We start from the raw sequence: 115,343 nt of genomic DNA, 5'->3' as shown, positions 1-115,343 counted from the left end.
CTTATACCACTTAAATAAACACGGTTCTCATCAGCATTAAAATTTTGTAAGGTATTATCTATCATTTTCATTAAATCATTTTCAGCTCTATTCCATCCGTAATCGATTCTTGATAGCTCAGGAATTGAATCGATGATCTTAGCTCCTTGCATAATTTTTGAGGATCTCGCAGTTTGAGATCTTTTTGAAATACCATTTTTTAGTCGTTTTGGAATCCAATCCTTTCTGCGTTTATCAATATAATCTAACCCTATTTTATCTTGATTGAACATATGAAGTTGGGGAACAATCATAATAAAAGGAAGGTCTCGCTTTTGAATCCAAGCTTCATATAAAGGTCCGTGTATTAAAACATAATCTAATTCATCGTTACCATTTCCCCGTTCGCCATTTCCATGTAAGAACAACAATACAGGCCATTTTTTAGAAGAATCATTTTCGTAGTTTTTTGGCAAATACACAAAATAATCACGTGCAGTATTATCAATTAAACTAGTATATGGTATACGTAATAATTGTTCTTCCTCTCTATTTGAATGAGTACATGAAGAGATTAAAATTATGAATGTAAGTAAAGTGAAGTTAATATTTTGAGAGACTTTCATAGAGGAGTTTTATCGCTTAAAAATACTAAAATATTTTAGATTATTTTGTTTTGATAAGAAAGAAGTATCAGAAAAAAGTTAGTACATTTACTTTTCAATTTTTTAGAAAATGCAAGCAGAAATTATAACCATTGGTGACGAAATATTAATAGGTCAAATTTTGGACTCAAATTCAAAATGGATTGCAGAAGAATTAAATAAAATTGGAGTTTCAGTATATCAGATTACTTCTATTCAAGATGAGAAGCAACATATTTTAAAGGCAATTAAAGAAGCACAATCTAATGCAGATATTGTAATTATTACTGGAGGATTAGGCCCAACAAAAGATGATATTACCAAGTTAACATTGGCAGAATATTTTAATGATATATTAATTTTGGATGATGAAGTTGTACTACACATTGAAAGTTTATTTAAAAAAATGAATTATCCATTCACGGAAGTAAATAGACAGCAAGCATTAGTTCCTTCAACGTGTACCCCACTTAAAAATTATTTTGGCACAGCACCTGGAATGTGGTTTGATTGTAATAAAAAAGTAGTGATTTCCTTACCTGGAGTACCTTATGAAATGAAGGGTTTAATTGAAAATAGTGTGCTTCCAAAATTAAAAGAGACTTTTGAATTGCCTTATATTTTGCATAAAACGGTACTTACCTATGGAATGGGCGAGAGCATGGTTGCTGCCAGAATTGAAAATTGGGAAAACAACTTACCAAAATTTATTAAATTGGCATATCTGCCATCGTATGGGAAAGTTCGTTTGCGTTTAACTGCAAAAGGAGATAATGAGCAACAATTAAATCAAGGTATAGCTGAAGAAGTTGAAAAGCTTACAGTATTAATTCCAGATATTATTGTTGGTTTTGATGAAAGTGAAACAGTTGAAGTAGTTTTGGGTAAAATGCTTAGTGAAAAGGGTCAGACTTTATCCACTGCTGAAAGTTGTACTGGCGGAAATATTGCTAAATTAATAACTTCAATACCTGGTTCTTCTGATTATTTTGTAGGATCTGTGGTTGCTTATCATCCAGAGATTAAAATTAATGAATTGGGGGTTGACAAAGACCTTATTGTAAAACACTCTGTGGTAAGCGCTGAAGTTACGGAAGCAATGGCTAAGGGTATTCAAGGGAAATTTAAAACTACATATGCTATTGCAACCACCGGAAATGCTGGTCCCTCTACTGATAATACTGATGAGTCAGTGGGTACAGTATATATTGCTATTGCATCACCAACAACTATTTTTTCAAAAAAATATTTCTTTGGGCAACCACGCGAAAAGGTGATTCAAAAAACTTCTTATGAAGCCATAGAATTGTTAAAAAAAGAAATATTAAAAAACTAGTAAAATAAGTTTGTGTATTAAGTTTTAAAATTTTAATTTTGCATCTCGTTTTGAGAATACATTAAAAAGGTACAGAATTATGTCAAGAGTTTGTGAACTTACTGGAAAAAAAGCAATGGTTGGGAATAACGTTTCTCACGCATTAAATAGAACTAAAAGAAAATTTGATGTTAATTTAGTTAAAAAACGTTTTTATATTCCTGAGGAAGATAAGTGGCTAACTTTAAAAGTAGCTACATCAGCTTTAAAGAATATTAATAAATTAGGAATTTCTGCTGTTATTAAAGAAGCAAGAGAAAAGGGTTTTTTAAAAAAATAATATATTAGGAAATGGCAAAGACTAAAGGAAATAGAATCCAAGTAATTTTAGAATGTACAGAGCACAAAGCAACTGGAAAACCAGGTACATCTAGATATATTACCACAAAGAATAAAAAGAATACTCCTGATAGAATGGAAATTAAAAAATTCAATCCTATCTTGAAAAAAATGACTGTTCATAAAGAAATTAAATAATATAGGATTATGGCAAAGAAATCAGTAGCATCGTTACAAACAGGATCAAAAAGATTAACCAAAGCTATTAAAATGGTAAAGTCTCCAAAAACTGGGGCTTATACATTTGTAGAATCTATTATGGATCCATCTTCAGTAAAAGACTTTTTGAGCAAAAAATAAATCTTGCTCTTTAAAATAAATACTAAAGCTACTTTCAATATTGAGAGTAGCTTTTTTCTTTTTATATTTACACCATTAATCTAAAATAGATGAGTTTATTTAAAAAAATATTTTCAAAAGAAAAAAAAGAAACTTTAGATAAGGGTCTAGAAAAAAGCAAAACATCATTTTTTTCTAAATTATCCAAAGCAGTAGCTGGAAAATCAAAAGTTGATGATGATGTTCTTGATAACTTAGAGGAAGTGTTGGTATCTTCTGATGTAGGTGTAGAAACAACTTTAAAAATTATAGAAAGAATTGAGCAGCGAGTTGCAGAGGATAAATATTTAGGTACTGATGAGTTAAATTCAATATTACGTCAAGAAATTGCAGGTTTATTAGCAGAAACAAATGTTGGTAACGAAACGGATTTTACTGTTCCTTCAACAAAAAAAACATATGTTATTATGGTTGTTGGAGTAAATGGTGTGGGCAAAACAACTACTATTGGAAAATTAGCCTCACAATTTAAAAAGACAGGGAAAAAAGTTATTCTTGGTGCGGCTGATACGTTCAGAGCCGCAGCAATTGATCAATTACAAGTTTGGGCAGATAGAGTTGACGTTCCAATTGTTAGGCAAGAAATGGGAAGTGATCCTGCATCTGTAGCTTTTGATACCTTAAAATCAGCAGTTGCACAAGATGCAGATGTTGTAATTATTGACACGGCAGGAAGACTACATAATAAAGTTAATTTAATGAATGAGTTAACAAAGATAAAACGTGTTATGCAAAAAGTTGTAGATGATGCTCCGCATGAGGTTTTATTAGTTTTAGATGGTTCTACTGGTCAAAATGCTTTTGAACAAGCAAAACAATTCACGCTCGCAACAGAAGTTACCTCTTTAGCAGTTACAAAATTAGACGGTACTGCTAAAGGTGGGGTTGTAATTGGTATTTCTGATCAGTTTCAAATTCCGGTTAAATATATTGGAGTTGGTGAAGGAATCGATGATTTACAAGTTTTTAATAAAATTGAATTCGTAGATAGTTTTTTTAAATAGAAAATTATAAAATATAAATGAAACCTCTTTATAAACTGGACATAAAGAGGTTTTTTTGTTTATCTTTAGACCCTAGTTTAAATTTAGAAGAATGAAAAAATTAGTACTTATTTTAGCCGTTATAGCGTTTACAATTTCTTGTAAGCAAAGAGAGTTGCCTGTTGTTTTTACCTCATATGATGAAACATCTGAAATTATTGAGCAACAAAATCATGAAAATAGAAGAATGCGATTAAAACTAATTCAGTCTAAATACTTAGATATGAATGAAGTTTTTAAGCCATTCGAAGAGGAGTTAGCTTATTTTTCAGAGAAGGATTATGAAAATTTTAAACCATATATTATTGAAAAAGATATTCCCTCAATTCAGGAGGCAGTTGAAAATGGTATTTTATCCTATGAAAAGATTACACTGTTTTATTTATATAGAATTCGGAAATTTGAAAGTACAAATGAATTAGCCTTGCATAGTATCATTTCATTAAATCCAAATGTAGTTGAAGAAGCACGAGAAAAGGATAAAAATAGACCTTATGATACTTCCTATTCATTATACGGTTTGCCAATACTTTTAAAGGATAATATAAATACGAGCGGTATGCCAACAACAGCTGGAGCTTTTGCTTTAAAAGAGAATAACAATACTAGCGATGCTTTTATTGTTAAAAAATTGGAAGAAAGTGGAGCTCTTATTTTAGGGAAAGCAAATTTAAGTGAATGGGCCTATTATTTTTGTAGTGGCTGTCCAGTGGGCTATAGTGCAATTGGAGGGCAAACATTAAATCCATACGGAAGGAAAATATTTGAAACTGGTGGATCTAGTTCGGGTAGTGGCGTAAGTGTTGCTGCTAATTATGCGGTTGCTGCTGTTGGTACAGAAACTTCAGGTTCTATTTTATCGCCGTCAAGTAAAAATTCAGTTGTTGGATTAAAACCTACTATTGGTTTATTAAGTAGAACAGGAATTGTTCCAATTTCTAGTACATTAGATACCCCTGGCCCAATGACCAAAAGTGTTATTGATAATGCAATATTCTTGGCTGCAATGACAGGAGAAGATGCCTTGGATAGTTCTACTGTAAATAATGATCAGAGTATGGATTATTTACAAAATTTAACAAAATCTACCTTAAAAGGAAAACGATTTGGAGTTATAAAGCAATTACTTTCGGACTCAATTTATTCAATTGCAGTCAATAGCATTAAAGAAGCCGGAGGAGAAATTATTGAATTTGATCCGCCTCAAATAAATCTTAATGGGTTTAGAACATTGTTAAGTGTAGATATGAAAAACGATTTACCTCATTATCTAAAAAATTACGCTGATTCAACAATTTTAATTTCTTCAGTTGAAGATGTTGTTAAGTTAAATCTTCAAGATTCTTTAAAAAGAGCACCTTATGGACAGCAATTATTTGAAGGAATTGTAAGTGATACGACTTCTACGGAAGCATTTCAAAAAATAAAACAAGATTTACATGATAATGGAGTTGCTTATTTTAAAAAACCTATGGATTCACTTGGTTTAGATGCAATTTTATCTATTAATAATTACCATGCAGGTTTTGCTGCTGTTGCAAAATATCCTTGTCTAACAGTACCAATGGGTTATCAAAAATCTGGAGAACCAATAAGTTTAACGTTTATTGCACCGTCTTTTCAAGAACAAAATTTATTGCAATTGGGATATGCTTTTGAGCAATTAACTAAAGTTAGAATACAACCTAAAAATTATTAGTGAAAAATAATCAATTTAGAGTTTAGTTGATAATTAAATTTATCTTTTCCCAAAGATTATTATCAAAATTTGAAAGTGCAAAGTTGGTATCTTCTGCACTTTCTCCCATTCTAATTATGACTAGGTTTTTACTTGGTACAACATAAATTTTTTGATCATTTTTACCCAAAGCACAAAATAAATCGCTGGGTGCATTTGGAATTAATTCTTCTTGAAATTCTAGTTGTGTTTGTGGTAAGTGATAGCTTTCCTTTCCATTTAACCACCATAAATATCCATAAGATTTATTAATGGTTTGTGAGGTGCTAATTGAATTGTTGAAATAAGTTTCATTTGCAATAGGAGTTGTGTTCCAAGTTCCTTTATTTAAAGCAAGTAATCCAAATCTTGCCATGCTTCTTGCGGTACTATAATACACACTAAAATCTCCAGTTTGTACCCAAGTACCTGTAATTCCAGTTTTTTCTTTTAAATGTGTATTAAAAAAGTTAGCAAACGATTGTTGTGTTGCGACTTCAATGATACTTTGAAGTTTTACATATACATTATGATATGCCCATCTTGTTCCTGCATCAGTAAAATACATTAAATTATCAGCAGCTACATTATCACCAAAACTATCATCTAAACCAGATGTCATCGACAGTAAATGTTTTGACGTAATTAAATTTTCTTTAGCTATTGGTGCAGTTGTCCATCCATCACCTAAATAATCAGAAACTTTAGTATTAATAGTTAGGTAACCATTTTCTTCAGCAATACCTACCATGATTGAAGTCAATGTTTTACCTGCACTTGCCCAATACCATGGCGAATCAGTAGTATGACCATTAAAATAATTTTCGAAAACAATTTTCCCATGGTGTAAAAGTATAAAAGCTTTTGTATTATTTTCATCTAAATAATTCATTAATTGCTGAACCTGATTTTGATTCCATCCTAGTTCTTCAACTGAAGTTTTTTCCCATAGATTGCCTGTTAGAGGTGGGAAATAGATATCAGTTTCAGGCTCAATAATTGGTTCACTTTTAGAGCAAGAGACCAATATGCTAAGGATTAAAATTTTCAAAAAAGTACTATTCATGATTATTATTTAAAGATGGTTATGTTAATAAGACTCTCGCAAATCAAAAAGGTTTGATTACTTTTGCCAAAATTAATTTTTAAAATTAAAAGTGTGCGTACTAAATTAAAAAAAGAGAACAAAATTAATGTAGTTACTTTAGGATGTTCCAAAAACATATACGATAGTGAAGTTTTAATGGGGCAATTGAAAGCGAATAATAAGCAAGTTGTTCATGAAGATGAAAATGATGATGGAAATATAGTTGTTATAAATACCTGTGGTTTTATTGGTGATGCAAAGGAAGAATCTATCAATACTATTTTGCATTATGTGAATAAAAAGGAAGAAGGTGAAGTTGATAGAGTGTATGTTTCAGGCTGTTTAAGCGAACGTTATAAACCAGATTTAGAAAAGGAAATTCCCAATGTTGATGAATATTTTGGGACTCATGACTTACCAAATTTATTAAAAGTTTTAGATGCAGATTATAAGCATGAATTAATAGGGGAACGTTTAACTACAACACCAACTCATTATGCCTATTTAAAAATTGCAGAAGGTTGTGATAGACCTTGTTCATTTTGTGCAATTCCGTTGATGCGTGGAAAACATGTATCCACGCCTATTGAAAGCCTGGTTATTGAAGCTACAAAACTTGCTAAGAAAGGGATTAAGGAATTAATTTTAATAGCGCAAGATTTAACGTATTATGGATTAGATATTTATAAAAGAAGAGCTTTAGCTGATTTATTAAAAGAATTAGTAAAAATTGATGGTGTTGAGTGGATTCGTTTGCACTATGCCTTTCCAACAGGTTTTCCTTTAGATGTTTTAGAAGTAATACATAATGAGGCAAAAGTTTGTAATTATTTAGATATTCCTTTGCAGCATATAAATGATGATATTTTAAAGTCAATGCGAAGAGGAACTTCTCACGAAAAAACAACTAATTTAATTGCTGAGTTTAGAAAATCGGTTCCAAATATGGCAATTAGAACTACTTTAATTGTTGGATATCCAGGTGAAACTGAATCAGCTTTTCAAGAATTAAAAGAATGGGTACAAGAAATGCGTTTTGAGCGTTTAGGTGCGTTTGCATACTCACATGAAGAAAATACGCATGCCGCTAATTTAGTAGATGATGTGCCTGAAGAAATTAAGCAGCAGCGTGTTAGTGAAATAATGGATATACAAAGCCAGATTTCTTTTGAATTAAACCAAGAAAAAGTTGATCAAATATTTAAAGTTTTAATCGATAGAAAAGATGGAAATCAATTTATAGGTAGAACGGAATTCGATTCTCCTGACGTTGATAATGAGGTGTTAATTGATGCGACAAAACATTATGTACAAGTTGGAAAATTTGCGAATGTCAAAATTACGTCGGCTACTGAGTTTGATTTGTATGGTGAACCTGTCTAAATTAATGAGACCAATCAATTGGTTTTATTGATTCTTGTCTACCGTTAACATACCTAAAGCCATTTTCACCGTAAAAACCGTCTTCTTCCAACATAATACGAATGTCTTTTTTCCATTCTGTAATATGAACAGTAGTATTCAATTCTATAGCGTATACTGTGTTTACATGCAGTGGATAATCACCATTTACAGGAACACCATCTTGAGAATCCCACATTCCAAAAGTTGTTCCAGCACTATGACCGTAAAGTCCAAGAGGATGCGTGTAGATAGATGGTCTAAGTCCATCTGCTTTGGCATCGGCCAGTGATTTTAAAAGTATTTCGTTTCCAGTTTTACCTTCTTTGAAATTATTTGTAAAATAATCTTGTACTTTATTCCCTTTTTTAAAAGCATCACTTAAAAAAGAAGGAACTTTTTTTTCGTCTTGATGAAGAACATATGCATGTTGTTGACAATCAGTATTTAAACCAATGTATGTAATCCCAAAATCGCAATGCAATAAATCCCCAGGTAATATAGTTTTTGCCTTTTCACCCTTTGAAAAAGAATAAATATGGCTTTTAAGTTCCTCATCGGTTCTTTGAACATCAACTGTTGGGTGAAACCAAGTATCAAGTCCTAAATCTGTTACTTTTTGTCGCATCCACCAAACAATATCATCGGTTGTAGTTTTTCCAGGTTGAATTACTTTATTTGAAAAAGCTTCGTTTATAATAGTGTGAGTTATGGAAACAAGAATATTATAAAGATCCATTTCTTTTTGAGTTCTTGTTTCTATCCAGCCAATCGCCAATTTTTCAGCTGATACTAATTTAGTTTCTAAGTCTTTAGGTAAAGCTTCTATTAACTCTTTATAATCTGTTTGAACCAATCCATCTGCTATACCAAAATATTCAGAAGTGTTAATTCCAATTTTAGAAGGATTTCTTTCTTTAATAATTTCTACTAAACGTTCCCATTGGTTAGGTTGCATTTCTTTGTCCCAAGCAGACTGAATGTTTTTACCAACATCATACCTCGCAACTGCTAATTTTTCAATTGTATTTTCAGCTTTGTTTCTATAAAAAACTAAAATGGTTCTTCTTCTAGCATTTAGCCAAGTTGAAGGGAGCATAGTTTTAATTACGGGATCTTCATTGTACTCTCTTGAAATTACTAGCCACATATCAATATCAGTATCGTCCATTAGCTCTGGTAATAAGTTTTCAAACCTATCCGCTAAAATTTCATCTTTCAATATTGATCGTTCTTTTTCAGATAATATTTGTGCATTTGTTGATAAGCAAATACATAAAAATATTAGTATGCTTGTTAATTTCATAATCGAAGGTATTTAATTTAGAAATATAGCATTCGCAAAAAACAATTTCCCATTTTCCCAAAAAGATCTAAATAAAGGATTATCAACCATATAAATAACTTGCCCTCTACCTTTTCTCTCAATTCCAAAAAGTAACGAATTAGGAACTTTTTCTAGGGCTTTTTCACCTGCAAATCCAGAGACGTTTGTAGCGTTTTCTGCAAAATACCCAACATTAAATCCACTATCTAACAATTCATAAGAGCTTGAGCTCATTTTTAAACTATAATATTCATTAGTATATCCAAAAGCAAGAGGATGCGATGCATCAATAGTACTCTTAAAAATACTACCGGTAATAGCATTCTTTATATATTCATTTGTTCTTTGATCGTACGGAATTAAATTTTGTGATTCATCATCGTCATCATCCTTTTTTGATTTTAAAGAAAATCCTTCTTTATCTGAAAAACTATTTAAAGAACTTCCAACGGCAATGATGGTTCCTCCGTCAGAAGCAAATGAAGCTAATGTTTTTAACTCTCTTTCATTTGCTCTATATCCATTAGGTAAAATTAGTACATCATAATTTGTGAAATCTGTTCGGTTGAAATTAGCCGTATTAATTATGTGAAGAGGATATTTTAACTGCGTCTCAAAGAAATGCCAAATTTCACCAAAGCTTAATGATGCAGTTCCTTCTCCAGCGAGTGCAGCAACTTTTTTATTTGAGATTAATTCGTAATTCGAAGAGCCAAAATCTTTTCCACTCTCAACAAAACCTGTGGAAGTAGTAACTATTTTTTTTTCAAGTTTGTTTGCAATTTCAATAATTTTATTGTCAAAAGAATCTATATGAGTATTTTCTCCTCTCATAATAATTAATGTACCTCTTTTATAATTGTTGTTATTTACTGAAAAACTCTTTTCACTAAATCGTACATTAAAACCTGCTTCTAACAAATCACCTAAAAATGCAGCATCAGAAACTTCATTCCATTTAGCAATATATGCATATGAATTTTTGTTAGCAGTGCTTACAACTTTTGTTTGAGCACTTTCAATACTTTTTGAGGATAGTGCAGATTGAGTTGCAAAACCGCGTAAACCGAAAGCATAAGGTAAACTCCAGGCGGTAATATCATAAGTTAATGGAGATGTAAGTTTAGCTTCTTGTTCAAAAAGAACTTTAACCATTTTTCCTTTAGGTTGGTTTGTTGGAATTATAAGATCTTCTTCAAAAATTTTGATAGTCTTAGTACTATTATCATAATAGTCGTAAGCTTTAGCCGAGGCTGTATTTGAATAAAAATACTTTATTTCATGCAAATCTAACAACTTAGTTAATTTTTCGATTTTATCTTTGTCTCCTTTTAAAACATAATTTTTATAAGGAAAATTAAAGTTGCTGAAATACTCTTTAAATTCATCAACTAATTTAGCTGCATTTTTTGAGGAAATTTCAACAGTTGATAGCCCAGTAGTAAAATGATGAGCAATTCTATCTTTTAAAGAAAGTACTTGACCATTTTCAGTTTCAATTCCTAAACCTTTTTGGCCAGCTTGCTCATAGGTCATTCCAATTGCTCCCATATAGGTTGGGTAGGTATCTCCATAGCTTGGATACAGCAAATCAAAACGTTCTTTAGTGAAATATTTCCAACCATTTTTGTCGAAATACTTTGCGTGATTTTTTCCAATTTCAACCTGGAAATCACGCTGCCAATCTGTAATTATTTCGTGAAATGGTTCAGCCGCAGGAGCAAAGTAATACGGACTATTATATCCTTGCTCGTGAAAATCAACATGAACTTGTGGCATCCACCTATTGTAAACTTTTATACGATGTTGTGATTCAACCTGTGAAGCCCAAGCCCAATCTCTGTTTAAATCGAACAAATAATGGTTTGCTCGTCCTCTAGGCCAAGGTTCATTATTCTCTGTTGCTTCAGGATTTGTATTATAAGGTGTACTTTTATTTTCATTATACCAATTCACATAACGATCTCTACCATCTGGGTTAATGCAGGGGTCAATAATAACAACTGTATTTTTAAGCCACTCTTTTTTTTCCATAACTAACGTGTACAACGTAAGCATGGAAGCTTCAGTACTTGATGCCTCATTTCCGTGTACGTTGTAACTTAGCCAAACTACAGCAATGTTAGTATTTGATTCACCTTCTAATAAACCAGTTCTTTTTAAATTATCTGTTTGAATAGATTCTAAATTTTTAATATTTTCTTCAGTTGACACATATGCGTGATATAAAGGTCTATATTCATTGGTTTCTCCATATTTCTGTAATTCTACCATTGTTGAATTTTCAGACAAATAGGTAACATATTCAACTACTTTGTGATGTCTTGTAAATCGAGATCCAAGTTCATAACCTAAAAAATCTGAAGGTGATTTTAATGATTGAGAATTTACACTAGAGATGGAAATAATAAATAAAGCTGTTAAAAAAAAGAGTTTTCGCGTCATTTTAAATAAATTTAGGAACCAAATATATTGAATTAAAACAAAAATTAGTTAAATAATTGTTACAAGTTTTATGCAATTTCTAAAGATTGTATAAATTGTTTACTTTTAGCAAAAATTAAAAATTACCAAAAAATGAGTAATTATGAATTAAATGATTTTGACTACGAGAAACACTGGAATAATGCGTATTTAAAATCTCCCATTCAAAACTTAGGTTGGTATGAAGAGAATCCATCGGCAACAATAAGCCTTATTGAAAAGTGTAACTTACCTAAAGATGCGTTACTTTTTAATGCAGGTGCAGGTGCTACATCATTAATTGAATATTTATTAAATGATGGGTATTCAAATATTATTGTAAATGATATAGCTTCTGCCGCGCTAACAGAATTAAAAAACACCTTAACAAATCATCATAATACAAAATTAGAATTTATTGTAGATGACCTTGTTAACCCTAAAGAATTGACCAAACTTAAGAATATTGATTTATGGATTGATAGGGCTGTTTTACATTTTTTTACAGATGATAGTGAACAAAAAAAATATTTTGATTTATTAAAGAAAGTACTGAAGCCAAATGGGTATGTTATTTTAGCAGAATTCAATTTGGAAGGAGCAAAGAAATGCAGTGGTTTGGATGTTTGTAATTACAGTGTAGAAATGTTTCAAGAAAGGCTGGGCGATGATTTTAAATTAATTAAATCATTTGATTTTACGTATATTCAACCCTCAGGAAACCCAAGGGAATTTGTGTATTCATTATTCCAAAGAATGTTATAATTTTTTAAATTAAATAGTTATTTTTAAATTGTACGAACTAACTAAAACATATAATAAATAGCAGATGAAAGTACATCATGTTCCTTTTAAAAGTACTGGTTATTTTTCAAAAATAATTTGTGATTACCTTGACAGAAAACCGGAGTTATCTACATTTTATAAGAATTTTCCAGATTTAGAAGGATTTAAAAATCAATTACATTTAAAATCAACCTTTGATACTACAAAAAGAGAAGTTTTAGTTGATGTACTTAAAAATCAATACGCCTCACTGCAATCGAGTGAGTCTACCTTAAAAAATATTCAATTGTTAAGTAAACCTAATTCGTTTACAATAACAACTGGTCATCAATTAAATATATTTACGGGGCCATTATATTTTTTGTATAAAATAATAGCAACAATTAATTTAACAAACGTTTTAAAAAGTGAATTTCCTTCTCACAATTTTGTGCCTATTTATTGGATGGCTACTGAAGATCACGATTTTGAGGAAATAAATTTTTTTAATTTAAAAGGGCATAAAATTGTTTGGGATACTAAAAGTGGTGGTGCTGTTGGGAGACTTAAAACTGAAGATTTTGACAATGCTTTTAATGAATTTTCAGCGTTAGTTGGATCAACTAGAAATGCTGATTTTTTGAAAGAATTATTTAAAAAAGCGTATCTAAATCATGCTAATTTGACAGAGGCTACCAGATATTTGGTAAATGAGCTTTTTGGTGATCACGGTTTAGTGATTATTGATGGTGATGATTCAAAGTTAAAGCAACAATTTATTCCAATTTTAGAAGATGAATTAATTAATAAGACATCATTTTGTGAAGTTTCAAAGACAAATGAGCAGCTAGATAAAGGGTATAATATACAGGTAAATCCTAGAGAAATAAATCTTTTTTATATAAAAGATAATCTGCGAGAACGTATTATTTTTGAGAAAAACGGGTATAGTATTAATAATACTTCAATCACTTTTACTCAGGATGAAATCTTGAGCGAATTGTTTAATTTTCCAGAGCGATTTAGTCCTAATGTAATTATGCGACCTTTATTTCAAGAGACAATTTTGCCAAATTTATGTTATATTGGAGGAGGTGGAGAACTGGCTTATTGGTTTCAACTGAAACAATATTTTGATTCGGTGAATACACCATTTCCAATTTTATTATTACGAAATTCTGTTTTGCTCGCTTCAGAAAAGCAAGTTTTAAAGTGCGAGAAACTAAGTATTTCACTTCAAGAATTATTTTTAAAGCAAGAAAAATTAATTGCTAAAAAGGTAAAAGAATTATCAGAAATTGAAATCGATTTCACAAAGCAAAAAGATCATTTACAACAACAGTTTTCTTATTTGAAAGATCTTGCAAAGAAGACCGACATTTCTTTTTTAGGAGCTGTAAATGCACAAGAAAAGAAACAACTTAATGGGCTTGATAATTTAGAGAAAAGATTACTAAAGGCTCAAAAGCGTAATCTTTCTGATATTGTTGAGCGAATTGTACTATTGCAAAACGAGTTGTTCCCAAATCATAGTTTAGAAGAACGAACTCGTAATTTTTCAGAAATTTATTTAGAATTAGGTAGTGATCTTATACCAATGCTAATGAATGCTATTGAACCGTTGCAATTAGAATTTAGTATTATTGAATATTAAATTCACTCGTGAAATGCAATTTAACGGATGGATATTTGCTCTGTGTCATTTGAATAGTAAATGCTGAATCTGCTAAAAACACAAGTTGACCTTGTTTATCCTTTGCTAAAAATCGCTGTTTTACACGTTTAAATTCTTTGAATTCATCATTTTTTGGATTTTCAGGCTCAATCCAACATGCTTTATGAACAGGTAAGTTTTCGTAACTACATTTTGCACCATACTCATGTTCTAACCGGTATTGAATTACTTCATATTGCAGAGCTCCTACGGTTCCAATTACTTTTCTTCCATTTAAGTCTAAGGTAAATAATTGAGCAACTCCTTCATCCATTAATTGGTCTAAACCTTTAAATAATTGTTTCGATTTTAATGGGTCAGCATTATTTACATAGCGGAAATGTTCAGGTGAAAAACTTGGAACGCCTTTAAAGTTTAGAATTTCCCCTTCTGTTAACGTATCCCCAATTTTAAAGTTTCCGGTATCTTGAAGTCCAACAATATCTCCAGGAAAAGATTCATCAACAATTTCTTTTTTCTCAGCAAAAAACGCATTTGGACTTGAGAATTTCATTTTCTTGTTATTTCGAACATGAAGATAAGGAGAATTTCTTTTAAAAGTTCCTGAAACAATTTTAACAAAAGCTAATCGATTCCTATGGTTTGGATCCATATTGGCATGAATTTTAAAAACAAAACCGGTCATTTTCTCCTCTTTTGAATCTACCAATCGTTCCTCAGATTTTTTTGGTTGAGGAGAAGGAGCTATTTCAATAAAACAATCTAGTAATTCTTTAACTCCAAAATTATTCAAAGCTGAACCGAAAAAGACAGGTTGTAAATTACCTTCTAAATATTCAGTCTTATTAAAAGAAGGATATACTTCTTCAACTAATTCAATCTCTTCGCGCAATGTTTCAGCGGAAGTTTCACCAATAATTTCATCTAATTCAGGAGTAGAGATATCAGTAAATTCAATACCTTCTGATACTGTCTGTTTATTGTCTCCAGAAAATAGATTTATTTTTTTTTCATAAATATTATAAATTCCTTTGAAATCATAACCCATTCCAATAGGAAAACTTAATGGTACAACACGTAACCCAAGTTTTTGCTCAACTTCGTCTAATAAATCAAATGCATCTTTTCCTTCACGATCTAGTTTATTAATAAAAACAATCATAGGAATTTTACGCATTCTACAAACTTGAACTAGTTTTTCGGTTTGTTCTTCAACCCCTTTTGCAACATCAATAACAACAATTACGCTATCAACGGCTGTTAATGTTCTAAAGGTATCTTCAGCAAAATCTTTATGTCCTGGAGTATCTAAGATATTTATTTTTTTGTCTTTGTAGATAAAGGCCAGAACAGATGTTGCCACAGAAATACCACGCTGACGTTCAATTTCCATAAAGTCAGAAGTCGCACCCTTTTTTATTTTATTATTTTTTACGGCTCCAGCTTCTTGTATAGCACCACCAAATAATAATAATTTTTCAGTTAGTGTTGTTTTACCTGCATCAGGGTGAGATATAATTCCAAATGTACGTCTGCGTTCTATTTGTTTTAAAAAACTCATATTCAAATTTTGAGGTGCAAATATATGCTTTATAGTTTGAAAGTTGAAAAGTTTAAAAGTAGGAAATTGAATAAGTAAGGTTTCATTTTGTAAATTTGCAACAATTCAAAAAAATATGATGATAGAAGAACAGGTAATATTAGTAAACGAAAAAGATGAGCAAATTGGTTTAATGCCTAAAATGGAAGCGCATGAAAAAGCTGTTTTGCATAGAGCATTTTCTGTTTTTGTTTTTAATGATAAAAACGAATTGATGTTGCAGCAAAGAGCAGCAGATAAGTACCATTCTCCTTTGCTATGGACAAATTCTTGTTGTAGTCATCAACGTGATGGAGAAAGTAATATTGAGGCTGGTAAACGTCGTTTACAAGAAGAAATGGGATTTGTGTGTGAATTAGAAGAAGTGACGTCTTTTATTTATAAAGCACCTTTTGATAATGGTTTAACTGAGCACGAATTGGACCATATTATGATTGGATATTACAATGACGATCCTATAATTAATAAAGACGAAGTAGAAAGTTTTAATTGGATGTTAATTGAAGATGTTAAAAAAGACATAGCAGATAGACCTGAAGTTTATACTGAATGGTTTAAAATAATTTTCGAAAAATATTATAGTTTTATTAGTTAGTAATTATGAAAGTAACTGTTAGTAGGAAATCACATTTTAATGCAGCACATAGATTGTACAATGCTGATTGGTCAGATGCACGTAACGCAACAGTTTTTGGAAAGTGTTCAAATCCAAATTATCACGGACATAATTATGAATTGATTGTTTCTGTGAAAGGTGAAATACACCCAGAAACTGGCTTTGTAATGGATATGAAAATTTTAAAAGATTTAATTTCTATAGAAATTGAAGAAAAATTTGATCATAAAAATTTGAATGAAGAAGTTGAGGTTTTTAAAACACTGAATCCAACGGCAGAAAATATTGTTGTTGTAATTTGGAATCAATTGCGCACAAAAATTGATGAAAGCCTTGAACTTTCTGTTACACTTTATGAAACACCTCGCAATTTTGTTTCCTATAGCGGTGAATAAATTAAGAAATTAGCTAAAAAATAAATCGCTTTACTGACTATTGTGATAATTAATATGCTGATGCGCTTAGTAACCATCACTTATTACAATTAGTAATAATACCAAAAACCTATTTTCTAAGAATTAAGCTTTTAATTTCTTAGCTAACTTCAATTATTTAAATTTTTATTTTTTCTTGCACGTATTTATACCTAAAGGTAAATAAAGTGGGCAAAAACTAACAAAACTTGTAAGCACAAAAATAGCTGCAAATATCAATAAAACAATTCCAAGTGTGCCAGGAATTATGCCTTGCCAATATAAACCAGCAATAACAGCTGCTATAATAACTCTTATTAATTTATCAGTACTTCCCATATTTTTTTTCATCCTTTGAAATTTTTAGATTAATAATAATTAAAATTATTACTTTTTTTATTAATACTATTCTTTTTTCTGTTTATTTAATTCGTCTTGCAATTTCCGCATTACTTTTTGCTCACGCTCTAAAGCTATCTTTCTATGAGTTTCAAATTCTTCTTCAACTTCTTTCAAGGTCTCTTTTGTTTGAATAGTAACACGATTACTTTGTTTAAATTTTGTAATAAAAAAGAATAGAGAAATAATTAGAATTCCTATAATTGAAAACATAAGAGTTTTAAAAAACGACTTACTTAATTGGATTCCAGCTAACGAGATGCTTTGATTTTCGTTTGTTAAAGTTTGTATAGTTACTTCTGAAGTGGCTAATGAATTCTCTAATTGCTCTATTGTCTTTTTTTGAGAGTCAATTGTTGATAAATTAGTAAGTATACTATTTTTTGACTCAGAAATTGAATCTAAAACATTCGATTTTAATTTTGTTAACCAATTTAACTCTACAACTTTATATACTTGATATTTATTAGATTTAGTAATTAAATAATCAAATTGATTACTAACAGATCCTGTATCAATAAATTTTTTAGTTACTTGACTGAAACCGCTAATTGTAAAAAGAAAGATTGAAACAAGTAGTAAATTTTTAATTTTCATAGTTTATAAATTAGTTTGATTTTTTAACGAAATCAGTGAATACTTATTGTAATAAAGGAATTGAATTATTTAAATCTATTATCAGATTTAAAGTGATGTTTATTAATGTTATTTTTATTTGTAAGCCAACCTTTCTTTGTGTTAAACCTATTGTCAAAATCCTCAAAAAATGGTTTTATATCAAGAATTGGAGAGTCATTTATCATATCAACATCTAAAATATGTATTTTATTACCTTCCACTTTTTCAATTTCAACAATAGAAAAACCAATTTTATTCGGTCTTTTAGGAGATCTCGTTGCAAAGATACCTTTACTAGTTGTATCCATAAATGGAATTACTTCTAATTGTGGATCGGTTACTAAATGTAGTTGATAAATTAATATAATATGTGAAAAATGCTCAATTTCTCTTATGCCACGATAATATTCTGGAAATAATTCAATAACTCCTTTAGCTCCAATGGGTTGAATTGGCATATTGTCTAGTGTTAACCAAGGTGTTTTTATTTTTCCAAGGACATTAAGAGCAATTTGTTCAGTCATTATTTAGCGTATTTACTGTAAAAATTATCGAGTTCTAGAATATATAATTCTTTAGATTTAGGATCTAAAAGAGAATATTGGAAGGAGTTTTTGGCTAACTCATACAACTCTTTTTGTGTTAAATTTAGGGCACTTTGAATATCGATATAATTTTTATTTACTTGCCCACCAAAATAAGCAGGATCATCAGAATTTACCGTGACTTTTAAACCTAAGTCCATCATTTTTTTCAAAGGATGATTTTTTAAATCATCTACAACTTGTAAAGCAGTATTAGATAATGGGCAAACTGTTAATGCTAAATCACGTTTGATAATTTCATTAATTAATTCTTCATCTTGTAAAGAATTATTTCCGTGGTCAATACGCTTAATACCTAAAATATCTATAGCTTCCCAAACATAATCTGCATCTCCTTCTTCACCAGCATGAGCTAGAGGTATATATCCTGCTTTAATTGAGGCTTCAAATACATTCTTAAACTTTGAAGGTGGATTTCCTTTTTCTGATGAATCTAGGCCTATAGCAGTAATTTTATCTTTGAACGGTAGTGATTCTTCTAAGGTTTTAAATGCATCTTCTTCGCTTAAATGGCGTAAATAGCTCATAATTAATAAAGATGAAACTCCTAAAGTTACTTTAGCATCTTCACAAGCTTTTGAAATTCCATTGATTACCGTTTTAAAAGAAACACCTCTTTCCGTATGTGTTTGTGGGTCAAACATAATTTCAGTGTGACGTACATTTTGAGCTGCACATTTTTCTAAATAACTATATGTTAAATCGTAGAAATCTTGTTCATTAATTAATACGCTAGCACCTTGGTAATAAATGTCTAAAAAATCTTGTAAACAATCAAATTTATACGCTTCTTCAATTTCTTCAACTGAAGCATAAGGTATTTTTATATTGTTTCTTTTCGCAATTTTAAACATTAATTCAGGTTCGAAGGAACCTTCAATATGTAAATGCAATTCTGCTTTTGGTAAATTTTCAATAAATGTATTCATGCCGCAAAATTAACTATTTAATTTTTTTAAATGATACCATTTTATAAATTTTTAATTGATACAGATGAGGTGATAAGTGTTTTTAAAATCGTTTAAAAATAGAAACAAAATTTAATGAAGATGAATAGTTTAATTGGATTATAATTTTTGTTAATTTATTGTTTAAATTTTAAGTTTTAATATAATAACTCAGCAATTTGACTTAAATTTGCGAAGAAATTTAAACTATATAGTATGTCAAGTATTAAAAATTTAAAAAAAGATATTAATTACGTTTTAGGAGATATAATTGAGGAATGTTATTCTTGGGAATTATTAAACCCAAAATCTGATAACAAAGGAAGTGAGGCAATCATAGATGAGGCAATTGTAGCTTTTGATGAATTAATTAATAAAATTCACACAAAAGGTATCGAAAATAAGAAAGCTCATTTTAAAAATATAAATTCAGAATTAGAAGAAAAGGCTAATAGCTTACTTGAAAAAGTGAATAAACTGTAATTAGAAGTGAATAATTAGTAATTTTTTTGTTTAAGATTGATTTATTTTGTACTTTTAGGATACTAAAATATTAAATAAATCGTTTTTAAATTAACCAACTAAAATCTTTTAAAATATGGCTAGAGCGATGTTTGAGTACACGAAAGCGGTACTCGAAAAAGTTAGTTTTAATAAAGAATTATTTAAAAAAGAATTAGAAAAAGCACTAAACCGGTTATTACCTTATGAAATTAAAGAATTATACTTTTGGTTGAGAGACTTTACAGTTAATAAACCAGATTTACATAATTGTTTAGCACTTGTGAAAAATTAGAAAAAAGGAGCATTTAAGCTCCTTTTTTTTTGTTTATTGGACTTATTATTTGCACATCACTAAATGCAATTACGCCTCTAATAATTCCATCTATTACAGCTTTTAAAGCTTCAATAAGTTGAATTTTTAATTGTGATTTGTGGTATATAATACTAACTTCTCTTGCTGGTGCGGGTTCTTTAAACTTTCTTAAGTATGATGTGTCCTCTTGATTCAAATCAAGTGTTTGAAGATAAGGAAGTAATGTCATTCCTAAACCTTCTTTTGACAGTTTAATTAAGGTTGTAAAACTTCCACTATGTAATTGAAATTGTTGATTTTTTGTTTTAAGCGTACTACATAAATTAATAATACTTTCTTTAAAACAATGGCCATCTTCTAATAAAAGTATGTCGTCAATATCTAAATTATCTACATCAATGGATTTACTTTCATAAAGTCTATGTTCAGTAGGTACAAAGCCAACAAATGGTTCATAATAGATGACACGTTCTTTAATCATTTCATTTTCTAAAGGTGTTGCCGCAATTCCAACATCTATATGTCCATCTGATAGCTTTTTTATAATTTCTTCAGTGGTTAATTCTTCAATTTTTAAATTGACTTTAGGATATTTTTTAGTAAAAGTTTTTAAAAATAAAGGGAGTAGCGTAGGCATAATGGTTGGGATAATTCCAAGTCTGAAATCTCCTCCAATATATCCTTTTTGTTGATCAACAATATCTGTAATTCGGTTACTTTCGTCAACAATAATTTTTGCTTGTTCAATAATTTTGTTTCCAATTTCAGTTAGCTGAATAGGTTTCTTTTTTCTATTAAAAATTTGCGTATCTAATTCTTCTTCTAATTTTTGAATTTGCATGCTTAGTGTTGGTTGAGTCACGAAGCAATGCTCAGAAGCAACAGTAAAATTTTGATGTTCGGCTACAGCTAAAACGTATTTAAGTTGGGTAATTGTCATGGTATAAATTTTTACAATAAAGATATTAAAACTATCAATAATGATTATGTATTTTATCATTTATTTTTCAAGAAATTTGTAGTAAATAAAATAATAAATATAAAAGTAAAAATATGAATACAACAATTTTAGGATTAGACAAAAACAAATCAGAAAATATAGTGCTAGGTTTAAATAGCTTATTAGCTAATTTTCAGGTGTATTATCAAAATTTAAGAGGTTTGCATTGGAATATTAGAGGTAAATCATTTTTTGAGTTACACGTTAAATTTGAAGAATTTTATACTGACTCTCAGGAGAAAATTGATATGATTGCAGAACGAATTCTGACTTTAGGAGGTACTCCTTTGCATACGTTTCCTGAATATACGGCATTATCTAAAGTTACTATTGGAAAAAACATAAGCAATGATGTTGATTCAGTTAATTTAGTAGTAAATTCTTTATCAGAATTGTTAAAAATAGAAAGAACTATTTTAGATGAATCTGGCGATGCAAATGATGAAGGAACAAACTCAATGATGAGTGATTTTATAGCTGAACAAGAAAAAACAATTTGGATGTTAAGAGCTTGGTTAAATTAGTACAGTTAATTGTTTCAATTAAAACCCGTTTTAAATCTCTAAAACGGGTTTTTTATTAATACATATCCCAAAATTTTCTTTTCTTATTCAAATCTTCTTCAGATTTTTTATAAACATCTGTAGGAATAACTTTTAAGAGTGTTGGATCTTGCTCAATTTCTGATTCTACTTTTCTTACAATCTCTTCAATAGTATCATTTTCATAATCAATTTCCATAGGTTTTTTAATCACCATAGATTGTAAAACATTTCTTTTTTTAATTAGTAATCCTTTTTTGTCAAATGACCGTCTAAAACCATCTATAACAATAGGAATAACTATTGGCTTATACGTTTTTATGATATGAGCTGTACCACGTCTAATAGGTTTAAAAGGTTTGGTTGTTCCTTGTGGAAACGTAATTACCCAACCATCATCAAGCGCTTTTTTAATATTACTAATATCTGACATTTTTACTTGCCTATTTACGTCTTTACCAGCACTTCTCCAGGTTCTATCAATGGAAATTGATCCTGCGTATGCAAATACTTTTGGTAAAAAACCTGATTTCATAGTTTCTGCAGCTGCGATATAGTAAATGTTTAGCTTTGGATTCCAAATATAGCCTACATTTTTTAAGGTATCAACTCTACCTTTTAGTGCGGCATTAAAAACATGTAGCATTGCTGCAACATCAGCAAAATAGGTTTGATGATTTGAAACAAATAGTACATTTGTTTCAGGAAGCTCTCTTATAATTTCAGAACCCTCAATTTGAAGATTGTTAAATCTACGGTATCTTCCGTGAGAAACAACTCCTAAAATACGAATCAGCCATTTTTTAATAAATAAAATATGCCCGAACGGATTTCTTTTAAAAATTGGCATTTAGTTGGTTTTGGTTACGCAAATTTAGTAAAAAAAATATTAATTATTTTTTAGCAATGCTTTGATTTCATTGAGCATCATTGCTGTTGCTCCCCAAACAACGTAACTGTTTAACAGAAAGCACGGTACTTTTAAATTTTTAGCATATGAGGTTGATAAAGTTGTTGAAGAAATAGCGGAGTCATCTATTAAATCATTTAATGGAACAGATATTAATTCCTCTACTTCGTGATTTATTTTGAAATTAGGAAATTTAGTTAGATATCCTAAAAAAGGTGTTACTAAAAAGTTACTTGGAGGAATAAAAACATCGGTCATTTGTTTAAATATTGAAATTTCACGAGTTATAATCCCAACTTCTTCAAAGGTTTCTCTCAATGCTGTATTTTTAAGAAAAACGTCATTCTCTTCATATTTTCCTCCAGGAAAACTAATTTGTGATGAATGCGTTCCATTGTAGCTAGCTCTTAAGGTTAGAAGGAAGTGAGTTTTTCCTTGTTCATTTGGATAAAATAGTGCTAATACTGCCGCTTTCTTAGGATTCAACGATTGGATTTTTTCGTTTGAATAAGGTAAACGCAATTTTGGTGCAAGACTAAATTGAGCTTCTAATCCACCAATTGGTTTATTTTTGAGTAGTTCTATGCTATTTTTAAATTCCTTATAATCCATCACATTTGTTGTGTGTAAAAGTTATAATCTTTTAGTATTATTTCTATAAAGTCTGAAGGTTGTATCTCAGTTTTAATTCCGGTAATAGCTATTATTTTTAAATGAAGTTTTAAAATTGTTTTGTGATTTCCAGTTCTTCTGGCTTTTGAATATAGTTCTTTAATGGTTTGAATATCCTTATCGCTTAATAAGGTAACTTGTGGGTAAGTAGGTTCATACTGCTCCTCAATATCAACGTGCAACGTATCTTTCAGAGTAATGTGTTTTTTTTCTGAAATTACTGTTGTACCTGCAGCTAAATCACCTAATCTTTGTCCTTTTCCATTTAATAAAATAGTAAGTAAAGCTACAGAGCCTGATGCTAAACTAATATCTATTAATCGCAATACCCAACGAATTAAATAACTGCCAAATGTAGGTTTTGCCCCATTAATTTTAGTAACTCTAATTTTAGTTAAAAATTTACCAGGAGTTTGTCCGTTCATTAAAGTTTCAAAAAGTAAACTATAAAAAAATACAGGTAAACTTAATAGGGCATAATACACATATAAAGATTCATCTAAGCTAAAACCTAATGCATTTATAATTAATAATATAATTGTATAATAACAAATAATAATTAATAAATCGATTAGGAAAGCGCCTATACGGGTGCTTACCGGTGCAACCTGTTGCTTTATAGTTATATTTTGAGCAGTCTCAATTTGAAAATTATCCATTTTTTTAAGTTATCTTTTTGGCTAGTACAATTTGATTATTTACTTTCGTTTACCTTATGAAAAGTAACTATTGCTATAAATCAGATAAAAAACAAAAGTAAAAAAAATGCGCGAAGCATCATTTGTAAAAAGGAATAAAAATAAATGGCTTTTGTTTGAAAATGCATTAGATAAAAAAGGTCAGGTTTCACCTGATAAATTATCTGATCTCTATATTGAAGTTACTGATGATTTAAGTTATGCTAAAACGTTTTACCCACATAGTAATACTGAGGTATATTTAAACTCAATTGCATCAAAGGCACATCAAAAAATTTACAAAACTCAAAAAGAAAGTAAAAATAGATTGCTTACTTTTTTTAAAATTGAATTTCCACTTTTATTTTCACACTATCATAAACAATTATTAATTGCATTTTTAACATTTTTATTTTTTGCTATTGTTGGGGCATATTCAGCAGCTAATGATGGCGATTTTGTTCGATTAATTTTAGGAGATGCTTATGTAAATACTACGTTAGAAAACATTGAAAAAGGTGATCCCATGGCGGTGTATAAAAAGATGGAAGAAGGAAATATGTTTATTTTAATAACATTAAATAATATTAAAGTTGCAATGACTGCTTTTGTGTTTGGAATGCTTTTTTCTGTGGGAACTCTATTTATTATGATGCGTAATGGAATAATGTTAGGTTCATTTTTATACTTTTTTTATGAAAAAGGATTACTTTGGGAGTCATCTCGCACGATTTGGATTCACGGAACTATTGAAATTTCAGTAATTATTATTGCAGGTTGCGCAGGATTAGTGCTTGGTAACGGATTACTTTTTCCTAAAACTTATACAAGATTAGAATCTTTTAAAAGAAGCTTTAAAGCTGGTTTAAAAATAATGGTAAGTACTATTCCATTTTTTATTGTCGCAGGTTTTTTAGAAGGTTTTGTAACAAGACATACTGAAATGCCAGATTGGTTGGCATTGGCAATTATCTTAATATCATTAACTGCTGTATTATATTATTACGTTTTATATCCTATTAAATTAACCAAACAACACAAATTGAAATGAACAAGCTTATTGAATTTAAAAAAGAGCGCGATTTAGGTGCAATTATTACAGATACTTTTACATTTATTCGAGAGAATTGGAAAGATTACTTTTTAACTGTTTTTAAAATAATAGGACCTGTATTATTAGTTGGTGCTGCAATTTTAGTATTTGCAATGGTATCTTATTCAGGAGCAATTAAAGGAATATTAACGCTTGACCAATCAGCTCCAGATCCTTCAGGGGCCTTTGATTCAATTTTTGGAATGTTTGGTTGGCTATTCTTAATGTTTATAGTGTTTGGAATAGTGTATACACTACTTTCTGAAGTGTCATTATATTATGTGAAATCTTATATTGAGAATGATGGTGTTGCAAATTTCGAGGAAGTAAAGGAACAGACCTATGCAAATATTTGGAAATTTGTAGGCCTAGGAATTTTATCTATTTTAATGATGATTGCAGGCTATATTCTTTGTGTATTACCAATTGTATATATATCTGTGGTTTTATCTTTAGCTATGCCAATTATGGTATTTGAAAGTAAAAGTATTGGAGAAACCATTTCACATAGCTTTACGTTAATTAAAGGTGAATGGTGGAATACGTTTGGAGTTGTTTTAGTCATAGGTATTTTAGTTTCTATGTTAGGGTTTGTGTTTTCAATTCCATCGTTAATTTACCAATTAATATCTATGGGTGTTTCAATATCAAATGAAGATCCAACGGCAATACTAGGAATATTAGAAGATCCAATTTATTTAATATTGAATTTAATTGCCTATTTCGGTAAATTTTTATTCTATTCAGTAACCTTAATTGCTTCAGCATTTATTTATTTTGATTTAAATGAACAAAAACATTTCACAGGAACGTTTGAAAAAATTGAAAATTTAGGTAATTCAAGTAATTTATAATCACTAATGAACAATATTCTACGTGTCATTATTTTTCTATTTTCGTTAAGTGTATATGCACAATCCGATACACTTGTAGTAAAAAATGATAATAGTACTATTGTTCAAAAAAAGTTTGAAAATAAAAACTTAGATCAATATAAATCGGATTCCGATTTTAATTACGAAGAACATGTAGCAACTGAACCGTCATTTATTGAACGTGTTTTTAATTGGCTTGGCAGACAATTAAAACGATTGTTGGAATGGATTTTTGGAGTTAAATATGCAACAGATATATTTGCAGCAATTTTAACAGCTATACCATATGTCATAGCCGGTATTGTGCTCCTATTGTTGCTAAAATTCTTTTTAAAGGTCAATTCAAATGCCTTCGTTTCCAACTCTAAAAATATTCCCGCAGTTGTAATTACTGAAGAAGAAGAATTGATTAACTCTAAAGATATTTCAGTACTTATTGAAAAAGCAATTCGGCAAAAAAACTACCGTTTAGCAGTTCGCTATTATTATATACATATTCTAAAACAGCTAGAGAACCATCAATTTATTAGTTGGGAACAGCAAAAAACGAATGATGATTATAGTAAAGAAATTTCCCAAAAATCAATTAAAAAATCATTTATAAAATTAACAAGATTATACGACTTTGTTTGGTATGGAAATTTTGATATTAATGAAATGGAATTTGCAAAAATTGAAACTGACTTTATTGAAATGAATCATTTAATTCTTAAAAAGTAATTTGAATAAAAAAAACAACATATATGTTATAGCCTTTATCATTTTAGTTTCGGGACTTATTTACCTTGAGGTTACTAAAAAAAAGCCAATAAATTGGTTTCCAAGTTATGTGGCAAATCATAAAATTCCTTACGGAACTTTTGTGTTGCGCAGTGAACTTAAAAATTTATTTCCTTCAACTGCTCTAGAAACTATTAAAATTCCACCTTACGTTTATTTAGAAGATACCACACGTGTTGGAACTTATTTTTTTGTTGATGAAGCTTTAAATTTTGGAAACTCAGAATTTAAGCGTCTACTAAAATTTGTTGAAAGAGGAAACGATGTTTTTATTTCAACACACGGAATACAAATTGACACATTAAATTTTAAAACCAAGCAATTGGTTAGTAAAAACTTAGATGAGAAGGTTTTTTTTAAATTTAAGAATAAGTCGCTTTATAGAAATGAATATTCATATGATAGGCCTTTTACAAACCAAGTATTTACAAAAATTGATACATTAAATACAACTGTTTTAGGCATTACAGGTTATGTAGATGCCACAAATGAAAGAACTGAAGAAGGAATTAATTTCGTGAAATTTAATTTTGGAAAAGGAAATTTTTATTTTCATACTTTTCCTGAGGTTTTTACAAATTATAATATTTTAAAAGCAACAAATCAACAACATACAGCAAATGTTTTATCATATTTACGAGACGATATACCAATTTTGTGGGATTCATATTATAAAACAGGTAAAAGTAAAATTACATCACCAATATATTATTTATTAAGTTCTAAAAACTTAAAATGGGCGTATTATATGGCGTTGCTTGGTGTTTTGTTTTTTGTGATTTTTGAAGGAAAACGTAAACAGCGTAGTATTCCAATTCGGGTACCTTTAAAAAATCAAACATTGGCTTTTACGCGTACTATCGCAAATATGTATTTTGAAAATCAAGCACATAAAGATATAGCAGAACATAAAATAAGCTATTTATTAGATTTTATAAGAACAAATTTACATATTCCAACAACCAAAATAGACTCCACTTTTTACGAATATGTTGCTTTGCGAAGTGGAAATTCTCTTGAGAGTGTTGAAGAATTATTTCAATATTGTGAGCATATTCATTTAAAAAATAAAATTATTAGTGAAGAGCTTGTTAAACTAAATAAAATGATAGAAAAATTTAAAAATACAATGCACCATGGAAAATAACGATTTAAATTTTGAGAGTAGAGTAGATCTTGAAAAATTAAAAAATGCTGTTGCTCAAATAAAAGCTGAATTGGGTAAAATTATTGTTGGTCAAGAACAATTTATAGAATTGTTATTAGTTGCCCTGCTTGCTGATGGTCATGTATTAATTGAAGGTGTTCCCGGTGTTGCAAAAACCATTACGGCAAAACTTCTTTCAAAAACAATTGATACAGGTTTTAGTAGATTACAGTTTACACCTGATTTAATGCCAAGTGATGTTTTAGGAACTTCAGTTTTAAACATGAAGTCATCTGAGTTTGAATTTAGAAAAGGACCTATTTTTTCTAACTTAGTACTAATTGATGAAATTAATAGAGCACCGGCTAAAACGCAAGCAGCATTGTTTGAAGTAATGGAAGAACGTCAAATCTCTATGGATGGAACCACCTATAAAATGAAACCTCCATTTATGGTGCTAGCAACCCAAAACCCAATAGAACAGGAGGGAACTTATGCGCTACCAGAAGCTCAACTAGATAGGTTTTTATTTAAAATTGACGTTGGATATCCCAATTTAGAGGAGGAAATTTTAATTCTAAAATCACATCAAGAAAGAAAAGGTGTTCTGCCGCAAACATTAATAGCTCCAATAATTTCTGAAACTGATTTATTAGCCTATAAGAACAATGTTTTTGATGTACTTGTAGAAGAAAAAATTATGAATTATATAGCGCAGCTAATTATTAAAACTAGAAATCATCCACATCTTTACTTAGGTGGTTCGCCAAGAGCTAGCATCGCCGTGTTAAACGCTTCTAAAGCATATGCAGCAATTAATGGTCGTGATTTTGTAATTCCAGAAGATATTAAAAAAGTAATTTTACCTGTATTGCGTCACAGAATAATAGTGACACCAGAGCGCGAAATGGAAGGAATGACCGCGGATAAAGTAATTGAAATAATTGTACAGTCTGTTGAAGTACCTCGTTAGATATATGTCTTGATTAAAAAGTTAATTTAGGAATTATAAATAAGTAGTGATTTAAGAATCTTATAAATTGAAGATTATAATTGAATGGATATTATTAAAAACCTATACATACACGAACGTTTTTTTAAGTACTTAAGTAGTATTGCAGCTATTTTTTTAGTTTCCTTTTGGTTTCCAATTTTGTATATGGTTGCCTGGTTTATGGTTACAATTTTCGGAATTTTATTTATTGGAGATATTTATTTGCTTTTTAGGGTAGGTAAAGGCATTCACGCTCGAAGAATTTTAAGTGATAAATTTTCTAATTCAGATTTGAATCCAATTCCTATCACCGTCAAAAATAATTACAAATTTAAGGTTGAAGTAAAACTAATTGATGAGTTGCCAACTCAGTTTCAGAAAAGAGATTTTGAACAAGTGTCATTTATCAACCCACAAAATATATGGGAATTTGAATATGCAATGAAACCTTTTGAACGCGGTGAATATGTATTTGGGAATTTGAATGTGTATGTTTCATCTTTTTTAAGAATTGTTTCGAGGCGTTATAAATTTGAAGAAAATAAATCAGTTGCAGTATATCCTTCCTACATCCAAATGAAGAAATACGAGTTTTTGGCATTAAGTAACCGTTTAACTGAATTTGGCTTAAAAAAAATTAGAAGAATAGGACACACCTTAGAGTTTGAACAAATTAAGAATTATATAGCAGGTGATGATGTGCGAACCATAAATTGGAAGGCTACAGCAAAGCGCTCACAATTAATGGTGAATCAATATCAAGATGAAAAGTCACAACCTATTTATTCTATTATTGATGTTGGAAGGGTAATGAAAATGCCTTTTGAAGAATTAAAACTAATAGATTATGCTATAAATTCAACCTTAGCATTTTCAAACATAGCGTTGCGTAAAAATGATAAAGCGGGTTTACTAACTTTTGCAAAAAAGGTAGATACAGTGCTTGCAGCTAGTAATAAAAAGACACATTTAGATACTATAAATGAAGCTTTATATAATATTACCACTCAATTTACAGATACTGATTTTGGATATTTATATGCTTTTATAAAACGTAAGATTACACAAAGAAGTCTACTGATTCTTTATACCAATTTTGAGCATATCTCCTCTTTAAAAAGACAGTTGCCTTTTTTAACTGTAATTGCAAAAAGTCACTTATTAGTGGTTGTCTTTTTTGCAAATACAGAACTCGATCAACTTATACTAGATAATGCAGAAGATTTGCAAGCAATTTATCATAAAACAGTTGCTGAAAAATTTGCTTATGAGAAAAAACTAATAGTTAAAGAACTAGAAAGCAAAGGTGTTTATGGTATTTTAACAAAGCCACAAAATTTAACGGTTAATGTAATTAACAAATATTTGGAGTTTAAGTCCAAAGGGTTTATTTAATATTATGTTTTGCAGCCATTGCAGCTCCAATAATGCCAGCTTCATTTTCAGCTTGTGCAGGAACTATTTTAACGTCTAAATCTAGTTTTGCTTCTATTTTATCAAATTTTTTACTTGCACCTCCGCCAACAATAATTAAATCTGGAGAAACTAATAAATTAATGTGTTTAAAATATTTACGTAAACGTTTCCCCCATTCTTTGCGAGATAATTTATCTCTTTTTCGAGCAGAATCTGAAGCATATTTTTCAAATATTTCACCGTTTTTATAAAGTACATGACCAAATTCAGTGTTGGGTACTAATTTGCCATCTAAAAATAACCCTGAACCAATTCCTGTTCCTAAGGTTATCATAATTACGGTTCCTTTTACGTCTTTTCCAGCACCAAAATTAATTTCAGCCAATCCGGCTGCATCTGCATCGTTTACTATTGAAAAGTTATTTCCAGTTGTTGCTTCAAAAAGTTGATCAACTTGTGTTCCTTTCCAATCTTTGTGCAAATTACCACCAGTTAAGCATTTCCCATGTTGTAACGGAGTAGGAAATCCACAACCTACCAGGCCTTTCCAGTTAAAATGGTTTACAAGTTGTTTAATAGTTTTGGAGATAGCCTCAGGAGTTGCAGGAATTGGAGTTGGAATTCTATGCTTTTCAGTAGTTAATTTTCCAGTTTTAATATTTACTAAGGCTCCTTTAATTCCTGTGCCACCTACATCAATTCCTAATATTTCCATACTATTTAATTATAAGATAAAGTTTAAACAACAATGTTATATAAAATATATTAGATAGAAAATGATACTTGTTAGTTTTTATTATTCTTTATATAATAATCTACTAATATTAAAATTTTGATAGTTAATGAAGTATTGAAAAAATATCATTTCAATGTTAGCTATTAAAAAACCACCCCAATTTGGGGTGGTTAAATTACATTGTTAACTTAGTTCTAATGCCTTAGGATAATCAGAACTAAAGCGGTTGAGTAATTATAGGTTAAAGTTAAAGCTTGATTCATTGAAAATTAATGATTTATATCATACATTCAATATTTTTTTAAAATTTTGTTATTTTATTTGAAAGATATAAGCTTAATTACTGCAAAGCATCGTACAAAGTATTTATTATTTTATCCTTTTCTGATGGTTTTGTAGTATGGTCACTGTAACCTATTATGAACACGTCTTTCTCGTTCGTCTAACATCTTATAAGCAGTTTACATAATTACTTTAGCAGAACAATTGAATTTTAAAATTTCTTTAGTAGCTCTTATAAATTTTTAAAATAGACTAATTATAATAAAGCATATTTTGTTTGTATTAAGCAGTCGTTTGGGTAGAAGTTTAAGTTATAATTGTTTCTCTAACCAAGCTTTAAAATCAAAAAAGTTTTTTGGCGCTACACCATGGCCCACAGGATATTCTTGATAAGAATGTTTGATGTTTAATTCATTTAAAAACAGTGGTGCTTTTTTAGCCCATTCAACAGGGATTACTTGATCTACACCTCCGTGAGAAATAAAGAAATTAAGTTGAGAATAGTCTTTACTTTCTAAATTAGAAGGTAGTAGTTCATGATTTACATATCCACTTAGCGCAATTATCTTTTGCACTTTTTCAGGGTAATTTAAAGCTACAGCATAACTTAAAATAGTGCCTTGACTAAATCCTAATAAAAATGTTTTATTTGGTGAAATATGATATTTTTCTTGAATCTCATCTATAAAAGTAGCAATTAAATCTCTAGCTACTTTGGCCTCTGAGATATCTGAAAATTTTCCTTCATTGGCTGTAGAATTAATGGTATACCAAGCATAACTCCCAAATCCTAAACTTTGAGGTGCTCTTGCGCTAACTATTAATAAATCTTCAGGTAGTTCAGTTGCAAATGAAAATAAATCTTCTTCATTGCTTCCATAGCCATGAAGCAAAATTAATAATGAAGTGTTTTCAGTTTGTTTATTGGGTTCACGAACAATATATTTTAATGATAATTCTTTCATAGGTATAAAAATAAAGTCGCGCTATAGGCGCGACTTCAAAAGTATTATTTTAAAAGTTGTTAAGCAATGTTTCTAAACCAATCTTGAAATAAATCACCTACTAAAGGTATTCTTTTTTCTTCACCTTGTATGGCACCTACAAACCCAATCATCCAAAGTACAAAAAGTCCAACTCCTATAATTCCACTAGCCCAAGCACCACCATATCTAGCAACAATAAAGGTGTTTGCCAATGAAAATACAGATAGTCCAATCATTTGTCTGATATGAAAAGCAGCAAACGCATTTCTTTTGTCATTATTCATGATGAAGGCAATTAAAGTCCCTATCCAAGTAATATAACTAATAATTGCAATTGTTTTTCCTTCGTGTATTGTTTGATCATTCATAGTTTTATGAGATTTAATTTGTACGAATTATAAAATTAGTTGATTATTTGCAATAATTCCATATGTTTTTCCATTTAATTTTTTGGTTAAAAAAATAGAGTTTTTAGAAGTGGAAAGTATATTTTTTTCAGAGAATTGATATTCAAAATCAGGGTTAAAGAGTGTTAAATCTGCGTTTTCACCTTCTTGTATTGAATTATTTTTAAGGTTAAATCTAGTTCTAGGTTTTGTTGTTAAGCATTCAATTAAAGTTTCAATTTCTATCACATTATTTAGTGCTCCAAACAAACTTTCTAAACCAATTGTTCCAAATTTCGCATTGTTATATTCCACTTTTTTGTGTTCAATATCTATTGGATTATGGTCACTTGTAAGCATATCTATAGTACCATCTAAAACTCCTTTAATTAGCGCTTTTACATCTTTTACTGTTCGTAAAGGGGGAAGTACTTTAGTGTTTGCATCAAATTTAGTTAATTCGTCATCGGTTAATATTAAATGGTGCGCAGCAACACTACAAGTAACATTTAACCCTTTTTTTTTGGCTTCTCTTATTAATTTTACTGATTTTACAGTTGAAATTGTTGGAATATGTAATTTACCTCCAGTATATTCCAAAATAAATAAATCACGAGTAATTTGAAGTTCTTCAGCTAATGCAGGAATTCCTTTTAAACCAAGTTTTGTGCTGTTCACTTCTTCGTTTACCAATCCCATTCCAGCAATAGAATTATCTTGAGGAAAACTCATAAGTAAAGCATCAAAATTTTGAGCATACTGCAACCCGATTTTAAGTAAATTAGTATTTACAATAGGCTTATTATAATCACCAAATGCAATTGCTCCAGAGTTTTGCATATCATATAACTCTGCAATGTCTTTTCCTTCAGCACCTTTGGTTAAGCATCCTATAGGGTGCAAATTTGTTGCGAAATTTGTTGCTTTGTTTATTAGGTATTCAATAGCAGATTTATGGTCGGTAACAGGATTGGTGTTTGGGTTTACCGCAACAGCAGTAAATCCACTATTTGCCGCTGTATTTAGACCATTTTCAATAGTTTCTCTTTCTTCAAAACCTGGTTCCCCAAAGCATACACTCGTATCAAACCAACCTTGAGAAATATGTAAATTTTTTAGTGCTATTTCTTTGGTTTTAGGTTCTGGTTTTAAGCTGTTTGCAATTTTCTTAATGATGCCATTTTCGATTAAAATATCTTTTGTTTGAAGATGAAAAGGGCTTGATTTGTCAATAATTTTTGCAGATTTTAGAAGTAGTCTCATTTATTGAAATATTTAAGTATCAGCATTTCAATTAACAAAAATAGGACAGAAAATGCTAAAAACCATTTAAAAAGCCAATTGATTTTCTGGTCATTGTTAATTTCATTAAATACGGTTGCTATGGATTTGGAGATTGTTGCATTTTTGGAATTGCTTAATTGTGTTTCTAAATCAATAGAATTTAGATTGCTTTCTTCAGTATTGTAATTGAATGCTAGTTTTTTTAGAGGGATATCTGCATTTAAAATAGAGTAAAAACCACTTTGTAAAATTTGCTCTTGCAATTCTATAGTAACTTTATGTTGAGACACTTTCTGTAAAGGGATAAACTCCATATCTTTAGTTGCGATTTTCACGACGTTATCTTTTTTAATGGAAGTTAAAATATCAATTGTATTTTCAGAAGCAATTGTGTAATACAGATTTGAAGTTTTTAAATTGCTTTTTGCAAAATTGTAAAATACAGGAACCACTATAGGAGATTGTGTAAAATCAGAAATTTCTAAGTCTAGTGATGAAGCAATCCAAAAAACGGTTCCATTTTTTGAATAGGAAGAAGAAATATAAGGTTCGCTATTATCCAATTGAATAATGTTTGAACTATTTTTAAATCGTGTTATAAAATATTGCTGAATAGTTGGATATTGAAAATTATCCACTCTTTTTTCAAAAACATCTTTTAATAGTGGATGCTCATAATTGATAGATGTTAATTTATGTATTTTTTCTTCTTTGACAATAATCTTACCAATAGCTAATGTTTCTAAAAATGAATTATAGGAAATTAAATCGGTATTGTTTGAAGGTATTATAACTATGTTTCCACCCATAGTTGAATAGTCCAATAAACTATTTGTTAATTCAATTGGTATGGTTTCAAGTTCATTTAAAATAATTAATTGTTGGCTTTGGAGATTATTATAATTGAGATTTTGAAGTGGAGTTGTTGTATAGTTAAATTCGTTATTCGTGTAAATTTTAGATAAAAACTTAGCATTTGTACCAATACACAATACATTTACTTTTTCGGGTGTTGAAATTGAAAAACAGAAATCATTATCAAATGTTAAACCGTCATCTGTAATAGAAATTTTGCCATTAAAAGTTGAGGTCTCTGGAATGGTAAACTGAACAATGGCGCTATTAGAATTTTCAAAATTTGCTGTTGTTTTACCAAGTAATTTGGCATTACTAACTAACGAAACAGGAATGGTTGAATTACTTAAGTTAGTATTTTTGATACGTACACTTATTATAGTTTCTGTAGCTGTACTTTTAGAAATGTAAACACTGTCAACAAAACTATTTAACTTACTTTTTGGTGTTAATTTAACAAAATTAATTGGTGTATTTTCATCACTCAAATTTAAGTCGAAAGAGTTGTTATCTTGAAAGTCAGATATTAAAATTAATCTATTGAACGCTTTGTTAGAGGTTTTTTCGTTGTTTTTGGCTTTTAATAAAACAGTAGGTAAATCTATTTTTATTGGATAGTATGTTAAAGCAAGTAACTCATCTTTTAAACTTTTAGCATCTAACTCTTTTATATTTTTATTATTGGTAATTAACGAAAATGTACCTGTTGAATTTGAGCTATTTTCAATAATATTCTGTACGGCGCTTTTTAACAATTCACCTTTTTCTCCCTTGGCTTGCATACTATAGGAATTATCTAAATAAATAGCGGTATTGAATACTTTTTGAGCATTATATTCTGAAAAGTAGGGTTGGGCAAAAGCAAAAATTAAAGTTGTAAAAATTAACAAGCGTGTTATTAAAATTAACCATTTTTTTACATATTTACTTTTACGTGTTTGTTGCTCAATTGTTTTTAAAAGTTTTACGTTGGTAAAGGGAACTTTTACAAATCGCTGTAATTGAAATAGATGCACAATTATCGGGATGATAAGTAAAAAGAGTGCGTATAAAATTTCAGGATGCTTAAATTGCATTGTTCAAAATGGGTTTTTCAAAGATAATTAAATTAGCAAAACAAATTACATTGTTTTATCCAAAATAATTTTTAAGAATACCTAGTGCATAATTACTAGCAATTGCATTTGCAAATTTTGGAAAATCAATATGAGCATTATCATTTGCTTTGTCTGAAATCACTCGAATTATTGAAAAAGGAATGTTATATTCATAACAAACTTGCGCAACTGCAGCACCTTCCATTTCTACACAAGCAGCCGTTGGAATTAATTTATTTAGTTTTTTGATTTTTTTAAGACTTGAAATAAACTGATCACCGCTTGCAATATCTCCAAACCATACTTTTGGTTTGGTAATTTCAAAAAGGTCAGCATCTGATTTTAAAATAAATTCGTTATAATCTTTTAAAAATTGTTCTGTAGCTTGGATAAGTTTTGGAGCATTATTGGTTCCTAAATATTTTTTTTTAAGAATTGGGATTTCTAATTTTTCATAAAACGGACTTGCATTTAAGTCGTGTTGATATAAATTTTTTCCTATAACAATATCACCTATATTTAATTCAGGTTGAATACCACCAGCAACACCTGTAAATAGTATTTCGCTTATATTAAAATCGTTAATTAACTGTGCGGTCGTTACTGAAGACGCCACCTTTCCCCATCGGGAAAATACTAAAATAACTTCTTTGTTATATAACGTACCCTTATAATAGGTTCGCATTCCTTTCTCAGTTGTTGAAACATGTTGAAGTTCAAGCAGTAATGCTTGAATTTCCTCTTGCATGGCACTAATAATTCCAATCATAGTATTTAATTAATTATTTTACCATCTTTCATTTCTAATTTTCGATCTGCCATGGCAGCCAATTCTTCATTGTGGGTTACAATAACAAATGTTTGATTAAATGTTTCTCTTAGTGTAAAAAACAATTCATGTAAATTTTTAGCTGAAGTTGTGTCGAGATTTCCGCTTGGTTCATCAGCGAAAATAACATCAGGATTGTTAATTAGTGATCTAGCAACGGCTACTCTTTGTTGTTCTCCACCAGAAAGTTCGTTTGGTTTGTGATGTATTCTTTCAGAAAGGCCTAAAAAGTCAAGTAGTTCTTTTGCTTTTTTTTCGGCTTCTTTTTTTGAAGTATTTCCAATAAATGCAGGAATACAAACATTTTCCAATGCTGTAAATTCAGGTAATAATTGATGAAATTGAAAAATGAAGCCTATATGTTGATTTCTAAAATTAGATAATGCTTTATCCTTTAATTTGAGTAAATCTGTATTATTAATGAAAAGACTTGTGTTTTTTTCAGTTGCGGGTTTATCTAGCGTTCCTAAAATTTGAAGGAGTGTTGTTTTACCTGCTCCAGACGGACCTACAACGGCAACTATTTCTCCTTTTTTAATAGTTAAGTTAACACCTTTTAGTACTTCTAACTCTCCGTAAAATTTATGAATATTTTTTGCTTCTATCATTGTATAAAATAATAGTGTGAAATTAAACAATTAAATTAGAATTACAACCAAGTTTTAAGTTTGTTATAATCTAAAAAGTAAATCATTTTTATTGAAAAAGTAGTTGAAACAGGCTCTTGGAATAGGTTGTTTAAATTATCTGTAAAACTGAGACTTGATTGTGTATCTTCATTAAAAATAGAGTTTCTATACAAAGCAATGAGTTGACTTCCAGGTGCAAATTCCCAGGTGTAATTTAAATCTAAATTCCAAACATTATAATTTACATCATGAATTTCATTATAAGTACTATTTGACAAAGTTCCATCAGTATTTAATTCAAAAAAAGTAGGATCGTAGGTCACTGGTGACCAATAGTGCCTGAATGAAAGCGCCAAAGAAGATTTTGTACTAAAGCTTAATTGACTTGATAAGCTATTTGTAATTGCTTTATAATTCCTATTTCCAAAAATAATTCTCCCGTCCTCTAAATCGGTTATATATCCTTTGTCATTCTCATAATTTCTAGATTCAAATCTGTAAACCATTTGAAATTTATCAGAAAATCGGTATCTTGGAGAAAAGAGAAATCCATAAAACTTATTATTGTCATTATATCTAGTTAAATAATAGAATCGCAAATCTAAAGCAAATTTATTTCTATAATCTGTGGAAAGCCATATGTTTGAATTCATTCTGGCATTTTCTTTAAAGTATCGATTTTCTAAACGAGGTTCATCAAAATCTTTTTGCGCTCCAATATTTGATTCGATTCTTGCTCCAAATGCAAATCTATTAACTGTCGTAAAACGAGCATTGAATTCAAAGTTATTTCTTGAATATGCATAAGGCTTATTTTGATAAGCTAAAAACCATTCAAAGGTGAACCTAATAGAATTAAAATTTTTGTAAGGTTCAAAAATTCTATAAGAAAATTCTCCAAAATAATTCGAAAAATTTGTACGACCTAAGAAACCTAAATCTCGAATGTCATAGCTATTATTAATAGCAGAGTAGCCAAAATCATATTGAAAATTACCAAAGGTTTTTGCAAATTTTAAGAAAGTTGAATATCCTGAAGTATTTTCACCATTTTCATAAACGTTACTTAATTTATAATTTCCAGATAAATTATATTCATTCTTTTTATCAAAGACATCAAAAATGAATGCAGAAACGTTGGCATCTCTTGGGCTTCCATTTCTAGTTACGTTGGTATTTACAAAAGTAACCGATGAACTTTTATTAAATTGTTGATCAACCACTAAAACACTATAATTCGCTAGTGGTTCTGTAACTTCTGTTCTTAGTTCATTAGTTTCAATATTTTTAATAGTTGCACTCGTTTTTTCAGTAATTGCATTAAAAACTCCAATACCTAAACCTTTGTTAGTTCTACCAGAAAGCTTCAACGCATTTAACATATTCACTTTTGAAGGATTATTTACAATTTCTTCATTGTCAAGCAGGTTTTCTTCAACGTCATCATAACCGACAGCTGTATTACCCACACGTCTTGAATAAAATAAATTTCCTTTTTCAAAAAGTTCTGTTCCTTCAGTAAAAAATGCGCGTTGCTCTGAGTATCGTTGTTCAAAGGGTCCTAGATTTAGTACCTGATTATCAAATGCAGCTTGTCCAAAATCTGGAATTAAAGTAGCGTCGAGTGTAAAGCTTTCACTAATTCCATATTTTAAATCCATTCCTAAACTTTTATTAAATTCTGAATCTTCTTCAAATGTTGTATAGGTAGAGGAAGCATATGGGAAAAAGTTTAAACGAACTGGGGGTGAAATATTAATAATATTTGTAAGTAGCCCGGCATATTGAGAAAATAATCCTATTTTTCTATCAATATAATTCCAAGAATACTCTTCATTCAAATTAAGAATTTTTCGGCTAAAATTAATTCCCCAAGGCTCATTGTTAGCATTCGAGAATCTTAATACATTATATGGTAGTTTTATCTCAACACTCCAGCTGTCTTCATTAACTTTTGCTGCACTTTTCCATACCGAATTCCAACTAAAATCTTGATCTCCATTGGTTGTTTTTGCATCAGCTTGAGCTCCTGTACTAGAAACAATAAACATGGTATCATTTTGACCATCATTATTCGGATTTATTGCCACTAAAAAAAAGTCAACATTTCCTATTTGATCTCTATTACTAAATTGCATTGGAATTTCTTTAGGGTTTGGATCATAGAGAATGGCCCCAATGTAAATTGCATCATCGTCATATGCTACTTTAACTATAGTTTTATAATTTTCTCTTTCATGGTCTCCATCACCAGGCTCTAGCATTACAAAATCATTTGCAATAGCTGCATTTTGCCAAAAGTTTTCATCTAAAATACCGTCGATAGTTGGTCTTTTGTCAATGCGAGATGCTTTTACAGATTTTTTAACTATTTGAGCATGTGTTTGTAAGAATATAAGTAGAAAAATTATAAAAAACTTTTTTTTCATATGGGATATTCTAGCGCATAAAAGTACAAGTTTAACTAGGTATAGCTTAAAAAAATATTCTTAAATAAATGTTAATAAATACTGCTAAAAAAAAACAATGTGACTTAGTGTAAAACTTTTTATAAAATCAAATACATATTTAATTAATGATTATTACATTTGTGGATATTTAATAAAACCGTTATTTCTAATGAATTTACACGAATATCAAGGAAAAGAATTGTTAAACAGTTTTGGCGTTAGAATACAACGTGGAATTGTTGCAGACAATCATAAAAAAGCAGTGGAAGCTGCAAAGCAATTAGCTACTGAAACCGGTACAGGTTGGTGGGTTGTTAAAGCACAAATTCACGCAGGTGGACGTGGAAAAGGAGGAGGAGTTAAACTAGCAAAAAGCTTGGCTGAAGTAGAGTCAATCTCCGAAAGCATTATTGGAATGATGCTTAAAACACCTCAAACTTCTGCAGAAGGTAAGAAAGTACATCAAGTTTTAGTTGCTGAAGATGTTTATTATCCAGGTGATAATGAGCCAGAAGAATATTATATGTCTGTTTTATTAAACAGAGCTACAGGCAAAAATATGATTATGTATTCTACCGAAGGAGGTATGGATATTGAAACAGTAGCTGATAAAACACCGCATTTAATTTTTACAGAAGAAATTGATCCATTAATTGGTTTACAACCTTTTCAAGCACGTAAAGTGGCTTTCAACCTAGGTTTGTCTGGTTTAGCACTTAAAGAAATGATAAAATTTGTATCGTCTTTATATACTGCTTTTGTAAAATCTGATGCTTCTTTGTTTGAAATTAATCCAGTTTTGAAAACATCTGATGATAAAATATTAGCTGTTGATTCTAAAGTGACTATTGATGATAATGCATTATACCGTCATAAAGATTTAGCAGAATTACGTGATTTACGTGAAGAAAATGACATTGAAGTTGAAGCTAATGCAGCTGGTTTAAATTATGTTGATTTAGATGGGAATGTTGGGTGTATGGTAAACGGAGCTGGTTTAGCAATGAGTACCATGGATTTAATTAAGCAATCTGGAGGTGAGCCTGCTAACTTTTTAGATGTTGGTGGTACTGCTGATGCTAAGCGTGTTGAAACTGCTTTTAGAATTATTTTAAAAGATCCTAATGTGAAGGCAATTTTGGTAAATATTTTTGGAGGGATTGTTCGTTGTGATAGAGTAGCGCAGGGAATTATTGATGCCTTTGTGAATATGGGTGATGCTATAAAAGTACCAATTATTGTTCGTTTACAAGGTACAAATGCTGTTGAAGCTAAAGAATTGATTGATGCTAGTGGATTAGATGTTATCTCTGCAATTGAATTTCAAGAAGCAGCTGATAAAGTAAAAGAAGTTTTAGCATAATTAATAGGTAACTTAATAAAAATAAAAAACCGGCATTAGCCGGTTTTTTATTTTTAAAACTTGATATTATTAAATATCTTCAAAATTTACATCAGTAAAGCTATCTGTACTTTTAGTTTCCTCGGTCGTTTCATTCATCTCAGAAGGTTTTTTAAAATCTTTTTGGTGACGCTCAGATATAACCTCTTCACCTTTTTCTTCCAAAATATAATCAGTTGCTGCTTTTAGCATCTCATTAAACTCAGCAAAATCTTCTTTGTATAAATAAATTTTGTGTTTTTTGTAGTGGAAAGATCCATCATCATGTGTGAATTTTTTACTTTCAGTTACTGTTAAATAATAATCATCTGCTTTTGTAGCTCTTACATCAAAAAAGTAAGTTCTTCTTCCTGCTCTCAGAACCTGTGAGAATATTTCCTCTTGCTCTAAATGTTCTTTATCCATAATTAACTCTCTATTTTTAATTAATCCTTTAATTAGATTTCTACACAAATCTATAAAAATATTTGACTTATTTCACTATTTTTAAATTTCTTTTTCTAAAAGTTGTTGTTCAAATAATTCTTTATAATAACCTTCAATATTCACAAGTTCACTGTGTGTGCCTTGTTGAATTATTTCACCATTTTCTAAAACTATAACAGTATCAGCATTTTTAATTGAAGAGATTCTATGACTTACAATAATAGTTGTTTTGTTTTTACTTATTTCATACAAGTTATTAAGAATTATTTCTTCCGTTTCTGTATCTACAGCCGATAGGCAATCATCAAAAATTAAAATTTTAGGTTCTTTAATAATAGCTCTAGCAATAGAAACACGCTGTTTTTGTCCACCTGAAAGAGTAACTCCTCTTTCGCCAACAAAAGTTTCGTACCCCTCATTGAAATCAATAATATTGTGATGAATGTATGCATCTTTCGCCGCTTTTTCTATAGTGCTATTTGATGCGTTTTCATCTCCAAATTTTATATTATTTTTTATTGTATCTGAAAATAAGAAGGCTTCTTGAGGAACAAATCCTATACTTTGACGAAGTGTATCTAAATTAAGTTGCTCAATTGGGGTATTATCTATCATTAGTTTTCCAGAATCAATATCATATAGACGGGCAATTAAATTAATAATTGTTGATTTTCCTGAACCAGTATTCCCTAAAATAGCAAGAGTTTTTCCTTTTTCTAGTTTAAAGCTTAGGTTTTTTAAGGCTGTAATATTTGTATCATCATAAGTAAATGATACATTTTTAAACTCAATGCTACCTTCAATTTTAGAAGAACTTAAATTATTATTTTTAATTTCGGGTTGGTGTTTTAAAAACTCATTGATACGTTTTTGAGATGCTTCGGCTTGTTGCACCATAGAAGTAACCCATCCAACTACTGCCACCGGCCAAGTTAGCATATTTACATACATAATAAATTGAGCAACAACACCTAAAGTTATAAAACCTCCAATGTAACGTAAACCACCAACATATATTACCAAAATATTACTTAAACCAATTAATAAAATCATTAAAGGAAAAAACAATGCATTAGCTTTAAATAAGTCAATATTTTTCTCTTTTGTTGTGTTTGTTAAGTTATTAAATTCAGTCATCACTTTTTCTTCAATTCCGTATGATTTTAAAATACTTATTCCAGAAAAAGTTTCTTGTGCTTGTGCAGTTAATTTTGACAAATATTGTTGAACAATGGTACTTCGCTTATTTATTATTTTACTTAAAAAATAAATGGAAGCAGATAAAAATGGCAGTGGAAGCAAGGTGTACATTGTTAACACCGTATCAATATTATACATTTTTATAATGGCAACAACAAAAAGTACTAACATATTCATTGTATACATAATAGCAGGACCAAAATACATACGTACTTTGCTAACATCCTCACTAATACGGTTCATTAAATCTCCTGTTTTATTTTTCTTGTAAAAATTTAAAGATAATCTTTGGTACTGTTGATAAATTTCATTTTTTAAATCAAATTCAATTAACCTCGACATTACAATAATTGTTTGTCTCATTAAAAAAGTAAAAAAACCTGAAAGTAAGGCAACTCCAATGATAAGAAGAATGTTCATTAGAAGTTCAGACTTTACATCGGCGATATCTGAAACTAATCCATTTTTATAATCTTCTGCTATATTTACTGATTCCTTCACTAGTTGAGGAATTTGTAATATTAAAACCTTTGATAAAACTGTTATTATCAACCCTATAATAAGTCGATATTTGTATTTTAAGAAATATTTATTTAAGTATTGTAATGCTTTCATAAAGAAGTTTAGGCACTCATATTTTAAAAACACGAATATACATCTTTAAAAATTTAATCGTAATATTTTAAGATAGAATTAACTTTGTTTAAAAATTAAAAAAGAGTATTTAGTTTCAAAAATAGTAGTATTTTTGCACAGTTAAAATTACAAAATTAGTTCAAAGTTCTTTAAATGATTAATAGAAGACATATTAGAGTTAAAGTAATGCAGTCTGTGTATGCATTGCTACAATCTAAAAGTGATAACCTAGATAAAGAAGAGAAATTTCTATATGCAAGTATTGATAAATTGTATGATTTATATGCATTAGTTCTTCGTTTACTTGTTGAAGTTAGAAATTTAGAAAAGAAGCAAATTGAAATTTCTCAAAAAAAACATTTAGCAACTGCTGAAGAGCTAAAACCTAATAGTAAATTTATTGATATTGAGATATTTAAACTGTTAAGTGAGAGTGTTTCATTATCTACGTATTTAGAGAAAAATAGTTTAAATTATTGGGATTTAGATAGTGAATATGTTCATGAAATATTAAAATTAACTAAAAAAAGTGAGTTGTATATTTCTTTTATGAAAGCTGAATCTTCATCATTTCAAGAAGAAAAAGAATTTGTTGTTGCCTTATTCAAGGAAATTATAGCTCCGAATGAAAAGTTAGCTGATTATTTTGAAGACAAAAGCATAAGTTGGGTAGATGATATTCCTTTTGTAAATACTTGGATTGTAAAAACTTTGAACCAAATAAAACCTAACAGAGCATTTCATTTAGGGAATTTATACAAGGATATAGATGACAAAAATTTTGTGGTAGACTTGTTTCGAAAAGTAGTTTTAAATCATACCGAGTATGAAGATGATATTAAGGATAAAACTCCTAATTGGGATTCGGACCGAATTGCAGACATTGACATGATTTTAATAAAAATGGCAATTTGTGAATTTTTAAAATTCCCATCGGTTCCAGCACGTGTAACTATCAATGAATATATTGAAATATCAAAAGATTACTCTACAGAAAAAAGTAGTTTCTTTATAAATGGAGTCTTAGATAAAATATTAAAAGATTTTACAGCTTCAAAAAGATTGAGTAAAATAGGTAGAGGATTATTATAATTTTATATTTTTACAAAATAAAAAACGTTTAAAAATGAAAAAAATCACTGTTATAATTATTACTGTTTTGAGTTTAGGTATTGTTTCTTGCAAAGATAATGCAGCATCAAAAATTAAGTCGACCAATTTAGAAATTGCTAAAGAAAGAGACGCTAAAATTAATTTAGGTTCTCCAATTGCTAAATTTGATAAAACTGAGTTTGAATTTGGAACGATTAAAGAAGGAGAAGTTATTGATGGAGTTTTTAGTATTACTAATGTTGGAAAAGTTGATTTATTAATTCTTGATGCGAAACCATCTTGCGGATGTACTGTTCCTTCTTGGCCAAAAGAACCTATTCAACCAGGTGCTACGGCTGAACTTAAATTTAAATTTAATTCTAGAGGTAAAGTGGGTAACAATAATAAATCTATTACACTTAAAACAAATACTGAAAAAGGTACAGAAGTTTTAAGAGTAAAGGGGATTGTTCTTGCAGAATCCAAGTAAGTTTTACTAAGACATTATAAAAACATAATTAAATTAAAATTACATATATGTATTCAACAATATTTTTACAATTTGATGGAGGCGCTTTATCTGGAATGCTACCATTTTTATTAATGTTTTTGGTTATTTATCTATTTATGATAAGGCCTCAAATGAAACGTCAAAAAAATGAGAAATTATTTCAAGCATCCATAGCTAAAGGAAATAAAGTAATTACAACTAGTGGTATTCACGGTAAAATATTAGACATAGTTGATAGTGATAATACCGTTATTCTTGAAACAGGTGCAGGTAAAATTAAATTTGAGCGTTCAGCTATTTCTATGGAAATGAGTAAAAAACTTCAGGCTCCTAAAGTTGTGAAATAAAAAGGTTGCCTATAGAATTAAAAAAGTGAGCTAATTAGCTCACTTTTTTTGTATATTTAAAGTTCAATTTTTAACAATGAAATTCGAGAAAAATCAAACAAACATTTCAATTAGCACTAAAAGAAAAGTAAAAGTTTTTGCATTTATTTTAGTACTTACTTCAATAATTTGGTTATTAATTGAACTTTCTAAAATATCAATAAGTACGGTAAAATTTAATGTAGTTTATACCAATCTACCAGCAAATAAATTGTTACAAAGTACACCAACTTCAAAAGTCAATGTGAGCTTAAAAGCGCCTGGGTTCATGCTATTAAGACATAAAATAAAAGCTCAAAAATTAGCTATAAACTTAAAAAACACTATTAAAAATGATTCCAAATATTATATAATACCTAATAATCAAATTGCATCTTTAAACGAGCAATTGAATAAAGAAACAGAAATTTTAAATATTATTGAGGATACTATTTTTTTTGATTTAGGAATTAATAAATCAAAAAAAGTACCTGTTAATCCATCACTAAATATAAAATATAAATTGGGGTACAATTTAATTGATATTATAAAAGTAACTCCAGATTCTGTGTTAGTTACTGGATCGGAGAAACTAATTGATTCTATTCAAGAAATAAGCACGTCAAGATTGGAGATTGAAGATGTTTTTGAAAATATAAATACAGAGTTAAGTTTAAAATTACCACCCAAAAACAAGTTTTTAAATGTTTCAACAACTCACGTAAAAGTAACGGCAACTGTGGATAAGTTTACAGAGGGTAAATTTAAAGTTCCGGTAAACATAATTAATAAGCCAGAGGATATTAGAATGAATACATTTCCAAGAGAAATTGAAGTTGTTTATCAAGTTGGTCTTACAAATTTTAACAAGATTAATGCAAATAGCTTTTTAATTGTATTTGATTATGATCAATATAGAAGAGACACATTAATTCAATACTTAACACCTATCATACAGCATAAAAGTGAATTTATATCTTCACTTAAGATTTATCCATCACAAATCGAATTCTTGATTCAAAAATGAAAATAATTGGCTTAACAGGAGGAATAGGTAGTGGTAAAACTACTGTTTTGAAGATGTTTCAAAAGCTTGGAGCTGAGGTGTATATTGCTGATATTGAGGCTAAAAAATTAATGAATTCGGATTTGGAATTAATTCAACAAATTCAGCAAATTTTCGGAGAGAACGCTTATGTTAATCAAACTTTAAATAGGCAATATATTGCTGAAGTTGTTTTTAATGATAAAGAAAAATTACTTCGTTTGAATAGGATAGTTCATCCAAAAGTTCGTGAGCATTTTAAAGAATTTATTCATAACTCAAAAGCTAAAATTGTACTTTATGAATCAGCAATATTATTTGAAAGTGGAAGTGACTCTTTGTGTAACTTTTTAATTACTGTAATTGCAAATTTAGATGATAGAATACAGCGTATTATGTTACGTGATAAAACTACTGAGAAACAAATCAAAAATAGAATAAAAAATCAACTAGCAGATGATTATAAAATAAAAAAGGCTCATTTTGTAGTAAACAATCAAACAGTAGAAGATACTAAATTACAAGTTGACACTATTTATGATTTAATTAAAACAGCTTCTTAAATTATAATATCTCTTAAAATAATGTTAAATTATTATATTTGTTGTTAACTTACGTTAAATTTTAACATAAATACTATGAAAGGTTTAATTTTGGACTAATGAGAAAAAGAATCTTTGTACTCATCATTATTTTAATGAGTATTGCCTTGATTGGTATTATTTCCGTTCAAGTATTTTGGATTAAAAATACGATAGAAATTACAGAAGAGCAATTTACCTCTAATGTGAAGTTTGCGTTGGCTAAAGTTTCTGAAGATATAAAGGAAAGAGAATTTGAAGAATTTTATGATGACATTTCTGAAAGAGTTGGAGCAGGAAATAAATTAAGTTATTCTGATATTAGTAAGTTTATTTATGAGAAAATAGACACTACTAATAACGAAAAATTTTCTTATTCGCAGAGTATTATTGAGGCAAATTATAAAGTGCCAACAGAGTTCTTTGAAAACGATTCGATAAATTTTAAAGAAATTTATAGTAAAGAAGAGATTGTAATAGAAAAAGAGAAAGTTTTAGATAATGATGGAGGTTTGGTTTCACCACCAAAAGAACAATATGTTAAAATTAGTAGAATTGATAAAGCTGAAAAAGCTAAATTAGAACCTGCATTTGACGCTACAAGATCTGGGCTGCCTATTCATAAAAGAGTTAGTAATCAAGAAATTACGTTTAGGTTAAGTAATGAATTAGCAGTAAGGGGTGTTACTACCGATTTTAAATATGGAATCTATAGCAACGGATTAGCAACACAGGTAAAATCTGGGTATTTTAGAAAAGAGGCTGGTAAAAGTTATAAAGTACCAATGTTTGCAGATGCTAATGGAAATAGTAATTTTCAATTATTTGTTACTTTTCCTGAAAAGAAAAATTTTATTTTAAGTTCGATTTCTAAAATTCTAATGCTGTCTGCATTTTTCGTGTTAATTATAATTTTGGCATTTGTTAGTGCGCTATATCAGTTAGTTAGACAAAAACAAATTTCAGAAATAAAGACAGATTTTATAAATAATATGACGCATGAATTTAAAACACCTATTGCAACTATTAATTTAGCATTAGATGCTATTAAAAATCCTAAGATAATTAATGATAGTGATAAGGTTTTAAGATATGTTAAAATGATTCGTGATGAAAATAAACGAATGCACGCGCAAGTTGAAAATGTATTACGAATTTCGAAATTAGAGAAAAATCAGCTGGATGTAAATAGAGAGGCATTGGATGTTCACGAAAGTATTGAAGAGGCAATTACACATGTTGAGTTATTAGTAAAAGATAAAGGAGGTTATATTAATGTTCATTTGAAAGCCAGTTTATCAGAAATATTGGCGAATCATTTCCATTTTACAAATGTTATCGTAAACATGTTAGACAATGCTATTAAATATTCAGATGAAGCGCCTAAAATTGACATTATGACTGAAAATAGTGATAAATTTATTTTGATAAAAGTAAAAGATAAAGGGATTGGAATGAGCAAAAGTGTTCAGAAAAATATCTTTAAAAAGTTTTATAGAGAAGAAACAGGAAATATTCACAATGTGAAAGGGCACGGTTTAGGTCTTTCATACGTTAAAAAAATAATAGAAATTCACCAAGGAGAGGTTTTTGTTGAGAGTTCAAAAGGAATAGGAAGTACTTTTACAATAAAATTACCCTTGATTTAAATACAAGAAATATGCAAAACAACAAAATTTTACTAGTAGAAGATGATCCAAATTTTGGAACCGTTTTAAAAGATTATTTATTAATAAATGAATATGACGTAACCTTAGCCAAAGATGGTTTGGAAGGATTAATTATGTTTAAAAATGATGATTTTGATTTATGTATTTTAGATGTAATGATGCCTAGAAAAGACGGCTTTTCATTAGCAAAAGATATACGGGCTTCAGACGCAGAAGTACCCATTATATTTTTGACTGCAAAGACAATGAAAGAAGATGTTTTAAAAGGTTATCAAGCGGGTGCAGATGATTATTTAAACAAACCATTTGATTCGGAGGTCTTACTTTACAAAATAAAAGCTATTCTACAGCGTAAAGAAAGTGAACAGACTACTGAGGAGGAAACTTTTGAGTTTAATATTGGTCAATTTAGTTTCAATTCTAAATTACGCCACTTAGCTTTTAAAGGTGAAGAAGCTCAAAAATTATCTCCAAAAGAAAGTAAATTGTTAAAAATGTTAGCAACTTATAAAAATGATTTAATGCCTCGTGAATTAGCACTAACAAAAATTTGGAGAGATGATAATTATTTTACATCACGTAGTATGGATGTTTATATTGCAAAACTTCGGAAGTATTTAAAGAAAGATGAAAATGTAGAAATTTTAAATATTCATGGTGAAGGATTTAGATTGTTAGAAAAATAACTAAAGACTATATAAAACCTGCTTTTAGCAGGTTTTTTTTATGTTTTAAAAGAGTATATTTGTTTAAACTTTTGATATGGCAATAGGAATTAAAATATATGAAGAAAACCCAAATGAGCGAGAAATTGAAAAGGTAATCGCAGTTTTAAAAAAGGGAGGATTAATTATTTACCCAACAGATACTGTCTATGGTATTGGTTGCGATATTACCAATACCAAAGCAATGGAAAAAGTTGCAAAAATTAAAGGAATTAAACTTGAAAAGTCTAATTTTTCTTTTATTTGTTATGATTTGAGTAACCTATCGGATTATGTAAAACAAATTGATACCGCTACCTATAAAATTCTTAAAAAGGCCTTGCCTGGGCCTTATACTTTTATATTGCCTGGAAATAACAATTTACCTAAGGTATTTAAAAAGAAAAATACGGTTGGTATTCGAATACCAAATAATAATATTATCAGAGAATTAGTTAAACGATTGGGAAACCCAATTGTATCAACATCAATTTATGATGAAGATGACTTGTTAGAATATACCACCGATCCAGAATTGATTTTTGAAAAGTGGCAACATAAAGTTGATCTTATTATTGATGGTGGTTTTGGAGGGAATATCCCTTCAACAGTAATTGACTTGTCTGATGATGAAATCACAATCTTAAGGGAAGGAAAAGGAAGTATAGATTTTTTATAAATCTCTAAAAGTCTTTTTACCTAAAACAAAATAGCTCCAAACAATACTTTTTCTCGTGTAGTAATTATTATTTTGGGTATAACTTTTTCTTTTTTTTAGCATAGTAGGTAAGTAGTAATAAAAACTAATATGAGCCTTAACTATGGCTAAAGTATGTTTTGGGCGTAATTCAACTATAAATTTTACAGCAGCTATTCCATCTAAAACCAGACGAGAAAAAATAATGGGAATTAATTTATTTGTTGGTAAATTTTTAACTAGAGTAAATAAGCTATTTCTGAAATTTAAGAATGTTTTTCTCGGACTAGCCTCCTTTAATGTTGCTCCACCAATATGAAATACTGTCGAAGTACCGACGTATTTAATATTTTTTTGAAGGTTTTTTGTTCTCCAACATAAATCTATTTCCTCTTGATGTGCAAAATAGTTTTCATCAAAACCATTTAATTGATTAAAAATAGATGCTCGAATAAAAAAGCAAGCTCCAGATGCCCAAAAAATTTCAGTAATATCATTATATTGAAGTTTATCAGTTTCTAAATTGTTAAAAATACGACCTCTACAATATGGGTATCCAAATTTATCTATAAACCCTCCAGCAGCACCAGCGTATTCAAATTTGGATTTGTCTTTGTAATCTAAAATTTTAGGCTGAATAATGGCTGTTTCAGGCTCGTTTTCAAATATTGAAATTATTGTATTTAACCAACCATCAGTTACTTCAATATCGGAATTTACTAAGGCATAAATATCAGCAGATACGTGCTTCAAGGCATCATTATAACCTTTGGCATAGCCTCCATTTTTGGCATTCTTTACTATAGTTATTTGAGGAAAATTTTTTTCAATAAAAGCTACTGAATCATCGGTTGAATTATTATCTGCGAGTACAATTTCAACGGTACTTAACTTACTATATTTTACTATTGAAGGAATAAATTTTTCTAATAATTTTTCCCCATTCCAATTTAATATGACAATGGCTATTTTCACTTGTGCAAACTTACTTTAAAAATGATAGAATTAAAATTAAAGTCTTCATTATTATGGTTTGTAGTTTGGTATAGTTTCTAAAAATAGATAGGCTTCATTTTCAACATCCATTTTACAATTAAAATGTTCTAGACCATTACTAACTATTAAATAGTTTGCATTCAATTTTAAATTGTAACGTGCAATTTGGTCAAATGTATTTTGAGATATTTTTATGGTGGGCGATTTGCACTCAACAATAATGTGTGGTAAACCGTCTGTATTAAAAACCAAAATATCAGTGCGTTTTGTTAATTTGTTAATAGTGAGTTGTTTTTCCACAGCAATTAATGAAATTGGATATTTTTTCTCTTCTATCAAATAATGGATTAGATGTTGACGAACCCATTCTTCAGGAGTTAGAACTACATATTTTTTTCGAACAATATCAAAAATTTCATACTTATTTTTGGTACTTTTGATTCTGAATTTATATGTTGGTAAATTCAATGCATACATATAGCAAAAATGCTAATTTTTTTTAATAAATGAGTGACGTTACTAAAATAGTTTCTGATATTAAAAACGGAAATATTAAACCTATTTATTTTTTAATGGGTGAAGAGCCTTACTATATTGATAAAATCTCTGAATTTATTCAGGACAATATACTCTCTGAAGAAGAAAAAGGTTTTAATCAAATGGTTTTGTATGGCAGAGATGTTGCTATTGAAGAAATTTCTGACCATGCAAAGCGTTTTCCAATGATGGCAGAACGGCAGGTGGTTATTGTTAAAGAAGCACAAGATTTATCAAGGAGTATTGAAAAGTTAGTTTCGTATGTAGATAACCCTCAGCCTTCAACAGTTTTAGTTATTTGTTATAAGTATAAGACTATTGATAGGCGTAAAAAGTTGTATAAAGCCATTCAAAAAAATGGTTTAATCTATGAAAGTAAAAAGCTATATGAAAATCAGGTTGCAGAATGGATTCGCCGTGTTTTATCTGGTAAAAACTATAAAATAGATACCAAGGCATCTTTAATGTTAGTTGAATTTTTAGGAAACGATTTAAGCAAAATAAATAACGAGCTTGATAAATTAATGCTAATTTTACCTTTGAATTCTACAATTACACCAAAGGATATTGAAGAGAATATTGGGATAAGTAAAGATTATAATAATTTTGAATTACGGAAAGCAATTGGGGAGCGTAATGTATTTAAAGTTAATAGTATTATTAATTATTTTGCCCAAAACCCAAAGGCAAACCCAATGGTAATGACCATTTCGTTGTTAAATAGTTTTTTTACACAATTACTTATTTTTCATAGTTTAAAAGATACCTCTAAAAATAATGTAGCCAGAGCTTTAAAAGTAAATCCTTATTTTGTTTCAGATTATAGTACAGCAGCTAAAAATTACCCGATGAGAAAAGTTTCTCAAGTAATTGCTTTATTGCGTGAAGCAGATGTTAAAAGCAAGGGTGTTGGTGCAAATGCTTTGTCTAGTAGAGATTTATTAAAAGAATTAATGTTTAAAATTATTCATTAGTTTATTTTTTATCCACCTTAATTCTATCTTCTCTATTCGCAATTTCCCACGCAGTATAAAAAATAAGTTGAGTGCGTTTTGTAAGTACGTCATAATTAATTTTATCTGGAGTATCTGAAGGTTTATGGTAATCTTCATGTGTTCCATTGAAATAAAAAATGATTGGAATATTATTTTTAGCGAAGTTATAATGATCTGATCTATAGTAATAGCGGTTAGGGTCATCTTCATTATTATAGGTATAATCCAACTCTAATTGAGTAAATTTTTCATTTATTTCTTCCGAGAGTTTATGTAATTCTGTGCTCAACTTGTCTGAACCAATTAAATAAACAAAATTAGGATTCTCTTGATGTAAATCATCCACGCGTCCAATCATATCTATATTCAAATTGGCGATGGTGTTTTCTAAAGGAAAAATTGGAAAATTTGTATAATACTTAGAACCTAATAAACCTTTTTCCTCGCCTGTAACATGCAAAAACAAGATAGACCTTTTTGGCCCGTTACCCTCTAAAACGGCTTTTTGAAAGGCTTCAGCAATTTCTAATATGGCAACATTTCCTGAGCCATCATCATCCGCTCCATAATAAATTTTACCGTCATACATTCCAAGATGGTCGTAATGTGCTGAAATAACAACAATTTCATCTGGTTTTTCACTTCCTTCTATAAATGCAACAACGTTTTCTGAAGGATTTAATTTAGGTCTTAAATGCTCGGTTGGTATAGATTGAAAATAATCACTTCCACCATAAGGTGAAGCTATTTTATGTTGAATATAGAAGTTTTTTAAATAATCTGCTGCTTTTTTTTGTCCGAGTTTACCTGTTTCTCTTCCTTGAAATTCGTCAGAAGCAAGCCTATATAAGAGTTTGCTTAAGTCAGATTTTGTAATGGTATTAGCATACTCTGTAGCTGTTTCGCTTCCAGTCGTTAAAGAATCTAATTGGCTGTTGATTGTTTTACTTCCACAACTTTGGAGTGAAATAATAAAAATTAGTAAGTATAAATTTCTCATTTGAAAATGATTTTAGCTATTGAATCAAAGATATTAATTTTTTGAATTGTGTTTTATAGTAAACTGATTTAAAGCTTTGTCATAACTAATCAAATCAGAATCAAAGAGATGGCCAATGTCATTGTCCTTAATCAATTTCGAGGTTTTCCCAGAAATAAATTTTGAAGGAGTCATTAACCAAAGCTCATCTGCAAGTTGTAAAGCTAAATTTACTTCATGAGTGGAGACAATAATAGTTTTCTGAAAGTCTGTAGCTAAGTTTTTAAGTAAGGAAAATGTATTAATAGTATGGTGTAAATCCAAATGAGCGGTTGGCTCATCTAGCACTATTATAGGTGTATTTTGTGCGAGCGCTCTCGCGATTAATACTTTTTGTAGTTGCCCATCACTTAATTCGTAACATTTAGAATTCATTAAATGTTTAGTACTTGTTTTTTCAAATGCTAATTCAATAATTTGTAAATCTTCAGTAGTTAAATAACCAATCCAATTCGTATAAGGCTGTCTACCCAGAGCTACTAATTCAAAGACAGTTAAACTACTGTCAGGTAATCTTTCAGTAAGAACGAGACTTACTATTTTAGCTAAATTTGCGTAACTATATGTTTCTAATTTTGTTGAATCTATAACTATTTCACCGTTCAAAGTTGGTTGAACTTTTGTTAATGTTCTTAGTAAGGTAGATTTTCCAATTCCATTTTCACCTAACAAGCAAACCAAATTTCCTGCTTTGAGCTCAATATTCAAATTAGAGGCAATTGTTTTTACTTCACTTTTAGAAGTATATCCAATGCTTAAATTTGAAACTTTTAAAATATGTTTACTCATTGACTTCATTAATAATAGATCTTTCTTTTTCTAACCAAAAGCCAAATTATAATAGGTGCTCCAAGTAGAGATGTTATAGCATTTATAGGTAGCGTGTAATCACTGGTTGGCAATTGAGCAATACTATCACATATTAGCATAATAATAGAACCGCTTATTGCAACTGCAGGTAATAAAATTTTATGGTCTGAGGTATTAAATAATAGCTTTGTTAAATGTGGTACTGCCAAACCAATAAATGCAATAGGACCTGAAAAAGCAGTAATAACACCAGTGAGTAAACTTGTAGAAATAAGTGTAATAGAGCGAGTTAATTTTACGTTTACACCCATACTTTTAGCATAATTTTCACCGATAAGAAGACTATTTAATGGTTTTATAATAAATACTACTAATAGTATTCCAATGCTAAAAAGACTTATTAATGCAATAATTTCGTTCCAACTTAGATTTCCTAAACTACCAAAACTCCAAAAGAGATATTGCTGTAATTGGCTAGCGCTACTAAAATAAGCAAGCACACTAATAATAGCAGCTGTTAAACTTCCAAACATCAATCCTATAATTAATATTGACATGGTATTTCGAACTTTTATGGCGGCAATCATGACTGCAGAAAGTACCATAAATGATCCAATACTAGCAGCAATGGCGAGTCCAAAATTTGTAAAGGCATAACTTGTAATACTTGCTCCAAGAAAAGAAGCTCCTAAAATTAAAATTGCCACTCCTAAACTTGCTCCAGAACTAATTCCTAAAACATAAGGGCCTGCTAGGGGATTCCTGAACAAGGTTTGCATTAACAGCCCGCTAATTGAAAGACCAGAACCAACAATAATAGCAGTTATTGCTTTTGGTAATCTATAATCTAAAACAATAGTTCGCCAGGATTCCTTAGCCACGTCACCATTAATTAAACTTAAAAGCAATTGTTTAAAAGGAATTGAGACAGATCCTAAACTAATATTTATAAAGCTGATAATTAATAATGAAATTAACAGGAGAATAAATGTATTTCTGTATGACTTTGTTAGGCTTACCAATTATATTCTTTTAGAAATTCTACTAATTGTTCAATTGCTTTTCCTCTGTGACTAATAATGCTTTTTTCTTCCATACCCATTTCAGCAAATGATTTTTTATAGCCTTTAGGTTTAAAGATTGGGTCATAGCCAAAACCACTTTCTCCTTGTTTATTTTTTAATATTTCACCTTTGCAAATACCTTCAAAAAGGTACTGTTTTTTGTGTATATTCAACGCAATGGCAGTTCTAAATTGTGCCTTTCTATTAGTTTTAGTATCAAGCTCAAATAATAATTTATTCATATTTTTTTTGGCATTATTTTCTTTTCCAGCATAGCGTGCAGAAAACACTCCGGGTTCATTGTTTAAGACTTCAACTTCAAGTCCTGTATCATCAGCAAAGCAATTTAAACCATATTTATTAGTAATAAAATTTGCTTTTAAAATTGCATTTCCTTCTAAAGTTTCAGCAGTTTCAGGAATATCATCAAAACATTTAATTTCAGCTAAACTAACAATTTCAAAATTGGTAAGCATTGCTTGAACTTCTTTTAATTTATGCCGATTATTAGTTGCAAAAACAAGTTTTAATTTATTCATGGTGATATGGTTCATTTTTTAAAATTGTAAATGCTCTGTACAGTTGTTCAACAAAAAATAAACGAATCATTTGATGTGAAAAAGTCATTTTAGATAAAGATATTTTTCCTTGTGCCTTTTTATAAATTGTTTCAGAAAATCCATATGGCCCTCCAATAACTAATACTAATTGCTTAATACCTGAATTCATTTTCTTTTGAAGGTAGGAAGAAAAATCAATTGACCTAAATTCTTTTCCTTTTTCATCTAATAAAATTAGTATATCAGTAGCAATTAATTTTTTTAAAATAAGCTCACCTTCTTTCTCTTTTTGTTGCGTTTCACTTAAATTTTTAACATTCTTAATGTCAGGAATAATTTCAAACTCAAAATTAATATAGTGCTTTAACCTATTTTGATAGGTTTCAGTTAATAATTGTAAATTTTTATCATCGGTTTTACCAATGGCCAATAACTTAATTTTCATAAAGCAAATATAAAAAGAATTAAAGATGAATTTTTTGAAAATAAAAAAGTTATTTTTGTTACAAAATAGGCATCTCATGATTAGCAACAAACAATTTGAAAAAGAGCTTGATTTAATAATAGTAAATGCTGTTAGAGAAGATGTTGGCGGAGGAGATTATAGTTCACTTGCTTGTATTCCTGAGCAGGCAACCGGAAAAGCAAAATTATTAGTAAAGGAAGATGGTATAATTGCGGGCGTTGAATTTGCGCAACGAATTTTTAAATATGTTGATATAAATTTAAAGGTTGAGTTGCTTATTGAAGATGGAGCAGAAGTAAAGTATGGTGATATTGTGTTTTTTGTTTCAGGAAGGTCACAATCTATTTTAAAAGCTGAACGTTTGGTTTTAAATGCGATGCAACGAATGAGTGCTATTGCGACAAAAACTAAAAAGTTTGCAAACTTATTAGACGGTACTAAAACCAAGATATTAGATACTAGAAAAACTACACCGGGAATTAGAGCTATTGAAAAATGGGCCGTAAAAATTGGTGGAGGTGAGAACCACAGATTTGCTTTATATGATATGATTATGTTAAAAGATAATCATATTGATTTTTCTGGAGGTATAACTAATGCCATTAAGAAAACAAAACGTTATTTAAAAGAAAATTTTCTTGATTTAAAAATAATTGTTGAGGCACGAAGTTTAGAAGAAATAAAAGAGATTTTAAAATCTGACGGCGTACACAGAATTTTAATTGATAATTTTAATTATGCTGATACCAAAAAAGCAGTTGAGCTTATTGGAGATCGTTGTCAAACTGAATCCTCAGGTGGAATTACTTTAGAAACTGCACGAGACTATGCTAATTGTGGAGTAGATTATATTTCTTCAGGTGCTCTTACACACTCTGTCTATAATATGGATTTAAGTTTAAAAGCTGTTGAATGACAAAAGAAATTGAAGATAGTTTAAATAAAATTCCAATTGTAAATTGGCTGGTTCGTTTTACAAAAAAGATTAAAATTCCTGGTTTAAGGGGTATGTCTTTGTATGATGTAATTGAAATGTATGTAATTGGAATAGTTAAAGGTGCTTTAACATCGCGTGCCGGTGGTATTGCATTTAGTTTTTTCATGGCTTTATTTCCTTTTTTACTATTTATTCTTACACTAATTCCATTTGTACCAATTGAAGGATTTCAGCAAGACTTTTTATTTATGATTGAACAGTTGTTACCTCCAAATACAGCGCAATCTGTTCATGAAGTAATTGTGGATATTGCTAATAATCAATATAGTGGTTTGCTTTCCTTTGGTTTTGTCGCTTCTATTTTTTTAATGACAAACGGAGTGAATGCTGTGTTAGGTGGATTTGAATATTCCTATCATGTAAATGAAATGAGAAGTGTTTTAAGACAATACTTTATTTCAATGGGAATGGCTATAATTTTATCATTTGTCTTATTATTAACAGTTGCAATTATCATTTATTTTCAAATTGGAATTGAAAATTTAAAAGCAAAAGGTTGGTTAAATGATGATGTTTTTTGGATTGAAAAGGGGCGTTTTGTATTTTTTTTAATTTTAATATTTGTATCAGTTTCATTTTTGTATAAATTTGGTACTAAGCAAGTTAAACACCATTCTTTTTTTACTCCAGGATCAATTTTAACAACACTATTAACCTTACTTATGTTTAAATTATTTGCCGTGTACGTGTTAAAATTTGCAACCTATAACGAGTTATATGGTTCAATTGGTACGTTGTTAATTTTAATGCTCTTTGTTTGGCTAAATTCTATTATTTTATTGTTAGGGTTTGAATTAAATGCGAGTATGAGTAAACTGAAAAGATCACAATTAAAAGAAAATAGGAAATGAAAATTGTAGCAATGATTCCAGCACGATTTGAAGCAAGCCGCTTTCCAGGTAAATTAATGAAAGATTTGGCTGGTAAATCTGTAATTGTTAGAACTTATGAAGCTACAAAAAAGTCAAACTTATTTGATGAAGTATATGTAGTTACGGATAGTGATCTAATTTTTAGTGAAATTATTTCAAATGGTGGGAAAGCTATAAAAAGTAAAAAGGAACACGAATCTGGCAGTGACAGAATTGCGGAAGCCGTTGAGAATTTAGAGGTAGATATTGTTGTAAATGTTCAAGGAGATGAACCTTTTACTCAGAAAGAGCCTTTACAGAAATTGATAGAGGTATTTGAACTTGATGAAAATAAAAAAATTGATATCGCATCTTTAATGCTAAAAATTGAAGATGAAGAAGAAATAAATAATCCAAATAATGTAAAAGTAGTTACTTCTGAAGATAATTTTGCAATGTATTTCTCTCGTTCTCCAATTCCATACCCTCGAGAAGAATCTAAGGCTGTTTACTTTAAGCACATTGGAATTTATGCGTTTAGGAAAAAGGCATTATTAAAATTTACAACCTTACCTATAAATAGGTTAGAAGCTACTGAAAAATTAGAAAATTTACGATTTTTAGCAAATGGTTTAAACGTAAAGATGGTTGAAACCAATCAAATAGCAATAGGGATAGATACTCCAGAAGATTTAGAAAAAGCCAATTTAATTTTTAAAAATAATTAGATAATGAGTATTTCACCTGAAACAATTTTTAGTATTTTAGTTGGAATAGGTTTAGCAGCATCTGTTGGTTTTCGTATTTTTGTTCCTTTGTTTGCTCTAAGTTTAGCGTCCTATTTCAATATAATTCCTTTGAATGAAAATTGGCAATGGGTTAGTAGTTCATCTGCATTAATTATTTTAGGGGTTGCAACTATTGTTGAAGTTATTGCTTATTTTATTCCTTTTTTAGACAATTTATTAGATACCATAGCAGTTCCACTAGCGGCAATTGCAGGGACAGCAGTTATGGTTGCAACCGTAAGTGAATTAGATCCAACATTTACTTGGGCATTAGCAATTATTGCTGGTGGAGGAACTGCAGCTGCCATCAAAGGCTCAACAAGCACCACTCGCTTAGCCTCAACAACTACAACTGCAGGAATCGCAAACCCAGTTATTTCAACTGTTGAAACAGGTACTTCAATTGTGATGTCATTTCTTGCTATATTCATTCCAGTAATTGCTATGATTTTTGTGATATTTATATTTTGGATTTTATTTAAAGTATTTAAACTATTTAAATCCTCAAAATCTGTAAAATAAAGTATTTGAATTTTTAATTTGCGAAAAATCAATATTACAAAAGCTTTAATTAGTTTTTAAATTTTCGGATATTTGCAAATTAATTTAAAAAAATGGCACAAAAACCAAGCATACCAAAAGGAACTCGTGATTTTTCACCTACTGAAGTCGCAAAAAGAAACTATATATTCTCTGTTATTAAGCAGGTATTTGAAGTATATGGCTTTCAGCCTATTGAAACTCCTTCATTTGAAAATTCATCAACACTTATGGGAAAATATGGAGATGAAGGTGATCGTTTAATTTTTAAAATATTAAACTCAGGGGATTTCTTAAAGAAAGTAGATGACGATATATTATCAAATAAAGATAGCTCTAAAGTTACTTCAAAAATTTCTGAAAAAGCACTACGTTATGATTTAACTGTGCCGTTTGCGCGTTATGTAGTTCAACACCAAAATGATATAGAGTTTCCTTTTAAACGTTATCAAATGCAGCCAGTTTGGCGAGCAGATAGACCCCAAAAAGGTCGCTTTAGAGAGTTTTATCAATGCGATGCTGATGTGGTTGGAAGTAAAGGTTTATGGCAAGAAGTGGAGTTTGTACAATTGTATGATGCTGTTTTTAGTAAGTTAAAATTGAAAGGAACGACTATCAAATTGAATAATCGTAAAATATTAGCAGGGATTGCTGAAATTATTGGCGAGACAGATAAGTTAATTGATTTCACAGTTGCATTGGATAAATTAGATAAAATAGGTGCAGAAGGAGTAACTAACGAAATGGTAGCGAAAGGTATTTCAGAAAATGCAATTGAAAAAGTACAGCCATTATTTAGTTTTAATGGAAGTAACCAAGATAAATTGAATCAGTTGGAAGTAATGTTAGCTGAGTCTAATGAAGGTTTGAGAGGAGTGGAAGATTTAAGATTTGTTGTTAGCACTATTGAAAAATTAGGTTTACAATCTGTAAATTTGGTTATAGATGTTACTTTAGCACGAGGATTAAATTATTACACGGGAGCAATTTATGAAGTATCAGCCCCTGAAGGTATTAAAATGGGATCTATTGGTGGTGGTGGAAGATATGATGATTTAACAGGAATTTTTGGACTGAAAGATATGAGTGGTGTTGGAATTTCATTTGGTCTAGATCGTATTTATTTGGTGTTAGAAGAATTGAATTTGTTTGAAGAGGTTGAGTTACCAACACCAAAAATACTATTTATAAATTTAGGTGAAGCTGAGGCGACCTCCTGTTTGAACGCATTGGTTTTGTTAAGAAAAAATAATATTAAATCAGAATTATATCCTGAGAATGTTAAAATGAAGAAACAATTCAATTATGCAAATAAAAGAGAAATTCCTTATGTAATAATTGTTGGTTCTGATGAAGTTAAAAACAATAATTTTACAGTAAAAAACATGAAAACGGGTGATCAGAAGTTATGTAGTTTGGAAGAATTACTTAGAATCGATACTTTATTTTAAAAACTAAGTCGTAAATTTGCACACTAAACAGAAAAAAATGTTTGAAGGTAAAAAAGGAATGGTAAACAATACAGATGAAATAGGAGATGACCACGTTGCCTCTTCTGCTAAAACACCCTTAAGAGCGGATGCTTTTGAGATTTCAGATCAGGAAAAATTGGTTAGAATAGAACAAAGTGTTAGAGATATTCTAGATACATTAGGCATGGATTTAGAAGATGATAGTTTAAAAGGAACACCAAGAAGAGTAGCTAAAGCCTATGTAAATGAAATTTTTAGTGGTTTAAACCCTAAAAATAAGCCAAAATTATCTACGTTCGATAACAATTATAAATATGGTGAAATGCTGGTTGAAAAAAACATTACTGTTTATTCTACTTGTGAACACCATTTGTTACCTATAGTTGGAAGAGCTCATGTAGCTTATATTTCTAATGGTAATGTAATAGGTTTATCAAAAATGAATCGTATTGTTGATTATTTTGCAAAAAGACCTCAAGTTCAAGAGCGTCTAACAATGCAAGTTGTTCAGGCTCTACAAGAAGCTCTTGGGACAAAAGATGTTGCTTGCGTAATTGATGCAAAGCATTTATGTGTAAACTCTAGAGGAGTTCGTGATATTGTAAGTAGTACAGTTACGTCTGAATTTGGTGGAGTGTTTAAAAACAAAGAGACTAAAAGTGAATTTTTAGATTATATTAAAATGGATACTAATTTTAATGAAATTACTTAATTCTAACAAAAAAACATAATAAAAAAAGCACCTTTTCAGGTGCTTTTTTTATTGAACAAAATTAAATCTAAGCCTCTTTTTTAATCAGTTCCTCTTGAACATTATTAGGTACTAATTCAAAACTTGAGAATTTAGTACTAAAACTTGCTCTTCCTTGAGTTATTGAACGTAACGTAGTTGAATACTTATACATTTCAGCTAATGGTGTTTTAGCTTTTATAGTTTGGTATTTTCCATCGCTGTCCATACCTAAAATAATAGATCTACGTGATTGTAAATCGGTCATCACATTACCCATTAACTCTTCAGGCACTTTAACAGTAAGCTCATGAATTGGCTCAAGTAACTTAGGTTTTGCATTTAAGAAAGCATCTTTAAATGCGTGAGCCGCCGCAATTTTGAATGAAATATCATTAGAATCTACAGCGTGCATTTTACCATCAAATAGCATAACTCTAATATCTCTTGCATATGATTTTGTTAAAGGCCCCTCTTCCATGACCTCTAAAATTCCTTTTAGAACAGCAGGTAAATAGCGCGTATCAATAACTCCACCAACTATACAGTTGTAGAATACTAATTTTCCACCCCAATCTAATTCTACTTCTTCTTTACCTCTAATATTAAAACCTTCTGGCTCCGGCATACCTTCAAAATAAGGTTCAATTTTTATGTGAACTTCACCAAATTGACCAGATCCACCCGATTGTTTTTTATGTTTGTAACTGGTTGTTGCAGATCTTTGAATAGTTTCTCTATATGTAATTTTTGGTTGTTCAAAACTAGCTTCAATACCGTATAACTTTTTCAATGTCCAATCTATTGTTGCTAAATGTAATTCTCCTTGGCAAGATAAAATTTGCTGTTTCAATTCTTTCGAATATTTGATAATTACAGTTGGATCTTGACTATGAATTTTTTTCAGAGCTTCATTCAGTTTTTCTTCATCGTTTTTATCAACAGCATTTACTGATTTACTAATTCTTGAAGAAGGATAATTAATTGGTTTAATAGTTATATTAGAACCTTTAGTTCTTAAAGTGTCATTGGTTTCAGTATACTTTAATTTCAATGTTGCTCCTATATCACCTGCGCTTAATTTTTCTACAGGTTCACGATTTTTACCATTTATAATATAAAGCTGATTTAAAATCTCAGTTTCGTCATTTCTCGAATTTTCAAGCTTATCATTTTGTTTAATTTCTCCTGATTTTACTTTAAAGAAACTTATTTGACCCAAGTTTGGTTCATATAATGTTTTGAAAATAAATAAGGATGTTGGTCCGTCTACTTTGCATTCAATAGTTTCATTTTCAACACTTTGTTCAGCCTTTAAATCAGCTGCAGAAGGAGCTACATTATCTATGAATCCCATTAACCTTCCACTACCCATATCGTTTAATGCAGAAATACAAAAAACTGGAAATAATTCATGATTTAACATTCCTTTTTTAATTCCCTCTCGCATTTCATCTTCATTAAGAGTACCTTTATCAAAATAAAGTTCCATTAACTCTTCATCATTTTCAGCAGCTTTTTCTACTAATTCATTATGTAGTTCATTAGCAAGATCTATTTGGTCAGCAGGAATTTCTAACTTTTCAGGTTTCCCACCTTCAGGTCCAAATTTGTACATCTTCATTTTGAGTACATCAATTATACATTGTGCACCATCAATTACTAATGGAAACTGTATTTTAATAGCGTTGTTTCCAACCAAATCTACGATGCTTTTAAAACTTTCATCAAAATCAGCATTTGGACTGTCGATTTGATTGATAACAAAAAGTGTTGGACGAGAAAAACGATCTACATAATTCCAAATAATTTCAGTACCAACTTCAACTCCATGTTGCGCGTTTACTAACGTAACAACTGAATCTGCTACACGCATAGTTGAGGCGATTTCGCCTATAAAATCGTCTAAGCCAGGAGTGTCAATAATGTTTATTTTGTAATTGCGCCATTCAGTGTGAAGGGGAGTGGCAAAAATGGTAGTTTCTCTTTCTTGCTCAATTTCGTGATAGTCGGAAACAGTATTTTTGTTTTCTACGCTACCACGGCGTTTGACTAATCCAGCTTCGAAGAGCATTGTTTCAGCCAATGTGGTTTTTCCGCTTTTATGAGCTCCTACAAAGGCAACATTTTTAATGTGTTTATCATCGTATATTTTCATAATTTAATTGTTTTTGTGAAAAGTTGTATAAAGTTACAAACTTTTTTATTTAAAAATATGACGAATGTTAGTATTTATGTTAAACTGTTTTAGTATTCAATTTTTAAATTAAAAGTAGAATTTAATTGTTTATTTACAGTTCATCCTATTAAAATTACAGTTCAGGTTATTTAAATTTTTTTCAAGCCAAGTTTCATAGATATTTGTTGAGTAAACAAAAAATAATATTAATTTAAATCAACAACAATGCAACATTTAATTTTAACAATTGTCTTAGTTTTTTCAGTAATTTTTATGTCAAATGCACAAGAAGTAACTGAAAATAATTCAGAAAACACTATTACGGTAACTGTTCCTAATGTTTTAAATAATAATGGAAAAATTAACTTTGCGCTTTTTACTCAAGAAAATTTTAGAAAGCAACCTTTATTTGCCAAATCCTCTTCTATTGAAAATGGGAAAAGTATAGTCACTTTTGAAAAAGTACCAACAGGAACTTATGCTATTATTTGTTTTCATGATGAAAATAATAATGATCAAATGGATTTTCAAGAAAATGGAATGCCAAAAGAAAGTTATGGTACTTCAAATAACCCGATGAATTTTGGTCCTCCACAATTCGATAGTTCAAAGTTTCAGGTTGCAGATAAAGATATATCTTTAGAAATTAAGTTTTAAATTGCAGCTACTAAAAAAATAAATTTCAATGAAGTCGCATATCAAATATATATTTAAAATTTCTATACTTATAGCACTTATAGTTTTTATTATTGAGCGCGCTTTAACAAATAACGGATTTAATTTAAATGCAAACGAGTTGTTTAAAGTTTTTAGTATTCATTTTATGTATGCTTTCGTTCTGACTTTAATAAACGCTCATTTTTATGATTTTTTAAATTCAAAATTTTCTTGGAAAAAGCATTCAAAGAAAAGATTAATAATTGGAGCTGCTGGATCTATTGCCCTTACAATGATAGGATTAGTGCTTTTACGTTTTATTTCAATAGTACTTATTAATGGAAAGCCAGTAGATAATTTTTTAAATGATAAATATGCTTTTGGCTATTATACATTCGGTTTAGTTATAACCTTAATAATAAGTTTAGTATTTCATTCAATTTATTTTTACAAAGCACTTACTGAAGACAAAGTAAAAGAACAACAGATAGTTGCTAAAACAGAAACTGCGAAATATGAATCGCTAAAGAGTCAAATTGACCCACATTTTTTATTTAATAGTTTGAATGTATTAACATCATTAATAGGTGAAAACCCTATTCAAGCGGAGAAATTTACTACTAAACTTTCAAAAGTTTATAGGTATGTTTTGGAACAAAAAAGTAAAGATTTAGTAAGTTTAGACGAAGAATTACATTTTGCTAAAACGTATATGGAATTATTAAAAATGCGCTTTGAAAATGCAGTAACTTTTGAAATACCAGAGGCAGCTTCAAATTCAGAACTTAAAATTATTCCCTTGTCATTGCAATTACTTTTAGAAAACAGTATCAAGCACAATGTAGTTTCTGAAGAAAATCCATTAAAAGTGGTTATTCATGAAGAAGATGGTTTTTTAATAGTAAATAACAACTTTAAGCCCAAAAAAATTTTAGAACAAGGAACAAAAGTTGGATTAAAAAATATAATTGAACGCTATAATTTAATAACATTAAAAAAAGTAGTGGTAGAAAAAACATTGGAAGATTTCACCGTAAAATTACCGCTATTAACTCAAAAAACAACACTTATGAAGACATCAAACACACAACAATATAACAGATATAGTAAAGCGGTAGAGCGCGTTGAAGAGATAAAAGGATTTTATGGAAGCTTAATAGCATATTGCTTAGTAATTCCATTTTTAATATTTATAAACTTAAAATATGTACCTCAATTTCATTGGTTTTGGTTTCCTGCAATGGGCTGGGGAATAGGGTTAATTTTTCAAGGATTTAAAGCGTTCGCGTATAATCCATTTCTTGGGAATGATTGGGAAGAGCGTAAAATACAGGAGTTTATGAATAAAGATAAAAAACAATATTGGGAGTAATAGTTAAAAATAAATTTAAAAACATAAACAATGAGAACAGAATATACAGAAGAAGACAAATATATTAGAGCAAAAAAAAGAGTTGATAACATTAAAGGATTTTATGCAAATTTACTAGCCTATTGCTTAGTAATACCTTTTTTATTCTTTATAAATTATATGACTTCTCCAAGTTATTATTGGTTTTGGTGGCCTATGTTTGGTTGGGGTATTGGAATTATTTTTCACGCATTTGGAGTTTTTGGTAATGATCTACTTTTTGGGAAAGACTGGGAAGAACGTAAAATAAAAGAAATTATGGATAAAGATAAGAATGCTAAATTTTAAGATGATGGAAAACAATAATTATACAAAAGAACAACAATATGTAAGAGCAAAAAAGAAGGTAAAATCTATTAAAGGTTTCTATTCACATTTATTGGTTTACCTTGTGGTTAATGGTTTTATTTTAGGGTCTAGATTCATATCTACTGGAGATTGGGAAGCCTTTTGGGAGTGGCAATCTTATAGTACAGCAATATTTTGGGGAATAGGATTGGCGTTTCATGCATTTAGTGTGTTTGGAATAGATGTTATTTTGGGCAAAGACTGGGAAGATCGAAAAATAAAACAACTTATGGATAAAGATCGAACTAATAAATGGGAGTAGATTTCTTTAAAAAGCAAATATGTACACTATGAAAGTTGTAATTATAGAAGATGAAAAACCTGCTGCTCGCCGATTAAGTAGAATGCTTAATGACTTAGGAATAGAACCTATTGCAATGTTACATTCTGTAAATGAATCTATTAATTGGTTTTATAATAATCAACATCCTGATTTAATATTTTTAGATATTCAGCTTTCGGATGGATTATCCTTTGAGATTTTTGAAGAAGTAGAAATAAAAAGTGCAATTATTTTTACCACAGCTTATGATGAGTATGCATTAAAAGCGTTTAAATTAAATAGTATAGATTATTTGCTAAAGCCTATTGATACTGACGAACTAGAAAATGCTGTGAATCAATATAAAAAAATACAGAGTGCAACATTAAATCCTGGATTTGATTTTGAACAAATTAAAAAATTAATTGCTCCTACAGAAAAGAATTTTAAAAAACGATTTACAGTAAAAATTGGACAACATTTAAAAATGGTTCCAACTGATACAATTGAATGTTTCTTTAGTGAAAATAAAGCAACAAACATTCATACAAATAATGATAGAAACTATTTAATTGAAGATACGTTGGAACAATTAGAGGATGTTTTAGAGCCTGAGTATTTTTATAGAGTAAGTCGTAAATATATTGTAAACATAAATGCGATTAAAGATATAGTCTCTTATTCAAATAGTCGCTTGAAACTTATGTTAAATAGTTATAACGAATCGGAAATAATTGTAAGTAGAGAGCGTGTAAAAGATTTTAAAAATTGGATAGGTTAGTTATTTAGCATAAAAGCTTCATTTTCTTTTTGTTATACTAAAATAAAATTACTAAATTTGCACTCCTTTTTACGAGAACAGATTTAAAAAAGGGATTTAGAGAAAAATATATAAATAATCTCTTGGAGTTATTATCGTTTAAAAATCTGAATAACAATAAGATACAAATAATTATCATCAGCAAATATGTCTGAAGAAACAAAAAAAACTGAGGAGCAAAAAGAAGCTACTGAAGTAAAAAAAACAACAGCAAAAGCAAAAACTACAAAAGCTAAAGCTGAAAAACCAGCAAAAATTAAAGAAGAAGCAGCAAAAGAAGTAGAAACTACTACTGAATCTGTGGAAGCGGCAAAAGAAGAGGCAGTAACTGAAGTAAAAGCTACTACAGAAACTGAGGAAGCGGTAAAAGAAGAAGTTGTTGAAGCTCCTAAAGTTGAAGTTGTCAACCCTGAAGAATTCCTAGAGAATTTTGATTGGCACATGTACGAAGAAGGAATTGAAGCAGTTGACGAAGAAAACTTAAAAGCTTTTGAGGCAGCTTTAGATGGAACATTAGGTTTAGTGAATGAAAGAGAAGTAATTGAAGGAACTGTAATTAGAAAAACAGATCGTGAAGCAATTATTGATATCAACTCAAAATCTGAAGGTGTTATTTCTTTAAATGAATTTCGTTATAACCCTAACTTAGCTGTTGGTGATGTTGTTGAAGTTTTAGTTGATAAAAGAGAAGATAGTACAGGTCAATTAGTATTATCACACAAAAAAGCAAGAGTAATAAAAGCTTGGGATCGTGTAAATAATGCACACGAAACTGGTGAAGTTGTGAATGGTTTTGTTAAATGCAGAACTCGTGGAGGTATGATTGTTGATGTTTTTGGAATTGAAGCATTCTTACCAGGTTCTCAAATTGATGTGAAGCCAATTAGAGATTACGATCAATATGTTGAAAAAACAATGGAATTCAAAGTGGTTAAAATTAATCATGAATTCAAAAACGTTGTTGTTTCTCACAAAGCCCTAATCGAGGCTGATATTGAAATTCAGAAAAAAGAAATTATTGGTAAATTAGAAAAAGGACAAGTATTAGAAGGTGTTGTTAAAAACATTACTTCTTATGGTGTATTTGTTGATTTAGGCGGTGTTGACGGTTTAGTTCACATTACAGATTTATCATGGTCTAGAATTAATCATCCAAGTGAAGTGGTTGAATTAGATCAAACATTAAACGTTGTAATTCTTGACTTTGATGATGAGAAAACAAGAATTCAATTAGGATTAAAACAATTAAATGCTCATCCTTGGGAAGCATTAGATGATACTATTAAAGTAGGTGATACAGTAAAAGGTAAAGTAGTTGTACTTGCTGATTATGGTGCATTTATTGAAGTAGCACAAGGTGTTGAAGGTTTAATTCACGTTTCTGAAATGTCTTGGTCAACGCACTTACGTTCGGCTCAAGATTTTGTAAAAGTTGGTGATGAAGTTGAAGCGCAAGTGTTAACTTTAGATAGAGAAGACAGAAAAATGTCTTTAGGTATTAAGCAACTTCATCCAGATCCTTGGAATGCGATTGCAGAAAAATATCCAGTAGGTTCTAAACATACAGGTACTGTTCGTAATTATACAAACTTTGGTGTATTTGTTGAATTAGAAGAAGGAATTGATGGATTAGTTTATATTTCAGATCTTTCTTGGACTAAGAAAATTAAGCACCCATCAGACTTTACAACTGTAGGTGATAAATTAGAAGTTCAAGTATTAGAGTTAGATGTTGAAGGACGTAAATTAAATTTAGGTCATAAGCAAACTACTGAAAATCCTTGGGATGCACATGAAGAGAAGTTTGCTATAGACTCTATTCATGAAGGTACTGTTAAAGATAAAAGTGATAAAGGATTAATCGTTTCATTTGAAGATGGAGTTGAAGCATTTGTTCCTAGTCGTTTTACAACTAAAGAAGATGGTACTAAATTAGCAAAAGGAGATACAGACAAGTTTAAAGTTATTGAATTCAATAAAGAATTTAGACGTGTTGTAGCTTCTCATACATCAATATTTAAAGCACAAGAAGAGAAAAATATTAAAGTAGCTCAGAAAAAAGCTGAATCTGCTGATAAAACTACTCTTGGAGATTTAGGTGGAGATCTTGCTGCATTAAAGAAAAAAATGGAAGGGAAATAAGATTCTCTCATATTTTATAATATTAAAAGCTGTATCAAAGGATACAGCTTTTTTTTTCGTTATTAGTTCAATTAAATTTATCTTTGCTCATTAAATTTATCCAATGACATTAATAAAATCAATATCAGGTATTAGAGGTACTATAGGAGGAAATACAGGAAACAACCTAACTCCTTTAGATACCGTAAAATTTGCTGCAGCTTACGGAATGTGGTTGAAGCAACAATCAACCAAAAAGGAGTATAAAGTTTTAATAGGAAGGGATGCCAGAATTTCAGGAAAAATGGTGAGTAGTTTAATAGGAAACACGCTGGTTGGTTTAGGTATTGATGTTGTGGATGCAGGATTATCTACTACGCCAACTGTTGAATTAGCTGTTCAAATGGAAGAAGCTGATGGTGGAATTATTATTACAGCAAGTCATAATCCAAAACAATGGAATGCTTTAAAATTGTTAAATCATAAAGGGGAGTTTTTAGATGCTGTTGAAGGAGAAAAAGTATTAAAAATTGCAAAAGATGAAAGCTTTGATTTTGCTGAAGTTGATGATTTAGGAATTTTTCGAAAAAAGAAAAATTTTATTCAAAAACATATAAATGCTGTTTTAAATCTCCCATTGGTAAATGTTGAAGCAATTAAAAGTGCAAATTTTAAAGTAGTTGTAGATGCGGTGAATTCAACAGGAGGGATCTCAATTCCGCCATTGTTAGAAAAATTAGGTGTTGAATGTGTTGAATTGTATTGTGAGCCAAATGGAGAATTCCCACATAATCCTGAGCCTTTAAAAGAGCATTTAACTGATATATCGGAATTAGTGGTAAAAGAAAAGGCTAATCTAGGAATTGTGGTTGATCCTGATGTAGATAGATTAGCGCTTGTTTGTGAAGATGGAAGTATGTTTGGTGAAGAATATACCTTAGTAGCTTGTGCTGATTATGTATTAGGTAAAACCAAGGGTAATACTGTTTCAAATTTATCTTCATCTAGAGCCTTGCGAGATATAACACTTAAACATGGAGGAACATATGAAGCTAGTGCAGTTGGAGAAGTAAATGTAGTTGAATTAATGAAGAATAATAATGCGATTATTGGAGGTGAAGGTAATGGAGGAATTATTTATCCTGAGTCACATTATGGAAGAGATTCATTAGTTGGTGTTGCCTTATTTTTATCGCATTTAGCAACTTCAAAAATGTCTTGTAAAGAACTACGAGATACTTACCCAAATTACTATATGAGTAAAAATAAAATTGAATTAACACCTCAAATTAATGTAGATGAAATTTTAAATACTATTGCAATTTCTTACAAGAATGAAGATGTAATAGCTATTGATGGTGTTAAAATTAACTTCGACAATGAGTGGGTGCATTTGAGAAAATCAAATACAGAGCCTATTATTAGAATTTATACAGAAAGTACCACACAAAAGTTAGCAGACGAACTAGCATTGCGTTTTATTACAGAAATAAAAGATATTATTTAAACTTTATGAGAAAAACTTCAATAGCAATTTTTTTGCTAATAACTACAGTTTTATTTTCGCAAGAAAATAATCAAGATATATCTCAAGATTTCCGAGATGTAAAAAGTAATAAAGGAAAAATGTTTGCATATTGGGGATGGAATAGAGGACACTTTTCAACATCTGATATTACATTCAAAGGAGAAAATTATAATTTTACGTTAAGCGATGTAAAAGCTGATGATAAACCAAAACCGTTTGGTATTTATTATTTTAAATTGGATGAAGTAACGATACCTCAAACAAACTTTAGAATCGGATACTTTTTTAAAGAAAATTATACAGTTTCAATTGGTGTTGACCATATGAAATATGTAATGCGAAATGACCAAACTGTAAACATAAATGGTAATATAAATACAGGAGGCGAATTTGATGGAACCTTTAGTAATGATGATATTGTTTTGACTGAAGATTTTTTATTGTTTGAGCATACTGATGGTTTAAACTATGTGAATGTTGAAGTAAGTAGATTTGACAACTTAGATAATTGGTTAAAATTTCCTATAAAGAATATAGATATTAATTTAACTGAAGGAGTTGGAGTAGGAGTATTGTATCCTAAAACTAATACAACTTTATTGGGAAAAGAGCGATACGATGAATTTCATGTTTCTGGGTATGGAATATCTGCACATGTTGGTTTAAACATTACTTTTTTTAAACACTTTTTTATTCAATCTAATTTAAAAGTTGGCTATATTAATATGGCTGATATAAGAACTACAGCTAATACAACAGATTCGGCATCTCAGAGTTTTACTTTTTTAGAAAATATGTATGTATTTGGGGCAAAATTTAATTTAACAAAATAGTAATAATCTAGATATCATTATAAAGCTTAAATTCACTTAATATTATTAGATTAAATTGTTTTAAGTCGTATCATTTTTTCTTTAAATTGATATTGAATTTCAATAACTTTTTCATCTTGAATTCGTTTTGATTCTTCTTCATTTAATTCGAAATCAATTTCGGTATAGTAGAAAGGTGTATTTTTAATTTCGGAAGATCCTATATCTGTATTATCTGAGTGTATGGTTAACTCATCACTTTCAAAAACAAAAGTTAATGTACAGCCAACTCGTTTTATTTTAGTTGAAAATTCTCCTATTATAATTGTTTGAATAAATGGAAATCCACCTAATTCTTCAAAATCTAAATACACAGTATTTTTTTCATCTTCTGCATATTTAGAGCCACCTTTAAAGTCTATTTTAGGAAAATCTTCTACAGAAACTTCTTTTTTTTTAGATTTAAAAAGATTTGATATCGAAAACCTCATATACTAAATAATTTAATTATGATACGCTGTATTATGTGCTAAAAGAGTTCCGCAAGCGACACAATTTTCAGCGGTACCAGAACCGCCAGGACAACCATTTGTACATGTGTAATGAAAAATTCCTAAGGCATTTTGAGCAGGTGATGGAGCCGTATTTTGAGTAGGGTTGGTTGTATTTCCTAAATTAGTTTTAGGTACGTTTAAAGGTCCGTTTTTCAAAAACTCATCATTATGAAAGGCTTGATTATGTAAATATGGCGTATTACAAGTTGGGCAAATACCTTCAACATCACTACCACTATTTTCACATTTATTAGCACATATATAGTGTTTAACTTTCACTATTTCTTTCTTGTTATCAGTTTGAACCTTTTGCTTCTTTTCCTCACAAGAAGTAGTTAAAACAAATAGGAACACTAGCAGTAATTTAAAGAGTTTCATAAAATCGTATTTTTTGGTAAAATTCAAATATAGTATAAAAATATAAAATCACTTAAGAATACTTATATATTTAAAGCGATTAAAAGTAAAAGATGGCATACGAAGATTTCCTAGGTATGACATCTTTTTAAATTTTTAGCTTAAAGTTTAAACTAAATGAGTTTTAATAATAAAATGCTTATAAATGAATCACTTCATCATAGGCATCAGCCACAGCCTCCATAACTGCTTCACTCATTGTAGGATGCGGATGAATAGCTTTCAATACTTCATGTCCTGTTGTTTCTAATTTTCTTCCTAGTACAGCTTCAGCGATCATATCAGTAACTCCTGCACCAATCATATGGCAACCTAACCATTCTCCATATTTCGCATCAAAAATTACTTTTACAAAACCATCAGGTGTTCCTGCGGCTTTTGCTTTTCCTGAGGCTGAAAAAGGGAATTTTCCAACTTTTAAATCATATCCTTGTTCTTTTGCTTGGGCTTCAGTTAAACCAACACTTGCAATTTCAGGAGTAGCATACGTACAACCAGGCACATTGCTATAATCTATTTTTTCAGTGTGCAATCCAGCAATCTTTTCAACACAAGTAATTCCTTCAGCAGAAGCAACATGTGCTAAAGCCTGACCAGGAACTACATCACCAATAGCATAATAACCAGGGATATTAGTCTCATAGAAATCATTTACTAAAATTTTATCTCTGTCGGTAATAATACCTACATCTTCTAAACCAATATTCTCAATATTTGATTTAATCCCCACTGCTGAAAGTAGCACATCAGCTTCTAAAATTTCTTCACCTTTTTTAGTTTTTACAACAGCTTTTACTCCTTTACCAGAGGTGTCAACAGATTCAACAGAGGAGTTAGTCATTACTTTAATTCCAGATTTTTTGAAAGAACGCTCAAATTGTTTTGAAACATCTATATCTTCAAGAGGAACTAAATTCGGTAAAAATTCAACAATAGTAACTTCAGTTCCCATTGCATTGTAAAAATGAGCAAATTCAACACCAATTGCACCAGATCCTACTACAATCATTTTTTTAGGTTGTGAAGGCAAAGTCATTGCTTTTCTGTAGCCAATTACTTTTTCACCATCTTGTGGTAAGTTAGGTAATTCACGTGAACGCGCACCGGTTGCTATAATTAGGTGGTCTGCACTATATTCTGTAACGTTACCTTCTGCATCTGTCACATCAACTTTTTTACCAGTTTTAATTTTACCAAAACCATCAATGACATCAATTTTGTTTTTCTTCATTAAAAACTGAACACCCTTGCTCATTCCATCGGCAACGTTTCTACTTCGTTTAATAACAGCTTCAAAATCTTTGTCAATCGCTTCAGCTTTTAAACCATATTGATCTACATGTTTTAAGTAATCGAATACTTGAGCACTTTTTAATAATGCTTTTGTAGGAATACATCCCCAGTTTAAACAAATTCCACCTAAATTTTCTTTTTCTACAATCGCAACTTTAAATCCTAATTGAGATGCTCTAATTGCTGTAACGTAGCCTCCAGGACCACTACCAATAATTATTATGTCGTATTTCATGTGTTTTTGTTTAAATGTTAGTTTTGCTAAATTTTTCAGCAAATTTAAGTATTTATTTGTTTATAAGTTTTATACCTTTAATAGAATTCACTAAAAGCTTTTCGAAAAATGTTGACTTTATTGATTTTCTTTGATCGTTTTAATTAATATACTTAATTACATGCGTTTTGGTACTTGAATTCCTAAAAGATAAAATGCCGATTTTAATACTTCAGCTACTTTTTCTGATATTTGAATTCGTAGGATTTTTTCTTGTTCGTGTTCACAACCTAAAATAGGAATGGTTTGGTAAAATGAGTTGTATTCTTTTACTAAATCATAAGTGTAATTTGCCACTAAAGCCGGACTGTGGTTTTTAGCTGCGAGTTGAATGGTCTCTGGAAATAATTCCAATTGTTTAATTATTGAACGCTCTTTTTCATGTAATTTTAATTCACTTATTTCTTGCGTGTAATCAAATGTAGCTTTTCTTAAAATAGATTGAATTCTAGCATAAGTATATTGTATAAATGGGCCAGTATTTCCAGCAAAATCAACTGATTCTTCAGGATTAAAGAGAATTCTTTTTTTAGGATCCACTTTCAAAATGTAATATTTTAAAGCACCTAGACCAATAGTTTTATACAAGATTGCTTTTTCTTTTTCAGAGTAGCCTTCTAATTTTCCTAATTCCTGAGAAATAGCTTTTGCAGTTTTTGTCATTTCTTCCATTAAATCATCTGCATCTACAACTGTTCCCTCTCTCGATTTCATTTTACCACTTGGTAAATCTACCATTCCATAGGATAAATGATAACAATGTTTAGCCCAGCTAAACCCTAATTTATCTAAAATTAGAAATAAAACTTTAAAATGATAATCTTGCTCATTTCCAACAGTATATACCAATTCATCTAAGTCATAATCTTTAAAACGTTCAATAGCGGTTCCAATGTCTTGAGTCATATAGACCGCAGTTCCATCAGCGCGTAAAACAATTTTTTCATCTAAACCTTCATCAGTTAAATCAATCCAAACTGATCCATCTTCTTTTTTGTAAAAAATACCATTTTTAAGACCTTCAGAAACAATATCTTTACCTAATAAGTAAGTATTACTTTCATAGTAATTTTTATCAAAATCAACACCTAATTCTTTATACGTTTCATCAAAACCAGCATACACCCATTGATTCATTGTTTTCCATAGCTCTACTACCGATTTATCTCCAGCTTCCCATTTTAAAAGCATTTCTTTTGCTTCTAATAAAATTGGAGCTTCGTTTTTTGCTTCTTCTTCAGTTTTACCATTTTTAATTAATTGGGCAATTTCAGCTTTATACTCTTGATCAAATTTGACGTAATAATTACCAACTAATTTATCGCCTTTTAATCCGGTGTTTTCAGGAGTTTCTCCATTTCCGAAGCGTTGCCAAGCCAACATACTTTTACAAATATGAATTCCACGATCGTTTATAATTTGGGTTTTGTAAACTTTTTTTCCAGAAGCTTCAATAATTTTAGCTACCGAATAGCCCAATAAATTATTTCTGATGTGGCCCAAATGCAAAGGTTTATTCGTGTTAGGTGAAGAATATTCAACCATAACAGCTTTTTCATTTGGGTTTGCAGGAATAAATCCAAAGTTTTTAGTACTATAAATTGTATTGAAATTTTCCAGAAAATAGAAGTCAGAAATTACTAAGTTTAAAAATCCTTTTACGACATTAAAATCAGCTATTTGCTCAACATTTTCTTTCAAATAAGTACCAAGTTTGGTTCCTATTTCAACGGGGTTTCCTTTTACAACGCGTAATAATGCAAAAACAACAATAGTAATATCACCTTCGAAATCTTTTTTAGTGGCTTGAAATTCCACGGATTCTATTGTTGCATTGTAAATTTCTTTTAAGCCTTTTTTTACGGCTTCTCCTAATATGTTTTGCATCATTTTTTTGCTGAAATATTTTGAAGTGCAAAAATACATAAATTTTGAAAATTTTTAATCGTATTATTGTAGTTAAATTAAAAAGATGGATCAGTTTTTAAAGGATTTGCCTGAATTAGCAAAAGAAAAACACGCAGAAAGTAAAAAGTATTTTGCGAAGTTAAAAAAGCGTACACCAAAAAATTTAGATGTGGTCATGCAAGATTTACACATTAAAGAGTTTGAAAAAACTGATTGCTTGACTTGTGGGAACTGCTGTAAAACTACGAGTCCAATTTTTACAGATAAAGATATTGAGCGTATTTCAAAGCATTTAAAAATGAAGGTAGTTCATTTTATAGCACAATATCTAGAACGTGATTCCGATGATTTTTTTGTATTAAAAACAGCTCCATGTTCTTTTTTTGATTTGAATGATAATACTTGTTTTATTTACGATGTTAGGCCAAAAGCGTGTAGTGAATATCCACATACAAATAGAAGAAAATTTATTCAGATTACCGATTTAACGTTAAAGAATACAGAGATTTGTCCAGCAGCTTTTAATATTGTTGAGGAATTGAAGAAAAAAATTGAATTATAAATTTAACGTACTTGTTTTTTAAATTTATGAAAGTTTAAAGAATAGCAATTATTGACAATTATTTAACGATTAAGGGAGCCTTTATTTAATATTTATAACCCCTTACAAATACTAAACAGCTCCCTTATAATCCCTGAAAAAATATTTTTTTAAGATGTTAAATAGGTTAATTACCTTTCTATCTATGTTTTGAGAATGACTTGAAATGTAAGATGATTCATAATTATACTACCGTTGTGGGTTGTGATGTGGGGACATCTATTTTTTATTTTAAAACTACCGTTGTGAGAACGACTTTTAAGATGCTTATTTAACTACTCTGTGAGGGGACAATTTATGTAGTTAAGGAGCATACTTTGTACTATTACAATAAGGCGCAGTTTTCTGGAATTATTGTTTTTTTTGCTTTGTTTAAATAACTAAAACCAGGTATTAATGTATTAATATAAATTCTATTCACTCTTGCGTTGGCTGTTTTCTTTTTTTTAGTGTTTTTTATTAATTTTAAATGAGGTTCCTTTTTAAAAGTATTTGCTTTCATGATTATTATTTTAGGGGTTAAATTATATTTAATTAAGGTTTAGGGTTGATTTATTTTTTAATAAAAATTTGGGTGAAGTAATTTCTTTGTTCTTGATTTGCATCTGTAGAAATGCCAAAGTGTGTATAATCAGGATTTTCAATAATTTGTTTATGAGCTGGACTATTTAACCATCCATTTACAACACCTTCTGCAGAGTTAAAACCGTATGCAACATTTTCACCAACACTTTTTGCACCAGCGTTATCCATTAAATTTTGTGATCTTTGACTAAAATTATCGTGATTTACCTCACCAATTTGGATCATATAATTGGTATGTCCATCAGCTACACCAGAAATAATGTCTAATCTGTTAAGGGTAGCTAATCCAATGTTAGCTCTGTGTGCATTAACTAAATCTAAAATTTCAGATTCAATACTTGAATAGACAACATTTGAAGTATTCACTACTTCAACTGTATCATTAAAATAAACACCATCTTCTTCAGGAGAACAAGAAAATAACACAAAGCTCAAAAGAAATATGGCAACGAGGTTTAGGGTTAAAGTTTTCATTTTTGCGGGGTTTTGGGGGCTAATTTTAGAGGTTAATTTATTGTTATTTTAGGGTTGATTTATTTTACTTTTTTTAGGGTTGATTTATTTATTTATTTTGTCTTGGGGTATAGGGTTATGTTTTAATTACAGTTCAAATGTAAGAATAAATATTTATAAAACAAATAAAAAATTAAAAAAAATTACCATTTATTATAAAAAACATACCGTTTATTAGTAAAAGATGTCATTTATAAGGTTTTATAGACTTAAAAATATTTTTTTACTTACTATTTATTTATATAAACGTGTATTTTATTTATAAAAATAAGCGTATTATTTTTAATGAGTAACAATATTTAATGCTTTTTAACATATAAAAAAGCAAAATCAAGAAGGTGAAAAGTTAAAATTATCGAGAGAATCAAATCGATAAAGTGAGTAGAAAAAGGATTGATATTTATTGATATATTAAGTAGGTATTTCTAACTTTTTTAAAGTCCTGAATTCCCTTCTTCCAAGAGTTGTAAATATCTTCAATTGAAGTCGTATTTTCGATTTGCTGTTGCAGTTTATTTGTACCTGCTAATTTTGGAAAAAAATCGTTAAAGAATACTTTTTTATCTGATGTTGCTCGGTAAGCTTTTATTAAATATGAGATATCAATTTTACTTAAATAGTTTATTTTGCTTAAATCTTGTCCACAACATTTTATTCCATTATGTTTAGGATATTTAGATCCCTCGTTAGGTTTAGGTGTAAAGCAAAAGTTAAATTCTTTACCTGACAAAAAAGGTGAACCAAAAATTTGGAATTGTTTTTCAGTACCTCTTCCTGCACTAACGTTGGTACCTTCAAAAAAGCACAGACTAGGATAAAGGTTAATAGATTTTTTATTTGGTAAATTAGGTGATGGTTTAATCGATAAATTATATTGTATACTGTGTGTGTAGTTTTTTAGCGGTATCACTGTTAATTCACATTGAATGTTATTTTTAAGCCAACCTTCACCATTTATCATTTGTGCGTATTCACCAATAGTCATTCCATATACAATAGGTACCGGATGCATACCAACAAAGCTTGTATATTCCTTTTCTAAAACGGGGCCATCTATATAATGCGCATTGGGATTTGGACGATCTAGTAGAACAAGTTCAATTCCTGCTTCAGCACACGCTTCCATTACATAGTGCAAGGTAGAAATATAAGTGTAAAACCGAACTCCAACATCTTGAATGTCAAAAACAATAAGATCAACATTTTCTAGTTGCTCCTCTGTTGGTTTCTTATTATTTCCATATAATGAAATTAACGGAAGTCCTGTTTTTAAATCTATACCATCATTCACTTTTTCGCCAGCATCTGCATTTCCTCTAAATCCATGTTCTGGAGAAAAAACCTTTAGAATGTTAAAATTTAAAGCGACTAAACTATCTACTAAATGTGTGAAATTTCCTTCTTTGTTAAGTAAAACAGATGTTTGATTGGCCACTAGCGCAATATTTTTATTTCTAAGAGAGTTTGCATACAATGTTGTTTGCTGTGCACCAGTTTCAATTTTTGTGGCTGCTTCTTTTTTGACCGTTAGTTCTTGTCCGCAAGAAATCAAACTAAAAAAAAATAAAGAAACCAATAAGAAATATGTATTTTTGAACCAATTACAAACCATTATAACATTGAATTACGAGTTATTTATTGCAAAACGCATTATTGCTGCAAAACAATATAAAAGTAGTATATCTTCTCCTATAATAAAAATCGCAATTATTGCTATTACAGTAGGAATGGTTATAATGATGATTTCTATTGCAACAGGAGTTGGTTTACAAGAAAAAATTAGGGAAAAATTATCGGGGTTTAATGGTCATATTCAAATCACAAATTTTGACAATAATAACTCTGAAATTACTTTAGAGCCAGTTTCAATAGAACAAAATTTTTATCCTGAATTTAAAACAGTTAGTGGAATTAAAAACATTCAAGTTTTTGCGACAAAACCTGGTATTATTAGAACAGAAGCCGATTTTGAAGGTATTATTTTTAAGGGAGTTGGAAATGACTATGATTGGACTTTCTTTAAAGATTACATAATAGAAGGAAAATTTCCAAATTACAATAATGAAGTTTCTAATGAAGTATTAATATCAAGTGAGCTATCGAATAGATTGAAGATTGAATTGAATGAGGAGTTTAATATTCTTTTTATAAAGGAAGACCCTTCTAAAGCACCTTGGATACGTGTTGTAAAAGCAGTAGGTATTTACAATTCTGGTTTTCAAGACTTTGATAGAAATTTTGTTCTTGCTGATATTCGTCATATTCAAAAAATGAATAAATGGGAGCAAGGTGAAGTTGGTGGTTTTGAAGTTTTTATAGATGACTTTAATTTAATAAATCAAAAAAGTAATGAAGTCTATAGTGAAACAGCTTCAACATTAAATGCTCAAAGTATTATAGATAAATATCCAGCTATATTTGAATGGATTGGTTTATTTGATACTAATATATATTTAATTATCATCATTATGATTCTAGTTGCTGGTATTAACATGATTACGGCGTTACTCGTGTTAATTTTAGAACGTACTCAAATGGTTGGTATTTTAAAAGCTTTAGGAAGCAATAATAATAGTATTCGAAAAATATTTTTATACAATGCGGGCTATTTAATTATTCGAGGTTTATTTTGGGGAAACTTAATAGGACTTTTTATTTTATTGACGCAGAAATATGGAAAATTTATTTCCTTAAACCCAGAAACTTATTATGTTACGACTGTTCCTATTTTCTTAGATGTAAGTTATATAGTTTTACTTAACATAGGTACGTTGGTGTTATGTTTTTTAATGTTAATTGTTCCTTCCGTGATCATCACAAAAATTAATCCGGTTACTTCTATTAAGTTCGAGTAGTTTTATTTGTTAGTCTAAGATCTTAAACTATTCAACCTGACTTTTTTATAAATTATGGTACATTTGCATCACTAAACTAAAAAAATGATGTACGCTAAAAATATTTTAGAAACTATAGGTAACACACCTTTGGTTAAATTAAATAGAACAGTTGCAGAAATTGATGCTATGGTATTGGCTAAGGTTGAAACATTTAATCCTGGCAATTCTGCAAAAGATAGGATGGCCGTTAAAATGGTTGATGATGCAGAAGCTAAAGGATTATTAAATCCAGGTGGAACTATTATTGAAGGGACTTCAGGAAATACAGGAATGGGATTGGCTTTAGTAGCAATTATGCGTGGGTACAAATTAATTTGTGTAATTAGTGACAAGCAGTCAAAAGAAAAAATGGATATTTTAAGAGCTGTTGGTGCTGAAGTTGTTGTTTGTCCAACAAATGTGGAGCCAGAAGATCCTCGTTCTTATTATTCAGTTTCAAAACGATTGGCTGAAGAAACACCAAACTCGTGGTACGTAAACCAATATGATAATCCGTCAAATGCTTTGGCGCATTATGAAAGTACAGGACCAGAAATTTGGAAACAGACCAACGGTAGAATTACTCATGTTGTTGTTGGAGTAGGAACAGGAGGTACAATCTCAGGTGTTGGAAAATATTTAAAAGAACAAAATCCAGCAATTAAAGTTTGGGGAATTGACACCTATGGATCTGTATTTAAAAAATATCATGAAACAGGTGTTTTTGATGAGAACGAAATTTATTCCTATATAACCGAAGGTATTGGTGAAGATATTTTACCTAAGAATGTAGACTTTAGTGTAATTGATGGTTTTACAAAAGTGACCGACAAAGATGGTGCAGTATATACACGAAAAATAGCGAAAGAAGAAGGTATTTTTGTTGGAAATTCTGCAGGATCAGCAGTAAAAGGATTATTGCAATTAAAAGATCATTTTACAAAAGACGATGTAGTGGTAGTCATATTTCATGACCACGGAAGCAGGTATGTTGGTAAAATGTTTAATGATGATTGGATGCGTGAAAGAGGTTTTTTAGACGAAGAAAAATTAGTGGCAATTGATTTAATTAAGGACAGTATCCATAAACCATTAATTACTGTAAAAACAGAAGAATTAGTTTCTCATGCTATTGAACGCATGCGTGCAAATGACATCTCTCAAATACCGGTAACAGATTCTAATGGTTTTGTAGGCTCAGTGGATGAAAGCGAACTATTTAACTTATATTTTGATGATAAGGATAGTGCTAATAAACCAATAAAAGAGGTGATGGGTACTTCTTTTCCAATCGTAAAAAGTAACACTTCAATAGCAGAAATTTCAAAACTAATTAATCGTGAAAATAGTGCTGTTTTGGTAGATTTAGGAAATAATAAATTTCAAATTATTACCAAGCACGATGTTATTAGAGCTATTCAGTAGTTGAAGAAATTAATCACTAAAAAGCCTTCATATTTATCAATTTGAAGGCTTTTTAGTGATAGAAGTGACACAATATTACTTATTATTTTCAATAATATATTCTAACATTTTCTTTACCAAATGTACTCTATCCATTCCACGTACATTATGAGGGTGCATTGGATAAGTGAAAAAATCGACTTGTACTTTTTGTTTTACAGCTTCTTGCAATAAGGTCATACTATGCTGTGGCACAACTGTTGGATCAACAGAACCATGAATTAGAAGCATTTTTCCATCTAGATTTGAAATATAGTTATGGACTTTTGCTTTTTTGTATCCTTCAGGATTTTCTTGTGGTGTATCCATATAGCGTTCACCATACATAACTTCATAATATTTCCAATCGGTTACAGGTCCACCTGCTACAGCAGTTGTAAATACTCCAGGATTCCGCAACATTAAGCTAGTTGTCATAAAACCTCCATAACTCCAACCATTAACAGCAATTCTAGACTCATCAACATAATCTAACGATTTTAAATAGTCTATACCTGTTAATTGATCTTCTATTTCTGCATCTCCTAAATTTCTATGAATCACGCTTTCAAAAGCAAAACCCCTATGTGCTGAACCTCGGTTATCAAGCGTAAATACAATATAATTTTCTAATGTAGCAAAGGCAGGCATCCATAAACTTGATCCGCCTAACCAAGAATTAGTAACTAATTGGGCATGAGGCCCACCATATACATACACTAAAACAGGATATTTTTTTGTAGGGTCAAAATTAGCAGGTTTTGTTATTTTTGCATATAAATCAGTACCATCAACTCCTTTCAAAGTTAGAAATTCAGTAGAGCCTAAATTGTACTCTTTTAGTGGGTTTTCAGCTTCTAAGATGGTCGTAGATTTTCCATTTTTAATCGCACCAATCTTAATATTTTTTGGAATATTTAAACTGCTGTATGAATCAATAAAATAATCTCCAAATGAATTTATTAAGGTGCTATGTGTTCCCTCTTGTTTCGTAATTTGATCATATTTACCAGACTTTAAGTTTACCTTAAAAGTATGAGATTCTCTTGCATCTTTTCCTGTACCTGATATAAATACGTGTTTACCTTTTACATCAAAACCTATAATTCCAGTAACTACCCAATTAAAATTAGTAAGTTGTTTTACCAATTTTCCTTCCGTAGTGTATTCATATATATTCATAAATCCATCACGTTCACTTAGCCATAAGAAGTTGGTATTACTATTCGGTAAAAAAACAGCATCATACTCGGGCTCAGTCCATTTTGAGTTTGTTTCTTCAAATAGTGTATTCACTTTTTCTCCGGTTTCAATATTATACTTGTTAAACCAAACGTGATTTTGATCTCTGTTTATTTCTGCAACCAACACGTATTTTTCATCGGGTGTCCACGATAAATTTGTTAAATAATGCTCATCTGAAGTATCAATGTTTAAGTAACTGGTTGTGTTATTTTTTAAATTATAAATTCCAATTTTAGCTTTTTCACTTTCTTGCCCAGCCATTGGATATTTAATGTTATTTAATGAAGCAGGATACGTTGTTATATCTACTAAAGGATAATTAGTAACATTGCTTTCATCTTTTTGATAAAACGCTAAAAAATTTCCTTCTGGACTCCAAAAAGTACCTTTTACAATTCCAAACTCACTTCGGTGAATAGCCTGTCCTGAAACTATATTTTCATCATCAATTTTAGTTACAGCAATTTTTGTATTGGAAGCTGTACCAATATATAAATTGTTATCTAATGTGTATGCAATTGCTTCAGCCTTTGAATTGAACTCTGTGTTTTGAGCTTTTTCATCAAAATTAATAGAGATTTTTTTTTGATTTGTTACATAGTTAACTATTTCTACAGAGTTTCTATTTCTAAAAGAAAAGTGTGTTGGAGTGATTTCTTGCAAAAGTGGAAATCGTTTTAAAGTTGGATATATGACTTGTAATTGAACTAAAGAGAGGCTCTTAATTTTTTTCCCTGTTTTGGCATCTGTAAAAATTAACTCATTTTCTTTTTGAAAAACATAGGTGTTTGAATCGTCAACCCATTTTAGATTTTGTAATGAGGTAGGGTATAAGCCCTTGTAATATCCTAAAACGGCATCGTCAATTGTTAGTGTATTTTGTTGTGAAAATCCTACGAAAAAAGTAGTAAGGAATAAAATAAAAAATATTCTTCTCATGGGTAGTGTATTTAAGTGATAAAACAAAGTTACTTAATATTTGTACTTGAGTTATGATGTTTATCAGTTGTAATTAAAAATTTAAGCGAGCCATTATAGGGAAATGATCGGAGTAATTAACATTGTAGGTTTTGAAATTATTGATATTGATAGCTTGATCAGCTAAAATAAAATCAATTCGTAAGGGGAAGTTGAAATTATAGGTTTTTCCAAATCCTTTTCCAGATTCTTCAAAAGCATCATTTTTTCCTTTTTTCAATTGATGATATACCCAAGAAAATGCATTATTATTAAAATCTCCACAAATCACCTTTTTTAAGTTTGTTTTTTGTTGATGTCGCACTAATAAAGTAGCTTGGTTTGCTTGTTTTTTAAAGGCATTTTCCAATCTAACTTTTAATTTTTCAGTATTTTCTTTATTAAAAGCTTTCTCTTCAGGATTTATTTTCAACGACTCTAAATGTACATTATAAACTCTTATCGTGTCATTATTTTTTACAATATCTGCAAATATGGCGTTGTTACTACTATTAGAAAAATTTAGAGAGCCTGTATTAATGATGCTATATTTTGAGAAAATTGCTTGTCCAAATCTATTTCCCTTGTTGTTTACTTTTATAAATTTATATGGATAGCTAAAGCCTAATTCTTCTTTATTATTAAATTCTTGTAAGCAAAGTACATCAGGGTTTTTATTATTGATAAAATCATATATTTTTTGTGGTACATTTTCTTCATGAATCCAATCGTACACATTAAACATGCGTACGTTATAACTCATAATTTTTAAATCGTTATTTAAGAGTACTTTTTTTTCTTGAAAGGAATAAAATTTAGTAAGGTGTTGAAAACCAATAAGTAAAACTAATATTGAAATTAAAAACTGACGTTTTAATTTTACAATCCAATAGAATGCGAATAATAAATTTATCACAATTAAAAATGGTATAACCAAGCTTAAAAGAGAGAATATTGGAAATGTGTTTGGCGAAATGTAATAGCTTAAAAATGAAATAAGTAATAAAGCTGCTACCAATGAATTAGCAATTGTAATTAATTTATCTATAATTGATAATTTTTTCATTTACTTTTTTCCTGCTCTAAATAGAAAATCTTTTTCTTCTTGTGTCAAACTTTCGTAACCCGATTTACTAATTTTATCTAAAATATCATCAATTTTACGTTGCTTTGTTTTAGAAACATCTTTGGTTTTACTACTTCTTTTATTTTTTGTTTTGTAAACGGCTTTAAAGGGCGATTTTTTCTCTGGTTTGAAAAGTGTTGAAAAATAATCTAAAATCATTTCAAACCATTGACCAATATCATTTCCTCTTTCTAATTGTTTTGAATATATAAATCCAAAAATAGCACCGCTAATATGCGCAATCGCAGATCCTTTGTCAGGATTTGCTAATTGTAAAATACTTAATGAAACCCAAATTGCTGCTAATACCCATAACTCAACACTCCCTATGAATCTCAATCTTAGCGCATATCTCGGAATTTTTGTGGCTATTGCAATAAAAATGGTAGTAACTGCAGCAGATGCTCCGGCTAGTGGAAGCACATTTATAGTATCTAATATATAGTAATAGGTCAAAAACATGCTACCTCCAAAAATACCTCCTAAAAAGTAAAAATTTAAAAATTGCTTTTTAGTATAAAAATCCAAGAATAAATTCCCAATATAATAGAGCACTAGTAAATTTGAAAGTATATGAAACAGGTTTTGGTGTAAAAAGGAATAACTAATTAATGTCCAAGGTTTGTATAAAAAATTATCCAAACTTGCAGGGAGTGCAAACCATTGAATTATAAATCGCGTGAAGAGCAATGTAATTAAAAATAGAAATACATTGATGTAAATTATTTTTTCAACTACAGTTGCCTTTTTGTAAGCGTATTTTATGTCGTTTAAAATGTTCAAAATTTAATTCCAGCGTTTAAATTGATTTTGTTTCCAATACCAAGCAATAATAAATCCTATTAAGGCTCCACCAATATGTGCAAAGTGAGCAACATTTCCTATTGAATATTTCGTTACTCCAAAAAATAAATCACCTAAAATTATGACAGGAATAAAATATTTTGCCGCTATTGGAACAGGAAAAAATATCAATGCTAATTTAGCATTTGGAAATGATAACCCAAAAGCAACTAAAATTCCATAAATAGCACCTGAAGCTCCAACAGCAGGGGTATGGTAAGTTGCGTAAAATTCGGATAGAGTAGTTTCTGAGATTTGTTCTAAAATTTGTGAATTGTAGCTTCCCGTAGTTAACAACTGCTGAATATCAGAAGTTGAAACTCCAATTTTAATTAATTGTTCGTACACACTATTAAATTGGTAATAATTAACTAATGTATAAATTATACCAGCTCCTAAACCAGCAGAAAGGTAGAAAAATATAAATTTATTTTTCCCCCACATTTGTTCTAATGGTGTTCCAAAAGCCCATAAACCATACATGTTAAATAAGATGTGCGAAAAGCCACCGTGCATAAACATATGAGTAGCAAATTGCCAAAACCCAAATTGAGGGCTTTCAGGAAAATACAAAGCAAACATGCTTTGCAATCCTAAGCTTGGCGCGAGTTGAGGTATTATAAAAAATAAAACATTTATAATTACTAAATGTTTAACAGCTTCTGTAATTCTTCCCATAATTTTTCTAATAACAAGTGTTAATTGTTAAATTTATTATCAATTTCATCAATAGCTTCGGTTACAAACGTAGTTTTTCCAAACGGAGATATGTCAGGCTGTTTGCAACTGAATAATTTATTTACAATTTCTTCCTGTTCTTTTAAATCTAATTTTGTCCCTGTTTTAATAGCTAAACTTTTAGCTAGGCTTTTTGCCATAATATCTAACTGACTAAAACTAGCATTTGGTATATCATTTTTAATATCTTCTAATAATTGTTCAATAATAATAGTAATCTGACTTTCAACAATAGTAGTTGGAATTCCTTTCACAATAATAGTGTCATCTAAAATTTTATCAAACAAAAACCCAATATTTTTTAAATCGGCTTCAATTTCCTTGATCAAATCAATATCGTCTTTATTGAATGAAATTTCTAAAGGAAACAATAATTGTTGACTCATAGCTTCTTTAACAGTAATATTTTCCAAAAACTCTTCATATAAAATTCGTTGATGTGCTAAATGCTGATTGATATACACAATACCAGATTTAATACTACTAACAATATATTTTTTATGAATTTGATATGTTTTACTAGTTGTTTTCTCTTCTGAAAACAAAGAAGAAGGTATAGTCTCAGCTTCTACTTCTATATGTTGAACATCAATACCTGCATATAAGCTTTCCCATTTAGGCATTTTTTCCCGTTTGAAAGGGAATGATATAGATTTTTGAGTGTCGCTTTTAAATGGATTAAAATCTGGATTTACTGATACTTTTGGCGTTTCAGATTTTTTGTGTTTAAAATCGTATGGTGTATCAAATGAGGCGCTTCTCTCAAAATCAAGAACAGGTGCAACATTATATTGTCCTAAGCTGTGTTTTATTGTTGAGCGTAAAATAGCATACAGCGTTTTTTCATCATCGAACTTAATTTCGGTTTTTGTTGGATGAATATTTATATCAATACTTTTTGTAGGAACCGTTAAATACAAAAAATACGTTGGAAAGTAACCATGAGATAGCAAGCTTTCAAAAGCATTCGTAACTGCATGATTTAAATAAGCATTTTTGATAAAGCGATCATTGACAAAAAAGAACTGTTCTCCTCTTTTTTTCTTGGCAAACTCTGGTTTCGCAACAAAACCGTTTATTTCTAAGATATCCGTAACTTCATTTATTGGTACTAATTTTTCGTTAGTTTTTTTACCAAAAATTGCTACTATTCGTTGTCGTAAATTTCCTTTAATTAAGTTATAAACATCATTATCATTGTGATAAAATGAAAAAGATACGTTAGGGTGAGCTAAAGCAACTCTCTGAAATTCATTCACAATATGTCGTGTCTCAATACTGTTAGATTTTAGAAAATTTCGACGAGCAGGAATATTATAGAATAAATTTTTTACAGCAATAGATGTTCCAATAGATGTTGAAGTGTTTTCTTGAAAAATTAATTTGCTTCCTTCAATTTTAATATGTGTACCAACCTCTTTTCCTTCTTCTTTTGTTTTTAATTCAACGTGAGCAATGGCCGCGATTGAAGCTAATGCTTCACCTCTAAACCCTTTGGTATGTAGATTAAATAAATCTTCTGCTTTTTTAATTTTTGATGTTGCGTGTCGCTCAAAACTAAGTCTAGCATCTGTTTGACTCATTCCAATACCATTATCAATTACTTGAATGAGTATCTTACCTGCATCTTTTATAAGTAATTTAATATCAGTGGCGTTTGCATCAATTGCATTTTCTAGTAATTCTTTTACTACAGAAGCTGGTCGCTGAACAACTTCACCAGCTGCGATTTGATTGGCAACATGGTCGGGTAATAACTGAATTATATCTGACATTTAAAAAGGATTCTTGAAAATGGATAAGTCGAAATCAATAATGTATAAAAAGATGAATACAAGAATAGCAATTATGATCAAAATTGTTTTGTTGAAGCCTCTGTTTTCTGAATTTTCACTTTCTTCAAATGCTCTCTGAAACTTCTCTTTTAACCCTTTACTACCGCCTACGGTTGTTCTAAATTCGTCAAATTTATGCCCTATTTGATATGGATTTCCCTCACCCTTGTAATATCTAGGCTTATAGTCGAACTTTTTATTGGTGCGTTTTTTTAAAAATCCCATAGAAACCAAAAATAATGAATTCTCAAGTAGTGGTCAAGTTTTGTGAATAAGAAGTCTGTTAAAACTCTCTTAAAGCTGCCATTTTAATTGCGGCAATAGCAGATTCTATACCTTTATTTCCGTGTTTACCACCTGATCTATCAATTGATTGTTGCTTTGTATTATCGGTAAGCACACAAAATATGATTGGAACATCATATTTAATATTTAAATCTTTTATGCCCTGAGTAACACCTTCGCATACAAAATCAAAATGTTTTGTTTCTCCTTGAATTACATTTCCTATTGCAATTATAGCATCTACCTTTTGGGTATCGAGCATATGTTTGCAACCATAAATTAATTCAAAACTTCCTGGAACATCCCAGCGAATAATATTTTCTCTAACTGCTCCATTTTGAATAAGTGCTTCTTCAGCCCCCAAATATAAATTACCTGTAATATCAGGATTCCATTCAGAAACAACAATCCCAAATCGAAATTTCTTCGCATTTGGGATTGTAGCTTTATCGTAATAAGATAAATTAGTTGTAGCCATTATAGCTTATTTTTTTGAAGCATATGTTGCTTTACTAATGTAAATGTCAATTTTTTTAGCCTCTTCAGAATTAGGATAGTCACTTTTAATTCTATTGAAAATTTCCAACGCTTTTGAGAAATTCTCTAGTTCCATCGCTGTATTTCCTGCTTTGAAAAGAAACAAAGGAGTTGAAAAATTATTATCTCTTAAATTGGCCGCTTTTAAATAATAGTCTAAAGCGTCTTCTGGTTGATTAATATCAGCAAAAGCATCACCAATAGCACCTTTTGCAGTTGGACCTAATAACTCATCGTCTGATGAGAATTGTTCCAAATATTCGATAGCTTCTGGGTAGTTTTTTAGTTTTAAATAAGCGATTCCAGCATAGTAATTAGCTAAATTACCAGCTTTAGTTCCACTATACTGACTAGCAATATCTACAAAGCCTAATTTTCCATCAGCACCATTTAAACCTAGTGTATATAATGAATCTACAGCAACTGAGCTAGTTGACGCTTGTTCAAAATAAACTTTCGGAAATGCTAATTCGTTTGCAGCCTCTTTTTCTTTAGGCCCTACAATATATTTTTGATATGGTAAATAGCTTAAAATTAGCACTACCAAAATACCTAAAACAATAAATATTGTTTTTTGGTTTTTAATCACGAATTTTTCTGACCTAGAAGCAGTCTCATCTAAAGTATTAAAAACTTCAGCAGTTGTTGAATGTTCTTCAATTTTGTTTTGAGCTTTTTTAGCTTTACTTCCCGTCTTTTTATATGTTGCCATTTATTTCTAATATTTGTAGGCGCAAAAGTAGCTTTTTTAATTGAAAAGTAAAAATGCATTTCTATCAAAATTTCCATTTATTTTCAATAATTTTAAACTTTCAAAAAAAATAGATGCACTTACAAAAAATTACACTCGTAAATTTTAAAAATTTCGAATCGAAAACGTTCAATTTTCAAGATAAAATTAATTGTTTTGTTGGGAATAATGGCGTGGGAAAAACGAATGTATTAGATGCAATTTATTATTTATCTTTTGCTAAAAGTTACTTTAATCCTGTGGCAACTCAAAATATTAGACATTCTGAAGATTTTTTTATGATAGAAGGAGAATATGATATTAATGCTAAAATAGATACGGTTGTTTGTAGTTTAAAGCGAGGGCATAAAAAAGTAGTGAAGCGAAATGGGAAGATATATGAAAAATTTTCAGACCATATTGGTTACTTGCCTTTAGTAATTATTTCACCAGCCGATAGAGATTTAATTACTGATGGTAGCGATGTTCGCCGGAAATTTATTGACAATGTAATTTCTCAATCAAATAATAAATATTTACTAGCACTTATAAAATATAATAAAGTGTTGGCTCAACGAAATTCGTTGTTGAAATATTTTGCTTTGAATAGAACCTTTGATGCTGTTAATTTAACAGTATATAATGAACAATTAGCGCAGTACGGAACTATAATTTATAATGAACGAAAAGCGTTTTTATCTGAATTTATTACTATTTTTAAGAAAAGGTATAAAGTAATCTCAAATAGTTCAGAAAGTGTAGATTTAGTGTATAAATCTCAATTAAATGAAACAAATTTCTTAGATTTATTTGAGCAAAATTTAGAAAAAGACAGAGTATTGCAATATTCGAGCTCAGGAATACATAAAGATGATTTAGTTTTTGAAATTGATGGTTATCCTATTAAGAAATTCGGATCTCAAGGGCAGCAAAAATCCTACTTAGTTGCATTAAAATTAGCGCAATTCGATTTTATTAAAAAACAGTCTAAAGTGAAACCAATTTTATTACTTGATGATATTTTTGATAAATTAGATGATGAACGTGTAACTCAAATTATTAAATTAGTAAATAATAATGAGTTTGGTCAGTTATTCATAAGTGATACACATAAAGAGCGAACGGAAGAGGTTGTAAAAGTAACGAAGCAATCTTATAAAATATTTCAATTATAATGGCAAAGAGACAAAATGATTTTCATTCAATTCAAGATTTAATGAAAGATGTTATAAAAGAAAATAAGCTAACAAAAGGTATTCAACAACTTTCTGTTAAAGACGCTTGGGCTAAATTAATGGGGAAAGGAGTTGTTTCGTATACGAATAAGGTTCAATTAAATGGAAAAACACTAGTTGTAAATTTGAATTCTTCAGTTTTAAGAGAAGAATTAAGCTATGGTAAAGATAAAATTATTAAGCTGATGAATGAAGAACTAGGAGAGGAGTTAATCTCAAGAATTATTTTGAGCTAACAAAAAAACCGATGCTGAACATCGGTTTTTTTGTTTGTTATAAAAAGTATTTTTAAAACATTTCTCTTCCTGAAAAATGAAAAGCACCTTCAATTGCTGCATTTTCATCACTATCCGATCCGTGAATTGCATTTTCTCCCATTGAAGTTGCATATAATTTACGAATGGTTCCTTCAGCAGCATCAGCTGGGTTTGTAGCACCAATTAGTACTCTAAAATCTTCAACTGCATTTTCTTTTTCTAAAATAGCTGCTACAATTGGACCGCGAGTCATAAACTCAACTAATTCTCCAAAAAATGGACGTTCATTGTGAACTGCATAAAATTCTTCAGCATCAGCCACAGTCATTTGTGTTTTTTTCATTGCTACAATTCTAAAACCTGCAGCATTAATTTTTTCTAATATTGCTCCAGTATAACCTTGTTCAACGGAATCAGGTTTAAGCATTGTAAATGTTCTATTTGTTACCATTATAAGTTATCATTTATTTAAAATCGGGGCAAATATAGTATTTTTTGAATTAAATTGATTTTACCGCTAATATTTCTGAGATATAGTTTCGTAAAGTTTATTATTTTCACCTCTTATTTCCATAAGCACCGTATCATTTTCAAAATCAAATTTTAAAATCCCAAAGCTTTTTTCAGAGACTACGTTTCCAAATCTAAATTGATTGTTCTCTCCACTAAAATTTGAATAAGAATGGGTCAAACCACTTGATGTAAAATCTATAAGAGGATAGTTTAAACCATTCACCTCTTTTTTTGAGAACTCAGAAATATGTCTATCACCAGAAAGTATAATCGCATTTTTTGTGTTTGTTGAAATAAGTAGCTTTTCAAGCTTTTCAACTTCAGAAGGCATATTTCCCCATGTTTCAAAACCATGTTCCGCCGATAGAAATTGAATGCTACTCATGATAATAGTATAAGAAGCTTGGGAGTTTTCCAATTGTTCCTGCAGCCAATTCCATTGTTTTTCTCCTAATATAGTTGCATCAGTATTTATTGCTGGCTTGTACCTTTTTTTTGTTTCAGTATCATCTGTTAATGCAGTTCTAAAATAACGTGTATCTAACAAAATTATTTTTATAGATTTAGCACCAACCTTATAGTCTTTAGCAAAATATACACCTTCTTGCATTCTTCTTTCATCATTTTTAGGAACATCAAAAAAGTCTAAAAATAATTGTTGGGCTTCTGCTTTTTTAGGGTATTCGGTTCCTCCATCATTTACACCATAATCGTGATCATCCCAAGTTGCAAGTACATCCAGGTTTTTTATAAAGTTCATGTAATCAACATTATTCTTTTGTTTCAAATAATTCTGTTCTAAATAGGCCATATCTTCTGTGTCAGAATAAATAATATCACCGCCCCAAATCCAAACAGCAGGATTATTTTTTTTAATTTCACCCCAAAAAGTATTTGGTAAATTTTGATTATTACATGAGCCAAATGCAATTACAAAATCGGTAGCTGGTTTAGTTGTATTTAAAACTTCAGGTGTAGTTTTTTTATCTGTTTTACACGATGAAAACGCAAATAAAAAAAGTAAAAGTATTTTAAAGTTATTCATTTTTTGTTGATGTTATTTATTTAAGAACAAATATACATTCCTTATTTTAAATAAATATTGGATTATTTGTATATTTGCAGCTTATGAAGGCAGATGAAATAAAGGAAATTAAGCAATTACTTGCTACACCACAAAATATTGTTATTGTACCACATAGAAACCCTGATGGAGATGCTATTGGATCGAGTTTGGCAATGTATCATTTTTTAAGAAATAAAGGTCATAACGCAACTGTAGTTACACCAAATGATTATCCTGAATTTTTGAAATGGCTTCCATCTTCTGAAGAGAGTTTTAAATTTGATATTCAAAATAGGCAATCTAAAAATTGTATTGATGAGGCCTCTATTATATTCTTGCTAGATTTTAATGCTTTGCATAGAGTTGGAAGTGACATGCAAGGCTATTTGGAAAATTATAAAGGCACCTTTGCTATGATTGACCATCATCAGCAGCCAGACGATATTGCAACTTATTTATATTCAGACACTTCAATTTGTTCAACGTGTCAAATGGTTTATCATTTTTTTGAAATGTTAGATGAAGTTGCCTCAATTAATGCAGATATCGCAACGTGCTTATATACCGGAATTATGACTGATACAGGTTCGTTTAGGTTTCCATCTACAACAAGTACAACCCATAGAATAATAGGAAATTTGATTGATAAAGGAGCTGATAATGCAAGAATTCATAATAATGTTTATGATACTAATTCTTATGGTAGGTTGCAACTTTTAGGATGCGCTTTAAGTAACTTAAAAGTAATTAACGAACTGAATACGGCTTATATAACCTTGAATCAGAAAGAATTAAATGAATTTAATTATCAAAAAGGAGATACCGAAGGTGTTGTAAATTATGCATTATCCTTAGAAGGAGTTATTTTTGCGGCTATTTTTATTGAAGATGTTGAGCAACAAATTATTAAAATTTCACTTCGATCTAAAGGAAGTTTTTCCGTCAACAAATTTTCTCGAGAACATTTTGATGGTGGCGGACACGATAATGCGGCAGGAGGTAAGTCTACAATGTCTTTAGAAGCAACTGTTAAAAAATTTAAAGATGTACTACCTAATTACAAAATAGCGTTATTGAATTCTTATGAAATATAGTTCTTTCCTTTTTATTGTTTTATTATCAATGCTATCTTGTAAAAATAATACAGCTCGTAAACCAGTTGTTCAAAAGACATCTTCTTTTCTAGAAGAATCAGTTTCATTTAATAAGGCCTTGATTTCAGAGGAAGAAGCAATTTTTAAAGAACTCATTCAATTAGATTCTTTAAATAGTTATGTGCAATCTGCACAAGGATTTTGGTATAAAGTTGAGCAAAAGGATTCACTAAGGTATTTACCAAAATTTGGCGATCAATTAAGTTATACCTATGAAGTGTATGCTATTGATTCCACAATTATTTACTCTTTTGAAGAAATAGGTGAAAAAACCTATTTTGTAGATCAGCAGGAAATAATAGAAGGGTTAAGAAATGGATTAAAGTTAATGAGTGAAGGAGATACTTATACTTTTTTATTTCCATCTCACAAAGTTTTCGGATATTTAGGCGATCAAAATAAAATTAAGATTAATCAACCATTAATTTATAAAGTTAAATTAAATAAAATAAAAAAGAAAAATGAAAGTAATTAAGTTTTTAGTAAGTGTTGTGTTTATATCAACAGTATTTTTATCATGTGATAATCAAGGGTTTACTCAAAAGTCATTAAACAATGAACTAGATACGGTAAGTTATTCGTTAGGATTAGATATGGCGTATAAGTTAAAAGGAAACTTTGATGATATTAATGTAGATTTATATATGCAAGGTGTAAAAAACGGAATGGATTCTACAAATATTTTAATTGAATCTAATAAAATTGACAGTATTCTAAGAACGTTTTTTCAGAAAAAACAGGTAGAAATGAGAGAGAAACAACAAGCAGAAGCATTGAAAAAGGCAGAAGCTGAGTTTGGTGAGGTAAAAGCTGAAGGAGAAAAATTTTTAGAAGAAAATAAATCTGCAAAAGGAGTTCAAGTTACTGAAAGTGGATTGCAATATGTTGTATTAAAAGAAGGTTCAGGAAATAAGCCAACTGCTATTTCAAAAGTCAAAGTGCACTACCACGGTACTTTGCTTGATGGAACTGTTTTTGATAGTTCTGTTGACAAAGGAACACCAGCTGAATTTGGCGTTAATATGGTAATTAAAGGTTGGACAGAAGGACTTCAACTAATGAAAGAAGGAGCAAAATACAAATTTTTTATCCCTCAAGAATTAGCATATGGTGCGAATCCTAGAAGAGGAGGTGAAATTAGGCCTTTTGATATGTTAATATTTGAGGTAGAATTATTAGAAATTGTAAAATAATTATGAGACTATTTAAATTATTCGCTTTAACTATATTAGTGAGCGCTATATCTTGTAAACCAACTAAATATGCTGATTTAGCAGATGGTTTATATGCAGATATGAAAACCAATAAAGGTGATATTCTTTTAAAATTAGAATTTGAAAAAACACCAGTTACTGTCGCTAATTTTGTGTCCTTAGCAGAGGGGACAAATGAACAAGTAGTTGATTCATTAAAAGGAAAACCTTATTACGATGGTTTAACCTTTCATAGAGTTTTAAAAGATTTTATGATTCAAGGAGGAGATCCGTTAGGGACTGGATCAGGAGGTCCAGGGTATAACTTTAAAGATGAATTTCCTACTGATGCCAATAAAGAACTAGTTTTAAAACACGATAGGGCAGGTGTGTTATCTATGGCAAATTCTGGTCCTACTACGAATGGAAGCCAGTTTTTTATTACTCATAAAGAGACTCCTTGGTTAGATGGTAAACATACTGTTTTTGGAAATGTTGTTAAAGGTCAATCTGTTGTGGACTCAATTGCTCAAAATGATACAATTGTGCATATTGAAATTATAAAACTTGGTAAACTAGCGAGAAAATTTAAAGCGGATAAAGAGTTTACTGAATATTTTGAAAATTTTGCTGAGGAGCAAAAAATGATTGAAGACAAAATTAAGATGGCACAAGAAAATTGTGTGATGAAAATTAACGAAAATTCTGATAAATTCATTGAGCTGTCTTCAGGTTTAAAATATGTAATTACTGAAACTAAAAATGGAGAACTTCCAGCAAAAGGAGCTGATGTAAAAGTAGCTTATGCAGGATATTTTACAGACGGTAAATTATTTGATACAAGTTATAAAGAAGTTGCAAAATTGTATCAGGTATATGATCATATACGTGATGATAAAGGGGGCTATGCACCGTTTACAACTCAATATGGCCCAGAAGCACGTTTAATTCCTGGCTTTAAGGAGGGCTTACAGCAAATGAAAATAGGAGATAAAGCAATGTTATTTATTCCTTCTCACTTAGGTTATGGAGCCCAAGGAGCAGGAGGTGTTATACCTCCAAATACCGATTTAATTTTTGAAATAGAATTGGTAGAACTTGCTAAAAAATAGTTTTAAAATTAGTATTCAATGATAGATTCATTAATTGAAAAAGATATTGAATTACTAATTTACTTAAATAATTTAGGAACTTTACAATGGGATAGCTTTTGGTTGTTTGTAACAAACAAATTTAGTGCTATCCCATTGTATTTAGTTCTACTATATGTTACATACAAGCAGTTTGGATTAAAGAAATTAGGCATAATTGTACTTTTTGCGCTAGTATTAATTTCCGTTTCTGATCAAACCAGTAATTTGTTTAAATATGGATTTCAAAGATTACGACCTTGTCATAATGAAGATCTCTCACATTTAATCAGGTTAGTTGGAAATCGTTGTGGAGGCTTGTATTCTTATTTTTCTGCACATGCGTCAAATTCAATGGGAATAGCATTATTTTTTGGCCTGTTGTTAAAAAATAGTTACAGATACGTATTTTATTTATTAGTAATTTGGGCAATTTTCGTTGCTTATAGTAGAATATATGTAGGTGTGCACTTTCCTTTAGATGTAATAACAGGAATGTTTTTCGGTATGTTATATGCTATTTTAAGTTATAAATTGGTAAAGTTTTTTTTAAAAAAAAGTTTATGATTTAGCTTCATAGATACTCTTGTTTAGCGGATTTAAGAATATTAAAAAGAAAATAACACCAAACGCTAATTCATATAATTCCCATTTTCTATCAGAAGGCATAAATACTAAAATCCCAGTACTTACTAAAAATGCTATGGTATGATGCCATTTTACAATAGGAACTGCAAATGTATTAGCTAAATTTCTTATCACGTCATATTTTCTATATAAAATTGGAGTAATTATTAAATAGATTACAAGAATAGCTGTTAATAGTTGGCTAAATATAATTTTATTTACTTTTTTACCATCAACAACCATATTATGAAGGTTAGTTTCACCTTGTGCATTATTTTCTAAAAAATATTCTGATGATTCAACATTAAAAATACGTTGTCCCCAAGAAATTTCTTCACCTGCTCCAAATAAAAATATAATAGCCAATAAGAAAACACCAACTTTCCAAAGCGTTTTTTTATGTTTAAAAAATTTAAAAAATCTAGTAAATAGGAGTATACTTGAACAAAAAAGTAAAAATGCTGTACCATATTCAGCAAAACCATCTTCTTTTGTATACACTTCATCAAAATATAACAAGTTTGTATTTGAATAGTAAATACCTAATCCAAATATGAGGATTAAAAATAGATAGGCTATTTTTTCAGTTCTTGAAAGTTGAATGTTTGTCATAACGCAAAAATACTACTTTTTTGAAACTAAATAAAACTGCCTGATTAATCTTTCTTTATTTTTAGATCCGACATTAAAATTATAGGTTTTTAATAATTTAAGTGTATAATGTTTTTTGAGTAGATGGTTTACCATTCCAACCTCATCATTTAACATTAATAATCCAAACTGTTTAGTTTCGGGAATATCTATTTCATCATTTTTATAAATATTTTTTATAACCCCCTTATAAATCCATATTATTTCAGGAGCAAGATTCCCAATGGAATATGTTTTTATACCATGTTCTTTCTCAAGTTCGTGTATGGTATTAATAGTGGTAAAATCAATATTTTTATTTAAACTTTTTGACATTGGAAGTCCTAAAGAAAGAGTTGCAACCATAAAAGCAATGGTTAAATAAAATACATTATTCATATTTTTTACATACAAGTTTCGTAAAATAAAACTTCCAATTAAAACTAAAGCTATTGATGTAAGTACATAACTTGTAAGATGCGATGAGATAGCATTTTTTAAAAATATATACACAGCAACTGGAAATAAAATTCCAACAAATGCAATAAGTCCAAAGTTAAAATAAACCGGATATGTTTCTTTTTTAGTAGTTAATTTTGAAAAATTAGCTATTAAATACTGAATATAAAAACCAATATTAATAGCTAATGGTATTAAAACAGGAACTAAATATCGTGCTTTTTTTTCTGGTATAATAGAGAGCAATATTACCGCGCTTATGGTCCACCAAAATGAAAACTTATAAACTTTTTTATGAGTAACTTTTTTTATAACGTAAGGGTATATTAAACTTATAAATGCTGGAATTGTCCATAATCCTGATTGCGTAAAGAAACTCCAATAATAATAAAAAGGTTTTACATTGTACATACTCCAATTTGTTGTTTCTACTGAAGCTATACGTAAAAATATTTCAGGATCCATCATTCTAACATAAATAAACCACCAAGATCCAATTATTAAAAATAAAATTATTAACAAGATGAATTGAAGTATTTTCTTATTGAAGTTTTGGTACTTAAAAACTATTCCAAAAGCAATTAAAAATGGTAAAAACACAGCGTATAAAGAAACAGGTCCTTTACTTAAAATTGAAAACCCTATAAAAATACCTGCAACTATTGCATTCTTCCATGAGTTGTGTTTTTCTTTAAAGAGCATAAATAAAAAATACAATCCGGCAAGTATAAAACCATGTGTAAAAATATCTACGGGAGCCTCATTTGTAATTGCAACAATATAAAACGAAGTCATTAAAATTAAGCTGTTCAAAAAGCTTTGTTTTTTAGAAAGTGTTAACTTTAAAGAAAAATAATACATAGAAACACTTATAAATAAGACCATAAGAGCAGCAGGCAAACGAAGAGCAAATAAATTGTTCAATCCAAATAACATTCCTGAAATAGCTGTTATCCAGGTAGGCAACGGAGGTTTGTGATATCTAGGCTCACCGTTTAACGTCGTTAATAGCCAATGATCGTTTAAAACCATTTCTCTTGCTGTAATAAAATTACGAGCTTCCATAATAGTTACATTTGGAACCTCTAATTGTATTAATAACATTAAAATAAATATAATAACTATTGTTGCTAAAGGATATTTTTCAAAAGTTTTAATCATGTTTTTTATTATTATTGCTTATAAATATAAATAGCTTTTTTATAATTCCTATCCAATTCTTTTAATCTTAGTATATTTTCAGAGTTAATATCCTTAATTTTTTTGTTCTGAATAATTATTAGAAACGAATTTTTAGATAAAATTAGCTGATTTAGTTCAACATTATCTTCAATAGTTTTAACATGGCCTTTACTATAAAATTGACTTGAATAACTTTTATTTCCCCAGTAATAAAAAGGAGTATTATTATTTAACGAATTTTCAATTAGATATTTATCAGAATTAATAAATAACTCCTTTTTGTTATTAATCGAAATTCCAATATAACATAATAATGCAAGAATGGGGAATATCAAACTACCAATAATTATTTTTCTCCTTTTTAAAACATCGTTCCACCAGTGTGTTATAAGTAATGTTAATGGAACCATTACCGGCATAATGTAAGGATGAATTAAACTTTTTGAAATTGTAAAAAACAATGGAGTCCAAAGTAACCATAAAAGTAAAAATAACACCCATTTATTTTTAAGTATACCAACTCTATTTTTCCATAGTTTAATAGCAAGAAGTTGAATCCAAGGGATTGCAAAAAGTAATAAAAAAATCCAGATCATTCCTAATGGTTGAGATTTTGGGAACCCATATTTGTCACCTTGCCAGTCCGAGCTTATAAATCGTTTAAAATGCTCGCCTACAATAAAATAATCAATAAATCCAGGTGTTTTTTGCTCAGCCAAATAATACCAAGGAATAGCAATTAAACTCGATACTAAAATTCCTATTATCCAAGGAAATGATTTCCATAAGTTTTTAAATTCTTTGGTTAAAATAAGCCAAATGAATATTGGAGGCCCCGTTAAAATAATAATGATTGGACCTTTAGCTAACAAACCTAATCCAACACCAACAAAAAATAAATATTTCCAGATTTTAGTATTTTTATTGTGCATTCCTTCCCAAAATGAAATCATTACCAGAGCAACACTAAATGCTAAAGCTGTATCAGTAGAAACTACTCCAGCATGAATTAAAAATTCTGGAATTGTTAATAGAATTACACCGGGAATAAAATAATCTAATCCTTTACGCTTCGCATATTTTCCAATTAAGAGAATCATGAAAATACTTAAAAGAAGATATGGAAATCTAGCAGCAAATTCATTCACTCCAAATACTTCAAAACTTAGTGCAGAAAGCCAAGTAGAAAGAGGAGGCTTTGCCCAAAATGGAATGCCATAATCTATTTGAGGTGTAATCCAATTATTGGTTTCAGCCATTATTCTCGCAATTTCTGCGTAACGCGCTTCTGTTTTATCCATTAAAGGAATTGCATAGTTTAAAAAGGCTCGAAATAAAATAAGTGCAACAGTAATTATGAAGTAAGGAGATGTTTTTTTTGAAAGCAACGTCATCTTAAATTTTATAGTTTAGTTAGCGATATGCTTTTTCTATTTGGTATAAATCTAACCAAAGTTTAAAAAAGTAGGTTATTTTCACTTTAGATTTATCATAATCAATCCAAGACTTTAACGGAACCTCTACGCAAACTTCAGGCATTTTTTCTATGCTGTATAGCTTTATAATGCGATGAAAGAGTTCAACATCAAAAAGCCATTTTGAAATAAATTTTTCTTTAAAAATAGTTTCAGAAAGTTCAGCGTTAAATATTTTACAACCACATTGTGTATCATAAACTCCAAGATTTAATTGTTTGGAAATAAAAGTTGCGATTACGCGCCCAATTAAAAAGCGATATCCTTTTCGCTGAATATTAGTATCTATTTTTTTAATTCTAGAGCCAAAAGCAAATACTTTTTTATCTTTTACTATGTGGCTAATTTCATAACACTCTTCTAATGTAGTCGCCAAATCAGCATCTAAATAGGCTATTTTTGTAAAGTTAAAAAGCTTATGACATTTTAAAAATCCAAATCTTACAGCTTCCGCTTTTCCAACATTTTTAGGTGTTGAAATTACTTCAACATTATAAGGATAGTTCGATTTAATTTCTTGAAGTAGTTCAATGGTATTATCGCTTGAACCGTCATTTACATAGCATAGTAAAATATTTTTCTGTAAATTTAAAAAGTCAAACATACGTTCTTTGTTCAACCTATTTTCTTCATTGTAACATGGAATTACAATGCATAACTCAAAAAGTTCTGTTATTAGTGGTTCTCTTTTGCTATTAGATGATTTGTTCAAATTAAAAAATTCAAGTTGTACAAATATATGTATAAAATAAGAAAGTTATTTTTCTAAATAACTTTCTTATTTTATTGATTTTTGATATTCTAAATTATTGCTTTTTTAAAATTAGTAAATTTCTAAAATAGATAACGGAGCCCATTAAATGTCCAACTAAAAGTACAGGGTCTTTTCTTAAAATAGCATAAGCTAAAATTAATATTGAGCCAATTAAACTTAATAGCCAAAATCCAAATGGAAGAGAGGATTCTTTATTTTTTTCAGAATAAATCCATTGATAAATAAAACGAAGTGTAAAAATTATTTGAGCAACACTTCCCAAAATTATGAGCCATAATGGAATGGCTTCATTTTTAAATAATTTCACCAAATCGTATGTGTTATTATTAAATGAATAAATTACTAATAATATAGGAAATACCCATAAAAACCAACGAATTGATTTTGGCGCTTTTTGCCATTCACCTTGTAATTGTAAATTTCTAATGTAGATAAAATATGTAAGTGCTTGCCCCAGCATAATAGCAAAGTCATCACGCAAATAACCGTAAACAAATAATAAAAAGGAGGCAAATAAGCTTAATTTCCAAAAAATAGAAGGTGTTAATACTTTTTTGCTTTTTTCAGATAAGACCCACTGTAATATTAACCTTCCAGAAAATAAAAGTTGTGCCAAAAATCCAACACTATAAATTATCCAGTTACTCATTCACTTTTTTTAGTAATTGCGTAATTAACGTATTTCTTTTTCATCCATAAATATGCAAAACAATCTAAAAGAGGGCCTAATAGTCTATTCCATAATCCATATTTAGCTTCTCCAGCAATTCTTGGAAAATGTTGTACCGGAATTTGCTTTATTTTTCCATTTTGCAATAATATCATGGCGGGTAAAAAACGATGTAATCCTTTAAACATTGGAATGTTTTTAGCAAATTCAGTTTTTATTACTTTTAGCGGACAACCGGTGTCATCCATTCCGTCGTTGGTAAAAGCTCGTCTAATGCCATTCGCAATAGTTGACGACATATTTTTTACAAAAGAATCTTTTCTATTCGACCTTACACCCGTAACTAAATCATATTCACCAATTTGAGCTAATAATAAGTTAAAATCTTCAGGAGCAGTTTGTAAATCAGAATCAATATAACCAACTAACTCGGTATCTGTATGTTTAAATCCAGCTGTAATTGCAGCACTTAATCCACAGTTTTGTTGAAACTGAATAAAAGTAAAGTCACTATTATTATTGCAAATTTCTTCAATTAATTGCTGACTATTATCTTTACTTCCATCATTTACAAATAGAATTTTGGTTTTTTTTGCTGCAATTTTAATATAGTTGGTTAATTCTTGCTCTACCCGTTTTAAATTGTCTTCTTCATTATAAACCGGAACAACAATCGTAAATTCGTAACTCATTATTTATTTGATAGTTTTAAGATTTCTACAGCAGCTTTAAAAGGGGTTGTTTTTAAGTTTTTTATATCCATAACATATTTTTTTAAACTTTCTTTCACTTCTTTTTTAGAATAGAAATTAAATTTAAGTTGCTGATTAATAGTTTCTAATAGCCAATATTTATTTTGGTTGTTTCGCTTTTCATCAAAAAAACCATTGGTTTTTGTTAAAGTTAGATAATCTTGAATAATATTGAAAACAACATCAATTCCTTCATTATAAAAAGCACTACAAGTAGTCACTTTTGGTTGCCAACCGTTTTCTTTTAACGGGTACAAATGTAATGCTTTTGAAAATTCTAATTTAGCGAGTTTAGCATTTTTTACATTCTCATTATCTGCCTTATTAATAACGATAGCATCCGCCATTTCAATAATTCCTCGCTTAATACCTTGTAACTCGTCACCAGCACCGGCAAGTTTCAGTAATAAAAAGAAATCAACCATAGAATGTACGGCAGTTTCACTTTGACCAACACCCACCGTTTCAATAAAAATAGTATCAAAACCAGCGGCTTCACATAAAATGATAGTTTCACGAGTTTTTTGAGCAACACCACCTAAACTATCTCCACTAGGGGAAGGTCGAATATATGCATTTTTGTCCTTTACCAATTCTTCCATTCTTGTTTTATCACCTAAAATACTTCCTTTGTTGATGGAACTGCTAGGGTCAATGGCAAGTACAGCTACTTTTTTACCTTTTTCAGTAAAGTATTTTCCAAAAGTTTCAATAAACGTACTTTTTCCAACACCGGGAACACCTGTAATTCCAATTCTGATGGATTTGTTAGCATAAGGCAAACATTGCTCTAAAATTAAAGTAGCTTTTATTTTATGTTTTGGGTTTGTACTTTCAACCAAGGTAATTGCTCTACTTAAAAAAGAAATATCACCGGCCAAAATATGTTTTACAAATTCTTCTGCTGAAGGTTGTTTTTTTCTTTGTAATTTAATTTTATTAATTGAAGCATCATTAGTAGTCGTAGGTTGCATAATTCCTTTAACTTCTTGCAAGGCGGATTCTAATGATTTTTTTTTAGTCATATTACAAACGCAATAATTATGGTAAATTTAAAATATTTATTTTGATAAAATGCAACACTTATAATATTGTTCTGTCAAATTGAAGAAATGTGGACAAGCAAAAAATAAAAATTAGATTTTTTAATACGGAGGTAACAAACACTTTATGAAGCTTATCTATTAACTACAAAATCCAATAGCGTTAAATTTTTCCATTAGGGATTTGTTTTTATCTTTACAACTTCAAAAACAAGCTAAATTTAATGGAATTATACAAAACAAATCAGCTAAAAATATACAATTCTTTAAGCAAGTCTAAAGAAGTTTTTAAACCAGTATTAGAAGGTAATGTTGGAATGTATGTTTGTGGTCCTACAGTTTATAGCAATGTGCATTTAGGAAATGTTAGGACTTTTATGTCTTTTGATTTAATTTTTCGTTATTTGAAGCATTTAGGATATAAAGTTAGATATGTTAGGAATATCACAGATGCAGGGCATTTAACTGATGATGATGCTGAAGATAAAATTTCTACGAAAGCTCGATTAGAAAAAATTGAGCCGATGGAGGTTGTGCAAAAATATACTGTTGATTTTCATACAATTCTTCAAAAATTAAATTTTTTACCTCCTAGTATTGAGCCAACAGCAACAGGCCATATTATTGAGCAAATTGAAATTATAAAAGATATTCTAGATAAAGGAATGGCCTACGAAATTAATGGTTCGGTTTATTTTGATGTTTTAAAATACAACGAAACAGAAAATTACGGAATTCTTTCTGGTAGAAATGTTGAAGATACTATTGAAAATACCCGTGTATTAGATGGGCAATCTGAAAAGAAAAACCCACAAGATTTTGCATTATGGAAAAAAGCAGATGAAAGTCATATCATGCGTTGGCCTTCACCGTGGAGTGATGGTTTTCCTGGTTGGCATTTAGAGTGTAGCGCAATGAGTACCAAATATCTAGGTAAAACTTTTGATATTCATGGTGGTGGAATGGATTTAAAATTCCCACATCATGAGTGTGAAATTGCACAGTCTAAAGTAAATAATCACGTAAATCCAGTTAATTATTGGATGCATGCAAATATGTTGATTTTGAATGGTCAAAAAATGTCAAAATCTACGGGAAATTATATTTTACCAAACGAAATATTTACAGGGGAAAATAGCATTTTAAGTAAACCATTCTCACCAAGCGCCACTCGTTTTTTTATGTTTCAAGCGAATTATAGAAGTATTTTAGATTTCACAAGTACTGGTTTGGAAGCCTCAGAAAAAGGATATATAAAGCTAATGGAAGCAATTCAGAAATTAAATAAAATTGAAACATCATCTTCATCATCAATAGATATTAAAGTTTGGAAGCAGAAATGTTATGATGCAATGAACGATGACTTTAATAGTCCTGTTTTGATTGCACAACTATTTGAAGCTGTAAAATTTGTGAATTTACTAATTGAGAATAAAGAAACATTAGTAGCCGAAGATCTAGAAGAGTTTAAACTGACAATCAATGAATTTGTATTTGATGTTTTAGGCTTGCAAGATGAAGAGCAAGAAGGTAGTTCAGATAAAATAAGTGGAGTAGTAGAGATGCTTATAAATATGAGAAAAGAGGCTCGTGATAATAAAGACTGGGCACTTTCAGATAAAATTAGGGATGAATTGGCAGCTTTAGGAATTCAATTAAAAGATGGAAAAGATGGAACGACTTTTTCAGTAAATTAAATTGAGAAGTATCACTAAAATATTAGCAATTCCTTTTATTTGGTTAGTACGCTTCTATCAAGCAGCTATTTCACCTTATACACCATCAAGTTGCAGATATTCTCCAACGTGTTCAAGTTATACCTTAGAAGCATTGCAAAAACACGGTTTTTTTAAAGGAGGAAAGCTTGCTATAAAGCGTATTGGAAGTTGTCACCCTTGGGGAGGAAGTGGTTATGATCCAGTGCCGGAGAAGGATGAAAAATCTAATGCTTCAAAAAATTAAATAAGTTAACTATAAAATTGTATTTTAGAAGTTTGATTTCAATAAAAGAAACGATTCACTATTCAAAAAATAAACACTATTAAAAATGATGTTACTTCAAATTGACTGGAACCCTTCACCAATATTATTTAAAATAGGCCCTGTTGCTATTCGTTATTATAGTTTAATGTTTGTAATTGCATTTATGCTAGGGTTACATCTAATGAAGAAAATATTTATTAATGAGAAAATCTCGTTAGAAAAACTAGATACCTTATTTATTTATGTTGTAGTTTCTACATTAATAGGGGCTAGGATAGGACATTTTTTGTTTTATGACCCACAATTTTTAATTGAAAAACCATTAGAAGTAATTTTGCCTTTTAGATTTTCTCCAAAATTTGAATTTACTGGCTTTGCAGGATTAGCAAGTCATGGTGCTGCGATTGGAATAACTATAGCAATGTATTTGTATAGTAAAAAAGTACTTAAAAAACCAATATTCTTTATTTTAGATAGAATTGTAGTACCTGTAGCAATAGGGGCTATGTTTGTTCGGTTAGGAAATTTAATGAATTCTGAAATTATTGGAAAGCCAACAAATTCTAATTTCGGTTTTGTATTTAAGCAATTAGGAGAAGATTTTCCTCGTCATCCAGCTCAATTGTATGAAGCGATTAGTTATTTAGCAATTTTTGTAATTCTTTGGTTTGTATATTGGAAAACAACCAAAAAAGAAAAGCAAGGCTTTCTTTTTGGACTATTTTTTGTGTTGTTATGGTCGGTTAGATTTGTAGTTGAATTTTTTAAGGAAGCCCAGGTTGAAGGTCGTGAAGATTGGATTTTAGGACTTAATACCGGTCAAGTTTTAAGTATTCCTCTAATTTTAGTTGGTTTGTACTTTATGTTTCGTAAAGTAAAAGCTTAATTATTAAGGGTGTTAGACTTATTTTTTGAAAATAAAGTATTTGAAAAATTAGATTTTTCTGTCGAGAACTTTCCTAAGGCAGAATATGACAATTGCACTTTTATTAATTGTAATTTTTCTAACTCAAATTTATCAAACTATGCATTTATTGAATGCGAATTTGATGCGTGCGATTTAAGTTTAACCAAAGTTAAAAATACTGCATTTAAAGATGTTAACTTTAAGGACTGTAAATTACTAGGGATACACTTTTTTGAATGTGATGATTTTTTATTATCATTCAATTTTCAAGGGTGTGACCTAAATTTAGGATCATTTTATAGCTTACCACTCAAGGCTACAAAATTTAATAACTCAAAATTAATTGAAGTGGATTTTACTGAAGCGAATTTAACTGGTGCAATATTTAATAATTGCGATTTAGTTGGAGCTATTTTTGAAAATTCAGTTCTGGAAAAAGCTGATTTTAGAACTTCATATAATTATAATATACATCCAGAAACAAATAATATTAAAAAAGCTAAATTTTCACTTCAAGGTCTACCAGGGCTATTAAGTAATTATAATATTGAAATAGAAACATAAAAATATGTTTAGCAAATTATTATAGGTCTTATACAATATTAATCCCTTGAAAATAAGAGTAGTAATATCTCAAAGTTTTTTTATCTTTAAAACTTAATTAAAACTTTTTTTATGAAAATAAATCTACCTTTAATAGCTTTATTGTGTTTTACAGTAACTATTGCAACTTCTCAAAACAAAATACCTAAGAAAAAACAAGCTATAATTACTTCAGTTGAAAAGCACAAAGCTGATTTAATAAAAATTAGTGATGAAATTTGGTCGTTGGCTGAAACTGCATTTGAGGAAAATCAATCTTCACAATTATTAGCTGATTATGCTGAGGAACAAGGCTTTATGGTTCAACGTGGTGTTGCTGAAATTCCAACTGCTTTTGTTGCTACTTATGGCTCAGGAAAACCAGTAATCAGTGTGCTTGGAGAGTTTGATGCCTTACCAGGTTTATCACAAAAAGCTGAATCATCTAAGAATCCTATTGATGTTGGAGAACCAGGACATGGTTGTGGACATAATTTATTTGGATCTGCAAGTTTGGGGGCTGCAATTGCAATTAAAGAATTGATTAAAAGTGGTAAAATTAAAGGTACTGTAAAGTTTTTTGGAACACCAAGTGAAGAAAAATATTTTGGTAAAATATGGATGGTACGTGCTGGACTTTGGGATGATGTTGATGTAAATATTAGTTGGCACCCAGCTGATGAAATTAAAGCAGATGTACAAAGTTCTTTGGCATTGGTAGATTTTAAAATTGAGTTTTTTGGTCAGGCTGCTCATGCATCTGCTGATCCTTGGAATGGCAGAAGTGCGTCTGATGCATTAGAGTTATATACCACAGGTATTAACTATTATAGAGAACATGTGAAACCTACTGTGAGAATGCATTACCATATACAAGATGGGGGACAAGTTGTGAATGTAGTTCCCGATTATTCAAGACTTTGGATGCGAGTTAGAGATACCAAACGATCTGGAATGATGCCTGTGTATGAACAAGCTGTAAAAATGGCTGAAGGAGCAGCAATTATGGCTAACGTAGATTATAAAGTATCATTAATATCTGGTATATATGAAGTTTTAGTGAATAGAGAAGGGGGGAAAATAATGCAAAATAACTTAGAGTTATTAGGTTCAATAAAGTATACTGAAGAGGAAATTTCATTTGGAAAGAAGATTCAAGAAGCTACGGGTAAAGCTGAAGTAGGAATGGATAGTACTATAAAGCCTTTATTGGAAACGAAAGATCACCCTGGAGGAGGATCAACTGATGTGGGAGATGTGAGTTGGAATGTTGCTAATATAAATTTAGGTGTAACAACAGCTCCAAAAGATACTCCTTGGCATTCGTGGGCTGTGGTAGCTTGTGGAGGTATGAGTATTGGACATAAAGGAATGACATATGCTTCAAAAGCCATGGCTATGACAATGCTTGATTTATTTGAAAATCCTGAATTAGTTAAAAAAGTTAAAGCAGAATATATACAAAGAAAAGGCGATGAAGTTTATAAAGCTTTTGTTCCTGATGGGCCGCCACCAATTCATGTAAATTAGTAAACTTTGTATAATAATGCTAAAAAAAACCATCAATATATTGATGGTTTTTTTATTAGTTTATCCTTTAATTTGTTCTCGTTTAAACTTATCGAATTTAGTTTCTTTATTTTTTGGCCAGCTGTTATTACTCAAATCAACATCTGCTGTTTCCTCATCTGGGTCAACAGTGATATTTTTAATAACCTTGCTTGATGGAAATACTTTAGTCACTTCCTTATCATTCAATCTCCAAATTTGTGCAGGATATTGTTTACGTTCTTTGGTACCATCTTCATATTCAAATTCAACAATAATAGGCATTACCAAATCTCCAGGTTTTTCAAATTTTAATTCATAAAAATATTTTGGAGCTTTCAATTCATTTTTTTCTTCAGAAGAAAAATTAGAATCAATATAATCACTTAACAGACTATAATCTTCAGCTTTTTTATTTTGTAATTCATCGCTGAACTCCTCACTATCTTCAGAAACTAAATATAATGAAGGAGGTAATTCATCTACTGTAATTCCATATCGTTTCGCCATATTTTCAGCTCTTTCGGTAGGTTTATCAGTTACATAATATTTTTTCACTTCTTTAATACCAATATCATTGGTTCCAGTTGTATAAAACCAACCTCTCCAAAACCAATCTAAATCCATAGCTGATGCATCTTCCATACTTCTGAAGAAATCGGCTGGTGTTGGGTGCTTAAATTTCCATCTTTTAGCATAAGTTTTGAAGGCAAAATCAAATAACTCTGGTCCCATGATTGTGTTTCTAAGCATCCATAAACCAGTAGCTGGTTTTGCATAAGCATTTGACCCAAAATTGTAAATGTGATCACCTTGTGTCATTATAGGTGTTAATTTTGATTGATCACCTTTCATATAAGGAACAATATTTTTTGGTAAACCTCTATTTAGTGGGTATCCTTCTTCATAATCCATCATTGCTAACATTTGAACAAACGAATTCAAGCCTTCATCCATCCACGTCCATTGACGCTCATCAGAATTTATAATCATAGGGAAAAAGTTGTGTCCAACTTCGTGAATAGTTACTCCAATCATTCTGTATTTTGTTCTGTCAGAATAGGTTCCATCAGGATTTGGTCTTCCTGGATTAAAACAAATTTGTGGATACTCCATTCCCATTTGCCCATCTACTGAAATTGCTTTATGGTAAGGATAATCAAACGTAGCTCTAGAATAGGTAATTAAAGTTTGCGCTACAGCTCTTGTAGAATGATCTCCGTATAATGGATTCGCCTCTTTTGAATAATACGAATATGCCATAACGGTTCTACCGTTAATATCAACGGCCATTGCATCCCAAATAAATTTTCTAGAAGTTGCAAACGCATAGTCTCTAACATTTTCAGCAAAAAATTTCCAAGTCTTTGTTTTTTTAGATTTCTCTTGTTCAGCTTTTATTGCTTCATCTTGCGTTACAATAATTACTGGATTGTCAAAATTAGTTCTAGCTTCAGCTAATCTCTTTTGCTGCGCCTTAGTCAGCACTTCTTTTTCGTTTTGAAGTACTCCAGTTGCACCCAAAACGTGGTCAGCAGGTGTTGTTATAGAAACCTCATAATCTCCAAACTCTAGGGCGAATTCACTTCTTCCCCAAAATTGTAAATTCTGCCATCCATCTACATTGTCATATACACAAAGTCTTGGGAAAAACTGAGCAATAACGTAGCTATTATTTCCATCAACTGGAAAATGTTCAAAACCAGATCGACCTCCTTGTGTTACGTGGTTATTTATATTGTACCACCATTTAATTTTAAATGAGTGCGATTCTCCTGAAGCCAAAGGCTTCTCTAAATTTAGTCGCATCATTGTTTTATTTATAAGATAGGAAGCATCAGAATCATCCATATTTTTTACATATTCAATTTTGAAACCACCATCAAAATGATCTTCGATAAATGTTTTTGAAAATTGAGATGGTGAGTACAAAACATTTGCTCCATCACCTTGAATATCTGGTCTTTCCGAATCTGCAGCACGCATATTTTGATCTAATTGAAGCCATAAATATTCTAAATTATCTTTAGAGTTATTATGGTAAGTAATGGTTTCCTCACCGTAAATACGTTGATTTTCATCATCTAAAATTAAATCAATTTTATAATCAACTTTTTGCTGGGTATATTCATACCCTGGAGCACCTGATGCCGTATGTTGTGAATTTGGCGTTGGTAATTCTTCTTTTAACTGCTTGAATTTACTTATATTATAATGACCTTTTTGTTCTGTTTCTTGAGCATACGTTAGTGTTGTAACTAGAAGTAATGCTAAAATTTTGAAAACTACTTTATGCATAAATGATTATTTTAATTTTAGGTTCCTAAATTAGGAAATTTAATTTAATACAAAAGCCACTTTTTAAGTGGCCTTTATAATTATCCTTTAATTTGTTCTCTTTTAAATTTATCGAACTTTGTTTCTTTATTTTTTGGCCAGCTATTATTGCTTAAATCAACATCTGCTGTTTGCTCATCTGGATCAACTGTAATATTTTTAATTGCTTTACTTGAAGGGAATACTTTGGTAACTTCTTTATCATTCAATCTCCATATTTGTGCAGGATATTGTTTACGCTCTTTCGTACCATCTTCATATTCAAATTCAACAATAATTGGCATTACTAAATCTCCAGGTTTTTCAAATTTTAATTCATAGAAATATTTAGGTGCCTTTAAATTACTTTTTTCTTCTGAAGAAAAATTTTGATCAATATAATCACTTAGTAAATTAAAATCTTCCGCTTTTTTATTTTTTAGCTCATCGTTAAACTCTTCACTGTCCTCAGAAACTAAATATAAAGAAGGAGGTAGTTGATCTACCGTTATTCCATAAGCCTTCGCCATATTTTCGGCTCTTTTTGTTGGCTTATCAGTTACATAATATTTTTTTACTTCTTTAATACCAATATCATTGTTTCCGGTGGTATAAAACCAACCTCTCCAAAACCAATCTAAATCCATGGCAGATGCATCTTCCATACTTCTAAAAAAATCGGCTGGAGTTGGGTGTTTAAATTTCCATCGCTTTGAATAAGTTTTAAATGCGTGGTCAAATAATTCAGGCCCCATAATTGTTTGGCGGAGTATAAATAATCCTGCTGCAGGTTTTGCATAGGCATTCGATCCAAAATTTTTAATATTATCACCTTGAGTCATTATTGGCGTTAAATTACTTTGGTCACCTTTCATGTACCTTACAATATTTTTAGGGTATTTTTCCATTGGAAATAATTCAGAATCATATTTATATTCTGCTAAAATTTCTACAAAAGAGTTAATTCCTTCATCCATCCAAGTCCATTGTCGTTCATCAGAATTTACAATCATTGGGAAAAAGTTATGCCCAACCTCATGAGTTATAACACCAATCATTCCTTTTTTTGTTCTTTCAGAATATTTACCTTCAGCATTTGGTCTTCCGAAATTCCAGCATATCATTGGGTATTCCATTCCTTGACGTCTAGCGTTTACTGAAGTAGCTTGTGGATAAGGATAATCAAAAGTTTGTTCTGAATATATCTTTAATGTATTCGCTACAACTCGTGTTGAATGTTTTTCCCAAAGAGGATTTCCTTCTTTTGGAAATAATGAATAAGCCATTACAGTTTTACCATTGATATCAACAGCCATCGCGTCCCACAACAATTTTCTTGAAGATGTAAATGCAAAATCTCGAACATTTTCAGCGTAAAGTTTCCAAGTTTTAGTTCCTTTAACTTTTCCTTTTTCAGTTTCTAAAGCTTCTTCAGGCGTTACAATATACATTGGGTTATCAAAAGTTTGTTGTGCTTGAACATATCTTTTGTATTGTTGTTTTGAAAGAACTTCTTTTGGGTTTTGAATTACTCCTGTCCCATTTAAAATATGATCTTTTGGAGTCGTAATTGAAACTTCATAATTACCAAATTCAAGAGCAAATTCACTTCTTCCCCAAAATTGCATATTTTGCCATCCCTCAACATTGTTATACACTGCTAATCTTGGGAAAAACTGCGCAATAATATATAAGTTATTGCCGTCAGGTAAAGGTTCATAACCTGAGCGTCCTCTATCTGCAGTGTAATCATTTATATTATACCACCATTTAATATCAAAAACAAAAGTTTCTCCTGAAGCAATAGGTTTAGGTAAATTAATACGCATCATTGTATTATTGATCATATAATCAATTGCATTACCATTTGAATCTAGGATGTGCTCTATATTAAAACCACCTTGAAATGGTTTTCCCATAAAGGATTTTGTGAATTTTGAAGGAGAATATAGCGCATCTGGACCTCCTCCTTTAATATCTTCAGTTTGAGAATTTGGGGCTCTCATATTTTGATCTAATTGAATCCATAAATAATCTAATTGATCTTTTGAATTATTATGATATGTAATTGTTTCTTCACCATAAAGTTTTTGTGTATCGTCATCTAAAATTAGATCCATTTTATAATCAACTTGCTGATGTGTATATTCATATCCTGGAGCACCAGATGCAGTATGCTGCTTATTTGGTGTTGGAAGTTCTTGCTTTAATTGCTTAAATTTACTAATGTTTAAATGGCCAGCTTGCCTTTCATTATTTTGTGAATTTTCTTGGGCATAAAATGAACTTGACAAAAACACTATAGATAGTGCAAATAATAGATTTTTCTTCATGGTAAGTGATTTATAAAAATAAAAGTCGAAAAATAAATATTTTCATTAATTATATGTGTAAGAATTTAAAATTTTAACAAACCTTTATCATTATTCTTTTTTAAATAAAATGTTTTGTGTGTTTCGTTTGCGTGTATTTTAATAATATTTTGTTGATCTTCAAAATCTCTAAATAGATTAGTATTCAAAACTTCAATGGATTTAATTGCATTTATATTACTTATTTCTAAGTAAAAACGAACTATGTCATCATCATATTCTTTACCAATATATTCGTATAATTTTTGCTGACCGTTTATGTTTATTTTAAAGTGTTCATTTAAATACTTTTTAAAATAAGAATCAATAGAATCTACCTCTGTTTTCGTGTCAATATTTAATCGAGTGTTATAGTCTTTATTCAGAGTAAACTCAATATCATCAATAAAAATTCCTAGAGTTATTTGAACTGCTTGTTGTTCTTTAATGTATTCAATTTCGCAAAGACTTATGTAGTATTTATGTAATGTAAATGAAACTAACGGGATTAATAAAAGTAGTAAGAGATATTTTTTAAAATTCATTTTTATCTATTTGAAATAGCTAATAAACAAAAAGCATTCCAAAAAACAATGTAGACCGTTCTATAAATA

The 115,343-nt window shown here is 29.7% G+C and carries 117 protein-coding genes (1 of these 117 running past the window's edge); 59 read left to right on the top strand and 58 right to left on the bottom strand.

From position 1 onward, the window contains the following. Window positions 1-605: the 5' portion of a prolyl oligopeptidase family serine peptidase gene (locus HKP59_RS05640; protein ID WP_291804375.1), read on the bottom strand. It extends 328 nt beyond the left edge of the window; only the first 605 of its 933 coding nucleotides appear in the window; the start codon lies at window positions 603-605; its stop codon lies beyond the left edge, outside the window. A 109-nt stretch (window positions 606-714) separates the two neighbouring features. On the opposite strand from HKP59_RS05640, the gene HKP59_RS05635 reads away from it, so the two are divergent. From HKP59_RS05635 to HKP59_RS05610, 6 genes are all read left to right on the top strand, one after another. Then, window positions 715-1,959 (top strand): competence/damage-inducible protein A, encoded by a 1,245-nt coding sequence (locus HKP59_RS05635; protein WP_291804373.1) that lies wholly within the window; start codon window positions 715-717, stop codon window positions 1,957-1,959. Between the two features lie 79 nt (window positions 1,960-2,038). Next, entirely contained in the window at window positions 2,039-2,278 is a 240-nt protein-coding gene (gene rpmB, locus HKP59_RS05630; RefSeq protein WP_291804371.1) for a 50S ribosomal protein L28, read from the top strand. Between the two features lie 11 nt (window positions 2,279-2,289). Further along, window positions 2,290-2,475: a 50S ribosomal protein L33 gene (rpmG, locus tag HKP59_RS05625; protein WP_291804370.1), complete on the top strand. Its 186-nt coding sequence runs from the start codon at window positions 2,290-2,292 to the stop codon at window positions 2,473-2,475. A gap of 9 nt (window positions 2,476-2,484) precedes the next feature. Then, window positions 2,485-2,637, top strand: a complete 153-nt coding sequence (locus tag HKP59_RS05620; RefSeq protein ID WP_291804369.1) for a DUF4295 domain-containing protein — start codon at window positions 2,485-2,487, stop codon at window positions 2,635-2,637. 89 nt (window positions 2,638-2,726) lie between these two features. Continuing rightward, the gene (gene ftsY, locus HKP59_RS05615; protein ID WP_291804368.1) at window positions 2,727-3,680 is read left to right on the top strand and encodes a signal recognition particle-docking protein FtsY; all 954 of its coding nucleotides are present in this window, start codon (window positions 2,727-2,729) and stop codon (window positions 3,678-3,680) included. Window positions 3,681-3,771: 91 nt separating this feature from the next. Next, window positions 3,772-5,418, top strand: coding sequence for an amidase family protein (locus tag HKP59_RS05610; protein WP_291804365.1), 1,647 nt, complete (start codon window positions 3,772-3,774; stop codon window positions 5,416-5,418). Window positions 5,419-5,440: 22 nt separating this feature from the next. On the opposite strand, the gene HKP59_RS05605 is transcribed toward HKP59_RS05610, so the two are convergent. Further along, the gene (locus tag HKP59_RS05605) at window positions 5,441-6,502 is read right to left on the bottom strand and encodes a serine hydrolase domain-containing protein (RefSeq protein ID WP_291804362.1); all 1,062 of its coding nucleotides are present in this window, start codon (window positions 6,500-6,502) and stop codon (window positions 5,441-5,443) included. 93 nt (window positions 6,503-6,595) lie between these two features. Here HKP59_RS05605 and rimO point away from each other — a divergent pair, with 93 nt between their 5' ends. Further along, on the top strand, window positions 6,596-7,906 hold the full coding sequence (rimO, locus tag HKP59_RS05600) for a 30S ribosomal protein S12 methylthiotransferase RimO (RefSeq protein ID WP_291804359.1): 1,311 nt from the start codon (window positions 6,596-6,598) through the stop codon (window positions 7,904-7,906). 1 nt (window position 7,907) lies between these two features. Here rimO and HKP59_RS05595 read toward each other — a convergent pair whose 3' ends face one another. Together HKP59_RS05595 and HKP59_RS05590 are read right to left on the bottom strand one after the other, a co-directional pair. After that, window positions 7,908-9,230 (bottom strand): M24 family metallopeptidase, encoded by a 1,323-nt coding sequence (locus HKP59_RS05595; protein ID WP_291804357.1) that lies wholly within the window; start codon window positions 9,228-9,230, stop codon window positions 7,908-7,910. Window positions 9,231-9,242: 12 nt separating this feature from the next. Continuing rightward, window positions 9,243-11,696 carry a M14 family metallopeptidase gene (locus tag HKP59_RS05590; protein ID WP_291804356.1) on the bottom strand — a complete coding sequence of 818 codons (2,454 nt, stop codon included), beginning with the start codon at window positions 11,694-11,696 and terminating at the stop codon, window positions 9,243-9,245. Between the two features lie 132 nt (window positions 11,697-11,828). On the opposite strand from HKP59_RS05590, the gene HKP59_RS05585 reads away from it, so the two are divergent. Together HKP59_RS05585 and bshC are read left to right on the top strand one after the other, a co-directional pair. Further along, window positions 11,829-12,479 carry a methyltransferase domain-containing protein gene (locus tag HKP59_RS05585; RefSeq protein ID WP_291804353.1) on the top strand — a complete coding sequence of 217 codons (651 nt, stop codon included), beginning with the start codon at window positions 11,829-11,831 and terminating at the stop codon, window positions 12,477-12,479. 64 nt (window positions 12,480-12,543) lie between these two features. Further along, a complete protein-coding gene (bshC, locus tag HKP59_RS05580; protein ID WP_291804352.1) occupies window positions 12,544-14,133 on the top strand; it encodes a bacillithiol biosynthesis cysteine-adding enzyme BshC in 1,590 nt (529 codons plus the stop codon). Here the strand turns inward: bshC and HKP59_RS05575 are convergent. Further along, the gene (locus HKP59_RS05575; protein WP_291804351.1) at window positions 14,120-15,715 is read right to left on the bottom strand and encodes a peptide chain release factor 3; all 1,596 of its coding nucleotides are present in this window, start codon (window positions 15,713-15,715) and stop codon (window positions 14,120-14,122) included. The two genes, bshC and HKP59_RS05575, sit on opposite strands and share 14 nt — an antisense overlap. Window positions 15,716-15,833: 118 nt before the next feature. On the opposite strand from HKP59_RS05575, the gene idi reads away from it, so the two are divergent. Further along, entirely contained in the window at window positions 15,834-16,349 is a 516-nt protein-coding gene (idi, locus tag HKP59_RS05570) for an isopentenyl-diphosphate Delta-isomerase (protein WP_291804384.1), read from the top strand. A 5-nt stretch (window positions 16,350-16,354) separates the two neighbouring features. After that, window positions 16,355-16,765: a 6-carboxytetrahydropterin synthase gene (locus tag HKP59_RS05565; RefSeq protein WP_291804348.1), complete on the top strand. Its 411-nt coding sequence runs from the start codon at window positions 16,355-16,357 to the stop codon at window positions 16,763-16,765. A gap of 165 nt (window positions 16,766-16,930) precedes the next feature. Here the strand turns inward: HKP59_RS05565 and HKP59_RS05560 are convergent, their stop codons facing one another. The 4 genes from HKP59_RS05560 to HKP59_RS05545 form a co-directional block, all read right to left on the bottom strand. Continuing rightward, window positions 16,931-17,134 carry a DUF2892 domain-containing protein gene (locus tag HKP59_RS05560; RefSeq protein WP_291804345.1) on the bottom strand — a complete coding sequence of 68 codons (204 nt, stop codon included), beginning with the start codon at window positions 17,132-17,134 and terminating at the stop codon, window positions 16,931-16,933. A gap of 54 nt (window positions 17,135-17,188) precedes the next feature. After that, complete coding sequence (locus HKP59_RS05555; protein WP_291804342.1) at window positions 17,189-17,779, bottom strand: hypothetical protein; 591 nt, start codon at window positions 17,777-17,779, stop codon at window positions 17,189-17,191. A gap of 65 nt (window positions 17,780-17,844) precedes the next feature. After that, the gene (tsaA, locus tag HKP59_RS05550) at window positions 17,845-18,324 is read right to left on the bottom strand and encodes a tRNA (N6-threonylcarbamoyladenosine(37)-N6)-methyltransferase TrmO (protein WP_291804340.1); all 480 of its coding nucleotides are present in this window, start codon (window positions 18,322-18,324) and stop codon (window positions 17,845-17,847) included. Then, the gene (locus HKP59_RS05545; RefSeq protein WP_291804337.1) at window positions 18,324-19,334 is read right to left on the bottom strand and encodes an adenosine deaminase; all 1,011 of its coding nucleotides are present in this window, start codon (window positions 19,332-19,334) and stop codon (window positions 18,324-18,326) included. The genes tsaA and HKP59_RS05545 overlap by 1 nt, the downstream gene beginning before the upstream one ends. A gap of 234 nt (window positions 19,335-19,568) precedes the next feature. On the opposite strand from HKP59_RS05545, the gene HKP59_RS05540 reads away from it, so the two are divergent. Then, window positions 19,569-19,835: a hypothetical protein gene (locus tag HKP59_RS05540; protein WP_291804335.1), complete on the top strand. Its 267-nt coding sequence runs from the start codon at window positions 19,569-19,571 to the stop codon at window positions 19,833-19,835. A 115-nt stretch (window positions 19,836-19,950) separates the two neighbouring features. After that, complete coding sequence (locus tag HKP59_RS05535) at window positions 19,951-20,148, top strand: hypothetical protein (protein WP_291804333.1); 198 nt, start codon at window positions 19,951-19,953, stop codon at window positions 20,146-20,148. Window positions 20,149-20,161: 13 nt separating this feature from the next. Here HKP59_RS05535 and HKP59_RS05530 read toward each other — a convergent pair whose 3' ends face one another. Next, entirely contained in the window at window positions 20,162-21,109 is a 948-nt protein-coding gene (locus HKP59_RS05530) for a hydrogen peroxide-inducible genes activator (protein ID WP_291804331.1), read from the bottom strand. A 113-nt stretch (window positions 21,110-21,222) separates the two neighbouring features. On the opposite strand from HKP59_RS05530, the gene HKP59_RS05525 reads away from it, so the two are divergent. Next, window positions 21,223-21,693 carry a Dps family protein gene (locus HKP59_RS05525; RefSeq protein WP_291804329.1) on the top strand — a complete coding sequence of 157 codons (471 nt, stop codon included), beginning with the start codon at window positions 21,223-21,225 and terminating at the stop codon, window positions 21,691-21,693. Between the two features lie 55 nt (window positions 21,694-21,748). Here HKP59_RS05525 and HKP59_RS05520 read toward each other — a convergent pair whose 3' ends face one another. From HKP59_RS05520 to HKP59_RS05510, 3 genes are read right to left on the bottom strand one after another with little or no spacing between them, the layout of a single operon-like run. Continuing rightward, window positions 21,749-22,561: a lysophospholipid acyltransferase family protein gene (locus HKP59_RS05520; RefSeq protein ID WP_291804328.1), complete on the bottom strand. Its 813-nt coding sequence runs from the start codon at window positions 22,559-22,561 to the stop codon at window positions 21,749-21,751. Window positions 22,562-22,600: 39 nt separating this feature from the next. Beyond that, a complete protein-coding gene (locus HKP59_RS05515) occupies window positions 22,601-23,233 on the bottom strand; it encodes a CoA pyrophosphatase (protein WP_291804326.1) in 633 nt (210 codons plus the stop codon). Next, window positions 23,233-23,952 carry an RDD family protein gene (locus HKP59_RS05510; protein WP_291804324.1) on the bottom strand — a complete coding sequence of 240 codons (720 nt, stop codon included), beginning with the start codon at window positions 23,950-23,952 and terminating at the stop codon, window positions 23,233-23,235. Before HKP59_RS05510 ends, HKP59_RS05515 begins: the two co-directional genes overlap by 1 nt. A 106-nt stretch (window positions 23,953-24,058) precedes the next feature. On the opposite strand from HKP59_RS05510, the gene HKP59_RS05505 reads away from it, so the two are divergent. The 6 genes from HKP59_RS05505 to HKP59_RS05480 all read left to right on the top strand — a co-directional run bounded on the left by HKP59_RS05505 (window position 24,059) and on the right by HKP59_RS05480 (window position 30,254). Then, a complete protein-coding gene (locus HKP59_RS05505; RefSeq protein ID WP_291804322.1) occupies window positions 24,059-25,021 on the top strand; it encodes a stage II sporulation protein M in 963 nt (320 codons plus the stop codon). Continuing rightward, window positions 25,018-25,917, top strand: coding sequence for a hypothetical protein (locus tag HKP59_RS05500; protein ID WP_291804321.1), 900 nt, complete (start codon window positions 25,018-25,020; stop codon window positions 25,915-25,917). The genes HKP59_RS05505 and HKP59_RS05500 overlap by 4 nt, the downstream gene beginning before the upstream one ends. Before the next feature lie 6 nt (window positions 25,918-25,923). Further along, window positions 25,924-26,658 (top strand): DUF4129 domain-containing protein, encoded by a 735-nt coding sequence (locus HKP59_RS05495; protein ID WP_291804320.1) that lies wholly within the window; start codon window positions 25,924-25,926, stop codon window positions 26,656-26,658. A gap of 1 nt (window position 26,659) precedes the next feature. Beyond that, window positions 26,660-27,865 (top strand): DUF4350 domain-containing protein, encoded by a 1,206-nt coding sequence (locus HKP59_RS05490; RefSeq protein ID WP_291804319.1) that lies wholly within the window; start codon window positions 26,660-26,662, stop codon window positions 27,863-27,865. Further along, the gene (locus HKP59_RS05485) at window positions 27,855-28,838 is read left to right on the top strand and encodes a MoxR family ATPase (RefSeq protein WP_291804318.1); all 984 of its coding nucleotides are present in this window, start codon (window positions 27,855-27,857) and stop codon (window positions 28,836-28,838) included. The genes HKP59_RS05490 and HKP59_RS05485 overlap by 11 nt, the downstream gene beginning before the upstream one ends. Before the next feature lie 84 nt (window positions 28,839-28,922). Continuing rightward, window positions 28,923-30,254, top strand: a complete 1,332-nt coding sequence (locus HKP59_RS05480) for a DUF58 domain-containing protein (protein ID WP_291804316.1) — start codon at window positions 28,923-28,925, stop codon at window positions 30,252-30,254. Here the strand turns inward: HKP59_RS05480 and ppgK are convergent. From ppgK to HKP59_RS05440, 8 genes are all read right to left on the bottom strand, one after another. Continuing rightward, the gene (gene ppgK / locus HKP59_RS05475) at window positions 30,247-30,990 is read right to left on the bottom strand and encodes a polyphosphate--glucose phosphotransferase (RefSeq protein ID WP_291804315.1); all 744 of its coding nucleotides are present in this window, start codon (window positions 30,988-30,990) and stop codon (window positions 30,247-30,249) included. The genes HKP59_RS05480 and ppgK overlap by 8 nt on opposite strands. Before the next feature lie 614 nt (window positions 30,991-31,604). Then, complete coding sequence (locus HKP59_RS05470) at window positions 31,605-32,258, bottom strand: alpha/beta fold hydrolase (RefSeq protein WP_291804314.1); 654 nt, start codon at window positions 32,256-32,258, stop codon at window positions 31,605-31,607. A gap of 59 nt (window positions 32,259-32,317) precedes the next feature. Beyond that, the gene (locus tag HKP59_RS05465) at window positions 32,318-32,647 is read right to left on the bottom strand and encodes a hypothetical protein (protein WP_291804313.1); all 330 of its coding nucleotides are present in this window, start codon (window positions 32,645-32,647) and stop codon (window positions 32,318-32,320) included. Window positions 32,648-32,674: 27 nt separating this feature from the next. Beyond that, window positions 32,675-33,928 (bottom strand): dihydroorotase, encoded by a 1,254-nt coding sequence (locus tag HKP59_RS05460; protein ID WP_291804312.1) that lies wholly within the window; start codon window positions 33,926-33,928, stop codon window positions 32,675-32,677. Further along, the gene (locus HKP59_RS05455) at window positions 33,925-35,880 is read right to left on the bottom strand and encodes a BatA domain-containing protein (RefSeq protein ID WP_291804311.1); all 1,956 of its coding nucleotides are present in this window, start codon (window positions 35,878-35,880) and stop codon (window positions 33,925-33,927) included. The genes HKP59_RS05460 and HKP59_RS05455 overlap by 4 nt, the downstream gene beginning before the upstream one ends. A gap of 55 nt (window positions 35,881-35,935) precedes the next feature. Then, window positions 35,936-36,670 carry a 5'-methylthioadenosine/adenosylhomocysteine nucleosidase gene (locus tag HKP59_RS05450; protein ID WP_291804309.1) on the bottom strand — a complete coding sequence of 245 codons (735 nt, stop codon included), beginning with the start codon at window positions 36,668-36,670 and terminating at the stop codon, window positions 35,936-35,938. Window positions 36,671-36,675: 5 nt separating this feature from the next. Then, the gene (locus HKP59_RS05445; protein ID WP_291804307.1) at window positions 36,676-37,338 is read right to left on the bottom strand and encodes an ABC transporter ATP-binding protein; all 663 of its coding nucleotides are present in this window, start codon (window positions 37,336-37,338) and stop codon (window positions 36,676-36,678) included. Between the two features lie 41 nt (window positions 37,339-37,379). Next, on the bottom strand, window positions 37,380-39,788 hold the full coding sequence (locus tag HKP59_RS05440; RefSeq protein ID WP_291804305.1) for a DUF5916 domain-containing protein: 2,409 nt from the start codon (window positions 39,786-39,788) through the stop codon (window positions 37,380-37,382). Between the two features lie 190 nt (window positions 39,789-39,978). Between HKP59_RS05440 and sucC the strand changes: the two genes are divergently transcribed. Continuing rightward, entirely contained in the window at window positions 39,979-41,172 is a 1,194-nt protein-coding gene (sucC, locus tag HKP59_RS05435) for an ADP-forming succinate--CoA ligase subunit beta (protein ID WP_291804304.1), read from the top strand. Window positions 41,173-41,241: 69 nt separating this feature from the next. Here sucC and HKP59_RS05430 read toward each other — a convergent pair whose 3' ends face one another. Together HKP59_RS05430 and HKP59_RS05425 are read right to left on the bottom strand one after the other, a co-directional pair. Then, on the bottom strand, window positions 41,242-41,616 hold the full coding sequence (locus tag HKP59_RS05430) for a PUR family DNA/RNA-binding protein (RefSeq protein WP_291804302.1): 375 nt from the start codon (window positions 41,614-41,616) through the stop codon (window positions 41,242-41,244). A gap of 81 nt (window positions 41,617-41,697) precedes the next feature. Next, the gene (locus HKP59_RS05425) at window positions 41,698-43,452 is read right to left on the bottom strand and encodes an ABC transporter ATP-binding protein (protein ID WP_291804300.1); all 1,755 of its coding nucleotides are present in this window, start codon (window positions 43,450-43,452) and stop codon (window positions 41,698-41,700) included. A gap of 174 nt (window positions 43,453-43,626) precedes the next feature. Here HKP59_RS05425 and nusB point away from each other — a divergent pair, with 174 nt between their 5' ends. The 8 genes from nusB (at window position 43,627) to HKP59_RS05385 (ending at window position 50,120) form a co-directional block, all read left to right on the top strand. Further along, the gene (gene nusB / locus HKP59_RS05420) at window positions 43,627-44,565 is read left to right on the top strand and encodes a transcription antitermination factor NusB (RefSeq protein WP_291804298.1); all 939 of its coding nucleotides are present in this window, start codon (window positions 43,627-43,629) and stop codon (window positions 44,563-44,565) included. 34 nt (window positions 44,566-44,599) lie between these two features. Further along, entirely contained in the window at window positions 44,600-45,055 is a 456-nt protein-coding gene (locus HKP59_RS05415; protein WP_291804296.1) for a DUF1573 domain-containing protein, read from the top strand. A 47-nt stretch (window positions 45,056-45,102) separates the two neighbouring features. Next, window positions 45,103-45,423, top strand: coding sequence for a preprotein translocase subunit YajC (yajC, locus tag HKP59_RS05410; RefSeq protein ID WP_291804293.1), 321 nt, complete (start codon window positions 45,103-45,105; stop codon window positions 45,421-45,423). Window positions 45,424-45,499: 76 nt separating this feature from the next. After that, the gene (locus HKP59_RS05405; RefSeq protein ID WP_291804291.1) at window positions 45,500-46,468 is read left to right on the top strand and encodes a YbbR-like domain-containing protein; all 969 of its coding nucleotides are present in this window, start codon (window positions 45,500-45,502) and stop codon (window positions 46,466-46,468) included. After that, window positions 46,465-47,049 carry a dephospho-CoA kinase gene (coaE, locus tag HKP59_RS05400; protein ID WP_291804289.1) on the top strand — a complete coding sequence of 195 codons (585 nt, stop codon included), beginning with the start codon at window positions 46,465-46,467 and terminating at the stop codon, window positions 47,047-47,049. The genes HKP59_RS05405 and coaE overlap by 4 nt, the downstream gene beginning before the upstream one ends. Before the next feature lie 98 nt (window positions 47,050-47,147). After that, window positions 47,148-48,716 carry a HAMP domain-containing sensor histidine kinase gene (locus HKP59_RS05395; RefSeq protein WP_291804288.1) on the top strand — a complete coding sequence of 523 codons (1,569 nt, stop codon included), beginning with the start codon at window positions 47,148-47,150 and terminating at the stop codon, window positions 48,714-48,716. Window positions 48,717-48,727: 11 nt separating this feature from the next. Continuing rightward, window positions 48,728-49,423 (top strand): response regulator transcription factor, encoded by a 696-nt coding sequence (locus HKP59_RS05390; protein ID WP_291804286.1) that lies wholly within the window; start codon window positions 48,728-48,730, stop codon window positions 49,421-49,423. 76 nt (window positions 49,424-49,499) lie between these two features. Next, window positions 49,500-50,120 (top strand): L-threonylcarbamoyladenylate synthase, encoded by a 621-nt coding sequence (locus HKP59_RS05385; protein ID WP_291804284.1) that lies wholly within the window; start codon window positions 49,500-49,502, stop codon window positions 50,118-50,120. Here the strand turns inward: HKP59_RS05385 and HKP59_RS05380 are convergent. Then, on the bottom strand, window positions 50,115-51,113 hold the full coding sequence (locus HKP59_RS05380; protein WP_291804281.1) for a glycosyltransferase family 2 protein: 999 nt from the start codon (window positions 51,111-51,113) through the stop codon (window positions 50,115-50,117). The genes HKP59_RS05385 and HKP59_RS05380 overlap by 6 nt on opposite strands. Before the next feature lie 51 nt (window positions 51,114-51,164). After that, window positions 51,165-51,611: a type I restriction enzyme HsdR N-terminal domain-containing protein gene (locus HKP59_RS05375; RefSeq protein WP_291804279.1), complete on the bottom strand. Its 447-nt coding sequence runs from the start codon at window positions 51,609-51,611 to the stop codon at window positions 51,165-51,167. A 29-nt stretch (window positions 51,612-51,640) separates the two neighbouring features. Between HKP59_RS05375 and holA the strand changes: the two genes are divergently transcribed. Continuing rightward, entirely contained in the window at window positions 51,641-52,645 is a 1,005-nt protein-coding gene (holA, locus tag HKP59_RS05370; protein WP_291804276.1) for a DNA polymerase III subunit delta, read from the top strand. A gap of 1 nt (window position 52,646) precedes the next feature. Here the strand turns inward: holA and HKP59_RS05365 are convergent, their stop codons facing one another. From HKP59_RS05365 to rlmH, 5 genes are read right to left on the bottom strand one after another with little or no spacing between them, the layout of a single operon-like run. Next, complete coding sequence (locus tag HKP59_RS05365) at window positions 52,647-53,666, bottom strand: M28 family metallopeptidase (protein WP_291804274.1); 1,020 nt, start codon at window positions 53,664-53,666, stop codon at window positions 52,647-52,649. 33 nt (window positions 53,667-53,699) lie between these two features. After that, entirely contained in the window at window positions 53,700-54,494 is a 795-nt protein-coding gene (locus tag HKP59_RS05360; RefSeq protein ID WP_291804272.1) for an ABC transporter ATP-binding protein, read from the bottom strand. 8 nt (window positions 54,495-54,502) lie between these two features. Further along, window positions 54,503-55,537 carry an iron ABC transporter permease gene (locus HKP59_RS05355; RefSeq protein ID WP_291804270.1) on the bottom strand — a complete coding sequence of 345 codons (1,035 nt, stop codon included), beginning with the start codon at window positions 55,535-55,537 and terminating at the stop codon, window positions 54,503-54,505. Next, on the bottom strand, window positions 55,531-56,118 hold the full coding sequence (locus HKP59_RS05350) for a non-canonical purine NTP diphosphatase (protein ID WP_291804268.1): 588 nt from the start codon (window positions 56,116-56,118) through the stop codon (window positions 55,531-55,533). The genes HKP59_RS05355 and HKP59_RS05350 overlap by 7 nt, the downstream gene beginning before the upstream one ends. Then, window positions 56,111-56,584, bottom strand: coding sequence for a 23S rRNA (pseudouridine(1915)-N(3))-methyltransferase RlmH (gene rlmH / locus HKP59_RS05345; protein WP_291804265.1), 474 nt, complete (start codon window positions 56,582-56,584; stop codon window positions 56,111-56,113). The genes HKP59_RS05350 and rlmH overlap by 8 nt, the downstream gene beginning before the upstream one ends. Before the next feature lie 76 nt (window positions 56,585-56,660). On the opposite strand from rlmH, the gene nadC reads away from it, so the two are divergent. The 6 genes from nadC to folE all read left to right on the top strand — a co-directional run bounded on the left by nadC (window position 56,661) and on the right by folE (window position 61,965). Further along, a complete protein-coding gene (gene nadC / locus HKP59_RS05340; RefSeq protein ID WP_291804263.1) occupies window positions 56,661-57,521 on the top strand; it encodes a carboxylating nicotinate-nucleotide diphosphorylase in 861 nt (286 codons plus the stop codon). Further along, window positions 57,518-58,453 (top strand): YihY/virulence factor BrkB family protein, encoded by a 936-nt coding sequence (locus tag HKP59_RS05335; RefSeq protein WP_291804261.1) that lies wholly within the window; start codon window positions 57,518-57,520, stop codon window positions 58,451-58,453. The genes nadC and HKP59_RS05335 overlap by 4 nt, the downstream gene beginning before the upstream one ends. Further along, window positions 58,450-59,181, top strand: coding sequence for a 3-deoxy-manno-octulosonate cytidylyltransferase (kdsB, locus tag HKP59_RS05330; RefSeq protein ID WP_291804258.1), 732 nt, complete (start codon window positions 58,450-58,452; stop codon window positions 59,179-59,181). Before HKP59_RS05335 ends, kdsB begins: the two co-directional genes overlap by 4 nt. Window positions 59,182-59,190: 9 nt before the next feature. Further along, window positions 59,191-59,763: a DUF4126 domain-containing protein gene (locus HKP59_RS05325; RefSeq protein ID WP_291804383.1), complete on the top strand. Its 573-nt coding sequence runs from the start codon at window positions 59,191-59,193 to the stop codon at window positions 59,761-59,763. A gap of 92 nt (window positions 59,764-59,855) precedes the next feature. Beyond that, a complete protein-coding gene (hisS, locus tag HKP59_RS05320; protein ID WP_291804256.1) occupies window positions 59,856-61,232 on the top strand; it encodes a histidine--tRNA ligase in 1,377 nt (458 codons plus the stop codon). Window positions 61,233-61,290: 58 nt separating this feature from the next. Further along, window positions 61,291-61,965 carry a GTP cyclohydrolase I FolE gene (folE, locus tag HKP59_RS05315; RefSeq protein WP_291804382.1) on the top strand — a complete coding sequence of 225 codons (675 nt, stop codon included), beginning with the start codon at window positions 61,291-61,293 and terminating at the stop codon, window positions 61,963-61,965. 67 nt (window positions 61,966-62,032) lie between these two features. Here the strand turns inward: folE and HKP59_RS05310 are convergent, their stop codons facing one another. After that, entirely contained in the window at window positions 62,033-64,141 is a 2,109-nt protein-coding gene (locus HKP59_RS05310) for an elongation factor G (RefSeq protein ID WP_291804253.1), read from the bottom strand. 246 nt (window positions 64,142-64,387) lie between these two features. Here HKP59_RS05310 and HKP59_RS05305 point away from each other — a divergent pair, with 246 nt between their 5' ends. From HKP59_RS05305 to HKP59_RS05270, 8 genes are all read left to right on the top strand, one after another. Then, window positions 64,388-64,819 carry a DUF2141 domain-containing protein gene (locus HKP59_RS05305; RefSeq protein ID WP_291804251.1) on the top strand — a complete coding sequence of 144 codons (432 nt, stop codon included), beginning with the start codon at window positions 64,388-64,390 and terminating at the stop codon, window positions 64,817-64,819. Window positions 64,820-64,847: 28 nt separating this feature from the next. Continuing rightward, window positions 64,848-66,191, top strand: coding sequence for a 2TM domain-containing protein (locus HKP59_RS05300; RefSeq protein ID WP_291804247.1), 1,344 nt, complete (start codon window positions 64,848-64,850; stop codon window positions 66,189-66,191). Between the two features lie 30 nt (window positions 66,192-66,221). Continuing rightward, window positions 66,222-66,518, top strand: a complete 297-nt coding sequence (locus HKP59_RS05295; RefSeq protein ID WP_291804245.1) for a 2TM domain-containing protein — start codon at window positions 66,222-66,224, stop codon at window positions 66,516-66,518. Next, complete coding sequence (locus HKP59_RS05290) at window positions 66,505-66,840, top strand: 2TM domain-containing protein (RefSeq protein ID WP_291804242.1); 336 nt, start codon at window positions 66,505-66,507, stop codon at window positions 66,838-66,840. Before HKP59_RS05295 ends, HKP59_RS05290 begins: the two co-directional genes overlap by 14 nt. A 28-nt stretch (window positions 66,841-66,868) precedes the next feature. Then, window positions 66,869-67,621 (top strand): LytTR family DNA-binding domain-containing protein, encoded by a 753-nt coding sequence (locus HKP59_RS05285; protein WP_291804240.1) that lies wholly within the window; start codon window positions 66,869-66,871, stop codon window positions 67,619-67,621. Between the two features lie 186 nt (window positions 67,622-67,807). Further along, entirely contained in the window at window positions 67,808-69,802 is a 1,995-nt protein-coding gene (gene rpsA / locus HKP59_RS05280) for a 30S ribosomal protein S1 (protein ID WP_291804238.1), read from the top strand. A 103-nt stretch (window positions 69,803-69,905) separates the two neighbouring features. Next, window positions 69,906-71,288 (top strand): phosphoglucosamine mutase, encoded by a 1,383-nt coding sequence (gene glmM / locus HKP59_RS05275; RefSeq protein WP_291804236.1) that lies wholly within the window; start codon window positions 69,906-69,908, stop codon window positions 71,286-71,288. Window positions 71,289-71,293: 5 nt separating this feature from the next. Then, window positions 71,294-72,142, top strand: a complete 849-nt coding sequence (locus HKP59_RS05270) for a hypothetical protein (RefSeq protein ID WP_291804234.1) — start codon at window positions 71,294-71,296, stop codon at window positions 72,140-72,142. A 50-nt stretch (window positions 72,143-72,192) separates the two neighbouring features. Here HKP59_RS05270 and HKP59_RS05265 read toward each other — a convergent pair whose 3' ends face one another. The 4 genes from HKP59_RS05265 to argS all read right to left on the bottom strand — a co-directional run bounded on the left by HKP59_RS05265 (window position 72,193) and on the right by argS (window position 76,549). Continuing rightward, complete coding sequence (locus tag HKP59_RS05265) at window positions 72,193-72,612, bottom strand: hypothetical protein (RefSeq protein ID WP_291804232.1); 420 nt, start codon at window positions 72,610-72,612, stop codon at window positions 72,193-72,195. A 12-nt stretch (window positions 72,613-72,624) separates the two neighbouring features. Beyond that, on the bottom strand, window positions 72,625-73,053 hold the full coding sequence (locus HKP59_RS05260) for a hypothetical protein (RefSeq protein WP_291804231.1): 429 nt from the start codon (window positions 73,051-73,053) through the stop codon (window positions 72,625-72,627). Between the two features lie 178 nt (window positions 73,054-73,231). Continuing rightward, a complete protein-coding gene (gene lpdA, locus HKP59_RS05255) occupies window positions 73,232-74,620 on the bottom strand; it encodes a dihydrolipoyl dehydrogenase (RefSeq protein WP_291804229.1) in 1,389 nt (462 codons plus the stop codon). A 156-nt stretch (window positions 74,621-74,776) separates the two neighbouring features. Further along, on the bottom strand, window positions 74,777-76,549 hold the full coding sequence (gene argS / locus HKP59_RS05250; RefSeq protein ID WP_291804227.1) for an arginine--tRNA ligase: 1,773 nt from the start codon (window positions 76,547-76,549) through the stop codon (window positions 74,777-74,779). Between the two features lie 82 nt (window positions 76,550-76,631). On the opposite strand from argS, the gene HKP59_RS05245 reads away from it, so the two are divergent. Next, window positions 76,632-77,129, top strand: a complete 498-nt coding sequence (locus HKP59_RS05245; protein WP_291804226.1) for a YkgJ family cysteine cluster protein — start codon at window positions 76,632-76,634, stop codon at window positions 77,127-77,129. Window positions 77,130-77,493: 364 nt separating this feature from the next. On the opposite strand, the gene HKP59_RS05240 is transcribed toward HKP59_RS05245, so the two are convergent. The 3 genes from HKP59_RS05240 to HKP59_RS05230 form a co-directional block, all read right to left on the bottom strand. Continuing rightward, on the bottom strand, window positions 77,494-77,670 hold the full coding sequence (locus tag HKP59_RS05240) for a hypothetical protein (RefSeq protein WP_291804224.1): 177 nt from the start codon (window positions 77,668-77,670) through the stop codon (window positions 77,494-77,496). Window positions 77,671-77,720: 50 nt separating this feature from the next. Beyond that, window positions 77,721-78,227: a CAP domain-containing protein gene (locus HKP59_RS05235; RefSeq protein WP_291804221.1), complete on the bottom strand. Its 507-nt coding sequence runs from the start codon at window positions 78,225-78,227 to the stop codon at window positions 77,721-77,723. Window positions 78,228-78,666: 439 nt separating this feature from the next. Further along, a complete protein-coding gene (locus tag HKP59_RS05230; RefSeq protein ID WP_291804219.1) occupies window positions 78,667-79,842 on the bottom strand; it encodes a DUF1343 domain-containing protein in 1,176 nt (391 codons plus the stop codon). A gap of 43 nt (window positions 79,843-79,885) precedes the next feature. Here HKP59_RS05230 and HKP59_RS05225 point away from each other — a divergent pair, with 43 nt between their 5' ends. Continuing rightward, a complete protein-coding gene (locus HKP59_RS05225) occupies window positions 79,886-81,121 on the top strand; it encodes an FtsX-like permease family protein (protein ID WP_291804216.1) in 1,236 nt (411 codons plus the stop codon). An 84-nt stretch (window positions 81,122-81,205) separates the two neighbouring features. Beyond that, a complete protein-coding gene (locus HKP59_RS05220; RefSeq protein ID WP_291804212.1) occupies window positions 81,206-82,567 on the top strand; it encodes a pyridoxal-phosphate dependent enzyme in 1,362 nt (453 codons plus the stop codon). 75 nt (window positions 82,568-82,642) lie between these two features. Here the strand turns inward: HKP59_RS05220 and HKP59_RS05215 are convergent, their stop codons facing one another. From HKP59_RS05215 to HKP59_RS05180, 8 genes are all read right to left on the bottom strand, one after another. After that, window positions 82,643-84,769 carry a DPP IV N-terminal domain-containing protein gene (locus HKP59_RS05215; RefSeq protein ID WP_291804210.1) on the bottom strand — a complete coding sequence of 709 codons (2,127 nt, stop codon included), beginning with the start codon at window positions 84,767-84,769 and terminating at the stop codon, window positions 82,643-82,645. Window positions 84,770-84,842: 73 nt separating this feature from the next. Next, entirely contained in the window at window positions 84,843-85,853 is a 1,011-nt protein-coding gene (locus tag HKP59_RS05210; RefSeq protein WP_291804207.1) for an endonuclease/exonuclease/phosphatase family protein, read from the bottom strand. Beyond that, the gene (locus HKP59_RS05205; protein WP_291804204.1) at window positions 85,854-86,696 is read right to left on the bottom strand and encodes a rhomboid family intramembrane serine protease; all 843 of its coding nucleotides are present in this window, start codon (window positions 86,694-86,696) and stop codon (window positions 85,854-85,856) included. It lies immediately after the preceding gene. 3 nt (window positions 86,697-86,699) lie between these two features. Then, window positions 86,700-87,434, bottom strand: a complete 735-nt coding sequence (locus tag HKP59_RS05200; RefSeq protein ID WP_291804201.1) for a rhomboid family intramembrane serine protease — start codon at window positions 87,432-87,434, stop codon at window positions 86,700-86,702. Between the two features lie 20 nt (window positions 87,435-87,454). Next, the gene (gene mutL / locus HKP59_RS05195; RefSeq protein WP_291804199.1) at window positions 87,455-89,269 is read right to left on the bottom strand and encodes a DNA mismatch repair endonuclease MutL; all 1,815 of its coding nucleotides are present in this window, start codon (window positions 89,267-89,269) and stop codon (window positions 87,455-87,457) included. Further along, window positions 89,270-89,554, bottom strand: coding sequence for a riboflavin synthase subunit beta (locus HKP59_RS05190; RefSeq protein ID WP_291804196.1), 285 nt, complete (start codon window positions 89,552-89,554; stop codon window positions 89,270-89,272). A 58-nt stretch (window positions 89,555-89,612) separates the two neighbouring features. Then, on the bottom strand, window positions 89,613-90,092 hold the full coding sequence (gene ribH / locus HKP59_RS05185; protein WP_291804194.1) for a 6,7-dimethyl-8-ribityllumazine synthase: 480 nt from the start codon (window positions 90,090-90,092) through the stop codon (window positions 89,613-89,615). 6 nt (window positions 90,093-90,098) lie between these two features. Next, complete coding sequence (locus HKP59_RS05180; protein WP_291804192.1) at window positions 90,099-90,863, bottom strand: tetratricopeptide repeat protein; 765 nt, start codon at window positions 90,861-90,863, stop codon at window positions 90,099-90,101. A 113-nt stretch (window positions 90,864-90,976) separates the two neighbouring features. On the opposite strand from HKP59_RS05180, the gene recF reads away from it, so the two are divergent. Then, on the top strand, window positions 90,977-92,056 hold the full coding sequence (recF, locus tag HKP59_RS05175; RefSeq protein ID WP_291804189.1) for a DNA replication/repair protein RecF: 1,080 nt from the start codon (window positions 90,977-90,979) through the stop codon (window positions 92,054-92,056). Next, window positions 92,056-92,352, top strand: coding sequence for a DUF721 domain-containing protein (locus HKP59_RS05170; RefSeq protein ID WP_291804186.1), 297 nt, complete (start codon window positions 92,056-92,058; stop codon window positions 92,350-92,352). The genes recF and HKP59_RS05170 overlap by 1 nt, the downstream gene beginning before the upstream one ends. A 52-nt stretch (window positions 92,353-92,404) precedes the next feature. Here the strand turns inward: HKP59_RS05170 and HKP59_RS05165 are convergent, their stop codons facing one another. Then, window positions 92,405-92,824, bottom strand: coding sequence for a nucleoside-diphosphate kinase (locus HKP59_RS05165; RefSeq protein ID WP_291804183.1), 420 nt, complete (start codon window positions 92,822-92,824; stop codon window positions 92,405-92,407). A 66-nt stretch (window positions 92,825-92,890) separates the two neighbouring features. Then, entirely contained in the window at window positions 92,891-93,931 is a 1,041-nt protein-coding gene (locus tag HKP59_RS05160) for an alkaline phosphatase D family protein (protein ID WP_291804181.1), read from the bottom strand. 83 nt (window positions 93,932-94,014) lie between these two features. Here HKP59_RS05160 and HKP59_RS05155 point away from each other — a divergent pair, with 83 nt between their 5' ends. From HKP59_RS05155 to HKP59_RS05135, 5 genes are read left to right on the top strand one after another with little or no spacing between them, the layout of a single operon-like run. Further along, entirely contained in the window at window positions 94,015-95,046 is a 1,032-nt protein-coding gene (locus HKP59_RS05155; RefSeq protein WP_291804180.1) for a bifunctional oligoribonuclease/PAP phosphatase NrnA, read from the top strand. After that, a complete protein-coding gene (gene gldI / locus HKP59_RS05150; RefSeq protein ID WP_291804178.1) occupies window positions 95,036-95,581 on the top strand; it encodes a gliding motility-associated peptidyl-prolyl isomerase GldI in 546 nt (181 codons plus the stop codon). Before HKP59_RS05155 ends, gldI begins: the two co-directional genes overlap by 11 nt. After that, the gene (locus tag HKP59_RS05145) at window positions 95,568-96,299 is read left to right on the top strand and encodes an FKBP-type peptidyl-prolyl cis-trans isomerase (protein WP_291804175.1); all 732 of its coding nucleotides are present in this window, start codon (window positions 95,568-95,570) and stop codon (window positions 96,297-96,299) included. The genes gldI and HKP59_RS05145 overlap by 14 nt, the downstream gene beginning before the upstream one ends. Before the next feature lie 2 nt (window positions 96,300-96,301). Beyond that, the gene (locus HKP59_RS05140; RefSeq protein WP_291804174.1) at window positions 96,302-97,411 is read left to right on the top strand and encodes a peptidylprolyl isomerase; all 1,110 of its coding nucleotides are present in this window, start codon (window positions 96,302-96,304) and stop codon (window positions 97,409-97,411) included. Between the two features lie 18 nt (window positions 97,412-97,429). Beyond that, a complete protein-coding gene (locus HKP59_RS05135; RefSeq protein ID WP_291804172.1) occupies window positions 97,430-97,996 on the top strand; it encodes a phosphatase PAP2 family protein in 567 nt (188 codons plus the stop codon). On the opposite strand, the gene HKP59_RS05130 is transcribed toward HKP59_RS05135, so the two are convergent. From HKP59_RS05130 to meaB, 7 genes are all read right to left on the bottom strand, one after another. Continuing rightward, complete coding sequence (locus HKP59_RS05130) at window positions 97,991-98,668, bottom strand: hypothetical protein (RefSeq protein WP_291804170.1); 678 nt, start codon at window positions 98,666-98,668, stop codon at window positions 97,991-97,993. The genes HKP59_RS05135 and HKP59_RS05130 overlap by 6 nt on opposite strands. Window positions 98,669-98,680: 12 nt before the next feature. Further along, window positions 98,681-100,306 carry a glycosyltransferase family 39 protein gene (locus HKP59_RS05125; protein WP_291804167.1) on the bottom strand — a complete coding sequence of 542 codons (1,626 nt, stop codon included), beginning with the start codon at window positions 100,304-100,306 and terminating at the stop codon, window positions 98,681-98,683. 11 nt (window positions 100,307-100,317) lie between these two features. Then, on the bottom strand, window positions 100,318-101,628 hold the full coding sequence (locus HKP59_RS05120) for a glycosyltransferase family 39 protein (protein WP_291804165.1): 1,311 nt from the start codon (window positions 101,626-101,628) through the stop codon (window positions 100,318-100,320). Window positions 101,629-101,740: 112 nt separating this feature from the next. Next, a complete protein-coding gene (locus HKP59_RS05115; RefSeq protein ID WP_291804162.1) occupies window positions 101,741-102,514 on the bottom strand; it encodes a glycosyltransferase in 774 nt (257 codons plus the stop codon). A gap of 94 nt (window positions 102,515-102,608) precedes the next feature. Beyond that, entirely contained in the window at window positions 102,609-103,226 is a 618-nt protein-coding gene (locus HKP59_RS05110; RefSeq protein WP_291804159.1) for a lipid-A-disaccharide synthase N-terminal domain-containing protein, read from the bottom strand. Next, window positions 103,223-103,939: a glycosyltransferase family 2 protein gene (locus HKP59_RS05105; RefSeq protein ID WP_291804157.1), complete on the bottom strand. Its 717-nt coding sequence runs from the start codon at window positions 103,937-103,939 to the stop codon at window positions 103,223-103,225. The genes HKP59_RS05110 and HKP59_RS05105 overlap by 4 nt, the downstream gene beginning before the upstream one ends. Beyond that, window positions 103,939-105,024, bottom strand: coding sequence for a methylmalonyl Co-A mutase-associated GTPase MeaB (gene meaB / locus HKP59_RS05100; RefSeq protein WP_291804155.1), 1,086 nt, complete (start codon window positions 105,022-105,024; stop codon window positions 103,939-103,941). Before meaB ends, HKP59_RS05105 begins: the two co-directional genes overlap by 1 nt. Before the next feature lie 242 nt (window positions 105,025-105,266). On the opposite strand from meaB, the gene cysS reads away from it, so the two are divergent. The 5 genes from cysS (at window position 105,267) to HKP59_RS05075 (ending at window position 110,044) form a co-directional block, all read left to right on the top strand. Next, on the top strand, window positions 105,267-106,739 hold the full coding sequence (gene cysS, locus HKP59_RS05095) for a cysteine--tRNA ligase (protein WP_291804152.1): 1,473 nt from the start codon (window positions 105,267-105,269) through the stop codon (window positions 106,737-106,739). Between the two features lie 10 nt (window positions 106,740-106,749). Continuing rightward, window positions 106,750-107,004 (top strand): membrane protein insertion efficiency factor YidD, encoded by a 255-nt coding sequence (gene yidD / locus HKP59_RS05090; RefSeq protein WP_291804381.1) that lies wholly within the window; start codon window positions 106,750-106,752, stop codon window positions 107,002-107,004. 85 nt (window positions 107,005-107,089) lie between these two features. Continuing rightward, window positions 107,090-107,911 (top strand): prolipoprotein diacylglyceryl transferase, encoded by an 822-nt coding sequence (lgt, locus tag HKP59_RS05085; RefSeq protein WP_291804149.1) that lies wholly within the window; start codon window positions 107,090-107,092, stop codon window positions 107,909-107,911. A 9-nt stretch (window positions 107,912-107,920) separates the two neighbouring features. After that, complete coding sequence (locus tag HKP59_RS05080; RefSeq protein ID WP_291804146.1) at window positions 107,921-108,496, top strand: pentapeptide repeat-containing protein; 576 nt, start codon at window positions 107,921-107,923, stop codon at window positions 108,494-108,496. Window positions 108,497-108,607: 111 nt separating this feature from the next. Then, window positions 108,608-110,044 (top strand): amidohydrolase, encoded by a 1,437-nt coding sequence (locus tag HKP59_RS05075; RefSeq protein WP_291804143.1) that lies wholly within the window; start codon window positions 108,608-108,610, stop codon window positions 110,042-110,044. A 60-nt stretch (window positions 110,045-110,104) separates the two neighbouring features. Here the strand turns inward: HKP59_RS05075 and HKP59_RS05070 are convergent, their stop codons facing one another. The 3 genes from HKP59_RS05070 to HKP59_RS05060 all read right to left on the bottom strand — a co-directional run bounded on the left by HKP59_RS05070 (window position 110,105) and on the right by HKP59_RS05060 (window position 115,274). Beyond that, window positions 110,105-112,360: a M1 family metallopeptidase gene (locus HKP59_RS05070; RefSeq protein WP_291804141.1), complete on the bottom strand. Its 2,256-nt coding sequence runs from the start codon at window positions 112,358-112,360 to the stop codon at window positions 110,105-110,107. Between the two features lie 80 nt (window positions 112,361-112,440). Beyond that, window positions 112,441-114,711, bottom strand: coding sequence for a M1 family metallopeptidase (locus HKP59_RS05065; RefSeq protein WP_291804138.1), 2,271 nt, complete (start codon window positions 114,709-114,711; stop codon window positions 112,441-112,443). Between the two features lie 65 nt (window positions 114,712-114,776). Further along, complete coding sequence (locus HKP59_RS05060; protein WP_291804135.1) at window positions 114,777-115,274, bottom strand: DUF6702 family protein; 498 nt, start codon at window positions 115,272-115,274, stop codon at window positions 114,777-114,779. Window positions 115,275-115,343: the final 69 nt, after the last annotated feature.

This window comes from Lutibacter sp. (genome assembly GCF_013041805.1).
Lineage (GTDB): Bacteria > Bacteroidota > Bacteroidia > Flavobacteriales > Flavobacteriaceae > Lutibacter.
Note: the sequence above shows the minus strand (reverse complement) of the source record. Positions and strands in the feature narration are given on the sequence as shown.

Coding starts and splice junctions, on each gene's coding strand:
- HKP59_RS05635 (WP_291804373.1), top strand. CDS start 715: ATGCAAGCAGAAATTATAACCATTGGTGACGAAATATTAATAGGTCAA.
- rpmB (WP_291804371.1), top strand. CDS start 2,039: ATGTCAAGAGTTTGTGAACTTACTGGAAAAAAAGCAATGGTTGGGAAT.
- rpmG (WP_291804370.1), top strand. CDS start 2,290: ATGGCAAAGACTAAAGGAAATAGAATCCAAGTAATTTTAGAATGTACA.
- HKP59_RS05620 (WP_291804369.1), top strand. CDS start 2,485: ATGGCAAAGAAATCAGTAGCATCGTTACAAACAGGATCAAAAAGATTA.
- ftsY (WP_291804368.1), top strand. CDS start 2,727: ATGAGTTTATTTAAAAAAATATTTTCAAAAGAAAAAAAAGAAACTTTA.
- HKP59_RS05610 (WP_291804365.1), top strand. CDS start 3,772: ATGAAAAAATTAGTACTTATTTTAGCCGTTATAGCGTTTACAATTTCT.
- HKP59_RS05605 (WP_291804362.1), bottom strand. CDS start 6,502: ATGAATAGTACTTTTTTGAAAATTTTAATCCTTAGCATATTGGTCTCT.
- HKP59_RS05595 (WP_291804357.1), bottom strand. CDS start 9,230: ATGAAATTAACAAGCATACTAATATTTTTATGTATTTGCTTATCAACA.
- HKP59_RS05590 (WP_291804356.1), bottom strand. CDS start 11,696: ATGACGCGAAAACTCTTTTTTTTAACAGCTTTATTTATTATTTCCATC.
- HKP59_RS05585 (WP_291804353.1), top strand. CDS start 11,829: ATGAGTAATTATGAATTAAATGATTTTGACTACGAGAAACACTGGAAT.
- bshC (WP_291804352.1), top strand. CDS start 12,544: ATGAAAGTACATCATGTTCCTTTTAAAAGTACTGGTTATTTTTCAAAA.
- HKP59_RS05575 (WP_291804351.1), bottom strand. CDS start 15,715: ATGAGTTTTTTAAAACAAATAGAACGCAGACGTACATTTGGAATTATA.
- idi (WP_291804384.1), top strand. CDS start 15,834: ATGATAGAAGAACAGGTAATATTAGTAAACGAAAAAGATGAGCAAATT.
- HKP59_RS05565 (WP_291804348.1), top strand. CDS start 16,355: ATGAAAGTAACTGTTAGTAGGAAATCACATTTTAATGCAGCACATAGA.
- HKP59_RS05560 (WP_291804345.1), bottom strand. CDS start 17,134: ATGAAAAAAAATATGGGAAGTACTGATAAATTAATAAGAGTTATTATA.
- HKP59_RS05555 (WP_291804342.1), bottom strand. CDS start 17,779: ATGAAAATTAAAAATTTACTACTTGTTTCAATCTTTCTTTTTACAATT.
- tsaA (WP_291804340.1), bottom strand. CDS start 18,324: ATGACTGAACAAATTGCTCTTAATGTCCTTGGAAAAATAAAAACACCT.
- HKP59_RS05545 (WP_291804337.1), bottom strand. CDS start 19,334: ATGAATACATTTATTGAAAATTTACCAAAAGCAGAATTGCATTTACAT.
- HKP59_RS05540 (WP_291804335.1), top strand. CDS start 19,569: ATGTCAAGTATTAAAAATTTAAAAAAAGATATTAATTACGTTTTAGGA.
- HKP59_RS05535 (WP_291804333.1), top strand. CDS start 19,951: ATGGCTAGAGCGATGTTTGAGTACACGAAAGCGGTACTCGAAAAAGTT.
- HKP59_RS05530 (WP_291804331.1), bottom strand. CDS start 21,109: ATGACAATTACCCAACTTAAATACGTTTTAGCTGTAGCCGAACATCAA.
- HKP59_RS05525 (WP_291804329.1), top strand. CDS start 21,223: ATGAATACAACAATTTTAGGATTAGACAAAAACAAATCAGAAAATATA.
- HKP59_RS05520 (WP_291804328.1), bottom strand. CDS start 22,561: ATGCCAATTTTTAAAAGAAATCCGTTCGGGCATATTTTATTTATTAAA.
- HKP59_RS05515 (WP_291804326.1), bottom strand. CDS start 23,233: ATGGATTATAAGGAATTTAAAAATAGCATAGAACTACTCAAAAATAAA.
- HKP59_RS05510 (WP_291804324.1), bottom strand. CDS start 23,952: ATGGATAATTTTCAAATTGAGACTGCTCAAAATATAACTATAAAGCAA.
- HKP59_RS05505 (WP_291804322.1), top strand. CDS start 24,059: ATGCGCGAAGCATCATTTGTAAAAAGGAATAAAAATAAATGGCTTTTG.
- HKP59_RS05500 (WP_291804321.1), top strand. CDS start 25,018: ATGAACAAGCTTATTGAATTTAAAAAAGAGCGCGATTTAGGTGCAATT.
- HKP59_RS05495 (WP_291804320.1), top strand. CDS start 25,924: ATGAACAATATTCTACGTGTCATTATTTTTCTATTTTCGTTAAGTGTA.
- HKP59_RS05485 (WP_291804318.1), top strand. CDS start 27,855: ATGGAAAATAACGATTTAAATTTTGAGAGTAGAGTAGATCTTGAAAAA.
- HKP59_RS05480 (WP_291804316.1), top strand. CDS start 28,923: ATGGATATTATTAAAAACCTATACATACACGAACGTTTTTTTAAGTAC.
- ppgK (WP_291804315.1), bottom strand. CDS start 30,990: ATGGAAATATTAGGAATTGATGTAGGTGGCACAGGAATTAAAGGAGCC.
- HKP59_RS05470 (WP_291804314.1), bottom strand. CDS start 32,258: ATGAAAGAATTATCATTAAAATATATTGTTCGTGAACCCAATAAACAA.
- HKP59_RS05465 (WP_291804313.1), bottom strand. CDS start 32,647: ATGAATGATCAAACAATACACGAAGGAAAAACAATTGCAATTATTAGT.
- HKP59_RS05460 (WP_291804312.1), bottom strand. CDS start 33,928: ATGAGACTACTTCTAAAATCTGCAAAAATTATTGACAAATCAAGCCCT.
- HKP59_RS05455 (WP_291804311.1), bottom strand. CDS start 35,880: ATGCAATTTAAGCATCCTGAAATTTTATACGCACTCTTTTTACTTATC.
- HKP59_RS05450 (WP_291804309.1), bottom strand. CDS start 36,670: ATGATTGGAATTATTAGTGCCATGCAAGAGGAAATTCAAGCATTACTG.
- HKP59_RS05445 (WP_291804307.1), bottom strand. CDS start 37,338: ATGATAGAAGCAAAAAATATTCATAAATTTTACGGAGAGTTAGAAGTA.
- HKP59_RS05440 (WP_291804305.1), bottom strand. CDS start 39,788: ATGAAAAAAAAGTTTTTTATAATTTTTCTACTTATATTCTTACAAACA.
- sucC (WP_291804304.1), top strand. CDS start 39,979: ATGAATTTACACGAATATCAAGGAAAAGAATTGTTAAACAGTTTTGGC.
- HKP59_RS05430 (WP_291804302.1), bottom strand. CDS start 41,616: ATGGATAAAGAACATTTAGAGCAAGAGGAAATATTCTCACAGGTTCTG.
- HKP59_RS05425 (WP_291804300.1), bottom strand. CDS start 43,452: ATGAAAGCATTACAATACTTAAATAAATATTTCTTAAAATACAAATAT.
- nusB (WP_291804298.1), top strand. CDS start 43,627: ATGATTAATAGAAGACATATTAGAGTTAAAGTAATGCAGTCTGTGTAT.
- HKP59_RS05415 (WP_291804296.1), top strand. CDS start 44,600: ATGAAAAAAATCACTGTTATAATTATTACTGTTTTGAGTTTAGGTATT.
- yajC (WP_291804293.1), top strand. CDS start 45,103: ATGTATTCAACAATATTTTTACAATTTGATGGAGGCGCTTTATCTGGA.
- HKP59_RS05405 (WP_291804291.1), top strand. CDS start 45,500: ATGAAATTCGAGAAAAATCAAACAAACATTTCAATTAGCACTAAAAGA.
- coaE (WP_291804289.1), top strand. CDS start 46,465: ATGAAAATAATTGGCTTAACAGGAGGAATAGGTAGTGGTAAAACTACT.
- HKP59_RS05395 (WP_291804288.1), top strand. CDS start 47,148: ATGAGAAAAAGAATCTTTGTACTCATCATTATTTTAATGAGTATTGCC.
- HKP59_RS05390 (WP_291804286.1), top strand. CDS start 48,728: ATGCAAAACAACAAAATTTTACTAGTAGAAGATGATCCAAATTTTGGA.
- HKP59_RS05385 (WP_291804284.1), top strand. CDS start 49,500: ATGGCAATAGGAATTAAAATATATGAAGAAAACCCAAATGAGCGAGAA.
- HKP59_RS05375 (WP_291804279.1), bottom strand. CDS start 51,611: ATGTATGCATTGAATTTACCAACATATAAATTCAGAATCAAAAGTACC.
- holA (WP_291804276.1), top strand. CDS start 51,641: ATGAGTGACGTTACTAAAATAGTTTCTGATATTAAAAACGGAAATATT.
- HKP59_RS05365 (WP_291804274.1), bottom strand. CDS start 53,666: ATGAGAAATTTATACTTACTAATTTTTATTATTTCACTCCAAAGTTGT.
- HKP59_RS05360 (WP_291804272.1), bottom strand. CDS start 54,494: ATGAGTAAACATATTTTAAAAGTTTCAAATTTAAGCATTGGATATACT.
- HKP59_RS05350 (WP_291804268.1), bottom strand. CDS start 56,118: ATGAATAAATTAAAACTTGTTTTTGCAACTAATAATCGGCATAAATTA.
- rlmH (WP_291804265.1), bottom strand. CDS start 56,584: ATGAAAATTAAGTTATTGGCCATTGGTAAAACCGATGATAAAAATTTA.
- nadC (WP_291804263.1), top strand. CDS start 56,661: ATGATTAGCAACAAACAATTTGAAAAAGAGCTTGATTTAATAATAGTA.
- HKP59_RS05335 (WP_291804261.1), top strand. CDS start 57,518: ATGACAAAAGAAATTGAAGATAGTTTAAATAAAATTCCAATTGTAAAT.
- kdsB (WP_291804258.1), top strand. CDS start 58,450: ATGAAAATTGTAGCAATGATTCCAGCACGATTTGAAGCAAGCCGCTTT.
- hisS (WP_291804256.1), top strand. CDS start 59,856: ATGGCACAAAAACCAAGCATACCAAAAGGAACTCGTGATTTTTCACCT.
- folE (WP_291804382.1), top strand. CDS start 61,291: ATGGTAAACAATACAGATGAAATAGGAGATGACCACGTTGCCTCTTCT.
- HKP59_RS05310 (WP_291804253.1), bottom strand. CDS start 64,141: ATGAAAATATACGATGATAAACACATTAAAAATGTTGCCTTTGTAGGA.
- HKP59_RS05305 (WP_291804251.1), top strand. CDS start 64,388: ATGCAACATTTAATTTTAACAATTGTCTTAGTTTTTTCAGTAATTTTT.
- HKP59_RS05300 (WP_291804247.1), top strand. CDS start 64,848: ATGAAGTCGCATATCAAATATATATTTAAAATTTCTATACTTATAGCA.
- HKP59_RS05295 (WP_291804245.1), top strand. CDS start 66,222: ATGAGAACAGAATATACAGAAGAAGACAAATATATTAGAGCAAAAAAA.
- HKP59_RS05290 (WP_291804242.1), top strand. CDS start 66,505: ATGCTAAATTTTAAGATGATGGAAAACAATAATTATACAAAAGAACAA.
- HKP59_RS05285 (WP_291804240.1), top strand. CDS start 66,869: ATGAAAGTTGTAATTATAGAAGATGAAAAACCTGCTGCTCGCCGATTA.
- rpsA (WP_291804238.1), top strand. CDS start 67,808: ATGTCTGAAGAAACAAAAAAAACTGAGGAGCAAAAAGAAGCTACTGAA.
- glmM (WP_291804236.1), top strand. CDS start 69,906: ATGACATTAATAAAATCAATATCAGGTATTAGAGGTACTATAGGAGGA.
- HKP59_RS05270 (WP_291804234.1), top strand. CDS start 71,294: ATGAGAAAAACTTCAATAGCAATTTTTTTGCTAATAACTACAGTTTTA.
- HKP59_RS05265 (WP_291804232.1), bottom strand. CDS start 72,612: ATGAGGTTTTCGATATCAAATCTTTTTAAATCTAAAAAAAAAGAAGTT.
- HKP59_RS05260 (WP_291804231.1), bottom strand. CDS start 73,053: ATGAAACTCTTTAAATTACTGCTAGTGTTCCTATTTGTTTTAACTACT.
- lpdA (WP_291804229.1), bottom strand. CDS start 74,620: ATGAAATACGACATAATAATTATTGGTAGTGGTCCTGGAGGCTACGTT.
- argS (WP_291804227.1), bottom strand. CDS start 76,549: ATGATGCAAAACATATTAGGAGAAGCCGTAAAAAAAGGCTTAAAAGAA.
- HKP59_RS05245 (WP_291804226.1), top strand. CDS start 76,632: ATGGATCAGTTTTTAAAGGATTTGCCTGAATTAGCAAAAGAAAAACAC.
- HKP59_RS05240 (WP_291804224.1), bottom strand. CDS start 77,670: ATGAAAGCAAATACTTTTAAAAAGGAACCTCATTTAAAATTAATAAAA.
- HKP59_RS05235 (WP_291804221.1), bottom strand. CDS start 78,227: ATGAAAACTTTAACCCTAAACCTCGTTGCCATATTTCTTTTGAGCTTT.
- HKP59_RS05220 (WP_291804212.1), top strand. CDS start 81,206: ATGATGTACGCTAAAAATATTTTAGAAACTATAGGTAACACACCTTTG.
- HKP59_RS05215 (WP_291804210.1), bottom strand. CDS start 84,769: ATGAGAAGAATATTTTTTATTTTATTCCTTACTACTTTTTTCGTAGGA.
- HKP59_RS05210 (WP_291804207.1), bottom strand. CDS start 85,853: ATGAAAAAATTATCAATTATAGATAAATTAATTACAATTGCTAATTCA.
- HKP59_RS05200 (WP_291804201.1), bottom strand. CDS start 87,434: ATGGGAAGAATTACAGAAGCTGTTAAACATTTAGTAATTATAAATGTT.
- mutL (WP_291804199.1), bottom strand. CDS start 89,269: ATGTCAGATATAATTCAGTTATTACCCGACCATGTTGCCAATCAAATC.
- HKP59_RS05190 (WP_291804196.1), bottom strand. CDS start 89,554: ATGGGATTTTTAAAAAAACGCACCAATAAAAAGTTCGACTATAAGCCT.
- ribH (WP_291804194.1), bottom strand. CDS start 90,092: ATGGCTACAACTAATTTATCTTATTACGATAAAGCTACAATCCCAAAT.
- HKP59_RS05180 (WP_291804192.1), bottom strand. CDS start 90,863: ATGGCAACATATAAAAAGACGGGAAGTAAAGCTAAAAAAGCTCAAAAC.
- recF (WP_291804189.1), top strand. CDS start 90,977: ATGCACTTACAAAAAATTACACTCGTAAATTTTAAAAATTTCGAATCG.
- HKP59_RS05170 (WP_291804186.1), top strand. CDS start 92,056: ATGGCAAAGAGACAAAATGATTTTCATTCAATTCAAGATTTAATGAAA.
- HKP59_RS05165 (WP_291804183.1), bottom strand. CDS start 92,824: ATGGTAACAAATAGAACATTTACAATGCTTAAACCTGATTCCGTTGAA.
- HKP59_RS05160 (WP_291804181.1), bottom strand. CDS start 93,931: ATGAATAACTTTAAAATACTTTTACTTTTTTTATTTGCGTTTTCATCG.
- HKP59_RS05155 (WP_291804180.1), top strand. CDS start 94,015: ATGAAGGCAGATGAAATAAAGGAAATTAAGCAATTACTTGCTACACCA.
- gldI (WP_291804178.1), top strand. CDS start 95,036: ATGAAATATAGTTCTTTCCTTTTTATTGTTTTATTATCAATGCTATCT.
- HKP59_RS05145 (WP_291804175.1), top strand. CDS start 95,568: ATGAAAGTAATTAAGTTTTTAGTAAGTGTTGTGTTTATATCAACAGTA.
- HKP59_RS05140 (WP_291804174.1), top strand. CDS start 96,302: ATGAGACTATTTAAATTATTCGCTTTAACTATATTAGTGAGCGCTATA.
- HKP59_RS05135 (WP_291804172.1), top strand. CDS start 97,430: ATGATAGATTCATTAATTGAAAAAGATATTGAATTACTAATTTACTTA.
- HKP59_RS05130 (WP_291804170.1), bottom strand. CDS start 98,668: ATGACAAACATTCAACTTTCAAGAACTGAAAAAATAGCCTATCTATTT.
- HKP59_RS05125 (WP_291804167.1), bottom strand. CDS start 100,306: ATGATTAAAACTTTTGAAAAATATCCTTTAGCAACAATAGTTATTATA.
- HKP59_RS05120 (WP_291804165.1), bottom strand. CDS start 101,628: ATGGATAAAACAGAAGCGCGTTACGCAGAAATTGCGAGAATAATGGCT.
- HKP59_RS05110 (WP_291804159.1), bottom strand. CDS start 103,226: ATGAGTAACTGGATAATTTATAGTGTTGGATTTTTGGCACAACTTTTA.
- HKP59_RS05105 (WP_291804157.1), bottom strand. CDS start 103,939: ATGAGTTACGAATTTACGATTGTTGTTCCGGTTTATAATGAAGAAGAC.
- meaB (WP_291804155.1), bottom strand. CDS start 105,024: ATGACTAAAAAAAAATCATTAGAATCCGCCTTGCAAGAAGTTAAAGGA.
- cysS (WP_291804152.1), top strand. CDS start 105,267: ATGGAATTATACAAAACAAATCAGCTAAAAATATACAATTCTTTAAGC.
- lgt (WP_291804149.1), top strand. CDS start 107,090: ATGATGTTACTTCAAATTGACTGGAACCCTTCACCAATATTATTTAAA.
- HKP59_RS05075 (WP_291804143.1), top strand. CDS start 108,608: ATGAAAATAAATCTACCTTTAATAGCTTTATTGTGTTTTACAGTAACT.
- HKP59_RS05070 (WP_291804141.1), bottom strand. CDS start 112,360: ATGCATAAAGTAGTTTTCAAAATTTTAGCATTACTTCTAGTTACAACA.
- HKP59_RS05065 (WP_291804138.1), bottom strand. CDS start 114,711: ATGAAGAAAAATCTATTATTTGCACTATCTATAGTGTTTTTGTCAAGT.
- HKP59_RS05060 (WP_291804135.1), bottom strand. CDS start 115,274: ATGAATTTTAAAAAATATCTCTTACTACTTTTATTAATCCCGTTAGTT.